The 115343-nt window shown below is 70.6% G+C and carries 98 protein-coding genes, 10 pseudogenes and 1 riboswitch (2 of these 109 running past the window's edge); of the genes and pseudogenes, 55 read left to right on the top strand and 53 right to left on the bottom strand.

The features are described from left to right. The 10 genes from OG524_RS32300 to OG524_RS32255 all read right to left on the bottom strand — a co-directional run. Positions 1-316: the 5' end (the start) of an MCE family protein gene (locus tag OG524_RS32300; protein ID WP_405812169.1), read on the bottom strand. 803 nt of this gene lie to the left of the window's left edge; only the first 316 of its 1119 coding nucleotides appear in the window; the start codon lies at positions 314-316; its stop codon lies off the left edge, out of view. A 1-nt stretch (position 317) separates the two neighbouring features. Next, positions 318-1334 (bottom strand): MCE family protein, encoded by a 1017-nt coding sequence (locus OG524_RS32295; protein WP_405812168.1) that lies wholly within the window; start codon positions 1332-1334, stop codon positions 318-320. Beyond that, positions 1331-2362 (bottom strand): MCE family protein, encoded by a 1032-nt coding sequence (locus tag OG524_RS32290; protein WP_405386973.1) that lies wholly within the window; start codon positions 2360-2362, stop codon positions 1331-1333. The genes OG524_RS32295 and OG524_RS32290 overlap by 4 nt, the downstream gene beginning before the upstream one ends. After that, positions 2359-3657, bottom strand: a complete 1299-nt coding sequence (locus OG524_RS32285) for an MCE family protein (RefSeq protein WP_405386975.1) — start codon at positions 3655-3657, stop codon at positions 2359-2361. Before OG524_RS32285 ends, OG524_RS32290 begins: the two co-directional genes overlap by 4 nt. Beyond that, positions 3657-4460, bottom strand: coding sequence for an MlaE family ABC transporter permease (locus OG524_RS32280; RefSeq protein WP_405386977.1), 804 nt, complete (start codon positions 4458-4460; stop codon positions 3657-3659). The genes OG524_RS32285 and OG524_RS32280 overlap by 1 nt, the downstream gene beginning before the upstream one ends. Before the next feature lie 3 nt (positions 4461-4463). Then, a complete protein-coding gene (locus OG524_RS32275) occupies positions 4464-5315 on the bottom strand; it encodes an MlaE family ABC transporter permease (RefSeq protein WP_405386978.1) in 852 nt (283 codons plus the stop codon). Then, the gene (locus tag OG524_RS32270; protein ID WP_405386980.1) at positions 5312-6301 is read right to left on the bottom strand and encodes an ABC transporter ATP-binding protein; all 990 of its coding nucleotides are present in this window, start codon (positions 6299-6301) and stop codon (positions 5312-5314) included. Before OG524_RS32270 ends, OG524_RS32275 begins: the two co-directional genes overlap by 4 nt. A gap of 689 nt (positions 6302-6990) precedes the next feature. Next, entirely contained in the window at positions 6991-8472 is a 1482-nt protein-coding gene (locus OG524_RS32265) for a DUF6801 domain-containing protein (protein WP_405812167.1), read from the bottom strand. A gap of 312 nt (positions 8473-8784) precedes the next feature. Continuing rightward, entirely contained in the window at positions 8785-9444 is a 660-nt protein-coding gene (locus OG524_RS32260; protein ID WP_405386985.1) for a hypothetical protein, read from the bottom strand. 481 nt (positions 9445-9925) lie between these two features. Next, on the bottom strand, positions 9926-10858 hold the full coding sequence (locus tag OG524_RS32255; RefSeq protein ID WP_405812166.1) for a hypothetical protein: 933 nt from the start codon (positions 10856-10858) through the stop codon (positions 9926-9928). Between the two features lie 683 nt (positions 10859-11541). Between OG524_RS32255 and OG524_RS32250 the strand changes: the two genes are divergently transcribed. From OG524_RS32250 to OG524_RS32230, 5 genes are all read left to right on the top strand, one after another. After that, positions 11542-12756 (top strand): PucR family transcriptional regulator, encoded by a 1215-nt coding sequence (locus OG524_RS32250; RefSeq protein ID WP_405812165.1) that lies wholly within the window; start codon positions 11542-11544, stop codon positions 12754-12756. 198 nt (positions 12757-12954) lie between these two features. Continuing rightward, a complete protein-coding gene (locus OG524_RS32245) occupies positions 12955-13218 on the top strand; it encodes a hypothetical protein (protein ID WP_405386990.1) in 264 nt (87 codons plus the stop codon). 68 nt (positions 13219-13286) lie between these two features. Continuing rightward, positions 13287-13760, top strand: coding sequence for an SCP2 sterol-binding domain-containing protein (locus tag OG524_RS32240; RefSeq protein WP_405386992.1), 474 nt, complete (start codon positions 13287-13289; stop codon positions 13758-13760). A 4-nt stretch (positions 13761-13764) separates the two neighbouring features. After that, positions 13765-14979, top strand: a complete 1215-nt coding sequence (locus OG524_RS32235; protein WP_405812164.1) for an acyl-CoA dehydrogenase family protein — start codon at positions 13765-13767, stop codon at positions 14977-14979. A 196-nt stretch (positions 14980-15175) separates the two neighbouring features. Continuing rightward, the gene (locus OG524_RS32230; protein WP_405386995.1) at positions 15176-15682 is read left to right on the top strand and encodes a hypothetical protein; all 507 of its coding nucleotides are present in this window, start codon (positions 15176-15178) and stop codon (positions 15680-15682) included. A gap of 19 nt (positions 15683-15701) precedes the next feature. On the opposite strand, the pseudogene OG524_RS32225 reads toward OG524_RS32230, so the two are convergent. After that, a pseudogene (locus OG524_RS32225) lies at positions 15702-15903 on the bottom strand (cytochrome P450); the annotation flags it as partial. A gap of 537 nt (positions 15904-16440) precedes the next feature. Here OG524_RS32225 and OG524_RS32220 point away from each other — a divergent pair. After that, entirely contained in the window at positions 16441-16968 is a 528-nt protein-coding gene (locus OG524_RS32220; RefSeq protein ID WP_405386997.1) for a GNAT family N-acetyltransferase, read from the top strand. Between the two features lie 10 nt (positions 16969-16978). Here OG524_RS32220 and OG524_RS32215 read toward each other — a convergent pair. Both OG524_RS32215 and OG524_RS32210 read right to left on the bottom strand, forming a co-directional pair. Further along, positions 16979-17172: pseudogene (locus OG524_RS32215) on the bottom strand (IS630 family transposase); the annotation flags it as partial. A 12-nt stretch (positions 17173-17184) separates the two neighbouring features. Beyond that, a pseudogene (locus tag OG524_RS32210) lies at positions 17185-17451 on the bottom strand (cytochrome P450); the annotation flags it as partial. 106 nt (positions 17452-17557) lie between these two features. On the opposite strand from OG524_RS32210, the gene OG524_RS32205 reads away from it, so the two are divergent. Together OG524_RS32205 and OG524_RS32200 are read left to right on the top strand one after the other, a co-directional pair. Further along, the gene (locus OG524_RS32205) at positions 17558-18394 is read left to right on the top strand and encodes a hypothetical protein (RefSeq protein WP_405386999.1); all 837 of its coding nucleotides are present in this window, start codon (positions 17558-17560) and stop codon (positions 18392-18394) included. 55 nt (positions 18395-18449) lie between these two features. Beyond that, positions 18450-20522 carry an MDR family MFS transporter gene (locus OG524_RS32200; RefSeq protein WP_405387000.1) on the top strand — a complete coding sequence of 691 codons (2073 nt, stop codon included), beginning with the start codon at positions 18450-18452 and terminating at the stop codon, positions 20520-20522. A 36-nt stretch (positions 20523-20558) separates the two neighbouring features. Here OG524_RS32200 and OG524_RS32195 read toward each other — a convergent pair whose 3' ends face one another. The 4 genes from OG524_RS32195 to OG524_RS32180 all read right to left on the bottom strand — a co-directional run bounded on the left by OG524_RS32195 (position 20559) and on the right by OG524_RS32180 (position 23078). Next, positions 20559-21017, bottom strand: coding sequence for a YchJ family protein (locus OG524_RS32195; protein ID WP_405387002.1), 459 nt, complete (start codon positions 21015-21017; stop codon positions 20559-20561). Between the two features lie 88 nt (positions 21018-21105). Further along, positions 21106-21915 carry an SAM-dependent methyltransferase gene (locus OG524_RS32190; RefSeq protein WP_405387003.1) on the bottom strand — a complete coding sequence of 270 codons (810 nt, stop codon included), beginning with the start codon at positions 21913-21915 and terminating at the stop codon, positions 21106-21108. A 66-nt stretch (positions 21916-21981) separates the two neighbouring features. Further along, positions 21982-22218 (bottom strand): DUF397 domain-containing protein, encoded by a 237-nt coding sequence (locus OG524_RS32185; protein ID WP_405387004.1) that lies wholly within the window; start codon positions 22216-22218, stop codon positions 21982-21984. Beyond that, a complete protein-coding gene (locus tag OG524_RS32180) occupies positions 22218-23078 on the bottom strand; it encodes a helix-turn-helix domain-containing protein (protein WP_405387005.1) in 861 nt (286 codons plus the stop codon). Before OG524_RS32180 ends, OG524_RS32185 begins: the two co-directional genes overlap by 1 nt. A 206-nt stretch (positions 23079-23284) precedes the next feature. On the opposite strand from OG524_RS32180, the gene OG524_RS32175 reads away from it, so the two are divergent. Together OG524_RS32175 and OG524_RS32170 are read left to right on the top strand one after the other, a co-directional pair. Further along, positions 23285-23743 carry an ATP-binding protein gene (locus OG524_RS32175; RefSeq protein WP_405387006.1) on the top strand — a complete coding sequence of 153 codons (459 nt, stop codon included), beginning with the start codon at positions 23285-23287 and terminating at the stop codon, positions 23741-23743. Then, positions 23737-24177, top strand: coding sequence for a hypothetical protein (locus OG524_RS32170; RefSeq protein WP_405387009.1), 441 nt, complete (start codon positions 23737-23739; stop codon positions 24175-24177). Before OG524_RS32175 ends, OG524_RS32170 begins: the two co-directional genes overlap by 7 nt. Before the next feature lie 354 nt (positions 24178-24531). Here the strand turns inward: OG524_RS32170 and OG524_RS32165 are convergent, their stop codons facing one another. Continuing rightward, positions 24532-24891 (bottom strand): hypothetical protein, encoded by a 360-nt coding sequence (locus OG524_RS32165; RefSeq protein ID WP_405393409.1) that lies wholly within the window; start codon positions 24889-24891, stop codon positions 24532-24534. 48 nt (positions 24892-24939) lie between these two features. Between OG524_RS32165 and OG524_RS32160 the strand changes: the two genes are divergently transcribed. Further along, positions 24940-25530, top strand: a complete 591-nt coding sequence (locus OG524_RS32160; protein ID WP_405812163.1) for a hypothetical protein — start codon at positions 24940-24942, stop codon at positions 25528-25530. Here the strand turns inward: OG524_RS32160 and OG524_RS32155 are convergent. The 6 genes from OG524_RS32155 to OG524_RS32130 form a co-directional block, all read right to left on the bottom strand. Beyond that, a complete protein-coding gene (locus tag OG524_RS32155; RefSeq protein WP_405387014.1) occupies positions 25515-26858 on the bottom strand; it encodes a 6-phospho-beta-glucosidase in 1344 nt (447 codons plus the stop codon). The genes OG524_RS32160 and OG524_RS32155 overlap by 16 nt on opposite strands. Before the next feature lie 84 nt (positions 26859-26942). Further along, positions 26943-28469, bottom strand: coding sequence for a cytochrome P450 (locus OG524_RS32150; protein ID WP_405387016.1), 1527 nt, complete (start codon positions 28467-28469; stop codon positions 26943-26945). Positions 28470-28553: 84 nt separating this feature from the next. Next, on the bottom strand, positions 28554-29168 hold the full coding sequence (locus OG524_RS32145) for a GTP-binding protein (RefSeq protein WP_405387018.1): 615 nt from the start codon (positions 29166-29168) through the stop codon (positions 28554-28556). Continuing rightward, entirely contained in the window at positions 29149-29517 is a 369-nt protein-coding gene (locus OG524_RS32140) for a DUF742 domain-containing protein (RefSeq protein ID WP_405387019.1), read from the bottom strand. The genes OG524_RS32145 and OG524_RS32140 overlap by 20 nt, the downstream gene beginning before the upstream one ends. Further along, on the bottom strand, positions 29514-29921 hold the full coding sequence (locus OG524_RS32135; protein WP_405387020.1) for a roadblock/LC7 domain-containing protein: 408 nt from the start codon (positions 29919-29921) through the stop codon (positions 29514-29516). The genes OG524_RS32140 and OG524_RS32135 overlap by 4 nt, the downstream gene beginning before the upstream one ends. After that, complete coding sequence (locus OG524_RS32130) at positions 29918-31558, bottom strand: sensor histidine kinase (protein WP_405812162.1); 1641 nt, start codon at positions 31556-31558, stop codon at positions 29918-29920. Before OG524_RS32130 ends, OG524_RS32135 begins: the two co-directional genes overlap by 4 nt. Positions 31559-31989: 431 nt before the next feature. Here OG524_RS32130 and OG524_RS32125 point away from each other — a divergent pair, with 431 nt between their 5' ends. Further along, positions 31990-32787 carry an IclR family transcriptional regulator gene (locus OG524_RS32125; RefSeq protein ID WP_405812161.1) on the top strand — a complete coding sequence of 266 codons (798 nt, stop codon included), beginning with the start codon at positions 31990-31992 and terminating at the stop codon, positions 32785-32787. 59 nt (positions 32788-32846) lie between these two features. Here the strand turns inward: OG524_RS32125 and OG524_RS32120 are convergent, their stop codons facing one another. Next, positions 32847-33353, bottom strand: coding sequence for a MarR family winged helix-turn-helix transcriptional regulator (locus OG524_RS32120; RefSeq protein WP_405387025.1), 507 nt, complete (start codon positions 33351-33353; stop codon positions 32847-32849). Next, on the bottom strand, positions 33350-35053 hold the full coding sequence (locus OG524_RS32115; protein ID WP_405387027.1) for an FUSC family protein: 1704 nt from the start codon (positions 35051-35053) through the stop codon (positions 33350-33352). Before OG524_RS32115 ends, OG524_RS32120 begins: the two co-directional genes overlap by 4 nt. Positions 35054-35204: 151 nt before the next feature. Here OG524_RS32115 and OG524_RS32110 point away from each other — a divergent pair, with 151 nt between their 5' ends. Further along, complete coding sequence (locus tag OG524_RS32110) at positions 35205-35957, top strand: VOC family protein (protein WP_405812160.1); 753 nt, start codon at positions 35205-35207, stop codon at positions 35955-35957. Positions 35958-35986: 29 nt separating this feature from the next. Here OG524_RS32110 and OG524_RS32105 read toward each other — a convergent pair whose 3' ends face one another. Beyond that, positions 35987-36988: a phospholipid scramblase-related protein gene (locus OG524_RS32105; RefSeq protein ID WP_405812159.1), complete on the bottom strand. Its 1002-nt coding sequence runs from the start codon at positions 36986-36988 to the stop codon at positions 35987-35989. A 61-nt stretch (positions 36989-37049) separates the two neighbouring features. Here OG524_RS32105 and OG524_RS32100 point away from each other — a divergent pair, with 61 nt between their 5' ends. From OG524_RS32100 to OG524_RS32055, 10 genes are all read left to right on the top strand, one after another. Then, positions 37050-37520, top strand: coding sequence for a hypothetical protein (locus OG524_RS32100; RefSeq protein WP_405387034.1), 471 nt, complete (start codon positions 37050-37052; stop codon positions 37518-37520). A 123-nt stretch (positions 37521-37643) separates the two neighbouring features. Beyond that, positions 37644-38294 (top strand): DUF3105 domain-containing protein, encoded by a 651-nt coding sequence (locus tag OG524_RS32095; protein WP_405387036.1) that lies wholly within the window; start codon positions 37644-37646, stop codon positions 38292-38294. After that, the gene (locus tag OG524_RS32090; RefSeq protein WP_405387038.1) at positions 38294-38938 is read left to right on the top strand and encodes a DUF305 domain-containing protein; all 645 of its coding nucleotides are present in this window, start codon (positions 38294-38296) and stop codon (positions 38936-38938) included. The genes OG524_RS32095 and OG524_RS32090 overlap by 1 nt, the downstream gene beginning before the upstream one ends. Before the next feature lie 191 nt (positions 38939-39129). After that, positions 39130-40428 (top strand): phytase, encoded by a 1299-nt coding sequence (locus OG524_RS32085; RefSeq protein WP_405812527.1) that lies wholly within the window; start codon positions 39130-39132, stop codon positions 40426-40428. 96 nt (positions 40429-40524) lie between these two features. Further along, positions 40525-41784: an ROK family protein gene (locus OG524_RS32080; RefSeq protein ID WP_405387042.1), complete on the top strand. Its 1260-nt coding sequence runs from the start codon at positions 40525-40527 to the stop codon at positions 41782-41784. A gap of 282 nt (positions 41785-42066) precedes the next feature. Further along, positions 42067-43548 (top strand): xylulokinase, encoded by a 1482-nt coding sequence (gene xylB, locus OG524_RS32075; RefSeq protein WP_405387044.1) that lies wholly within the window; start codon positions 42067-42069, stop codon positions 43546-43548. Between the two features lie 71 nt (positions 43549-43619). Next, the gene (locus tag OG524_RS32070; RefSeq protein ID WP_405812158.1) at positions 43620-44900 is read left to right on the top strand and encodes a VWA domain-containing protein; all 1281 of its coding nucleotides are present in this window, start codon (positions 43620-43622) and stop codon (positions 44898-44900) included. Then, a complete protein-coding gene (locus tag OG524_RS32065) occupies positions 44900-45754 on the top strand; it encodes a hypothetical protein (RefSeq protein ID WP_405387047.1) in 855 nt (284 codons plus the stop codon). The genes OG524_RS32070 and OG524_RS32065 overlap by 1 nt, the downstream gene beginning before the upstream one ends. A 189-nt stretch (positions 45755-45943) precedes the next feature. Further along, positions 45944-47326, top strand: coding sequence for a cytochrome P450 (locus OG524_RS32060; RefSeq protein ID WP_405387049.1), 1383 nt, complete (start codon positions 45944-45946; stop codon positions 47324-47326). Positions 47327-47390: 64 nt separating this feature from the next. Continuing rightward, positions 47391-49325: an ABC transporter ATP-binding protein gene (locus OG524_RS32055; RefSeq protein WP_405387051.1), complete on the top strand. Its 1935-nt coding sequence runs from the start codon at positions 47391-47393 to the stop codon at positions 49323-49325. 394 nt (positions 49326-49719) lie between these two features. On the opposite strand, the gene OG524_RS32050 is transcribed toward OG524_RS32055, so the two are convergent. The 9 genes from OG524_RS32050 to OG524_RS32010 form a co-directional block, all read right to left on the bottom strand. Continuing rightward, positions 49720-50517: a hypothetical protein gene (locus tag OG524_RS32050; protein WP_405387053.1), complete on the bottom strand. Its 798-nt coding sequence runs from the start codon at positions 50515-50517 to the stop codon at positions 49720-49722. A gap of 46 nt (positions 50518-50563) precedes the next feature. Continuing rightward, positions 50564-51895, bottom strand: a complete 1332-nt coding sequence (locus OG524_RS32045; RefSeq protein ID WP_405812157.1) for an FtsX-like permease family protein — start codon at positions 51893-51895, stop codon at positions 50564-50566. Then, positions 51885-52625 carry an ABC transporter ATP-binding protein gene (locus OG524_RS32040; RefSeq protein WP_405812156.1) on the bottom strand — a complete coding sequence of 247 codons (741 nt, stop codon included), beginning with the start codon at positions 52623-52625 and terminating at the stop codon, positions 51885-51887. Before OG524_RS32040 ends, OG524_RS32045 begins: the two co-directional genes overlap by 11 nt. After that, positions 52622-53191 carry a PadR family transcriptional regulator gene (locus tag OG524_RS32035; RefSeq protein WP_405387058.1) on the bottom strand — a complete coding sequence of 190 codons (570 nt, stop codon included), beginning with the start codon at positions 53189-53191 and terminating at the stop codon, positions 52622-52624. The genes OG524_RS32040 and OG524_RS32035 overlap by 4 nt, the downstream gene beginning before the upstream one ends. 180 nt (positions 53192-53371) lie before the next feature. Continuing rightward, complete coding sequence (locus OG524_RS32030; RefSeq protein WP_405812155.1) at positions 53372-54355, bottom strand: ABC transporter substrate-binding protein; 984 nt, start codon at positions 54353-54355, stop codon at positions 53372-53374. Between the two features lies 1 nt (position 54356). After that, entirely contained in the window at positions 54357-56339 is a 1983-nt protein-coding gene (locus OG524_RS32025) for an ABC transporter permease (protein WP_405812154.1), read from the bottom strand. After that, entirely contained in the window at positions 56339-57391 is a 1053-nt protein-coding gene (locus OG524_RS32020; protein WP_405387064.1) for a glycine betaine/L-proline ABC transporter ATP-binding protein, read from the bottom strand. The genes OG524_RS32025 and OG524_RS32020 overlap by 1 nt, the downstream gene beginning before the upstream one ends. Beyond that, entirely contained in the window at positions 57388-58959 is a 1572-nt protein-coding gene (locus tag OG524_RS32015; protein WP_405812153.1) for a GMC family oxidoreductase, read from the bottom strand. The genes OG524_RS32020 and OG524_RS32015 overlap by 4 nt, the downstream gene beginning before the upstream one ends. 76 nt (positions 58960-59035) lie before the next feature. Continuing rightward, entirely contained in the window at positions 59036-60583 is a 1548-nt protein-coding gene (locus OG524_RS32010; protein WP_405387066.1) for an aldehyde dehydrogenase family protein, read from the bottom strand. Between the two features lie 488 nt (positions 60584-61071). On the opposite strand from OG524_RS32010, the gene OG524_RS32005 reads away from it, so the two are divergent. The 6 genes from OG524_RS32005 to OG524_RS31980 all read left to right on the top strand — a co-directional run bounded on the left by OG524_RS32005 (position 61072) and on the right by OG524_RS31980 (position 67322). Continuing rightward, the gene (locus OG524_RS32005; protein ID WP_405387068.1) at positions 61072-62712 is read left to right on the top strand and encodes an ABC transporter substrate-binding protein; all 1641 of its coding nucleotides are present in this window, start codon (positions 61072-61074) and stop codon (positions 62710-62712) included. Beyond that, positions 62709-63656 carry an ABC transporter permease gene (locus tag OG524_RS32000; protein ID WP_405387070.1) on the top strand — a complete coding sequence of 316 codons (948 nt, stop codon included), beginning with the start codon at positions 62709-62711 and terminating at the stop codon, positions 63654-63656. The genes OG524_RS32005 and OG524_RS32000 overlap by 4 nt, the downstream gene beginning before the upstream one ends. Next, a complete protein-coding gene (locus OG524_RS31995) occupies positions 63653-64528 on the top strand; it encodes an ABC transporter permease (protein WP_405387072.1) in 876 nt (291 codons plus the stop codon). Before OG524_RS32000 ends, OG524_RS31995 begins: the two co-directional genes overlap by 4 nt. Continuing rightward, positions 64525-66186 carry a dipeptide ABC transporter ATP-binding protein gene (locus OG524_RS31990; protein WP_405387074.1) on the top strand — a complete coding sequence of 554 codons (1662 nt, stop codon included), beginning with the start codon at positions 64525-64527 and terminating at the stop codon, positions 66184-66186. Before OG524_RS31995 ends, OG524_RS31990 begins: the two co-directional genes overlap by 4 nt. A 42-nt stretch (positions 66187-66228) precedes the next feature. Further along, entirely contained in the window at positions 66229-66876 is a 648-nt protein-coding gene (locus OG524_RS31985) for a nitroreductase family protein (protein WP_401518641.1), read from the top strand. Between the two features lie 131 nt (positions 66877-67007). Beyond that, the gene (locus OG524_RS31980; protein ID WP_405387076.1) at positions 67008-67322 is read left to right on the top strand and encodes an ArsR/SmtB family transcription factor; all 315 of its coding nucleotides are present in this window, start codon (positions 67008-67010) and stop codon (positions 67320-67322) included. Positions 67323-67456: 134 nt separating this feature from the next. On the opposite strand, the gene OG524_RS31975 is transcribed toward OG524_RS31980, so the two are convergent. Further along, positions 67457-68128, bottom strand: coding sequence for a cyclase family protein (locus OG524_RS31975; protein ID WP_405387078.1), 672 nt, complete (start codon positions 68126-68128; stop codon positions 67457-67459). Then, positions 68112-68267 (bottom strand): hypothetical protein, encoded by a 156-nt coding sequence (locus OG524_RS31970; RefSeq protein WP_405812152.1) that lies wholly within the window; start codon positions 68265-68267, stop codon positions 68112-68114. The genes OG524_RS31975 and OG524_RS31970 overlap by 17 nt, the downstream gene beginning before the upstream one ends. Positions 68268-68392: 125 nt before the next feature. Here OG524_RS31970 and OG524_RS31965 point away from each other — a divergent pair, with 125 nt between their 5' ends. Next, positions 68393-68887, top strand: a complete 495-nt coding sequence (locus tag OG524_RS31965) for a MarR family winged helix-turn-helix transcriptional regulator (RefSeq protein WP_405387081.1) — start codon at positions 68393-68395, stop codon at positions 68885-68887. A 221-nt stretch (positions 68888-69108) separates the two neighbouring features. Here the strand turns inward: OG524_RS31965 and yicI are convergent, their stop codons facing one another. After that, complete coding sequence (gene yicI, locus OG524_RS31960) at positions 69109-71376, bottom strand: alpha-xylosidase (protein ID WP_405387083.1); 2268 nt, start codon at positions 71374-71376, stop codon at positions 69109-69111. A gap of 61 nt (positions 71377-71437) precedes the next feature. Then, on the bottom strand, positions 71438-74296 hold the full coding sequence (locus OG524_RS31955; protein WP_405812151.1) for a glycoside hydrolase family 3 C-terminal domain-containing protein: 2859 nt from the start codon (positions 74294-74296) through the stop codon (positions 71438-71440). 382 nt (positions 74297-74678) lie between these two features. On the opposite strand from OG524_RS31955, the gene OG524_RS31950 reads away from it, so the two are divergent. The 7 genes from OG524_RS31950 (at position 74679) to OG524_RS31920 (ending at position 85630) form a co-directional block, all read left to right on the top strand. Further along, positions 74679-76352 carry an extracellular solute-binding protein gene (locus tag OG524_RS31950; protein WP_405812150.1) on the top strand — a complete coding sequence of 558 codons (1674 nt, stop codon included), beginning with the start codon at positions 74679-74681 and terminating at the stop codon, positions 76350-76352. Between the two features lies 1 nt (position 76353). After that, positions 76354-77376: an ABC transporter permease subunit gene (locus tag OG524_RS31945; RefSeq protein ID WP_329205543.1), complete on the top strand. Its 1023-nt coding sequence runs from the start codon at positions 76354-76356 to the stop codon at positions 77374-77376. Positions 77377-77393: 17 nt separating this feature from the next. After that, the gene (locus tag OG524_RS31940) at positions 77394-78317 is read left to right on the top strand and encodes a carbohydrate ABC transporter permease (protein WP_383804927.1); all 924 of its coding nucleotides are present in this window, start codon (positions 77394-77396) and stop codon (positions 78315-78317) included. A 106-nt stretch (positions 78318-78423) separates the two neighbouring features. Continuing rightward, positions 78424-80664 carry a WD40/YVTN/BNR-like repeat-containing protein gene (locus OG524_RS31935; protein WP_405812149.1) on the top strand — a complete coding sequence of 747 codons (2241 nt, stop codon included), beginning with the start codon at positions 78424-78426 and terminating at the stop codon, positions 80662-80664. A 14-nt stretch (positions 80665-80678) separates the two neighbouring features. Further along, on the top strand, positions 80679-82655 hold the full coding sequence (locus tag OG524_RS31930) for a beta-galactosidase (protein WP_405812526.1): 1977 nt from the start codon (positions 80679-80681) through the stop codon (positions 82653-82655). Beyond that, positions 82652-84871: a glycosyl hydrolase family 95 catalytic domain-containing protein gene (locus OG524_RS31925; RefSeq protein ID WP_405812148.1), complete on the top strand. Its 2220-nt coding sequence runs from the start codon at positions 82652-82654 to the stop codon at positions 84869-84871. The genes OG524_RS31930 and OG524_RS31925 overlap by 4 nt, the downstream gene beginning before the upstream one ends. Positions 84872-84922: 51 nt before the next feature. Continuing rightward, positions 84923-85630 (top strand): GH12 family glycosyl hydrolase domain-containing protein, encoded by a 708-nt coding sequence (locus tag OG524_RS31920; protein WP_405812147.1) that lies wholly within the window; start codon positions 84923-84925, stop codon positions 85628-85630. A gap of 71 nt (positions 85631-85701) precedes the next feature. Here the strand turns inward: OG524_RS31920 and OG524_RS31915 are convergent, their stop codons facing one another. The 3 genes from OG524_RS31915 to OG524_RS31905 all read right to left on the bottom strand — a co-directional run bounded on the left by OG524_RS31915 (position 85702) and on the right by OG524_RS31905 (position 88895). Continuing rightward, on the bottom strand, positions 85702-86709 hold the full coding sequence (locus OG524_RS31915; RefSeq protein ID WP_405387092.1) for a LacI family DNA-binding transcriptional regulator: 1008 nt from the start codon (positions 86707-86709) through the stop codon (positions 85702-85704). 184 nt (positions 86710-86893) lie between these two features. Beyond that, positions 86894-87979 carry a pectinesterase family protein gene (locus OG524_RS31910; protein WP_405812146.1) on the bottom strand — a complete coding sequence of 362 codons (1086 nt, stop codon included), beginning with the start codon at positions 87977-87979 and terminating at the stop codon, positions 86894-86896. 118 nt (positions 87980-88097) lie between these two features. Beyond that, a complete protein-coding gene (locus OG524_RS31905; protein WP_405812145.1) occupies positions 88098-88895 on the bottom strand; it encodes an ATP-grasp domain-containing protein in 798 nt (265 codons plus the stop codon). A gap of 193 nt (positions 88896-89088) precedes the next feature. Between OG524_RS31905 and OG524_RS31900 the strand changes: the two genes are divergently transcribed. Genes OG524_RS31900 through OG524_RS31890 form a run of 3 tightly spaced genes read left to right on the top strand, consistent with a single transcriptional unit; the run spans position 89089 to position 93130 of the window. Continuing rightward, positions 89089-90414, top strand: a complete 1326-nt coding sequence (locus OG524_RS31900) for an ABC transporter transmembrane domain-containing protein (protein WP_405387099.1) — start codon at positions 89089-89091, stop codon at positions 90412-90414. After that, positions 90411-92231, top strand: coding sequence for an ABC transporter ATP-binding protein (locus tag OG524_RS31895; protein WP_405812144.1), 1821 nt, complete (start codon positions 90411-90413; stop codon positions 92229-92231). Before OG524_RS31900 ends, OG524_RS31895 begins: the two co-directional genes overlap by 4 nt. Before the next feature lie 5 nt (positions 92232-92236). Continuing rightward, positions 92237-93130, top strand: coding sequence for a siderophore-interacting protein (locus OG524_RS31890; RefSeq protein WP_405393035.1), 894 nt, complete (start codon positions 92237-92239; stop codon positions 93128-93130). Positions 93131-93178: 48 nt separating this feature from the next. Here the strand turns inward: OG524_RS31890 and OG524_RS31885 are convergent, their stop codons facing one another. The 8 genes and pseudogenes from OG524_RS31885 to OG524_RS31850 all read right to left on the bottom strand — a co-directional run bounded on the left by OG524_RS31885 (position 93179) and on the right by OG524_RS31850 (position 101628). Continuing rightward, a complete protein-coding gene (locus tag OG524_RS31885; protein ID WP_405812143.1) occupies positions 93179-94633 on the bottom strand; it encodes a family 43 glycosylhydrolase in 1455 nt (484 codons plus the stop codon). Beyond that, the gene (locus OG524_RS31880; protein WP_405387103.1) at positions 94615-95586 is read right to left on the bottom strand and encodes a family 43 glycosylhydrolase; all 972 of its coding nucleotides are present in this window, start codon (positions 95584-95586) and stop codon (positions 94615-94617) included. Before OG524_RS31880 ends, OG524_RS31885 begins: the two co-directional genes overlap by 19 nt. 302 nt (positions 95587-95888) lie before the next feature. Next, positions 95889-96299 (bottom strand): hypothetical protein, encoded by a 411-nt coding sequence (locus OG524_RS31875; RefSeq protein WP_405812142.1) that lies wholly within the window; start codon positions 96297-96299, stop codon positions 95889-95891. 51 nt (positions 96300-96350) lie between these two features. After that, positions 96351-96461, bottom strand: a riboswitch (SAM riboswitch). A gap of 205 nt (positions 96462-96666) precedes the next feature. Beyond that, complete coding sequence (locus OG524_RS31870) at positions 96667-97893, bottom strand: cytochrome P450 (RefSeq protein WP_405387105.1); 1227 nt, start codon at positions 97891-97893, stop codon at positions 96667-96669. Further along, the gene (locus OG524_RS31865; protein WP_405812141.1) at positions 97890-99173 is read right to left on the bottom strand and encodes a cytochrome P450; all 1284 of its coding nucleotides are present in this window, start codon (positions 99171-99173) and stop codon (positions 97890-97892) included. The genes OG524_RS31870 and OG524_RS31865 overlap by 4 nt, the downstream gene beginning before the upstream one ends. 820 nt (positions 99174-99993) lie before the next feature. Further along, positions 99994-100537, bottom strand: a pseudogene (locus tag OG524_RS31860) (ergot alkaloid biosynthesis protein); the annotation flags it as partial. 88 nt (positions 100538-100625) lie between these two features. Continuing rightward, entirely contained in the window at positions 100626-101177 is a 552-nt protein-coding gene (locus OG524_RS31855) for a DUF6234 family protein (protein ID WP_405387107.1), read from the bottom strand. Between the two features lie 259 nt (positions 101178-101436). Continuing rightward, positions 101437-101628, bottom strand: a complete 192-nt coding sequence (locus tag OG524_RS31850; RefSeq protein ID WP_405812140.1) for a hypothetical protein — start codon at positions 101626-101628, stop codon at positions 101437-101439. A gap of 300 nt (positions 101629-101928) precedes the next feature. Between OG524_RS31850 and OG524_RS31845 the strand changes: the two are divergent. Then, positions 101929-102517 (top strand): annotated as a pseudogene (locus tag OG524_RS31845) (type I restriction endonuclease subunit R); the annotation flags it as partial. Positions 102518-102586: 69 nt separating this feature from the next. Here OG524_RS31845 and OG524_RS31840 read toward each other — a convergent pair. Together OG524_RS31840 and OG524_RS31835 are read right to left on the bottom strand one after the other, a co-directional pair. Beyond that, positions 102587-102844, bottom strand: coding sequence for a DUF397 domain-containing protein (locus OG524_RS31840; RefSeq protein ID WP_405387108.1), 258 nt, complete (start codon positions 102842-102844; stop codon positions 102587-102589). Then, positions 102841-103720: pseudogene (locus OG524_RS31835) on the bottom strand (helix-turn-helix domain-containing protein). Before OG524_RS31835 ends, OG524_RS31840 begins: the two are co-directional and overlap by 4 nt. Positions 103721-104169: 449 nt before the next feature. Here OG524_RS31835 and OG524_RS31830 point away from each other — a divergent pair. The 14 genes and pseudogenes from OG524_RS31830 to OG524_RS31765 all read left to right on the top strand — a co-directional run. Further along, the gene (locus OG524_RS31830; protein WP_405393037.1) at positions 104170-104529 is read left to right on the top strand and encodes a helix-turn-helix domain-containing protein; all 360 of its coding nucleotides are present in this window, start codon (positions 104170-104172) and stop codon (positions 104527-104529) included. Positions 104530-104605: 76 nt separating this feature from the next. Next, positions 104606-105016 (top strand): VOC family protein, encoded by a 411-nt coding sequence (locus OG524_RS31825; RefSeq protein ID WP_405812139.1) that lies wholly within the window; start codon positions 104606-104608, stop codon positions 105014-105016. A gap of 152 nt (positions 105017-105168) precedes the next feature. After that, positions 105169-105639, top strand: a complete 471-nt coding sequence (locus OG524_RS31820) for an ATP-binding protein (protein WP_405812138.1) — start codon at positions 105169-105171, stop codon at positions 105637-105639. Between the two features lie 201 nt (positions 105640-105840). Continuing rightward, positions 105841-106335 carry an SseB family protein gene (locus tag OG524_RS31815; protein WP_405812525.1) on the top strand — a complete coding sequence of 165 codons (495 nt, stop codon included), beginning with the start codon at positions 105841-105843 and terminating at the stop codon, positions 106333-106335. Further along, positions 106332-106979 carry a hypothetical protein gene (locus OG524_RS31810; protein ID WP_405812137.1) on the top strand — a complete coding sequence of 216 codons (648 nt, stop codon included), beginning with the start codon at positions 106332-106334 and terminating at the stop codon, positions 106977-106979. The genes OG524_RS31815 and OG524_RS31810 overlap by 4 nt, the downstream gene beginning before the upstream one ends. Beyond that, positions 106979-107680 (top strand): annotated as a pseudogene (locus OG524_RS31805) (putative T7SS-secreted protein); the annotation flags it as partial. The gene OG524_RS31810 and the pseudogene OG524_RS31805, both read left to right, overlap by 1 nt. 536 nt (positions 107681-108216) lie before the next feature. After that, a pseudogene (locus tag OG524_RS31800) lies at positions 108217-108345 on the top strand (DUF6531 domain-containing protein); the annotation flags it as partial. 1347 nt (positions 108346-109692) lie between these two features. Further along, a pseudogene (locus OG524_RS31795) lies at positions 109693-110933 on the top strand (RHS repeat-associated core domain-containing protein); the annotation flags it as partial. A 259-nt stretch (positions 110934-111192) separates the two neighbouring features. Then, positions 111193-111357, top strand: coding sequence for a hypothetical protein (locus OG524_RS31790; RefSeq protein ID WP_405812136.1), 165 nt, complete (start codon positions 111193-111195; stop codon positions 111355-111357). After that, positions 111347-111676, top strand: coding sequence for a hypothetical protein (locus OG524_RS31785; RefSeq protein WP_405387113.1), 330 nt, complete (start codon positions 111347-111349; stop codon positions 111674-111676). Before OG524_RS31790 ends, OG524_RS31785 begins: the two co-directional genes overlap by 11 nt. A 697-nt stretch (positions 111677-112373) precedes the next feature. Next, positions 112374-113483 (top strand): annotated as a pseudogene (locus OG524_RS31780) (serine/threonine-protein kinase); the annotation flags it as partial. Between the two features lie 173 nt (positions 113484-113656). Continuing rightward, entirely contained in the window at positions 113657-114169 is a 513-nt protein-coding gene (locus tag OG524_RS31775; protein WP_405812135.1) for a hypothetical protein, read from the top strand. 94 nt (positions 114170-114263) lie between these two features. Continuing rightward, positions 114264-115142, top strand: coding sequence for a septum formation family protein (locus tag OG524_RS31770; protein ID WP_405812134.1), 879 nt, complete (start codon positions 114264-114266; stop codon positions 115140-115142). A 150-nt stretch (positions 115143-115292) separates the two neighbouring features. Continuing rightward, on the top strand, positions 115293-115343 hold the 5' portion of the coding sequence (locus tag OG524_RS31765; protein WP_405387116.1) for a hypothetical protein. 495 nt of this gene lie beyond the right edge of the window; only the first 51 of its 546 coding nucleotides appear in the window; it begins with the start codon at positions 115293-115295; the stop codon falls past the right edge of the window.

Genomic DNA, 115343 nt, shown 5'->3' with positions numbered 1-115343 from the left:
GGGCGAGCTGGATGTACCGGTCGGCGACGAGGCTGGGGGCGACGACGACGGCGTGCGCCTCCTCGGGGACCTTGACCCCCTTGTCGAGGCGCAGGGTGATTCTGACCTCCTCGCCGCGCGGTTTCACGGACTCGACGGTGCCGACCTTGACGCCGAGGACGCGCAGGTCCGATCCGGCGTACACGCCGGTGGCCTGGTCGAAGTAGGCGGTGATCGTCGTCGTTCCCTCCTCGTCCATGGCCATCACGCCCGAGGTGGCGGCGACGGCCACGACGGCGAGTCCGGCGCCGATGCCGATGATGCGGGTGCGTCTCATGTCAGCGGCCCCCTTGTTCCGGCGGCATGCAGTCGTCCTGGGGGAGCGTGCCGGCGGGCAGGTAGCTCTTCGGGACGACTCCGCAGACGTAGTTGTCGAACCAGCGGCCGTTGCCCAGGGTGTTGCCGACGAGCCGGTTGTAGGAGCCGGCCAGCGAGAGGACCTTGTCGAGGCTCTTACGGTTCTTCACCAGGACGGCGGTGACCCGGCCGAGCGAGTCGAGGGTGGGCTTCAGCTGCTTGTTGTTGTCCGTGACGAGTCCGGTGAGCTGGGTGCCGAGGTTCCGGGTCCCGGTCAGCAGCAGATGGATGGAGTCGCGGCGGGCCTGGATCTCGCCGAGCAGCAGGTTGCCGTCCTCCAGCAGGGTTTCGAAGCTGCTCTTCTTGCCGGCGAGGGTCTTGGTGAGCTGCTTGCTGCCCTTGAGGAGGGTGGCGAGCTGGGCGTCGCGCTCGGAGACGGTCTTCGACAGCGCGGAAAGTCCGTTCGCGGCGCTGCGTACGTCGGGCGGGGAGTCCTTGAAGGTCTCGGAGATCGTCTCGAAGCTCTTGGCGAGCTGGGCGGTGTCGATCTCCCCGATGGTCTCGCCGAGCCCGTTGAACGCCTGGGTGACGTCGTACGGGGAGGTGGTGCGGCTCGTGGTGATGCGGGAGCCGGGGTCCTGCGGGGCGTCGCCCAGCGGGTCGACGGCGAGGTACTTGTCGCCCAGGAGGGTCTTGACGGCGATGCCGACGGTGGAGGAGTCGCCGATCCAGGCGTCCTTCACCTTGAAGTCGACCTTCACCTTGGCGCCGTCCAGCGAGACTCCGGTGACCTCCCCGACCTTCACACCGGCGATGCGCACCTCGTCGCCGTCGCCCAGTCCGGCGGATTCGGTGAAGTCGGCGGTGTAGGTGGTGCCGCCGCCGACGAAGGGCAGCGCGTCGGCGCGGTAGGCGGCGAGGCCGAGCAGGGACAGGACGAGGAGTCCGACGATGCTGACGGCGACGGGGTTGCGTTCCCGTACGGGCTTGATCCTCATGACAGGCACCTCGGCCGGGTGATCGCTATGCCGGTGGGCGGGGCGCTGCCGTCCTGGTTCGTCACGCCGCTGACCTTCGCTTCGCAGAGGTAGAGGTTGAGCCATGAGCCGTACGAGGTGAGGCGGGTGATCGCCGCCATCTTGGCCGGGGTCTTCCGCAGGAAGCTCTCGATCTTCGGCGCGTTCGCGTCGAGCCGGCCGGTGAGGCGTCCGAGCTGGGCGATGTCGTCCTTGAGCGGTTTGCGTCCGTCCTGGAGGAGGTCGGCGGTGACGGTGGTGAGCGCGCCCATCGCCGTCACCGCCTCGCCGAGCGGTTTGCGGTCGCCGGAGAAGCCCGTGACGAGCTTCTGGAGGGTGACGACGAGGTCGTCGAAGCCCGCCTCCCGGTCGTTGACGGTCTTCAGGACCGTGTTGAGGTTCTTGATCACCTCGCCGATCACCTTGTCCTTGGCCGCGACGGTGCCGGTCAGCGATCCGACGTGGGAGAGGATGCTGTCGACGGTGCCGCCCTCGCCCTGGAGCACCTGCACGATGGAGCCGGCGAGCTGGTTGACGTCCGGCGGGGACAGCCCTTCGAACAGCGGCTGGAAGCCGTTGAAGAGCTGCGTCAGGTCGAGCGCGGGCGTGGTGCGGGAGAGCGGGATGGTGGCGCCCGCCTCGAAGCTCCTGCCGACGGGTCCCGCACCCTGGTCGAGGTCGATGTAGCGCTGGCCGACCATGTTGAGGTACTTGATCGACGCGGTCACCGACGCGGGCAGCTTGCGGCCCTTTCGTACGGCGAAGCCGACCTCGGCGAGCCGTCTGTCGGCGACCTCGACGGACTCGACCTGACCGACCTTGACACCGGCGATCCTGACGCTGTCCCCGACGACGAGTCCGGTGGCGTCGGTGAACCGCGCCTTGTACGTCGTGGTGTCACCGACGCCCGTGTTGGCGATGGACAGGCCGAGGACGGTGGTGGCCAGGGCCGTCACCACGATGAAGACGATGGATTTCGCGAGGGGTCCCGCGAGGGAGCGGCGCTTCACTTGAGCTTCACCTCCGCGCCGCGGAAGGCCGGACCGATGAGCACGCTGCTCCAGTCGGGCAGGGTCTGCGGCTGGACTTCGAGTGAGGGGGCGACGAGTTCGTTGACGAGCCGGCTCTCCTGGGGGGAGTTGGGCATGCCCAGGGCGCCGGTGGTGGTGGCGGGCTCCCGCGGCTCCTCGCCGGCGGTGTCGTCCGTGGCGGGGGCGGTACGGGTGCCGGCGGTGGGCGCCGCCTTGCCGACGTACGGCACCGAGTAGCAGTGCGGGCCGCCGGTGGCGTCGTAGACCGGGGTGTCCCGGCCGGCCACGTATTTGCCCTTCGACTTCACGGACTTGACGGTGACGTGCAGTCCGGGCTCGTCGGTGCCCTTGCCGAGCGCCTTGTCCATGGCGGGGACGAAGCCCGCCATGGTGCGCAGGGTGCAGGGGAAGGAGTCCGAGTACTCCGCGAGGAGTTCCAGGGTCGGCCGCCCCGATGCGGAGAGCCGGATGAGGTTGTCCTTGTTCTCCTGGAGGAAGGACGTGACGTCCCGGGCGGAGGTGGTGGTCGAGCCGTACAGGTCGGCGAGATCCGCCTGCTGTTCGGCGAGGGTGCCGCTGGTGGTGGTGAAGTCGGTGAGTGCGTCGAGGACGTCGGGGGCCGCGTCCGCGTAGAGCGTGCTCACCTTGACGAGTTCCTTGATGTCCGCGTTGAGCGTGGGCAGATGCGGGTTGAACTCCTTGAGGTGGGCGTCGAGGGTGACCAGGGTGTCGCCGAGCTTGTCGCCGCGTCCCTGAAGTGCCTGTGAGACGGCGTTGAGGGTGGCGGCGAGCTTCTGCGGCTGCACGGCGGTGAGCATCGGCAGGACGTTGCTCAGGACTTCCTCGAGCTCGATGGCGTTGCTGGAGCGGTCCTGCGGGATCACGTCGCCCGCCCGCAGGGTCCGCACGGAGGGGACGGGCGGCGGGACGAGGGCGACGAACCGCTCCCCGAAGAGGGTGGTGGGCAGCATCTGGGCGGTGACGTCGGCCGGGATACGTCCGAGCCGGCCGGGCCGGATGGCGAGGGTCAGCCGTGCTCCGTCCCCGTCGGCCGCGATGTCGCGCACCTGGCCGACGACGACCCCGCGCAGCTTCACGTCGGCGTTGTCGTGCATCTCGTTGCCGACGCTCCCGGTGCGTACGGTCACGGTGACGTCGTCGGAGAACTCCTTCTCGTACACCGCCACCGACAGCCATACGAGGAGGGCGGGCACGAGCACGAAGGCCACGCCGGCGAGTCTGCGGCGCACCGTCTGCGCCGTGGAGGAATGCATCAGCCGGCCACCTTCACCGTTGTCGTCGCGCCCCAGATGGCGAGCGAGAGGAAGAAGTCGGTGACGCTGATCAGCACGATGGCGTTGCGCACCGACCGGCCCACGGCCACGCCCACCCCGGCGGGGCCGCCGGTGGCGTGGAAGCCGTGGTAGCAGTGGGCGAGGATCACCAGCACGCTGAAGATCAGCACTTTGAGCACCGACAGGAGCACGTCGTCCGGGGAGAGGAAGAGATTGAAGTAGTGGTCGTACGTGCCCGCGGACTGTCCGTTGAACAGGACGGTGACGTAGCGGGACGCTACGTACGAGGAGAGCAGCCCGATCGCGTACAGCGGGATGATCGCGACGACGCCGGCGATGATCCGCGTGGTGACGAGGTAGGGCATGGACCGGACGCCCATAGCCTCCAGGGCGTCGACCTCCTCGTTGATCCGCATGGCACCGAGCTGGGCGGTGAAGCCCGCGCCGACGGTCGCGGAAAGCGCGAGGCCGGCAACGAGCGGGGCGATCTCACGGGTGTTGAAGTAGGCGGAGATGAAGCCGGTGAAGGCGGAGGTGCCGATCTGGTTGAGAGCCGCGTACCCCTGGAGGCCGACGACCGTGCCGGTGGCGAGGGTCATCGCGATCATCACGCCGATGGTGCCGCCGATGACTCCGAGGCCTCCGCTGCCGAAGGCGACTTCGGCGAGGAGCCGCTGCACCTCCTTGAGGTAGCGGCGCAGGGTCCGCGGGATCCAGATCAGTGCCCGTACGTAGAAGGTGAGCTGGTCGCCCGATCGGTCGAGTCTGCTGAGCAGCGACATGGGTCAGCTCCCCTTCGCGGGGACGATCTGGAGGTAGATCGCCGTGAGGACCATGTTCACGAAGAACAGGAGCAGGAAGGTGATGACGACGGACTGGTTGACCGCGTCGCCGACGCCCTTGGGTCCGCCGCGCGGGTTCAGTCCGCGGTAGGCCGCGACGATGCCGGCGATGAACCCGAAGATCAGCGCCTTCAGTTCGCCGATGTACAGGTCGGGCAGCTGGGCCAGGGCGGAGAAGCTGGCGAGGTAGGCGCCCGGTGTCCCGCCCTGCATGATCACGTTGAAGAAGTAGCCGCCGAGCGTGCCGACGACCGAGACAAGTCCGTTGAGCAGGACGGCGACGAGCATCGTGGCGAGGACCCGTGGGACGACGAGGCGCTGGATGGGCGAGACGCCCATGACCTCCATCGCGTCGAGCTCCTCGCGGATCTTCCGCGAACCGAGGTCGGCGCAGATGGCCGAGCCCGCGGCTCCGGAGATCAGGAGCGCCACGATGAGCGGGCTGGCCTGCTGGATGACGGCGAGGACGCTGGCGCCGCCGGTGAACGACTGGGCGCCGAGCTGTTCGGTGAGCGAGCCGACCTGGAGGGCGATGACCGCGCCGAACGGGATGGAGACGAGGGCCGCGGGCAGGATGGTGACACTGGCGACGAACCAGAACTGCTCGATGAACTCCCTTACCTGGAAGGGCCGGCGGAAGACGGCCCGGGTCACCGCCGCGGCGAGCGCGAACAGCTTCCCGGTCTCGCGCAGCGGGGTGAGCAGCCGCGACGGCGCCTTCCGGGGCGGCGGCGGGCCCGGGGGGATGCGGCGCGCCGGCTCGACGGGCGGCGGGGCGGGCGGCGGGGCCGTCATGGGCGTCCACCGCCCAGGGTCGGTGTGTAGCTGTTCATGATGGCCGTACGGGCGGCGTCCGGCAGCTGGCCCATCATCGACATGACCCGCTCCCGGCGGCGCAGCGCGCCCTGCCGCACGGGCATGCCCGGCGAGGGCTCCAGCTGCGGTACGACGGTGCGCGGTGCGGCGCTGCGGTCGAGGCCGTTGCCGTTCATCTGCTCGGCGGCGAGGGTGGCCGCGTCCTTCTCCTCGGACATCCCGATGGGGCCTTCGCGGCGCCCGGAGAGGAACTGGGCGACGACCGGGGTGTCGCTGGTGAGCAGGACCTCGCGCGGTCCGAAGGTGACGAGGTTGCGACAGAACAGCATGCCCATGTTGTCGGGGACGGTGGCCGCGATGTCGAGGTTGTGGGTGACGATCAGCATCGTCGCGTCGATCTGCGCGTTGAGGTCGATGAGGAGCTGCGAGAGGTACGCGGTGCGGACCGGGTCGAGTCCGGAGTCCGGCTCGTCGCAGAGGATGATCTGCGGGTCCAGCACGAGGGCGCGGGCGAGACCGGCACGCTTGCGCATTCCGCCGGATATCTCGCCGGGCAGTTTTTCCTCGGCGCCGAGGAGACCGACGATGTCGATGCGCTCCATGACGATGCGGCGGATTTCTGATTCCTTCTTGCGGGTGTGTTCACGCAAGGGAAAGGCGATGTTGTCGAAGAGCGACATCGAGCCGAAGAGGGCACCGTCCTGGAACATGAGACCGAACAGCTTCCGGGTCTCCATGATCTCCCGCTCGGGGCTGTTGACCATGTCGACGCCGTTGATGAGGACGCGGCCCTGTTCCGGCTTCAGCAGACCGATGATGGATTTGAGGAAGACGGTCTTCCCGGTTCCGGAAGGGCCGAGCATCACACTCACCTCACCGGCCGGCAGCGTGAGGCTGACGTCCTGCCAGATGTTCTGCTTGCCGAAGGACTTCGTCAGGCCTTCGACGACTACTTCGATTCCCATCGGCCCTCCTTCGAAGGGGTGGTGAACGACGTCATCTGTCAGCGCTCCGGCTCTGAGAAATCCAATGGCGACTCGTCACGCATGCACCAGGAGGCGCACGTTATGTCCGCCGAAACCGCTAGGACAAGCCGTTGAACAGCGGAAATCGGTGAACCAGGCACTCGGTGTGGATCACTTGTCACCGAGTGACAAATCCACTTGGCGGCTTTGTCTGAATCTGCGCAAGGTCTCCGGTGTGCGAGGAGGGGTTCCACGGCCCAGGGGGGGCCGGAGCCGCGGAACCCCGACCACGGGACACCACCGCCCGGACGGAGGGTTCGGGCCGGCGAGGACTCCCCGGGAGTCCAGGTCAAGAGGGATGCGACCAGGACTCCGCGTACATCGGACAAGCAGCGAGGAACACGTTTCCGAGTTGCTCAACTGGACGCTACGGGTGAGTAACCTGACTTTGCAATACTGGGTGCGCTTTTTCCTGCACTCCCGTTCCGAAGGGGCGAATACTTGTCCGTGGGTGAGTGATCGGCGCGCGAAACCTGTAATTAATTGAGGGGTGCACGCCCTCGGACCGGCCGGCCCCGTCCAGGGAAAAGGATGAGCTCTCCCGGTCCGTGGACCGGGAGAGCTCAGGTGTACGGCGCGGCTTTCGGTACGCGCCCGCCGCGCGGGAAAGGGAATGCCTCGCCGCGCCCTTACCTTTCGGGCACCGGAATCTTCGGCGGGCAGTCCGGCCCCTCGGGGTTCGTCGCCACACACAGGGGCGCCTGCGTCATCTTGGTGAAGTTGTCGGCATTCTTGCCCGCGCTGGAGATCGCCGCGGTGAAGACCGCGTCGAGGTCCTCGTCGACACCGCACCCCTCGAAGGGCGGGATGTGCGCGTAGCCGGTCAGGCTCCCGCCGAAGGCCACGAGGTAGCCGGACTGCGGATAGCTCTGGCCGTACCCCCTGAGAACCTGCTCGAAGGGCCGCGCCGTACGGCAGTTCGGACCCACGTCCATCGGGACGCCGTTCACCTGGACGTCGGACAGTCGCATGGAGAGCTGGGCCGTGACCGTCGTCTCCTCGGGGTAGGACGGCGTGTTCGTGACCGTGTGGGTCTGCACGGCGGCCGGCGGCCCCACCTGTTCCAGGACCATGGTGGCGCTCGTCGGCATAAACCCGTAGGTGAGGAAGGTGGCTCTGGACGGCGGGAGTTGCCTGCGGCCCTCGTACTCGAACTCCACCTCGGAGGTCACGTCGACCGTCGCGGCGCAGGAGTCGTTGATGTAGCGCTTGTTCAGCAGCACCTTCATGAACGCGGGGCCCAGGGCCGCCGCGCCGTCCAGCTTGACGGCGTTGGCGTATCCCGCCGCGTAGGTCTCCGCGGTGGTCATGACCCACTCGGGCGGGATCTCGATCGGGCAGCTGTCGGGGTCATCACCGTCCAGGGCCTCGGCCCTGTCGGTGAGTGCCTCGATCCGCTGTTGCACCGAGGGCGAGAGGCCGCCCCCCGGGCCGGTCGGTTCCGGGGACGGTTCGGGGCTGCTCGGCCCGGGGTCGGGCACCTCCGCGCCGGTGTCCCCGCGGACCGTGATCCCGGCGAGCGTGGACTCCTCGCCCTCCGCCGGTTCGCAGCTGACGTCGAGGCCGGGGGGTGTGGTCGGGGCGCCCTCCGCCGTGAGCGCGGACAGGGCGAGACCGAGACCGGCCGGCGCGAGTACGGCCTGTCCGGGACTGCCGAACGAGACCGTGGGCACGTCCCCGGTGGCGGTGAGGACCATTCCTCCCTCGGTGGGGACGGCGGTGGCGGGTGCGGCCAGCCCCTGCCAGGGGGCGTCGGCGGACTCGTCGCCCTGGGTGGCGCGGACCGTCAGCCCGGCGACGGCGGAGAGGGTGGAGGCCTCCGTGTCGGTGAACTGCGTGAGCGCCGACTGCGGCAGGCGCACCTCGACCGACACCCGGTCGGGCTGTACCGGCTCGCCCGCCCGTACCGACGCGGGGAGCACCGCCGAGACCAGGACGTCCACCTTCTCGGTACCGGAGGGGAAGGGGCAGGAGTAGGTGAGCTCTGTCTCGGACTCCTGCTGGGCGGCCGCCGATTCGGCACTCGGAATGAGTGCGGTGGCGACGACGAGCGCCCCGCCCACAGCCAGGTGGAGCGGCCGTCTCGCTGCGGCCCGTACGTCGACGGTCATGCGGATGTGTCCTTCCGGCGCGCGTGGACCGGGTGACGAGGCGGCAGCCGCGCAACCTGGTCCACTGTCGGTATCGGCCCTGCCGAAAGACCCGGGACGGTCCCTACCGGCCGGTACGCTACGCACGCCGGTGACCCTTGGGAAGGGCCGGGTCGTCGATCCGCGCACCGGCACGCGGCCTTTGGCAGGGGATGACAAAGCGAGGCCGGCGACTTGTCGGACGGTGCGTGATTTCCTGGCTCCGTGCGGGTGCCCGGCCACCGGGTGCGTGGCCGGGCACCGTTCTCACCTACGGACCTCCGGCGGAATCGCTCAGCTTCCGACGATGACCGGGGACTTGCTGGTGGCCGTGCTCACGATGGTGTAGAGCCCCGCGAAGCTGGCCGTCGTGCCGACGATGCCGCAGCCGCCGCCGACCTTGTTGCTGATGGTCAGCGTGAGCCCGCCACCGGCGGTGTTCAGGGTGCCGTTGGCTCCCCCGCTGGTCGGGTTGTTGTACTTGGCCGCGACCTTTCCGGAGGCGTTGAAGGTGCAGGGACCGAGGATGCTGCTCCCGGTCACCGTCGCGTTGATGGCCCTGACCTCACCGGTCGTCTGGCCGGTGGAGTTGGTGCCGGCACCCGCCGCGTAGTCGAGACCCCAGATCTCCCACGACGGCGTCGTGGTCACGGTCCAGGTCGAGCTGAACGGCCCGGTGCACGGCGAGTTGAAGGAGATCGACGTGATGGACGCGAGCTTGGCGGGGCTCCCACTGACCGGTGACGTCGGTGCCGTTCCCCCTGCCGCGGAGGTCGCACACTGGATCTTGTTGCCGTTGTTGTCGGTCAGGACGGTCACTCCCGCACTCCCGGTGAAGGCTCCGGTCGGCGTGATGGACCAGCTGGTCGGCGCCGCGACGGCCGACGGGGCGGCCAGGGCGACGGCTGCCGCGGCGGCACCGACGGCAGTCAGGACGCTGGTTCGCTTGAACATGGAATTTCTCCCTTTTGTTGTCCCGCTGGGGATACTGAACGTGAGCACCGGGAGGCCGGCATCACGGTTCGAACTGGACCGGGAGGCGTTTCCGCTGTTTCTTCGATGCGGATTGCCGTGGGGGTTTTTCGTCACTGTCGATCACCCGGAAGAGGCGGCTCATTCCGGCGATCTCCTGCCGTGGTGCGCAGGCACGCCCAAGGGCGGGAAGAACCTTTGCGCCGATCCTGAATTCCACACCCTACTCAGCAGTACGGTAGCCGAGCGGAGTGTCGGCGGGAAGAGTAGTTTCTACCTGTTCTCGCCGACTTCCCACCGGCCGGGATTCGACTGCGAAAGGGCAGCCGAATTCACGGAACGTCGACCATGTCAGGTGAGTTCCAGGCGTGGCGCAGAAAGGCGCACGAGCCACGACCTGGAAATGGAACCTGCGCCGGACGGCGGCACAGGGAGGGGCAACGGGCCCTACCGGGCGACGGTCCTACCGCGCGGCGGAGTGCCAGAACTGCGACAGCTTCCTGCCCTCGTCCGGCGCCAGGGAGGCCGGGTCGTACGGGCTGGCGAAGTAGGTCGACGTGTCGTTCAGCGTCACGTCGTTGTTCCCGGCGGCGGACGGCAGCCCGGTCTTCAGGTTGACCGCCCAGTCCAGGAGGCCGGCACCGCAGCCGGTGGCTCCCGGGACGGCGAACGCGGCGTCGTTCTGGTCGGCGCCGGCGAATGTGTAGCGCCCCATCTCGCCGGAATCGCTGGGGGTCCCGTTGCCCTCGAACTGCTGGAGGGAGAGCGAGGGTGCCGTCACGTTCGCCGGCTTCAGCAGCACCGGGTCGGACGTGGAGCCGATGTAGCACTTGTCACCGAGCAGTGAGTTCCGCAGATGAATGCGTACGGGAATCGTGAGAATCGGCTCGCCGGTGGAGAAGGCGGCGGCCATGTGGAACTCCCGGGGCGCCCCGGCGGGTTCGATGGTGGCCGTCACCCGGTTGAGGTCGTTGTCCGCGAGCCCCCGGCAGATCGTGGACACGACGGGGACACCGCTGGGGCACATCAGGCCGAGCAGACCACCGGGGATCTGCGCGGAGTCGGCGACCAGCGCGCCTTCTGCGGGGGCCACCAGGCTCGTCGTGCCGTCGCTGCGCTGGATCACCCCGAGCTGGAGGTCCGTACGACCGGTGGTCACCTCGGTGTTCCCCAGCTTGATGGTGCCGCTGGAGGAGGTGGAGGAGATGCACGTCGCGATGGCGTTGACGCCGTCCGCCGCCAGCATGGCGGGGGCGTCGACCGGACAGCGGTCGAACGGCGCCCAGTGGCCGTTCAATTGACTCGCCGCGGTGGCCGAGCCCATCGAGAACACCACTGCGGACGCGGTGAAGGCTGCCAACGCCCCCACACGGGTTCTGGTCGAAACGGATCTCATGTCGTCCCCTCTTGACTGTCGCCGAAAAAGAAGGCCCGGTGCGCGAAGTTGATTGGTCCATCGATACGTGCCGGCGCGAGGGATGGCATGCGCAGACAGCCGATGTGGCAGTGCGTCGTGAGTGGAGCGGAAGGCGGAAGAGCTGAGCGACGAATTCGGGCGGATTCCATGCTCGAATTGGCCGAGCCGTGATGTTACTCGCCGGAAACACGGGGACACAATCCTGTCGCTCTAAGATCTTTTTGAGCCGCGGAATTTGATCCGGAAATGAGCACGGGCATGGGTGTCACTTGTCAACGGGTGCGCAGATACGGGAAAGACGGAGGCCCGACGGGTTCGCTCCATGATCGCGATGACGCTTTCCGTCAGGCACGGTCGGCGTCCTGGTCAGGCAACCCTGCCCCACAAGTTGCAGTTACCCAGGGTTACTTACCGGCTCGACGGGCGGGCGGACGGCCGAAAATATTGTCCGGAAGTGAGTACTCCCGCCCCACCTGCACAGGAGCACCGCAACAAGGCCCCGATGCGTGGCCCTTGCACTTCCGCTGTGTGCAAGTGATGGGCACACCACCTGAGTTGGTCTATCTTCGTCGCCGAAGTTGGTATACACCTGTCGGTCCGTGAGAGCGCTTCCCCCCACCGCCTCACTCGCGCCGGGCAACCGGAGAGCAAAGGGGACAGTCATGCGAAGACTCATAGAGCCGCTGGATACCGGTGACCCCCTGGGGCCTCTCCCTCAGGAATTCGCCGCCATCATGCGACCCGAACTGCCCAGCCTCATCAAAGAGATCGGCATGGAAGTCACCCGCGCCTATCCCGAATACGCGCGCCTCCTGAACGGGCCCAACGAGCAGGCCGTCCGGGTGGGCGTGGAGCAGAGCCTCTCCTCGTTCGTCGATCTGGTCGCCGAACCGTCCACCTCCACCGGCCTGCGCGACGACATGTGCCGGCGGTTCGGGCGTTTCGAGGCCTACGAGGGCCGCAGCATGGACGCCCTCCAGGGTGCCTACCGGCTGGGCGCGCGGATCGCGCTGCGGAGGGCGAAGAAGGTCGGCCGGAGCTACAACTTCTCACCGACGCTGATGCTGAGCTTCGCGGACGCGCTGTTCGCCTACGTCGACGAGCTGGAGTCGCTGTCCCGCGAGGGCTACCTGGAGGCACAGGCCCAGTCGGACCAGCAGGGCGAGGCCATGCGCCGCCGGCTCCTGCACCTGATCCTGGCCGGGCGGCCGACGCCCCGTACCGCCATCGCCGAACTGTGCGAGCAGACAGGCTGGACGCTGCCCGAGCAGGTCACGCTCGTCGCAGTGCGCACCCCGGTGGGCGTGGACCCCGCCGACCTGCCCCGGGACGTCCTGGTCGACCTGGGCGATCCGCAGCCGCACCTGCTCGTCCCCGGCCCGCTCGACGAGGCCCGGCGGGACATGCTGGACCGCGCCCTGACCGGCACCCGGGCCGCGATCGGGCTGACCGTGCCGACCGCCGACGCGTCCGACTCGATCAGATGGGCCCGACGGGTCGTCGAGCTCATCGACTCGGGCGTCGTCTACGACACGCCCGTCGTCCGGTGCGAGGACCACCTCATCACCCTGTGGCTCCTCTCGGACCCCGCCCTCCTCGACCAGCTCGCCGAGCGCGAACTGGCCCCGGTCTCCGGCATCAGCGCCAACCGGCGTCAGCGGCTGATCGAGACGCTCCGGATCTGGCTCGACACCCGGGGCACCGCGGCGCAGATGGGAGAGCTGCTCGACGTCCACCCCCAGACGGTCCGCTACCGGATGCGCAGCCTGGAGTCCATCTTCGGGGAGCAACTGGTCGACCCCGAGAGCCGGTTCTCCACCGAGGCCGTGCTGCGCGCACTGCGGTTACGCACCCGGAGCGGGGACACCGCGAACTGACGCCACATCACAAATTCTCGTAAAGAGTCAACTTACTACTGAGTAACGCGAAATAGACGGTCAGTCCCAAACGGTTGCGACACGGAGACGTTCTCAACGAGAAACCAGGAACTGCGTCCCGTACACATGGAGGAAGCGATGGCCCACCGGCCGTCACGCGACACCGCCTCCTGGCCGACCATCCGAGAGGGAACCACCATGACCGCCTCGCACCTCCTCGTCCCCGTGCCGATCCCGGACCGGGTCGCGGCGCTGATCGGGTCCTGCATGCCGCCGCACATCCTCGCGGCGGAACTCGACGCCCACTGCGCCGCCCGCGAGGTCCGGAGGTTCCGCGGACCACGCCTCGGGGTCGAGGACCAGGCCGACCGCGAACAGGCACTGTCGGAGCTGTCACGGGCCAACAAGGTGCTGTCCGCCCACCACCCCCTGCTCACCGTGCGCCCGGGCGGAGCCTGGTGACGCTTGCGAAGACACGACCACACGCCTACCTTACCCAGAAGTAAGTTTACTCTGGAGTAAGGATTTCCGTGGCCGACAACAGCAGCGGCAACCTCACCGACGAACTGGCCGGGCTCGACTTCGCGGCCGTCTCCCCCGAGGAGTTCGCGCGGATCGTCAAGGGCCTGTCCGTGAAGCAGCTCACCGAGTTCATGCGGGGAGAGCTGCGCACCCGGGTGCTCGGCGAGGTCTTCGGGCGCATGCGGCAGCAGTTCCGCCCAGAGGCGGCCGGGCAGCTCAAGGCCCTGATCCGCTGGAAGATCACCGGCGAGAGCGACGAGGTCTACGAGACCGCGATAGCCGCCGGCGCGTGCACCGTGAGCGCGGGCCGCTCCGGCGCGGAGCCCCGTACGACGCTGGTGATGGGCGACGCGGACTTCCTCAAGCTGGTCTCCGGCAACGCCAACCCCGTGACCATGTTCATGATGCGCAAGCTGAAGGTCGCCGGCGACGCCGGCCTCGCCTCCGGGCTCACCCGCTACTTCGACATTCCGAAGGCCTGAGCCCATGAGCTACTTCTCCCTGGCCCTGACCGAGGAACAGCAGGACCTGCGCAACTGGGTGCACGGCTTCGCCGCCCAGGTGGTGCGCCCCGCGGCGGCCGAATGGGACGAGCGGGAAGAGACCCCGTGGCCCGTCATCCAGGAGGCGGCCCGGATCGGCCTGTACGGATTCGAGTCGCTCGCCGACATGTACGGGGACCCGAGCGGGCTCTCTCTCCAGATCGCCAACGAGGAGCTGTTCTGGGGCGACGCCGGGATCGGCATGGCACTCTTCGGCACCTCGCTCGCGGTCGCCGGCATCTTCGCCTCGGGCACGCCCGACCAGCTCGCCGAGTGGGTACCGCAGTGCTTCGGCGACGAGGACCACCCGAAGGTGGCGGCCTTCTGTGTCTCCGAGCCGCAGGCCGGCTCCGACGTCTCCGCGATGACGACGAAGGCCCGTTACGACGGGGCCAAGGACGAGTGGGTGCTGTCCGGGCAGAAGGCGTGGATCACCAACGGCGGGATCGCCGGGGTCCACGTGGTCGTCGCCTCGGTAGACCTGTCCCTGGGCGCCCGCGGCCAGGCCGCGTTCATCGTGCCCCCGGGAACCAGGGGCCTCGAAGCGAGCCGGACCATCAAGAAGCTCGGGCTGCGCGCCTCGCACACGGCGGACGTCTTCCTCGACGACGTACGCGTGCCCGGCCACTGCCTGCTCGGCGGCAAGGAGAAGCTGGACGCCCGGCTCGCCCGTGCCCGGGAGGGCGGCAACGCGAAGGGCCAGGCGGCGATGGCGACCTTCGAGGTCAGCCGCCCCACCGTCGGCGCCCAGGCGCTCGGCATCGCGCGGGCCGCCTACGAGTACGCGCTGGAGTACGCCGGACAGCGGGAGGCGTTCGGACGGCCGGTCATCGACAACCAGTCGATCGCCTTCGCCCTCGCCGACATCCGCACCGAGATCGAGGCCGTACGCCTGCTGATCTGGCAGGCCGCGTGGATGGCCCGCAACGACCGGACCTTCGACGCCGGCCAGGGCTCCATGTCGAAGCTGCGCGCGGGTGAACTCGCCGTTTCCGCAACGGAGAAGGCCGTCCAGATCCTCGGTGGTGCCGGGTACAGCAGGGAGCACCCGGTGGAGCGCATGTACCGCGACGCCAAGATCTACACGATCTTCGAGGGGACGAGCGAGATCCAGCGCCTCGTCATCGCGCGGGCCATCTCCGGCCGTCACATCCGCTGAGCACGCGCGACGCCGCTGAGCACACCACGCGCGATGCCGGCGGACACCCTCATACGGTGCCCGTCGGCATCCGTCGCACGAACCCCCTGCACAACACGGCTCGCACAGGGCATCCTCGTCCGGTGAGGGTGCGGCAGGCACACGGGGGCAGGTCTGTCGCTGCTCCGTCCGTGTGCCCCCTTCTACGGGAGATTCCATGCGCCGCTTGTTCGTCGCCGCAGCCGTCGTCGCGGCTGCCGCAGGGGGAACGGGTCCCGCGACTGCCGCCCCTTCGGGTGGCTGGGAGCCCGCCCCCACCCCGCCGTACGACCTGCCCGCCGGTGCCCGCTGCGACTTCGCGGTCCACACCGAACCCGTGGTCGACGAGGTCGTGCGGCAGGTGCTCGCGACGCGTCCGGACGGCTCGCCCGCGCGGATCGCGTACAAGGGTGACCTCGTCGTCCGGGTGACCAACACCGGCACCGGCGCGTTCCACGACGCCGATGTCAGCGGCAGCACGATCGTCGACTACGCCACCGACGGTTCGCAGAAGTGGTACGTCGTCGGGCCGGTGCTGGCGGGCATCGGCGAGAACGCCGGGAATCTGCCGCGCGGTGTGTACGTCCTCGACGGCGTGTACACCCTCGACATCGGCGCCACCGGCTACAAGACGGTGCACCTGGTCCACGGGTCCGCCGACGACGTGTGCGCGCGCATCGACTGAGCCGCGTCCCGCCTCGGACCGCGGCGGGGGTGAACCGGACCGGGAGTGATGCCGGACCGCGGGTGAAGACGCCCTGTCCGACGGGGGTGAAGCCGTAGGTCCGGCATCGCGTCCAGGAGTCGGTTCACCCCGGTCTCGGCCTCCGCCCTGGCCAGCAGCGCGCCCACGCAGAAGTGCCGGCCGAGCGCGAACGCCAGGTGGTCGGCCGCCGCGGAGAAACGCGCTGGTGCTGGTAAAACGCGCGGGTTCGTGGATTCCGGGATGACCAGCCGCAGGAACATGCACTCTGAGGCGGCCTTGGGAAGTGTTCGCGCGCGGGTTCAGTATGTCGTCCGCCTGCGAAACGCTGCTCGTCCGTGACACCGGGCACGGCAGCCTGGAATGGCTGAGGGCTGTCCCTCAACCGCTTCGACCTCGCGCCCTGAGGCCCGGAGATCTCGTCGTTACTGACGTCGGCGCTTCAAGGTGATGGGGGTGGGGCCGGGGCGATTGCGGACAAGCGTGGCGAGTCGGCCCACGGCGAGGTTCGCGAGGCTGCGCTTGAGGCAGACCCACAGGTCCTCGACCGCGTTGAGTTCAGGTGCCGAGGCGGGCGGGATGAACGCGATGGCTTTTCGGTTCCTGCCGATTCCTGCTCAGCGGTCATCGGCCTCCGATAACGTGAAGAAATGCTTTCTGATGATGCGTTACGGACTGGCTGGGTCTACGAACGGGCAGTCGACGGTTTTGGGACGGTCCGTCTGCATCCGGTGGATCCCGTGGAGGACGTGGATGTGGTCCACGCGTGGGTCACGGAGCCCCGGGCGAGTTTCTGGGGCATGGGCGAACTGAGCCGCGCCCAGGTCCTGGGCATCTACCGCCACCTGGACGCCCTGCCTACCCATCAGGCGTACCTGGCCTATCGTGACGACACCCCGGTGGCGCTGTTCCACACCTACGAGCCGGCCGACGACCGCATCAGCGCGTGCTACCCCGTCGAACCCGGGGACGTCGGCATCCACCTGCTCCTCGGCCCCACCCCCGGCGCCGCAGAAGCGGGCTTCACCAGCGCGCTGTTCCCCGAACTCCTCACGCACGCGCTCATAGGCCACAGCCGCATCGTGGGTGAACCGGACGCTCGCAACGCCAAGGTCCTCGCCCGCCTGCAGCGGACGGGCTTCACCCTCCACCACGAGATCCTGCTGCCCGCGACCACCGATCCCGAGTTCTCCCAGCCCGAGAAGCTGGCCCGGCTGGTCTTCTTCACCCCCGACAGGCTGCCCGCCCGCTCTGAAGGCCTCTACTGACTTCGGCTCGTCAGGGTGACGTCGGGGTGCCGAGGGTCAGTCCGGTGCCGGCTATGAAGCCGTCGAGGGTGTCGGGCCGGTACGCAGGCGCTTGAGCCGGTTGCGGACGAGGGCTTCGAGCCGGTCGACGGCGACCACGGCCAGGTTGGCGAGGCTGCGCTTGACGTGTGCCCAGACCCATTCGACCGGGTTGAGGTCGGGTGACTAGGCGGGGCCCCTGCGCACGGCGTGCTCCCGGCCGCTGAGCTGCAGGATCGTCCTGCCGTGCACGGGTTCCGACTGCCAGTCGTAGTTCTCGGTGGTGAACTCCTGGGCCTTGTCCTTGAAGACGCGCTCGACGTCCTCGTACCGCGAGACGAGTCAGCTTTCCGTCGCCTCGTGCCTGATCAGAGGAGCGTGCTCGCGCATCGTCCGCTAGGCCCCGTAGGGGTCGGCGGCGAAGGCGGGCGAGAGAATGTCGGGCAGGGTTGATGCTTGTGACACGTGTGACTCCTGTGGGGCAGACGTCAGGATGCTCCGGGGTCGTGAACGAGCAGCGCCCACAAGGTTATTGATCGGCCACCCCGTCCCGCACCCTTGGGAGAACGTCATGAACCCCGCGTCCGGCAGACCCCGCCCGGCCCTCCTCTTCGTCACCGATCTCGCCTACGAGGCGCGCGGCCGCCGCTACTGCGACGAGGACATCCTCCTCACCTCCCGGCTGCGCGAGGAATTCGATGTCGCGCTCTGTCACCCCCGGGACGCCGCGGCGCTGCTGGACGGCTTCGACGCCGTGGTCATGCGCAACAGCGGACCGGTGCTGCACTACCAGGAGGCGTACGACGCCTTCCGGGCCCGCGCGCGGGAGCTGGGCCTCCCGGTCTACAACGCGCTCGACGGACGCGGCGACATGGCGGGCAAGCAGTACCTGGTCGATCTGAGCCGGGCCGGATATCCGGTGATCCCCACCGTGGACCGGACGGCGGACCTCGGTCTGCTCCCCCGGGCCGACGAGTACGTGGTCAAGCCGAAGCTCGGCGCGGACTCGGTGGGGCTGCGGGTCACCCCGGACGCCGTGCTCCCGGAGGGCGGCGACGGCACACTGCTCGTGCAGCCGAGGATCGACTTCCGCTACGAGGTGTCCTTCTACTTCATCGACCAGGACTTCCGGTACGCCCTGTACGCACCGGATCCGGCGCACCGCTGGGTGCTGGAGCCGTACAAGCCCGCTCCCGCCGATCTGGACTTCGCCCGCCGCTTCGTGGAGTGGAACACCCTCACCCACGGAATCCAGCGGGTGGACGCCTGCCGGACGGCGGAGGGTGAGCTGCTGCTCGTCGAGCTGGAGGACCTCAATCCGTATCTCTCGCTCGACCGTGTCCCGGCCGAGGTCCGCGAGGCGTTCGTGGCCCGGATGAAGGTCTCCCTGCGGAGGCTGACGGCCTGACCCGTCCGGCCTTCCACCGCATGCGGGGGTCCGTGGCCGGTGTGAGGGTGCAAGCGTGACCACTGCCAGCGAGACCTCATCCGCCGCGCAGAGTGCCGCCGCGCCACCCGTGCTCGACCCCCGCCGCAGGAACATCGTCTTCGCGACGATCGTGCTCGGAATCCTGCTGGCGGCCCTGGACCAGACGATCGTGGGAACGGCACTGCCCACGATCGTCTCGGAGCTCGGCGGTGCCGAGCACATGTCATGGGTCGTCACCGCCTATCTGCTGGCGGAGACGGTGGCGACCGTCCTGGTCGGCAAGTTCGGCGACCTGTTCGGCCGGAAGCTGATCTTCCAGATCTCGGCGGTCATCTTCATCACCGGCTCGTTCCTCTGCGGTCTCGCGTCGAACATGCTGCTGCTGATCATCTGGCGGGGTCTGCAGGGCATCGGCGCGGGCGGTCTGATGGTCACGTCGATGGCGCTGATCGCGGATGTCATCCCGTTGCGCGAACGCGGTAAGTACCAGGGGGCGATCGGTGCGGTCTTCGGTATCGCCACGGTCGTCGGGCCGCTGCTGGGCGGACTGTTCACCGACCATCTGACCTGGCGCTGGGCGTTCTACGTCAACGTGCCGATCGCGATCGTCGTGGTCATCGCGGCCGCCCGCAACATCCCGGCGGTGAAGGCGGCCGGGCGGCCGGTCATCGACTACCTGGGCATCGCGCTGGTCGCGATCGGCGCCAGCGCCCTGATCCTGGCGACGAGCTGGGGCGGCAACGAGTACGCCTGGGGCTCCCCCGTCATCATCGGTCTGTTCATCGGCGGACTCGTCGCCCTGGCACTGTTCTGCGTGGTCGAGGTGCGGGCGAAGGAACCGATGCTGCCGATGCGGCTGTTCCGGAACCCGGTGTTCACGGTCTGCTCCATCCTCAGCTTCATCGTGGGCTTCGCGATGCTCGGCGCGATGATCTTCCTGCCGACGTATCTGCAGTACGTGGACGGGGACTCGGCCACACTGTCGGGGGTGCGGACGCTGCCCATGGTGGTCGGGCTGCTCGCCGCCTCGATCTTCAGCGGCAACGTGGTCAGCAGGACGGGCCACTACCGGATCTTCCCCGTCGTGGGTTCGCTGGTCATGGCGGTCGGCCTCTTCCTGCTCTCCCGTATGGGGCCGGACAGCGGGGTCTGGCTGGAGTCGCTGTACATGCTGATCCTGGGCGTGGGCATCGGTCTGTCGATGCAGGTGCTGATCATCGCCGTGCAGAACACCGTCGACTACTCGGACCTGGGCACGGCGACATCGGGCGTGACGTTCTTCCGCACCCTGGGCAGCGCGTTCGGTACGGCGGTGTTCGGCACCATCTACGCGAACGCGCTGCGGCCGAATCTGACGGAGGGCGTCGAACAGGCCGCCCGGGCGGGCGGCGACCCCGCGACGCTGGTGAAGGCCGCGGAGAGCCCCCAGGCCGTGCACGCGCTCCCGGCCGAGCAGACCGCTCCGCTGGCGCAGGCATACGCGGACACGCTGCACACGGTCTTCCTGTGGACGGTCCCGGTCGCCCTGATCGGGTTCGTCGTGGCACTGTTCCTGAAACAGGTGAAGCTGCGCGACACCGCGCGCGGTGACTCGACCGACATGGGCGAGGGCTTCGCCCAGCCGGGCACCGGGGACTCCGCGAAGCTGCTCGAATTCTCCGTGGCCAGGATCCTGGGGGCCGCCGGTCCCGACACGGCCAGGCGGATCGTCGCGGAGTCCGACACCCGCCTCGACACGGCGGGGGCGTGGGTGGTGATGCAGGTGGACCTGTTCACCCGGATGGTCGGCCACGCCGGCCTCAAGCTGATCGCGGCCAGGCACCGGATCCCGCCCGAGGTGCTGGTGCCGGTCTTCGACCGGATGATCGAGGAGGGCTACCTGACCGGGGACGGCCACCTCTTCACCCACACCGCGGCGGGCCGGCGGGAAGCGGCCACGATCTCCGGCGCCTGGGTGCGCTGGCTCGACGAGCGGCTGGCCGAGGACGGCGCCCGGCCCGACGACCGGCAGCTGCACGCCGCGGTCGACGTCATCGCCAAGCGGCTGCTCGCGGAGGACCTGGCGCACGAGCTGGCACCGGCGGAACGGACGGGCTCCGCGGTCTGAGGCCCGGGGCGGGGTCCAGGGCCGGGCAGCCGTCTCTCAGTCGACGAAGACCGCCGTCGAGTAGACCCACGCGCCCTCGTGACGGACGAAGCGGCTCTTCTCGTGGAGCGAGTCGGGACGGCCGTCGTCGGTGTAGTGGGCGCGGAAGGTGACCGTACCGGTGCTGTGGAAGGCGCTGCCCTCGGTGGTGTCCAGGATCTCCAGGCCCGTCCAGCGCATGGCCGGGTCGAAGCCGACGGACGCGGGACGGGTCTCCGGGTGCCAGGTGCGCAGCAGGTAGGCGGCGTCCCGGACCACGAAGGCCGCGTACCGCGAGCGCATCAGTGCCTCGCACGTCGGGGCGGGGGCGGTGCCGGCGTGGAACCGGCCGCAGCAGTCCCCGTACGCGGCCTGCCCGCCGCACGGGCAGGGCGAGGCCGGGGTGATCTGCCGGGGGCCCGCTCCGCTGGTGGCGGGGCCGCCCGGCCGGCGCGGGCGTGAGGTGCGTCGTGACATGCGTCCATTGTGACCCGCGGGCCGGGGTGTCCGTCGGCCCGGGGCGGCCGGGACCGACGGTCGGGGCCTGGCCGCCGGGGGTCGGCGGTCAGGGCTTGCGGGCCACTCCCGCGTAGCCGGGAATCGGGTCGTCGCCGGGGACGTCGATGACCTGGCCGAGCTCCGGCCGCCAGTCGGCGGAGAGCGAGACGCCCGGCTCGACGAGCTCGAGCCCGTCGAAGAACGCGGTGAGCTCGGCGCGCGAGCGGGGCCGCAGGGTCATCCCGCGCGCCTTGTACAGCGCGCGTGCCTGGGCGGCGCCCTCGGGGTCGAAGTCGCCCGTGGTGTGCGAGAGCACCAGGTAGCTGCCTGAGGGCAGCCGGTCCAGGAGGCGGCCGACGAGGTCGGCGGCGCCGTCCTCGTCGTCGATGAAGTGCAGCAGGGCCAGGAGCGACAGCGCAACGGGCCGGCCGAAGTCGAGGACCTTGCCGGCCGCTTCGAGGATGGCGTCGGGCCGGCGGGCGTCGGCCTGGATGTACTCGGTGGCACCCTCGGGGGTGGAGCGCAGCAGGGCCGCCGCGTGGGCGAGCACGATCGGGTCGTTGTCGCAGTAGACGACGCGCGCGTCCGGGGCGGCCTGCTGGGCGATCTGGTGGAGGTTCGGCTCGGTGGGTATGCCGGTGCCGATGTCGAGGAACTGGCGTATGCCGTTCTCGGCGAGCCAGCGGGTGGCCCGGTGCATGAAGGCCCGGTTGACCCGGGCCATGTCACGGCCCCGGGCGTCCAGGGTCAGCAGCTGGCGGGCCATCTGTTCGTCGACCGGGTAGTTGTCCTTGCCGCCGAGGAACCAGTCGTACATCCGCGCGGGATGCGGCTTGCTCGTGTCGATCTCGACTGCGTGGTTCTCTTGCCCGGTCATGTCGCGCTCCGTTGGTCGGCGGTCACTCGGCGAACAGCGTGTGGGGCGAGAATATGTGGCTGCGTGTCAGGTGAGAAGGAAGTCTGCCTGACCGGACTTGGCGCCTTGGATGAAGGCGGCGATCTCACCGTTGGAGTAGATGAGTGCGGGGCCGTCGGGGTCCGCGGACTGGCGGACGGCCACTCTGCCGTCGGCCAGTTTCATGGCCTCGACGCAGTTGCCCCCGTTACCGCCGCTCCACGGCTTGTACCAGCCTTCCGTGCCGAGCTCGGCGGCCGGCATGCCGTTGTATATGTGGTTCATCACAGCTCCTTGCGGAAGTCCCTGAGGATTTCCTTCGTGCGTTGTGCAGTTGCGGCCTGAGCCGCCATGCGGTCCATGACCTCGAGGTAGGAGGCCACCTCGGGGCGCGCGTCGAAGTAGACGGCGCCGGTCAGGTACTCGCTGTAGACCATGTCGGGCAGTTCGGGCACGGCGAAGCGGAAGAGGACGAACGGGCCGTAGGTGCCGGGGTGGTGGCCGGTCGCGAACTCCGCGATCTGCAGCGTCACATGGGGCAGCTCGGTCGCTTCCAGCAGCCGGTCGACCTGTCCGCGCATGGCGTCGGGGCTGCCGACGGGCCGGCGCAGGACGGTCTCGTCCATGACCACCCACAGCTTCGGCGCGTCGTCCTTCGTGAGCAGGGACTGCCGCTCCATCCGCAGCGCCACATGGCGCTCGATGTCCTCGGGTCTGGTCTGGCCCACGGCCCCGGTGCGCAGGACGGAGCGTGCGTAGTCCTCGGTCTGCAGGAGGCCGGGGACGAAGTGCGGTTCGTAGGTGCGCAGGAGGCTCGCGGCGCCCTCCAGGCTGACGTACATGCTGAACCAGTCGGGCAGCACGTCGTGGAAGCGCTGCCACCAGCCCGGCTTGTTGGCCTCTTCGGTGAGGTCGACGAAGGCCTCGGCCTCGCCGTCGGCGATGCCGTAGGCCTTCAGGAGGAGCTGGACGTAGGGGACCTTCAGCCCGACCTCGGCGGTCTCCATCCTGCGTATCGTCCCGGGGGCGACACGGAGCACCTTGGCGGCCTGATCGCGGCTCAGGCCGACACGCTCCCGCAGATCCTGCAGACGCTTGCCGAGAACGACCTGGCCCACGGTCGGGGCGGACCGCGGTTCGCTCACTTCAGACCTCCCGATGCGCTGTTTGCCAGCAGTGTGCCATGCGCTCGCCCCCAAGAACACTGCCACTCTGGAAATTTCAGAGTGCCTCTTGCCAAGTGTTCACGTCAGGGGGAGAGTTGGTGGGTGAACGAGTTCACGTAGTCGCGTACGGCCCCATTTCCGTACGGTGCGAAGCGTGACGCAGCCCCCACTGTGAGGAATCGGTCGTGGCACCTGGCAGTGCGCTCATCCCCCGGCTCATGGACCTCAGTCCCGGGACGGAAGCGCTCCGTTACTGCTTCGCGCTGCCCGCGCACCCCGAGTCGGTGGCCGGTGCGCGGCGCCTCACGAGAGACCGGCTCGAGGAGTGGCGGCTGGGCGGGGACGCGTACGACGCGGCGATCCTGATCGTCTCCGAGCTCGTCACCAACGCCGTGGTGCACACCGCCAGCGCGCGGGTCGTCTGCGAGCTCCGGTGCTCCGACGGGCGGCTGCGCGTGTCGGTGCAGGACCAGGGCCACCAGCCCGGTGGTCCACGGCTGCAGCTCACCGCGGACGACGAACACGGGCGTGGGCTGCTGCTCGTGGACTCCATGAGCGCGGCGTGGGGGTCCCACGACGCGGGGAACGGCTCGGGGCGCATCGTGTGGGCGGAGCTGGTGTACGGCACGGGGCGCGCATGCTGAAGAAGGCCCTGTCCCAGCTGTTCGGCGGGCGCGTCGACCGTCCTCAGGAGGACGTCGGCGTGCCGGGCCGTGTCCGGCTGCCGCTGCCGGCCGCGCTGTCGGCGAGCCTGGGCTGCGACGCGGTCGGCGTGCCCGCCCGATACGGATTCCGGTTGATGTCCCATCTGCCGCGGGCCGGGTGCGTGTTCGCCGACGCGGACCAGTGGTGGTGGATCGTCCCGTCGGGCTCGGATCTCGATCTGGACTGGCCGGAGCCGGCTTCGTACGCCACGGGTGCATACGTCCCGGCCGTGCGTCCCCGGCTGATCCACGCACCGGACAGCCGTACGCCCTATACGCCACCGATTCCGCTTTTCCTCATGGTGTGCCAGGTCACCGGGGTCGCACCGTCCTGGGCTCCGTCCGGCCGGCCGAACGCCGTGCCCGCTCCCTGACCCCTCGCCGCGGACACCTTCCGAGGGCGTTGTCAGTGGCCGGATCCAGTCCGGCTCCACCGCACGTGGCGCCGGCCACCGTCCGGGGCTCGTCGCGGCGCTGCTCACCGAGATCCACGCCCGACGCGCCGCCGCCGCGCTCCCCTCGGTGCTCGGCGTACGGGAGTCCGGTGAGACGCGGTTGCGCCGGGTCCGGCTCACGTCGCTGGGATGCCGGGTCCGGGCGACGGGCGAAGAAGCCGCCGCGGAGGTGTACTTCGCGCATCCGGGGGCTGCCGCCGTCCTCGTCCTGCACAAGCGGTGGGCGGCTGCCGACGGGCAGGAACTGACCGGGCACCGGTTGTCCACGCGTCGTCACCTCGGCACGACACTCGGCTGTCTGGCGACAGGCAGTCTGGTCAGTGAGAGCGCGCGGCGCACCGCGAGCCGTGCGCTGACGATCTCCGGGAGCAGGGTGGGCGCCACGAGTGTCACCCCGGTCGCCACGTCCTGGACCGAGCTGCCCGAGTCCCCCTCGTCCGTGATCCGGCGGCGCTCGCCGCCTTGTGGGAGGGACGGCCGCAGCCAGGACTTCCAGGTGCGGCGGACGTCCTCCCTGCCGAGCCAGGGGCGGCCGACGGGGATCGGCTTCCCTGTGGAGCGGCGCAGATGGGCGGCGACCCACAGGGCCTCGCCGATGGCGAAGAGCCCGACGGCCGCCCCGGCTCCGCCCACGGGTCGAGGCGGAGTCGATGCGGATCGTCCCCCTCTCGGAGGTGGAACGTGTCGGTTACGACCCTGCCGAGCAGCGGCTGGAAGCTGTCCTACGCGACGAGGCGGGCAATCGCGCGCTGGTGGGTTTCCGGCTACCGGCCGGTCTGCCCCGGCGCGCTCGACGCGCTGGCCGGGGCGCTGGAGGAGGGGGCCGCCCATATCAGCGGTTCGGTCCACCTCACGGGCGGCGAGATCCGGATCGATCCTGTCGCGGTGCTGACACCGGCCGGGGTGATCGTGCCCGACCTGGCGCCCGGTGACGGCCCGGCGGCTCTGGCGACGGCGGCCCGCCGCCCGTCCGATGCCCTGACGGCGGCGCCCGACGAGGCGGTGGACGCCCTGGCCGCGGTGGCGCACAGCGGCTCCGCCACCTCTCCGTCCCGGCCCGGGACCGTATCGACGACGCGGCGACAGCCCTGTCACGGACCGGACTCACGCGTGCCGCCGCACTGCTGCGGGCGTTCCTGGGCGCGGTGGGCACGCTCGACGGCGACGGGTCGGCCGGGTCCGCCGCGTGGCTGGCGGCCCAGCTGCACCTCCTGGTCAGCAGCGAACTCCTGGCCGCGGGAGGTGCCTGACCCCGGTCATGACGTGAGGTAGGCGAGCCCGGGGTGCACCTTCGTGTACCCCTCGACCAGTCGGTGGGCCACGGAGACGGAGTCGACCAGCGGGTGCAGGGCGAAGGCACGCACGGCCGCGGCACGCGAGCCGGTCTCCGCCGCTTCCAGCACCGCGCGTTCCACGGCCTTGACCGCGGTGACCAGGCCGACCGCGTGGTACGGGAGCGGATCGACGGTCACGGGGTGGGCGCCGTTGGCGTCGACCAGGCAGGGAACCTCGATGACGGCGTCCTCGTCGAGCACCGAGAGGGTGCCCCGGTTGCGGACGTTCAGGATCAGGGAGGTCCGCTCGTTGCGGGCGACGGCCCGCATCAGGGCGAGCGCCACCTGTTCGTAGCCTCCGGAGTCCAGGTCGCTCTCCTCGCGCTCACCAGCCCCTGCCACGTCCCGGTTCTCCGCCATGTACGTGGCCTCGCGTTCGGCGCGCGTACGGTCCCAGGTGGTGAGCGCCGGGGCGTCCGGGTCCTTCATCCGGGCGTAGAAGCCCTCCTGCTGGTCGCGGAGGAAGGCACCGCGGGTCTGTTCGGCTTCCTGGTAGGCGCGGACCGCTTCACGGTTGAAGTAGTAGTAGTGCAGGTACTCGTTGGGGATCGAGCCGAGGGAGCGCAGCCAGTCCGCGCCGAAGAGCCTGCCCTCCTCGAAGGAGCCGAGCAGGGCGGGATCGGCGAGCAGGCGCGGGAGCTCGTCGCGGCCGTCGACCTCCAGACCGCGCACCCAGCCGAGGTGGTTGAGCCCGACGTAGTCCACCCGGGCCCGGTCCGGGTCCGCGCCCAGGACCCGGGCGATCCGGCGGCCGAGCCCCACCGGTGAGTCGCAGATCCCGATGACCCGGTCACCGAGGTGCCGGGACATGGCCTCGGTGACCAGACCCGCCGGGTTCGTGAAGTTGATGACCCAGGCGTGCGGTGCGAGCCGGGCGACGCGCCGGGCCAGGGCAACCGCGACGGGCACGGTGCGCAGCCCGTACGCGATGCCGCCCGCGCCGACCGTCTCCTGGCCCAGGACGCCTTCGTCGAGCGCGACGCGTTCGTCCGCCGCGCGGCCCGCGAGGCCGCCGACGCGGATCGCGGAAAAGACGAAGTCGGCGCCGCGCAGGGCCTCGTCGAGGTCGTCCGTGGCGACGACTGCGGGTGCGTCATGGACGTCCCGCGCCTGTTCGGCGAGGACCCGGGCGACGGCGGTGAGCCGGTCAGCGTCCGTGTCGTACAGGGTCACCCGGGAGACGCGGCCCTCGGCGTGATCGCCGAGCAGTGCCCCGTACACGAGAGGGACCCGGAATCCGCCACCGCCAAGAATTGTCAGCTTCACGCTGCTCGATGGTACGGGGCCGTCACCCGAGGCCGTGGCACCCCGGACCGGTGGGGTCCGGGGCCACCGGTCCCACGGCTGCCGTCAGTGGCCGTTCCACCAGCGGGTGACGGCGTGCCAGATCCTGCCCGGCCCGGTCCGCTGGGCGGGAATGACAACGCTCTCGTCGGGCGCGGCCACCGGATCGGCGGTGCGTACGCCGGCCGGGGCGTGTCCCGTCGGGACGGCCTTGGTGTCCCTGGGTGCGGCGGGGGACGGCACCTCCCAGTCGCTGCCGGGCCGCCGCCGGGGGGCGATCGGCGGGTCAGCCTCGACCTCCTGCTGCGGGCTCGGGGCGAACCGTGCGGGAAGCTCCACCAGGTGCCGTGAGACGAAGTTGCCGACCCAGCTCAACTGGCTCTCGTCGATGCTGAGTTCCAGGTCGGGGAGCCGCATGAGCAGGGCGTCGACACCGACGTCGGCGATGGCGCGCCCGATGTCCTGGCCGGGGCACTCGTGGGGTCCGCTGCTGAAGGCCAGGTGGGCACGGTTGCCCTCCATGTTGGCGTTGAGGTCGGGCCGTACGACGGGGTCCGTGTTGGCGGGCGCGATGCCGACGATCAGGGCGTCGCCGGCCTTGATCTGCTGCCCGCCGAGCTCGGTGTCACCGACCGCCCAGCGGCCCAGGATCGAGGTGAACGGCGGCTCGTCCCACAGGGTCTGCTCGACCGCCTCGGGCACCGTCATATGGCCCCCGCTGAGCCTGGCCCGGAAGCGGGGGTCCGTGAGCACCATGCGCAGCACGTTGGCGATGAGGTTGGCGGTCGTCTCGTACGCGACGATGAGGACCACCCGCAGGTGCTCGGCGACCTCCTTGTCGGTGAGCCCGGCGGGGTGCTCGACGAGCCAGGTGGCGAAGTCCTCGGCCGGGGCGGCCCTGCGGCGTTCGACCAGCCGGTTCAGCGCGCCGATGATGTAGTCGTTGCTCGCGACGGCGGTCTCGGTGCCCCGCGTCATGTCGCGGGCGGCCTGCACCAGGCGGTCGTTGTACTCGTCGGGCATGCCGATGATCGCGCACATCACCATCATCGGCAGCCGCTCGGCGAACTGGGTGACCAGCTCGGACCGGCCGCCCTGGCAGAACTCGTTGACGAGGCGGTTGCTGTACCGGTTGATGTGGCGGCGGACCCCGCGGGTGTCGATGCGGGCCATGCTGTCGGTGACCGCGCCACGCAGCCGCTCGTGGGCGTCGCCCTCGGCGAAGGAACAGACGGGCTGCCAGGTGAAGACCGGGGCGAGCGGGTGGTCCGGGGCCACGCTGCCGTCCTGCAGGGCCCGCCAGCGCCGGGAGTCGCGGGAGAACTGCGAGGGCGTCCGGGTCATGTGCAGGTTCTCGCTGTGACCGAGCACCAGCCAGGCGGGGACGTCTCCGTGCATCAGTACGGGTGCCACGGTGCCGTGTTCGGCGCGCAGCTTGTCGTACAGGGCTGCGGGGTCCTCCTCGGCCTCGGGGCCGAACAGCCGTCGCAGACCGCCGGGACCGGTGCCGCCGACGAGGCCGTGTGCCGGGCATTCGGGGGGCGGAACGGGCCCCGTGGCCGCTCCGGGTTCATGCTGGAAAGGGGAGTTCACAGATGCTCCAGGGATAGGGCATTCCAGGGTTCGGGCAGGGGACGCTCGGGACGGGGGGTGCACGGAGGGGGACGCGCGCCACCGTCAGGCGAGGGGGACGGCCAGGCTGTGCAGGTAGCGCATCAGCGTCATCAGCACGTCACGGCTGGAGGTGCGCAGCCGGGCGTCGCAGTCGATTATCGGGACCTCTTCCGGCAGGTCGAGGGCGTTGCGCAGGGCCTCGACGGGGTGATTCGGCGCGTCGGGGAAGGTGTTGACGGCGACGACGAACGGCACGCCACGCTCCTCCAGCCGGCCGATGACGTCGAAGCTGACCTGGAGCCGCCGGGTGTCGAGGAGGACGACGGCTCCGAGGGCGCCTTCGAACAGCCCGTTCCACAGGAACCAGAAGCGTTCCTGGCCGGGGGTGCCGAACAGGTAGAGGATCAGCTCCTCGCTGAGGCTGATCCGGCCGAAGTCCATGGCGACGGTGGTGGAGGTCTTGCTCTCCACCCCCACGTTGTCGTCCACGCCGACGCCGGCCTGGGTCATGGTCTCTTCGGTCGTCAGGGGCCGGATCTCGCTCACCGAGCCGACCATGGTCGTCTTGCCGACCCCGAACCCTCCGACGATGACGACCTTCACCGCGGCCGTGGCCGTGGTGGGAAGGACGTCCTCGGTGCGGGGGCCCGTGATCGTGTCAGAGCTTCTGAAGTCCATGCATCACCGCTTCGAGGAGGGACCGGTCCGGGAGCGCGGCGCGGACGATGGGCGCGCGCGATTCGATCAGCTCGGTCGCCAGTAGTTCCGTCAGGAGCGAGGTGACCACGCTGAAGGGCAGGCTCAGATAGGCCGAGATCTCGGCGACGGACAACGGTGCCCTGCAGAGCCGCAGGATCGCGGCCTGCTCGGGCTGGACCGTCGGCGACGGTTCGGCCTGCGCGACGACCATGGTGACGAGGTCGAGCGCGGCCCTCTCACCGCCGGTGTCACCGGTGATCACGTACAGCCGTTCCGGGTCGCTCAGCGCCGGATCGGCCTTTCGGCGTTCTCGTCGGGAAGCACTCATCCGGCCTGCCCGTCATGTCGGGGAGGGCTCGTCAGGTGCGCGCCGATGCGGACGACCATGTCGCGCATGCGGGCGCCCACCAGTCCGGCGTCGATGGTCTCCCCCGCGAGGACCGCGAGGTAGGCGCCGGTCCCTGCGGCCATCAGGTAGAAGAACCCGCCGGTGACCTCGATGACGACGAGCTTCATCAGGCCGTCGCTGTACGGGATCTCGGTGGCGACCGCGGCGGCCAGGCTCTGCAGTCCGGCGCAGGCCGCCGCGAGCCGGTCGGCGACATCGGGGTCGCCGCCGTGCCGGGCGATGCGCAGGCCGTCCGAGGAGAGCACCACGATCTGGTGGATGCTCGGTACGTCGTCGGCCAGTTCCTTGAGCATCCAGTCCATGTTTCCCCGCTGCTGGATCACTTCAGGTCTCCCTTGTCCCACGCGTCGTCAGAGTCTTCGCCGTTCCTCGGTTCCTGCGGCACACCGTTGACGGCCTGGGTGAAGGCCTCCAGCCAGAGTCCGGGCGGGGGTTCGTCGCCGCCCGGCCGTCCGCCGTTGGTGCCGTGGTGTCCGTTGTGGTGCGCTCCGGCGGCGGGCTCGGCGGCCTGGGCCGCGTGCTGCTGCGGAAGGTTGTGCGAACCGAGAGGCGCGCGACCGCGGCTGCGACGCTGCGGAAGTCCGCCTGCCGTCCACTCGGTGACCACGATCTCGTCGTCGTCCATCGCGACGGGGACGGCGGGCCGGGCCGCGGACGCGGATCCGGCCGGGGGGGCCGTGACCGACGGGACCGGCCCGGTCGCGGCGGGACGGGCCTTGCGCTTGCCGCGCGGCGGTACGACGTGCTGCAGCTGCGACATGTCGAGCGAGCTCTGCGGGCGCGAGGTGGCACCGATGCCGTGCGCGATTCCGGGAGCCGGCCCGGTGGTGATCATGTCGCGGGGGACGATGAGCACGGCACGGACACCGCCGTACGCGGACTGCCGCAGGGAGACCTGGAGTTGGTACATCCGGGACAGGCGGCCCACGACGGCCATGCCGAGCCGGGGGGACTCCCCGAGGTCGTTCATGTTGATGCCGGCCTGGGCCTGGGCGAGCATGTTCTCGGCCCGTGCGCGGGCCTCCTCGCTGAGACTGACCCCGCCGTCCTCGATCTCGATGGCGATGCCGGTCTGCACCTCGACCGCTGTGACGTGCACCCGGGTCTGCGGCGGGGAGTAGCGGGTGGCGTTGTCGAGGAGTTCGGCGCAGGCGTGGATGAGCGGTTCGACCGCGGTCCCGACGATCGCGATCTTGGCGATCGAGTGCAGATCGACGCGCTGGTACTCGAGGATCCGGGACATGGCACCGCGCAGCACACTGAACAGCGGTACCGCCTTGGGCCATTGACGGCTGGGCCGGGCTCCGCCGAGTACCGCGATGGAGTCGGCGAGCCGTCCGATCAGTGCGGTGCCGTGGTCGATGCGGAGCAGGTCGTCGAAGACCTCGGGGTTGCGCCCGTGGTGGTCCTCCATCTCCCTGAGCTCACTGGCCTGTCGGTGGACGATGGCCTGGACACGGCGAGCGACGCTGACGAAGGCGCGCTGCGCGGAGTCACGCATCGCCTCCTCGTTGTCGATGATGTCGAGGACCTGGAGGACCAGGGCGCGTTGCGCCTTGGGGAGGTTGCGGGAGGACTCGTCCGCGTCGACGATGTCGCGCATCACCTCCTGCGGCGAGTTGCTGGCACGCAGCCGCCGGATCGCGGCGGGCAGGAGTTCCTTGGTGAGCCGTACGGTCTCCTGGTCGTGGGCGGCGATGCGGTGTTCCAGGTGGGCGATGCGCTTTTCGTACTCGGCGCGCTGGACGCGCGCCGCCCGCTTGCGGCGGTTGAGTGCGACGGCGAGCGTGGCGACCACGGCTGTGGCGATCGCACCGCACCAGACGACTGCCGTCCGGGTGGCCCCGGTGACCGGCACCGCGCCGGCCGCCGTGGCACCGGCCATCAGCACGACGGGCAACAGCGCGGCGCGGACCACGGGGATGTCTCTGCTTGTCGGCGGTGATTCAACACGAACCATCTGAACCCTCTGGCGGTTGATTCGGGAGGTAGACGCACTTGTACGGACAGTTATGAACAAGTGCTCGAATTCATATCAACTCGACTTCACTGCGCGTGAGCCTAGCCAGATCAGAACAGCGCTTCGGCACATTCACCCAACCCCCTGCGCGAGCATTCCGGCGGTAATACACTCACCAGTTTTTGCACACACCGCCTCCGAACGTACGCGGGGAGTGACGACTCAGGGGAATCGGTGGAAAGCAGACCAGCGCGTACCGCCCTGCGGGACAATGCGCCGGGTGCCACCCTTGCTTCCACGGACAGGTTTCCAGCAAGGAGCTAGAAATGCACGAACGTTGAGGCGAAGAACCCGCACGCGTGCGAATTCCAGTGCACCGCACAACGGGACAAGGGCACATGTGATCGAATCGGATCGAAAGGAGCAGATTCATGATCGACGGACGGGTGTACGGGGAGTCCGCGGCGGAAATGCCGGCCCGGGCCTACACCATCGAGTCCCTGGACACCGGTCTCCGGCTGATGCAGTTGTTCCTCACCGAGGACACACTCACCGTGAGCGAGGCCGCCCGGCGGCTGGCCATCGGCCGGTCCACCGCGCACCGGGTCCTGAGCACCCTGGAGGGTCGCGGCTTCGCGGCGCGTGACCCCTCGGGCCGTGGTTACGAGGCGGGGCCCGAGCTGTTGCTGCTCGGCCGTCCGGCGGGCTTCGGCGCGGAACTGCGTGTACGGCTCGGGGCGGTTCTGGACGACGCCGTACGGCGGACCGGGGAGACCGTGCAGAGCGCCGCACTGATCGGCGGTCAGGTCGTCCTCACCGACGGCCGCGGGTCGGCGCACCCGGTGCGGGTGATGCCGGACACCGGCCGGTCCCTGCCCGCCCACGCGACCGCGGCCGGAAAGATCCTCCTCGCCCGGCTGACGGCCGATCAGGTCTGCGCCCTCTATCCGCAGGAGCGGCTGACCGCGGTCACCCCCCGCACCCTCGTCTCCCGGGCGGGGCTGCTGGCCGAGCTCGCGGAGGTCCGTGAGCTCGGCCGGGCCTTCAGCAGGGGCGAGTGCGTACCGGGGCTGCACGCCGTGGCGGTGACCCTGGTGGGGGCGAGCCGGCGCGACCGGCTGGCCCTGAGCGCGGCCTCCCCGGCCGACCGCGGCGACGACGCGGCCCTGGCCGAACGGGCGGAGCAACTACGCCGGTCGGCCGCCCTGTTGTCCGCCGGCCCGCCCTGAGGGCGGCGGCCTCCCCGAGGACGCCGGCCCGCCCAGGCGTGCTCCCCGGGCCGGTTCCCTCAGCGGCGGGCCCCGCCGAGGCGGCCCTCCAGGTGCACGAGGAGTTCGCTGAGCTGCCCGCTGAGCCTGTCGCGGGTCCGCTCGTCGAGGCCGGACAGCACGGAGCGTTCGTAGGCGAGCTGTTCGGGCAGCAGGCGGTCCACCAGTGCGCGGCCCTCGTCGGTCAGCCCGACATACGCGACCCTGCGGTCCCGGACGTCGCTGCGGCGGCCGATCAGACCGTTCTCCTGCAGGGCGCGGAGCCGTTTCGTGACGGCGGCGCCCGACGAGAAGGTCTCGCGGGCCAGCTCACCGGGGGTGAGTTCGCGGTCGTTGCGCCGCATCGCGCCGAGCAGGTCGAATTCGGCGCGGGTCAGTCCGGCGGCGCGCAGCGGGGCGTCCTCCGCCTGCTGGAGAAGGGCCGCGCAGCGGTTGATGCGGCCGATGAGTTCCATCGGTCCGGTGTCCAGCTCCGGGTTGACGGCATGCCACTGCCGTACCACCGAGGCCACGATGTCGTCGGTCACACCGCTCCGTTCGCAGGGGGCAGGGTGATCGGTCCCTGCCGCTGTGCTGTCGCCGCGAGCGTACGGTGTCCTGCCTGTTCGGCCGCGAGCATCTCCTCCTCGGGCAGGGCGCGCTGCCACCATTCGCCCGCGGCGATGTCGCCGGCGTCACGCAGCTCGACAAGGGCCCAGGTCAGCCTTCTGCGGGCCGTTCCGAGGGTGAGGGCGTCGGCGGCCGGGTCGGCGAGGACCCGTTCGGCGCGGGCGCGGGCCTCCTCCGTGGCGGCGAGGGCCCGTTCGACACGGCCGCCCGCCCGGCGGTTGGGTACGGCGGCGGCGGCGAGCAGTCCGACGGCCGCACCGACGAGGGTGTCCAGGGCACGGTCGCTGATCAGCACTCCGGCCTGCTGGGCTCCGGCGAATTCCACGATCAGCAGGGCCATCGGGGTGACGGCGACGGAGCCGAGCCAGTAGTTCCGGGTGATCAGGGCCTCGGCGGCGAAGTTGAAGAACAGGACGCACAGGACGAGGGCCAGCGGGTCGAGCCGGGCGACCGGAATGACGGCTGCGAAGACCATCACACCGATGAGGTTGCCGAAGACGCGCTGGAGTGCCCGGCTCCAGGAGAGGGCGAGGTTGGGCTGGTAGACGGAGGCCGCGGTGACGATGGCCCAGTAGGGGTGGCCCACGCCGAGGGCCGAGGACACGTATCCGGCAAGGGCGCAGCCGACCAGGGTGCGCAGTGCGGTGGTCAGCACCGGGGAGCCGGGCGCGAGGGCGCGCAGGATCCGGTGCCGCGCCTCGCGGCGCCCGCGCCTGATCCGCTGCCCGGACCGTTCGGCGTCGATGCCGAAGAGCTGCTCGACGGTGCCGGGTGCGGGCGGCGGGCTGGGTACGGGGCCGCGGGCCCGGGTCTGTGCCGCCCACGCGGTCAGCTGCTCGGCGTCGGCGCCGCTGACGCGGCCGTCGGACGAGGCTGTGGCGAGGGCCCGTTCCGCGTGGACCACGAGACGTTCGAGTTCCTGGCGTACGGCGGTGGGCTTCCCGGCCGCGAGCAGCGACTGCCAGGCGGCCTGGACGGCGGCGGCCGCCGCGTGCCGGGTCCGCGGGCCGGGGTCGGCCACGACGGCGGCGGCGGCGTCGAGGGCGCGGGCGGTGGCCCGGCGCTCGGGCCCCTCCCTGCGCCCCAGGGCGGGGCCGACGGTGACCAGCCAGGAGAAGGCGCCCGCGGCCAGCGCCAACGCGAGGTGTCCGGGCACCTGGCCGAGCTCCTGCGGGGCGAAGAGCGCGGCCGAGGTGATGAAGGTGAAGATGACGTTGCCCGGCGGGCCGATGCGGGTGGCGTCGCAGAGTGTCCTCTGCACGGCCGCGAGGACCGCGCCCACGGCGATCAGGACGGCGGTCGAGTCGGTGGCGGACGCGGTGAGCAGGGCGACGGCGAGGCCCGCGACCATCCCGAGGACGACACCGACGACGGTGCGGGCGCGGCGGGCGTACGGCAGGTTGTGTCCGTAGAGCGCGCAGAGCGAACCCGCCATCGTGTACATCACGAGGTCGAGGCGGTCGATGGAGTACAGCAGCAGATTCGGCACCGCGGAGGCGACGACGACGCTCAGCGCGGGCTTGAACCAGATCTCCGCAGGGCTCTTCAGCCGCAGGGTGCCGGTCACCGGCAGCTTGTGGACGGATGGCTTCCGGGATCGCACGGCTGTATCACTCACCCAATTACGTTAGCAGGTATTACACCCGTAAAACATTTCCGGGAGCCTGCGGGGGCACGGCCGCTTCCGGTCGCCGACGTCCTCGCGCGGTCATAGCGTCTCCACAACAGCGTAGGAACGCGCCGTGCGGCGCGCCTCGGGAGGAAGCGGCATGAAGCTCACCGAACCGGTACCCGGCGGCCCCTGCTGGGTCGAGCTGAGCACGTCGGACGTGCCCGGCGCCAAGGCGTTCTACGCCGCGCTCTTCGGGTGGCGGCCCGAGACCGACCCGCGGCCCGAGGCGGGCGGCTACACGATGGAGCGCATCGGCGAGGACGCGGTCGCCGCCCTGAGCCCCGTCTACCGTCCGGAGCAGCAGCCCGCGTGGACGGTTTCCTTCGCCACGAAGGACGCGGACGCGGCGGTGGACGCGGTCACCTCGGCGGGCGGCACGCTGCTGATGGGGCCGATGGACGTGTTCGACCAGGGCAGGTTCGCGGTGGCCGCCGACCCCTCCGGTGCGGTGTTCTCGCTCTGGCAGGCCCGCGCCTTCGCGGGCGCGGGGCGCTTCAACGATCCGGGAAGCCTGGGCTGGGCCGAGCTCCGGACCCCCGACCCGGAGGGCGCGACGGCCTTCTACCGGGCCGTGTTCGGCTGGACGGTCGACGCGACGGAGCGGTACACCCACTGGGGCGTGGACGGTGCCGAGTTCGGCGGCTTGAAGGCGATGGGCGACGACGAGGAGCCGGATACGCCGCCCCGCTGGCTGCCGTACTTCGCGGTCGTCGACGTGGAGGCCACGGCAGCCACGGCGCTGGGGGCGGGCGGCGAGCCGATCGTGCCGCCGACGCGTATCCCGCGCGGACCTGCCGTCGCCGTGCTCGCCGATCCGCAGGGGGCAGCCTTCGGCGTCCACGCCCCGTAGGGCCCACCGCCCCACGGGGCAGGGGCCGCTCAGCCGAAGCCGCGGGCGTCCTGCTTGAGTGCGGTGTCGACGGTCAGCGCCGTCGCCACGACGAGACTCAGCAGCGGGTCGGGCAGCTGGTAGTGGATCTGCAGGACGTAGTTGTCCGCCGTGGTGAACATGGTCTTCGCGAGCCCTTCCCAGGTCTTGGTGATCCGGGCGATCTCGGCGTCGTTGTGGTCGACGATGGCGAAGTTCCAGGCGCGCCAGTTCTCCGCCTTGATGGAGCCGACCTGCCGGCCGTCGACCATGATGGCGAAGTTGATCTTGCCGATGGCGTTCTGCTGGACGATCTCACCGACGGGCTGCCCGTCCGGGCGCTGCACGACGACACGGGACTTGATGAACTTCGCGGGGCGGGTCAGGAGCAGCACCGGCTGCCCGTACGCGTCGCGGATCTCCAGCCGGTGCGTCAGGTACTGGTCGATGCTGGAGACGAACCTGAGGACCTTGCGCAGCGCGCTCTGGCCGACCTGGACGACCGAACCGACGGTGGCGCCCTGCTGGTCGAAGACGCGGTACTCGTTGGTGAGCTCGACCAGCTTGGCCTTCTGGTTCACGACCAGGACCTGCTGATTGAACAGCGACCCGGCACTGGGCACACCCTGCTGAGGGACACCCTGCTGCGGGACACCCTGCTGCGGGACACCCTGCTGCGGGACACCCTGCTGAGGGACACCCTGCTGAGGGACACCCTGCTGAGGGACACCCTGCTGAGGGACGCCCTGCTGCGGGAAGCCCTGCTGAGGTGCCATCTGCTGCTGGGGCACGGCGGCCTGCGGGGCCATCTGCTGCGGCGCGGTGGCCTGCGGCACCTGCTGCGGCACCTGCTGTTGCGGCACGGCGGCCTGCGCCGGGGCCTGCGCGGCGGCCTGCGCCTGGGCCGGATGCGTGTGCTCGGTCCACCGGGAACCGTCCCAGTAGCGCAGCAGCTGGGGTGCGCCATGAGGATCCGGATGCCAGCCCGCAGGTATGTTCGATTGCGTGGTCACCGAGGCACACTATCCTGCCAACCTGCGGCCCCACACTCATTGAATCTTCACGCACCGTACGATGGCGGCGATGACCAGGCGGACTGAGCGGACGGCGCGACGGGGCGGATTCACCCCGCTCGTCGTGCTGGGCTGGCTCCTGGCACTGGTGGCCGTGTTCTTCTGCTGCGCCCCCTCCGCCACGGCCGGGCCCAGGACCGAGGCGCCTGCCGCGTCCGCCGTCCGGGCCCTCGCCCCGGTGCCGTCCGCCGCCGTGTCCGCCGTCCGGGCCCTCGCCCCGGTGCCGTCCGCCGCCGTGTCGGTCGTCAGGGCCGAGGCCCCGGACGAGCGCGGTCCGGGCAGTTCCTGCCACGGGGCGACGAGCCATTCGACGCCCGTCGTGCTCCCGGGCTCCACCGCCCCTGTCGCGCTCCCCTGTGCCTCGGTCGTCATTCCGGCGGATCCGCTCACCGGAGCCGCCGCCATCCGGGGTCCCTCCCACGACGGTGTGGGTTCCGTCGATCGTCTCCGTCTGCAGGTCCAACGGGTCTAGAGGCCTCCGGGTCCGCCCCTCCCCCCGCCGTGACCGGCGCCGGGGGCGGCCTCCCCCATGCCCCTTTCCCCCCGCATCGCGCGTGTCCCGCGCCTGCGTTCCGCTGAACCCGAGGACCCTGACATGGCTTCCGCCAAGAACCAGAACAGCCCTGCCACCGCGCGCCGCGCCAAGCTCGAGGAGGCCCGCCGCAAGGAACGGGCCATCGAGCGCCGGAGCCGCATCATCACCATCACCGCCGCCGTCGTCGTGGTCGCCGGGCTGGTCGCCGGGGGCGGCTATCTGATGTCCGCCGCCGACGAGCAGGACAAGGCCGAGGAGCAGGCCAGGACCTCCCCCGTCACCGGCGAGCGGTCCTGGGACAAGCTGGAGCAGAACCATGTCCGGACACCGGTCGACTACCCGATGACCCCGCCCGTCGGCGGGGACCACAACCCGGTCTGGATGAACTGCGACGCGGACGTCTACACCAAGGCGATACCGAACGAGAACGCGGTGCATTCCCTGGAGCACGGCGCCGTCTGGGTCACGTACAACGACCAGGCGAAGGACGCCGACGTCGAGGCGTTCGCCGAGCGGGTCGGCAGGACGCCCTACTCCCTGATGAGCCCGGTGGCCGACCAGAAGGACCCGCTGATGCTGAGCGCGTGGGGCAAGCAGCTCACGGTGAAGAGCGCCACCGACGCGCGTGTCGCCCAGTTCTTCACCAAGTACGTCCAGGGCGCGCAGACCCCCGAGCCGGGTGCCGCCTGCAGCGGCGGGGTCGCCCAGTGATGTCGGCCGCGCGCGCCCCCCGTTCGCTGCTGGTGGCCGGCGCCGTGGTGTTCCTGGTCGCGGTGGGACTGGTGCTGGTGATGGTCGTACGGCCGTCCTCGGCCTTCCCGTCCGCGTCGGGTTCCGGGGTGTCCGCCCCTGCCGAGGCATCGGCCGACGTGGGCTTCGCCCGGGACATGTCGATCCACCATCAGCAGGCGGTGGAGATGTCGTTCGTCGTCCGGGACCGCACGGACGACGAGGACGTCCGGCGGCTCGCGTACGACATCATCAACACCCAGGCCAACCAGCGCGGCATGATGCTCGGCTGGCTGGAGACGTGGGACAGGCCGAAGAGTTCGGACCGGCCGCCCATGGACTGGATGGGGCACACGGTCACACCGACCGACGGTTCCCTGATGCCGGGCATGGCCACCGACAAGCAGCTGGACCGACTGCGGGCGGCCGAGGGCCGGGCCGCCGAGGTGCTCTTCCTCCGGCTGATGACCGTCCACCATCGCGCGGGCGCCGACATGGCGCGGGCCGCGGCCGGTGCGGCGGGCACGGACGAGGTCAGGAACCTGGCGGCGGGCATGGTCCGTGGCCAGGAGTCCGAGATCGCCCTCATGGCGGACATGCTGAAGGCCCGGGGCGAGCGGCCCTGAACCCGGCCGGGCCCCGGTCCGGTCCCGGTGGCACGCGTCGCCGCCGGGACCGGACCGTCGCACGAGGGGCCCGAATTCATCTTCCGCCCGTTTCCCCCACACCGATCCGACACCTGAACACCGCGCCGTCACCGGACACTTCCTGGCAAGTCATGAACATGCACTTCTCACGACAGGAAGCATCCGTGCGTATGCCCCGCTCCCCGCGCCTGACGGCCACCGCCCTGATGGGCGCGGCCCTCATCACGCTCGTCCCGCTGTCGTCCGCCCAGGCGAGGTCACTGCCGGCCCTCGGTGCCACGGCCGAGACGAAGGCGCTGTACGACGACGCGGCGGGCGGCAACGCCAATGCCGACGACCCGGCGATCTGGCGCAACGGCGCCGACCCGGACCGCAGCCTGGTCGTCGCGACGGCGAAGGAGGGCGGGCTCCGGGTCTACGGCCTTGACGCCGCGCTCGTTCAGTCGATTCCCGCACCGTCGGCCGCCACCGAGGACGACGCGCCGGGCCGTTTCAACAACGTGGATCTCGTCACCGGGCTGCGTACGCCGACGGGCCGCGCCGACGTGGCCGTGGTGAGCGACCGGGGCAACGACCGCCTCCGCATCTACCGCATCGACCCGTCGCGCCCCGGGCAGCCGCTGAAGGACGTCACGGACCCGGCCGCCGCCCCGGTCTTCTCGGCGGACCAGGCCGAGATCAACGACCAGAGGACCGCGTACGGGCTGGCCGCCTGGCAGGACCGCGGCACCGGACGCTCGTACGCCCTCGTCAGCCGGCGCAACACCACCGATCTCGCCCTGCTGGAACTGCTTCCTACGGCCTCGGGCACGGTCGGCTACAAGAAGATCCGCACGCTCTCCCTGCCGTCCTCGTTCCGGCTGCCGAACAGCACGTCGTGGACCCCGTGCGGTGAGCCGGGCGAACTGCCACAGGTCGAGGGCATGGTCGTCGACCCGGCGAACGGCACGCTCTACGCGGGCCAGGAGGACGTCGGCATCTGGCGCGTCCCGGCGAACCTCGACGGCCGCCCGGTCCTGGTGGACAAGGTCCGCGAGTACGGCGTCCCGGGAACGTACGACCCGGAGACCGAGGAGTGCGCGCCCGGCACCGACCCCGGTTTCGGCGGCAAGCGGCTGGCGGCCGACGTCGAGGGGCTGACGCTCTTCCGCGAGTCCGACGGCGACGGCTACCTGATGGCGTCCAGCCAGGGTGACAACACCTTCGCCCTGTACGACCGTGAGATCTCCGAGGACAACGAGTACGAGGGCGGCTTCCGGATCACCGCTGTGTCGGACGACCTCGACGGCAGCGAGGAGTGCGACGGCGCCGCCGTGCTGAACGAGCCCCTCGGCAGCCGCTACCCGAACGGCCTGCTGGTCGTCCAGGACGGGCACGAGACGTCGGCATCGGGCGACGAGGAGGGCCGGGAGGCGACCGGCTTCAAGTTCGTCGACCTGGGTGCGGTGACGGACGCGGCGGACATGTGACCCTCCGCCCGGCCCCGTACCGGGGCTGATCGGTGGGGTGGAGCCCGCGCACCGCGGGCTCCTCCCCACCACGCATCACATAGGCTCGACGATGATATGAAGAGCTACCTCACGCCCCTGGGGTCCAAGGCGGACAAGGACACCGTGCGACGCCACAACCTGAGTCTCGTGCTGCGCGCGGTACGGGACGAGGGCGAGGCCGGCGAGGCGACCAGGGCCGGTGTGTCGGCCCGGGTCGGGCTCACCCGGGCCGCGGTGTCCTCGCTGGTCGAACAGCTTCTCGACAGCGGTTTCCTCACCGAGTCGGGCAAGACCTTCAGCGGGCAGGCCGGGCGCCCCGGTACGGCCCTGAAGGTGGCACGCACCGGCCCCGCGGGGCTCGGCGTGGAGGTCAACATCGACTACGTCTCGGTGTGCGTCGTGGATCTCGCCGGCACCGGCCGGGTCCGGCAGACCGAGCATCTGGACAATCGCGGCGCCCCGCCCGACGAGGTGCTGGCCAGGGCGGCCCGGATCGCCGCACGCACCCTGGACTCGGCACGGGAGCAGGAGCTGTACCCGGTCGGAGCCACGCTCGCGCTGCCGGGACTCGTCTCGGGCGGTTCGGTGCGCCAGGCCCCGAACCTGGGCTGGAACCAGGTCCCGGCCGAATCCCTGTTCGCCGAGTCACTGGCCGGGCTGCGCCCCGGCACGGCCCCGCTGCCGGTGCGTTCGGAGAACGAGGCGAATCTGGCGGCACTGGCGGAGCTGTGGTTCGGCGGGCTCGACCCGGTCCGCACCTTCCTGTATCTGACGGGTGAGATCGGGGTCGGCGGCGCCCTGGTCCTGGACGGCCAACTGCTGCGCGGCGCACACGGTTTCGCCGGGGAGATCGGCCATGTGGTGGTCGACCCGACGGGTCCGGAGTGCCGCTGCGGCTCCCGCGGCTGCCTGGAGCAGTACGCGGGTCAGTCCGCACTGCTGCGGGCGGCCGGGGTCGAGGAGTCCGGCGGCGGTGCGGCCGGGGTGCTGGAGCTGGAGCGGCGCGCCCAGGCGGGCGACGCGCGGGCCGTCGCCGCGGTGGGCGACGCCGGACGGATGCTGGGGCGGGTGCTGTCCGGCGCGGTCAATCTGTTCGACCCGGACGCGGTGGTGCTCGGCGGGATGTACCGGGGCCTGATGCCGTGGCTTTCGGCACCCGCCGACGAGGAGCTGACGGACCGGGTGGTGTCCGGCCTCTGGTCGCGGGGCAGCGGCCGGCTGCGGGCCTCGTCCGTCGCGGGTGACGCGGCGCGGGGCGCGGCGGCCCTGGTGGTGCAGGACGTACTGGCCGACCCGGTGGCGTACGCCCGGCCGACGGAACGTTTCGAGGGCTGAGGCCCCACGGCGGGGGCGGGTACCCGCTCCGCCCCGCACGCCCGCCCGCCCACGACCGGTGCCCCATCGGCCTGCGGATGCCGGGCCAGGGGCCCGCGGCGTATATTTGTTCACTCGCCTGACTAATCTGGTCCGGGGTGCTCATGGGCGCAAACCTCCCGCGCGACGAAACACGGGAGCCCTCTGTTCCGGACGCCCCCCATCACGTAATTTGTTTGTCGCACGATCAAAATCAGCCTGACCGAAACCGCACACCACCACCCGCACGAGAAGAGGTAGCCCATGCCGCCGCGTACCGTCGTCATCGGCGTGGACAGCTCCACCCAGTCCACCAAAGCGGCAGTCACCGACACCGGGACCGGTGAGCTGCTCGCCGTCGGCCGCGCCCCGCACGTGGTCACGGGCGAGGGCGGGGCGCGCGAGAGCGACCCCGAGGTGTGGTGGCGGGCGCTGTGCGACGCTGTCGCCGCCGGGCTCAAGGAATCCGGTCTCTCCGCGTCCTCCGTCGTCGGTATCGCCGTCGCCGGACAGCAGCACGGCCTCGTGACCCTGGACCGGTCCGGCCGGCCGCTCCGCCCGGCGCTGCTGTGGAACGACACCCGTTCCGCCCCGCAGTCAGCCGCGCTGATCGCCGCCCTGGGCGGGCCGGAGGCGTGGACCGCGCGGACAGGTTCGGTGCCGGTCGCGGCCATGACGGCGACGAAGTGGCAGTGGCTGCGGGAGAACGACCCGGCGAACGCCGAGGCGACCGCCGCCGTGCGGCTGCCCCACGACTTCCTGACCGAGCGGCTCGCGGGCACCGCGGCGACCGACCCGGGCGACGCCTCGGGCACCTGCTGGTATTCGACGGACACCGGCGGCTACGACGCCGAGCTCCTCGATCTGCTCGGCCTGGACGTCTCGATGCTGCCCCCGCTCGCCGCCACGGGCGCGACCCGCATCGGTTCCCTGACGGCCTCCGCGGCCGAGGCGCTCGGCCTGCCGGCCGGGATCGCCGTCGCGGCGGGCACCGGTGACAACATGAGCGCCGCCGTCGGCCTCGGACTGGGCGGTGCCGGGCTCCTGGACCACCCCGTCCTCAGCCTCGGCACCTCGGGCACGGTCTTCGCCGCGTCCCGGACCCGGCCGGACTCCACCGCGCTGTCCGGGTTCGCGGCAGCGGACGGTACGTACCTCCCGCTGGCCTGCACGCTCAACTGCACCCTGGCCGTCGACAAGGTCGCCACCCTGCTCGGCCTGCACCGCGACGACGCGGCTCCGGGCGGCGAGGCCGTCCTCCTCCCCTACCTGGACGGCGAGCGCACCCCGGACGTGCCCACCGCGTCCGGTCTCCTCACCGGGCTCCGGCACGACACCACTCCGCAGCAACTGCTGGGCGCCGCCTACGAGGGCGCGGCCTTCACCGTGCTGCGCGCGCTCGACGAGCTCCTGCGGGCGTGCGGCCTCGACCCGGCCGACCCCGAGGTCGCCGGCCGGCCGTTGCGGCTGATCGGCGGCGGCGCCCAGGGCCGCACCTGGGTGGAGACGGTGCGCCGCCTCTCCGGGCGGCCCCTGATCGTGCCGGGCAGCGGTGAACTGGTCGCGCTGGGCGCCGCGGCGCTCGCCGCGTCCGCGGCCGGCGGCGGCGACCCGGTGGCCGTGGCGACCCGCTGGAACGCGAAGGCCGAGGACGCCGAACTCCCGGCCGTGGAACGGGACACGGAGGCCTGGGACCGTATCGGTTCGGTACTGGACCGGGCGACCGGGCCGCTGCTGGGCGGTTGAGCCGAGGGTCCGGATCACCTTGCGCGCGACCGGTTTTGGGGATGCCTGCGGATCTTCAATAGGATCCGTCGATGATCATAAGAAAACGGCTGACGGCCGGGGTAGGCATCCTGCTCGCCGCCCTGGCCGCCGGGCTCGGCACCGCGCTCCCGGCCGCCGCCGACGAACCCTCCTCCTCCGCCGCCTCCCCCAAGGTCGAACTCGTCCTGGACGTCAGCGGTTCCATGCGCGCCCGCGACATCGACGGCCAGTCCCGGATATCCGCCGCCAAGCAGGCCTTCAACGACGTACTGGACGCGGTCCCCGACGAAGTGCAGCTCGGCATCCGGACGCTCGGCGCCGACTACCCGGGCGACGACCGCGCGACCGGCTGCAAGGACACCAAGCAGCTCTACCCGGTCGGCCCGCTCGACCGCACCGAGGCCAAGGCCGCGGTCGCCACGCTCGCTCCGACCGGCTGGACCCCGATCGGGCCCGCGCTGCTCGGCGCGGCCGACGATCTGGAGGGCGGGGACTCCACCCGCCGGATCGTCCTGATCACCGACGGCGAGGACACCTGCGGCCCGCTCGACCCGTGCGAGGTCGCACGTGACATCGCCGCCCGCGGGATCCACCTGGTCATCGACACGCTGGGCCTGGTGCCCGACGCCAAGATCCGGCAGCAGCTGACCTGCATCGCCGAGGCCACCGGTGGTACGTACACGGCCATCCAGCACACCGAGGAACTTTCGGGCAGGGTCAAGCAGTTGGTGGAGCGGGCCGCGGAGCCCGTCGTCACCCCGGTGGCCACCGAGGGCGCGGGCAGCTGTTCCGCGGCCCCCCAGCTGAAGGCGGGTCTCTACACCGACCGCCAGGAGTTCGGCAAGCACCGCTGGTACCGGGTGGATGTGCTGCCCGGTCAGGAGCTGCGCGCCTCGGTGAGTGTGGCGGCGGACCGCGCCGTGAACAACGACTACGGCGTGCTGCTGCGCGCGGTGACCGTGCACGGCCGTGAGATCGTCCGGGGTGCGGAGTCCGGCACCGGGCGCACCGATGCCGTCTCCTCGGGCCTGCGCTACCCGAAGGCCGAACAGGACGACGTGGACGGCGACGTCAAGCCCGCCGCCGAGACCGTCTGCCTCCAGCTCAGCAACTCCTTCTCGGCGCCCGCGTCCGTGAAGACCACCCCGGGCATGCCCGTCGAGCTGACCATCGACCTGGTGGGCGCGCCCGACGACGCCGCCGACGTGGCCGCGTTCGGCCTGGGCCGCGGCTGGTGGCTGCTGGGCGTCATGGTCCTGACCGGACTGGTCGCGGGCCTGGTGTTCGGCTGGATCTCGCGCTGGCGTGTCGCCGTATGGAGGACCAACTGATGCGTACCACCATCCGCAGCAACGTCGTGAGGCGCGGCCTCGTGGGCGCTCTCCTCGCCGGCGTCACCCTGTTGACCTCCGCGGGCGGAGCCGTCGCGGACGACCCCTCGGCGAGTGCGAGCCCGGCCGAGGGCGAGGCCGCGGGGCCGACGGAGGCGGGTACGACCTTCCGTACCGCCACGGCGGTCCAGCAGGAGCAGACCGCCACCGCGGACGCCTCCACGGGTGACTACCTGTACTGGGTGTTCCCCGCCGACGCCGGCCAACGCCCCACCGTCCGGGCGAAGGTCACCCTGCCCCAGGACGCGGCCCGGAAGGGTACGTCGACCTGGCAGGTCGACGTGTACGACGGACTGCGCCGCCGCCAGGCCTGCATGTACGGCCACCAGACCAGGAAGGCGGCGCCGGACGCGACCGCCGTCGAGCTGTCCTGTGTGCTGCGCCCGGTGCGTGCCTGGTCCGAGGCGTGGGCGAACGACCCGCTGCCCGGCAGCTACTACGTACGCCTGACGGTCGTCGACGCGGCCGAGGAGGACCTGGGCCTGCCGGTCCACGCCGAGACCGAGGTGACCTCCGTCGACGCGGGCGGGGCCCACGACGTGGACGGCGCGCTCGCCGAACCGCTGGTGCCCGGCGCGTCCTCGGTCGAACAGGCCGCCGACGGTGACGACGGTGCGGACAGGCCCCGGGTCTCGCTCGGCAGCGAGCCGGAGGACGGCTGGGCCTCCGGCTGGTGGACCGACCGCTGGCTGTGGACGGTGGGCGGCGGCGTACTCGCGGCGCTGGCGGCCGTGTTCGGCTACGGCCTGACCCGTGGCGGCGGACGGCCGTCCCGGGTTCCGCCGGGCGTCTGACGGCACGGGACGCCGTCCTGAAGGACTGTGCGAGGGCCGTCGGCCGGGGTGTCATGCCCCGGCCGGCGGCCCTTCGTATGGGGCGGCCCCGATGACCGGGGGCGGTATCGCGCCACCGCCTTCGAACACCCGTACCGGCATGAGAGATTGTCAACTCACCGTATGAACAAGGCAGATGACGGGAGCCCTATGTCCACGGAAACCGGTGCGGCTGTCGGAACCGAGCCGCGCGGCCAGTTGCCCGTGCCGGGCCCCAGGGGGCTTCCCCTCCTCGGGAGCCTGCCGCGGTTCGGGAAGGACCCGCTCGGCTTCTTCGAGCGGCTGCGCGGCTACGGGACCATGGTGAGCTGGCGGTTCGGCCGCAACGACTGTGTGTTCGTCTCCGATCCCGAGTACATCGGCGAACTCCTCACCGAGACGGAACGCACCTTCGACCAGCCCCTGCTGGGCATCGCGTTCCGTACGGTGATGGGCAACGGCGTGGTCGTCGCACGGGGTTCCGACTGGCGGCGCAAGCGCTCGCTGGTGCAGCCGTCCGTACGGCCCAAGCAGGTGAAGTCGTACGCGTCGACGATGACGGCGAGCACCGTGGAGCTCGCGGACACCTGGGCGGGCGGCGAACGCGTCGACATCAAGCGGGAGATGGCGGCACTGACACAGAAGATCGCGGTCCGCACGATCTTCGGTGTGGACACCCCGGCCGACGCCGAGTCGATGGGCCGGGCCATGGACATCGCCCAGCAGGAGATCGGCAAGGAGTTCAGCGGCCTGGGCGCCGTCCTGCCCGACTGGGTTCCGACGCCCGGCCGGGCCCGGATCAAGAAGGCCGCCGCGGTGATCGACGCCGAGGTGGGCCGGGTGGTGGCCCGTCACCGCGAGGGGGACGGGGAGCGTCCGGACCTGCTGAGCCGGCTGCTCACCGCGGTGGACGAGACCGGGGCGCACCTCACCGACCAGGAGATCCGCGACGAGACGGTCACCCTCTACATCGGCGGTCACGAGACGACCAGCTCCACCCTGGTGTGGGCCTGGTACCTGCTGTCCAGGAACCCCGGGGCGCGGGCCGCCCTCACCGAGGAGCTGGACCGGGTGCTCGGCGACCGGGAGCCCGGCATCGACGACTACGCGCAACTGACGTACGCCCAGGCCGTGGTGAAGGAGACCCTGCGGCTGTACCCGACGATCTGGCTGGTGACCGGGGTCGCCAAGGAAGGGGCCCGGATCGGCGGCGTGCCGATGCCGGTGGGCACCCGGGTGTGGAGCAGCCAGTGGGCCACGCACCGGGACGAGCGGTGGTTCCCGCGGCCGGAGGAGTTCCGTCCGGAGCGCTGGGACCCCGAGCATGGCGACGAGATCCCGGAGTACGCCTGGTTCCCGTTCGGCGGCGGGCCCCGGGTGTGCCTCGGCACGCGCTTCGCGATGGTCGAGTCGGTCCTGATCCTGGCCGTGCTGGCGCGCCGCTTCGAGTTGGAGGTGGACCCGGGCATCATCAACCCCGTACCGACGCTGACACTGCAGCCGGACCGGGAGGTCATGGCGACGGTGCGGGCGCGCGCCACACCCCGGGGTTGACCTCAAGCTCCCTTGAGGTCCTAGCGTGCCATGCGTACGGACCCGACTCCGGAGAGGCACTCGCATGGACATGGAAGTCACCGCGTGGACATCGCTCCACAGTGCGATGAACGCGCAAGCGGACCGCAGGCCCTTCACCCGTGTCACGCTGCGCCGCATCGCGGCGTTCGCCCGGCCGCACCGGGGGCGGATCGGCCGCTTCCTGCTGCTGAGTGTGGTCACCGCGCTGCTCGCGGTGGCCACACCGGTGCTCGCCGGCCGCGTCGTGAACGCGATCGTGCGGGGCGACGGGAGCGGCACGGTCACCCGGCTCGCCCTGCTCATCGCCCTCATCGCCGTCTGCGAGGCGGGGCTCGGACTGCTGACCCGGTGGCTGTCGGCCACGCTCGGCGAGGGGCTGATCCTCGATCTGCGTACCGCCGTCTTCGACCATGTGCAGCGGATGCCGGTCGCCTTCTTCACCCGGACCCGCACCGGGGCGCTGGTCAGCCGGCTCAACAACGATGTGATCGGGGCCCAGCGGGCGTTCAGCAACACGCTCTCGGGGGTCGTCTCCAATCTCGTCACCCTGCTGCTGACCCTGGCCGTGATGCTCACCATCTCCTGGCAGATCACCCTGCTCGCCCTGGTCCTCCTGCCGGTGTTCGTCGTACCGGCCCGCCGGATGGGCTCCCGCATGGCGGCGCTCCAGCGGGAGGCCGCGGGTCACAACGCGACCATGGGCACCCAGATGACGGAGCGTTTCTCCGCACCGGGGGCGACGCTCGTCAAGCTCTTCGGGCGTCCCTCCGAGGAGTCCGCCGCGTTCGCCGCCCGCGCGGGCCGGGTCCGTGACATCGGCATCCGGACGGCGATGCTGCAGTCCACCTTCATCACGGCACTCACCCTGGTGTCCGCGCTGGCCCTCGCCCTGGTGTACGGCCTGGGCGGCTACTACGCGCTGAACGGCAGCCTGGAGCCCGGTGCCGTGGTCGCCCTCGCCCTGCTCCTCACCCGGCTGTACGCCCCGCTGACGGCGCTGGCCGGTGCCCGGGTCGAGGTGATGAGCGCGATGGTCAGCTTCGAGCGGGTCTTCGAGATCCTCGACCTGAAGCCACTGATCGCGGAGAAGCCGGACGCCCGCCGGGTGCCTGACGGGCCGGTGTCCGTCGAGTTCGACGGGGTGTCCTTCGGCTACCCGGCCGCCGACAAGGTCTCCCTCGCCTCGCTGGAGGAGGTCGCGACGCTCGACACCCGGGGCGGCACGCAGGTCCTGCACGACGTGTCCTTCACCGCCGCACCGGGCCGGATGGTCGCGCTCGTCGGCTCGTCCGGTGCCGGAAAGTCGACGATCGCGCAGCTGCTGCCGCGGCTGTACGACACCGACGAGGGTGCCGTACGGCTGAACGGCGTCGACGTACGTGATCTGACCACGGACTCGATCCGGGAGACCCTCGGCATGGTCACCCAGGACGGGCATCTCTTCCACGAGTCGGTGCGCGCCAACCTGTTGCTCGCCCGGCCCGGCGCGACCGAGGACGACATCTGGGACGCGCTGCGCCGCTCCCGCCTGGACGGGCTCGTGGCATCGCTGCCCGCGGGTCTGGACACGGTCGTCGGCGAGCGCGGCTACCGGCTCTCCGGTGGGGAGCGGCAGCGGCTGACGATCGCCCGGCTGCTGCTGGCCCGTCAGCGGGTCGTGATCCTGGACGAGGCGACCGCGCATCTGGACTCCACCTCGGAGGCGGCCGTCCAGGAGGCCCTGGCCGAGGCGCTGGAGGGCCGTACGGCCGTGGTGATCGCACACCGGCTCTCGACGGTGCGGGCCGCCGATCTGATCCTGGTCGTCGAGGGGGGCCGGGTCGTCGAACGGGGCACCCACGAGGAGCTGCTGGCCGTCGGGGGGCGGTACGAGGAGCTGTACCGCACCCAGTTCGAGCGGCCGGGCACGGAGACCGGGACGGAGACCTGTGCGGAGACCGGGACGGAGGCGGAGGCGGCCCGGACCGTGACCGGCTGACCGCCGCGCACCCGCGCTCCCCGCGCCCGCGTGCCCGCCTCCGGTTCCCCGGCGGCGGGCACGGGTACGCCCGGTGGTCCGGCCGGGCACCGGGTCAGGTACTCCAGAGCACGGTGCCCCCGTCCACGACGACCACCTTTCCGTCCCCCTGAGGACCAGCTTCGCGCCCGGGTGTCCGAAGCTGCCCGCGCCCCGGACGGGCCGGTCGTCGGCGTTGTGGATCACGAGGTTGCCGTCCGCCTGGAAGGTGGCCGAGTGCCGTTCCCCGAAGTTTGCGCACCGCGCGAACAGCCCCGACCGGTCGGATTCCATAGGAGGTTGACGGCATTCGGAAATGCGCATCATCAGAAGGTGAACGGAGGGCCCGTCAGAAGTGAACAGCCCCGTCCCGGGCTCATTGCTTGAGGCCGGACATGAGATCACGCATGTCGCTGATCATGGCCGAGTGGTGAGGGGACAGGTCGGGGATGCCCGGCTCCTCGTCGTTCCCGTCCTCACCGGGCATCTCGCCGTTGTCGTCGCTCCAGTACTGCGGGGACGCCGAGAGGCTCAGCAAGAGGACCGCACCGCCGTCGAGTACCCACAGGTCGGCGTAACCGTCTTCGGAGGTCCGGAGATAGGCCGCACCGCCGAGGTCCGGAACGGTCTCCGTCCTCGCCTCACGGTCGGTCCAGGGCCCGGCCGTCTCCAGCCGCGCCTCGAACTCGGTGCCGGGGTCGGTCTTCTTGTGCAGTTCCACGGTGATCTCGACGGTGTACTCGACGGACCAGCCGCTCTCCGACTGTTCCTTCTCGGACCGGGGCCGGAGCGGGATGAAGCAGGTGACCTGGTCGAGGGCCGCATGGCGCGACAGCTCCGACTCGGACGCCCCCGTGGCCTCCCTCGGCGCGATGTCCGTACCGAGCGCCTCCAGCCGGAGCGAGGAGCAGGGGTCGCGGTCCAGCCGGTACCCGCGCATGTCCGGCGCCCGGTCGCCCACCCCGTAGGAGAGGAGCGCCGCCGCCCAGAGGGCCGACGCCATGACCGCCCCGCCGAGTGCCCACAGCCACGGCCGCCTCCCCCGCCGGCCGACCGGCTCCCGATCCGAGTCGCCCATCACCTCAGGGGTTTCGACCGCACCGAACTCCCCCACCATCTCCGGCTCGGAAATCAACCCGTCCCCCTCGGCCGCGCCTTCTGCTGTCCTCGCCATGATGGCAGCACCGGCCCCCAGGAGTTCGGCCGCAGGACGGAACGCCCTAGCTGAACCGCAGCTCCGCCGGGTGCGTCACGCGCCGCAGGAGCGGCAGCGAGGTCGCCGCGGCCAGCAGGCAGGCCGCGTAGACGGCGACGGGCACGAGGAGGGGGAGCAGCGGAACGGCCCCGCCGACGATGACGGCGTAGTACACGTACACCGCTGTCCCTCCGAGTCCCGCGAGCAGGAGCGCCGGTGCCAGCGGGAGCGCGGTCTCCAGGAGTGCGGCCCTGGCCAGGACGGTGTGCGGCACCCCGGCCGCGGCCTGGACGGCGAGGCCCCTGCGGCGGGTGGCCAGCGACTCGGCGGTGCCCACGGCGAGTCCGCAGAGGCTGATCGCCAGGGCGACCAGGACGGCGGCTCCGGCGAGGTCGATGCCGGTGGTGTAGAACGCCAGGTCCTCCACCCCGTTGCCGCTGTCGGACAGGGCCGCGAGCAGGATCGCGCGCACGCCCACGAAGCCCACCCCGACGACGGTGACCAGCAGCAGCGCTGCGTGGGTGCGCGCGGCGGCCCAGGGGTCGTGCGCGAGGCGGCCCGCGGCGATGAGCACCGCGGGGTTCTGCGCACGGAGGGAGAGCCGCCGGCCCAGGAACGCCGCCGACGCCCCGGCCGCCCAGATCGCGCCCGCCCCGGTGAGGAACACCAGAGCCAGGACCAGCGCCGGGAACGCCGCGGAGCGGATGCTGACGGGGAAGAGACCGAACAGCCCTGCTGCGGAGACCAGCACGCCTGCGAGCAGGAAGCCGAACACCGCCCGGCGCCCCCGGTCCGGGCCCGTGCGGCGCACCTGGTCGAGCGGCGACGCGACCACGCGGCGCAGGGCGAAGACGCTGACCAGGGCCGCGGCCACCGGAACGGCCAGAACGACCACCACGAAGCCCGCCCAGGCCGCGGGATGCGGCGCGTGCCCCGCGCCGGCGAGGAGTACGACGAAGACGGCGAAGGCAGCCACCGAGCCGGGCAGGGAGGGGAACGCGGACTCCACCGCGGCGATCCTCCGCACCTGCGCGGGAGATGCCCCGGTGAGCCTCATCGCGGCCATCCGCCGGTGGCGGTGCACGGCGCCGATGCGGGCGCACTGGCCGAGGAATCCCAGCACGGGGACCAGCAGGAGCACGAGCGCGAGCACCACACCGGCGCGCTCGCCGGGCTGGTTGAGCAGGCCGTGTGCGTACGGGATCGACACCTGGCCCTGGACTGCGGCGATCACTACCGCCCCGAGCGCGAAGCCCGTCGCGGCCACGGCGCCCAGCGCGGTGAGCAGGATCCTCCACCACTCGCGGCGCTCCGAGCCGCGCGCGAGAATCCAGGCGATGCGGATGTCAGCCCCCATGGCGAACCGCCTCCCGGCCGGTGACGGCGCCGGATCCGGAGTGGACGACCCCGTCCCGCAGCCACACCTCTCGGTCCGCGTACGCCGCGGTCTGCGCGTCATGGGTGATCAGCAGGACCGCGGTGCCCGATTCCCGGGCGGCGTGCACCAGGGCGGTCATCACCTGTTCCCCGGCGAGCGAATCGAGGGCGCCGGTGGGCTCGTCGGCGAAGACGGCCTTCGGTTCGGTGACCAGGGCCCGTGCCAGTGCGACCCGTTGGCTCTGGCCGCCGCTCATCTCACCGGGGCGCAGGTCCGCCTGGCCGCGGATACCGAAGCGCTCCAGCCACTCGCCGGCCTTCTCGTTCGCCGGGCCACGGCGGATCCCCGAGAGCAGCAGGGGCAGCGCCACGTTGTCGAGCGCGGTGAGCTCGGGGATCAGCTGTCCGAACTGGAACACCACCCCGAAGTCACCGCGCCGCAGCTCGCTGAGCCGCTCCTCGGACGATCGGTCGAGCTGCTCGCTCCCGTAGGTGACGACGCCCTCGTCGGGCCGGACGATCCCGGCCAGGCAGTGCAGCAGGGTGGACTTGCCGCTGCCGCTCGTGCCGGTGACGGCGAGGATCTCGCCCGCGTGGAGGTCGAGGGAAGCACCGCGCAGTGCCTCCGCCCTTCCGTAGGACTTCTTCAGGCCGCGCGCGGTGATCAGCGCGGTCTCTCCTGGAAGGAGCTGTTCGTCCCGTGAGCTCATGCTGCGTTGACCTCCGCGGTCAGGGTGTCGATGCGGGCGGCGGTGGTGGTCATCCACCGCACGTCGGCGTCCAGATGGGCAAGGGCGTAGTCGGCCGAGAGCACCGTGCTGAGATCGGCGCCCGGCGTGGTCTTGAGTGCGGTGAGGTCGCGCATCCGCTCCATGTGGGCGGCTCGTTGGGCCAGCAGGTGCGTTGCGGCGTCCGGTGTCCGGCCGTCCCGGTCGGGCGGTGTGCCTGCTGCGGCGACGAGGATCGAGACCACGACCTTCGCGAAGATCTCGTTCGTCACGAAGGGTGCCGGTGGGGTGATCTCGTCGGCCCACCGGGCCAGTTCGTGTGATCCCTCGTCTGTCGATCGGTAGAGGGTGCGCTCGGGGCCACCGTCGGAATCGGTGCCTTCGACGGCGGCCAGGCCGTCACGCACGAGGCGTTGCAGAGTCGTGTAGACCTGCCCGTAGGCCAGCGGGCGGGCCTGGGGGAAGCGTGCGTCGTACTGTCGCTTCAGGTCGTAGCCGTGGCAGGGACCGGTAGCGAGCAGGCCCAAGAGGACATGGCGGGTGCTCATGGCGTGACTATATACTCGGTACATGTACTGAGTGAATAGTTGACGGACTCGATCGGCCCGGCGGGCTGATGGACGTGAGCGGACGGACCGTGGCGACGGGTCACGCGAAAGGGCCTCAGCCGTGCGCGACGTGTGCCGCGGCGGCTGAGGCCCCATCCGGAAGGGGGCACTCGGCTCAGGTCACCGGACCAGCCACTTCTTCCACACCTCGGGGTTCTTTTCGATCCAGCGCTCGGCTGCCTCGCCGGGCGCCAGCCGCTCGGAGGCGATCATCTCGGAGACCTCGTTCTGGTCCTTCTCCGACCAGTTGAACTTCTTCAGGAAGGCCGCGGCCTCGCCGCCCCGCTGGGAGAAGTCCGCGTTGAGGTACTTCTGCAGCGGCGTCTGCGGGTACGCGCAGTCGATGTCGGCCGGGTCCTTGGCACCGCACGCATCGGTGTACTCCGGGAGTTCCACCTCGACCATCGGCACCTCGTTGAACAGCCACTGCGGCTGGTACCAGTAGCTGAGGAAGGGCTTCTCCTCCTTGGCGAACTGCTGGATCTGGGTGATCTGCGCGGCCTCGGAACCGGCGAAGACGACCTTGTAGTCCAGGCCGAGGTTCTTCACCAGCGCCTTGTCGTTGGTGACGTAGGACGGCGAACCGTCCATCAGCTGGCCCTTGTCGCCGCTCTCGGGGGTGCGCAGCTCGTCGGCGTACCTGTCGAGGTTCTTCCACTCGGTGACGTCGGGGTGCTCGTCCGCCCAGTACTTCGGGACGTACCAGCCGATGTGGCCCGTGACGCCGAGGTCGCCGCCGGCGACGATGGTCTTCTTGTCCTCGACGTACAGCTTCTCCTGGTCCGGATGGCCCCAGTCCTCCAGGATGGCGTCCACCCGGCCCTGGCTGAGGGCGTCCCAGGCGGGGACCTCGTCGGTCTGTACGAGGTCGACGCGGTAGCCCAGTTCGTCCTCCAGGAGTTTCTGGGCGACGGCCACGTTGGCCTGGGCGCCGACCCAGGACTGCACGGAGAGCGTGACGGTCCTGATGTCGGCGGGGGCCGCGAACGGGGACGCCTGCTTGGTCATGTCCGCGGCGCCGCAGCCGGTGACGGCCAGCAGGGCGGCGGCCGAGGCCGCGGTCGCGGAGGTGCGCAGGCGTGCGCGGGTCCGGGTGCGAGCCATGTCAGCTCTCCTTACGCCGGCGGCGGGTGGTGGGCTGGGTGACCCGGTCCAGCATCAGTCCCAGGCAGACGATGGCGGCACCGGCGACGAGGCCGGTGGCGAGGTCGCCCTGGGCCAGGCCGAACACGACCTCGTAGCCCAGCGCGCCGGAGCCGACGAGACCGCCGATGATGACGACGGCGAGGACCAGGACGACGCCCTGGTTGACGGCGAGCAGCAGGGCGGGCCTGGCCAACGGGAGCTGGACCTGGCGCAGTTGCTGTCCGGGAGTGGCGCCGAGTGAGCGGGCGCACTCCATCGCGGCGGGGTCCACGCCCCGCAGGCCCTGGGTGGTGATGCGGACGACGGCGGGCAGCGCGTAGACGACGGCCGCCGCGGCGGCGGGGGCGCGGCCGACGCCGAAGAGGGCGACGACGGGGATCAGGTAGACGAATTGCGGCATGGTCTGGAAGACGTCCAGGACAGGCCGCAGCATCCGTTCGAGTCGCGTGCTGCGTGCGGCTCCGATGGCGACGGCGAAGCCCAGGACGAGGGTGACGGCGACGGCCGCGAGGACCTGGCTGAGCGTGTCCATGGAGAGTTCCCAGGCCCCGAGGACTCCGATGGCGGCCATGGCCAGGACGGCGGTGAGCGCGGTGCGCCAGGTGCCGATGGTCCAGGCGAGTGCGGCGACGATCAGCAGGACGGACCACCAGGGCAGGCCCTGCAGTCCGCCGCGCAGCGGGTTGAGGATCCAGCTGGTGAAGTGGGCGGCCCAGTCGGCGGTTCCGCCGATGACGGGGATGCCGGTGTAGAGGTGGTCGACCATCCAGTCCTTGGCGGTGTTGACGGGGCCGGCGATGGCCACGATCCCGCTCTCGGGCCAGATGCGGCCACCGGTGAACCGGCCCACGACTGCTACGGCGGCGGCGAGCACCGCGACGGCTCCCCAGCCGCGCCAGCCGCGCAGGGCGGCCGGTCCGGTGGGTTCGGTGCCGATCTTCCGGCCGGCCGCCTCGGTCGTACGGTCCAGGACGACGGCCAGCAGCACGATGGGGATGCCCGCGGCGAGCGCGGCGCCGACGTCGACGGCGGAGAGCGCCTGGTAGACGCGGTCGCCGAGGCCGCCCGCGCCGATGACGGAGGCGATGACGGCCATGGACAGCGCCATCATGATGGTCTGGTTGAGGCCGAGCAGCAGTTCCTTGCGGGCCAGCGGAAGTCGGGCGGTCAGCAGACGCTGCCTCCCGGTCGCGCCGAGGGAGGCCACGGCCTCCATGACGCCCGCGTCGGCGCCGCGCAGTCCCAGTGCCGTGAGCCGGGCCATCGGCGGGGCCGCGTAGACGACGGTCGCGAGGACCGCGCCGGGCACGCCGATACCGAAGACCAGCACGACGGGCAGCAGGTAGGCGAAGGCGGGCAGCACCTGCATGGTGTCCAGGACGGGGCGCAGCAGGCGGAACGTACGGTCCGAGAGTCCGGCCGCGAGTCCCAGGAGCATGCCGAGCACGACGGAGGCGAGGACGGCGACGACCATCAGGGCGAGGGTCTGCATGGTCGGCACCCACATGCCGAGGAGCCCGCACGCCAGGAAGGACAGGCCCGCGGTGAGTGCCAGGCGTACGCCGGCGGTCCGCCAGGCGACGAGCGCGGCGACGACGGTGACACCGGCCCAGCCGAGGGCGAGCAGGGCCAGGTAGACGCCGCGCACGGACAGGACGACGGCGTTGCTGATGTGGCCGAAGAAGTGGAGGAACAGCGGGTGGCTGTCGCGGTTCCCGATGATCCAGTCGTTGACCTCGCCGAGCGGTGCGCTCAGGTCGACGGTCAGGGCGCCGGGCCACATCCCGCCCCCCCAGCGGGTGTGGACGACGGGTACGGCGACGGCGGCGACCACCAGGAGCAGGATCAGCTTGCCGAGGGCGGGCCGGCCGCGCAGGGCGGCGAGCGGGCCCGCGGAGGGAGATCCGGCGGCCGGGGTGGTGGCGGCCTGGGCGGTGGCCATCAGACGGTCACCGCCGGGGCCCCCGTACCCGCGACGACGTCGAGCAGGCACGCGTGGTCGACGACTCCGACGAGCCGGCCGTCCTCCATCACACGTGCGACGGAGTCGCCGGAGCGGGCGACGGCCTCGATGGCCTCGGAGACGGTGGCCTCGGGGCGCAGCGCCGGGCCGTGGTCGCCCTCACCCTCGGTCGGGGGGCGCATGGCGGTGGCGACGGTGAGGACCTGTTCGCGGGGGACGTCCCGGACGAACTCGCGTACGTAGTCGTCGGCGGGTGATCCGACGATCTCCTCGGGGGTGCCGAGCTGGACGATCTCCCCGTCGCGCATCAGGGCGATGCGGGTGCCCAGGCGCAGTGCCTCGCTCAGGTCGTGGGTGATGAAGACCATGGTGCGGCCCTCCTCCTGGTGCAGCCGGACGACTTCGTCCTGCATCTCGCGCCGGATCAGCGGGTCGAGTGCGCTGAACGGTTCGTCGAAGAGGAGGACGGACGGGTCGACGGCGAGCGCGCGGGCGAGCCCGACGCGCTGCTGCTGGCCGCCGGAGAGTTGGGCGGGGCGGCGGTCCTCCAGGCCCTTGAGGCCGACCTTCTCGACCAGTTCGGCAGCCTTGGCGCGGCGTTCGGCCTTGCCGAGGCCCTGGATCTCCAGGCCGTAGGCGACGTTGTCGAGGACGGTGCGGTGCGGCAGCAGTCCGAAGTGCTGGAAGACCATCGCGGCGCGGTGGCGGCGCAGTTCGCGCAGCCGGGTGCGGTCCATGGCGAGTACGTCCTCGCCGTCGATGGCCAGGGTGCCGCTGGTGGGCTCGATGAGCCGGGTCAGGCAGCGTACGAGGGTGGACTTGCCGGAGCCCGACAGGCCCATGACGACGAAGACCTCTCCTTTCTCGACGTCGAAGGAGACGTTGCGCACGGCGGCGGTGCAGCCGGTGCGCTCGCGCAGTTCGGCGGGCGGCAGTGCGGCGTGCTCGCCGCCCGGGATCCGGTCGGCCCTGGGGCCGAACACCTTCCAGAGGTCGCGGACGGAGAAGACGGGTGCGGTGGATTCACTCATCGGACGTCGCCTCCGGCGGTCGGGGTCTCTCGGAGCAGCTCGGCACACTTCTCGCCCACCATCAGGACCCCGATCATGGGGTTGACCGCGGGCATGGCCGGGAAGACGGAGGCGTCGGCGATGCGTATGCCGTCGAGGCCCTGGATGCGCAGCTGCGGGTCGACGACGGCCGCCGGGTCGCCGGGCGCGCCGATGCGGCAGGTGCCGGCCGGGTGGTAGACGGTGTGCGCGACCTTGCGGGCGTACTCGCTGATGTCCTCGTCGGAGGTGACCTCGGGGCCGGGGCAGACCTCGCGCTTGAGCCAGTGGGCCAGCGGTTCGGTCTTCGCTATCTCGCGGGCGAGCCTGATGCCGTCGACCAGGGTGCGGCCGTCGTGGTCGTCCTCGTCGGTGAAGTAGCGGAAGTCCAGGGCCGGCTTGACCTCGGGGTCGGCACTGGTGAGGTAGAGGCGGCCGCGGCTGCGCGGCTTGGGGATGTTCGGGGTCATCGACACACCGTGCTCGGGCCTCTCGTAGCCGAGGCGCTCCGGGTTGTCGGTGAAGGGGATCTGGTAGAAGTGGAACATCAGGTCGGGGCCCCGGGATCCGGGGTCCCGCCGTACGAAGAGGCCCGCGTCGGAGTCCATCGCGGAGTTCTCGGGGATGGGTCCTCCGGTCTCCCAGACGATGACGGACTCGGGGTGGTCGAGCAGGTTCTCGCCGACGCCCGGTGCGTCGTGGACGACGGGGATACCGAGCGCCGTCAGGTCCTTCGCCGGTCCGATCCCGGAGTGCAGGAGCAGCCGGGGGGTGTCCACCGCGCCCGCGCAGATGATGACTTCGCGGGAGGCGCGCAGCAGTTGTTCCTCGCCGTCCTCGGTGCGGACGTGCACACCGGTGGCGCGGTTTCCTTCGAACTCCAGCTTGTACGCCCAGGTCTCCAGCAGGATCGAGAGGTTGGGGCGGTCCCCGGCTTCGATGTGCGGGTGGAGATAGGCGACCGACGCGGAGGAACGTTTGTTGTTCTCCGGGTGGTAGGCCAGGTCGAAGAAGCCGGCCCCTTCGTGGAAGGGCTTCCTGTTGAAGCTGTCGACGCGCGGGACTCCGGCCGCCGACTGCGCCGCGTCGACGAAGTCGCGGGCGATGGCGTTCCGGTCCTTCTCGTCGACGGGCACGATGTTGTTGCGCAGCCGGTCGAAGTACGGGTCCATGGACGCCGCGTCCCAGCCGTCGGCGCCGGCCTCGGCCCACTCGTCCCAGTCGCCGGGCAGCGGCTTGAAGCTGATCAGCGTGTTGTGCGAGGAGCAGCCGCCCAGCACCCGGGCGCGGCTGTGCCGGATGTGGGAGTTGCCGCGCGGCTGTTCGGTCGTGGGGTAGTCGTAGTCGAGGTCACCGCCGAGCAGTCCGAGCCAGCGGCGCAGGGTGAGAACGTCGTCCCGGTCGATGTCGGTGGGACCACCCTCGATGAGGGTGACGGTGACGTGGGGGTCCTCGCTGAGGCGGGAGGCGATGACCGAACCTGCGGTTCCGCCACCGACGATCACGTAGTCGGCGGGTTCGGGGCGTGCGGTGCGGGGGGACGGCGGCATCGGTCACTGCTCCTTCTGCAAGGTGCTTGCGTGTGCGTGGTACTGCGAACAGGCGGGTGGGGAGGCCCGGTTGCGCTCAGCCGGCGAACCAGCGCTGGGGGCGCGGGTTGAGGTTCTGGTAGATGTGCTTGGCCTCGCGGTACTCCGCCAGTCCGGTGGGCCCGAGCTCACGGCCCGTACCGGACTTGCCGAAGCCGCCCCACTCGGCCTGCGGGAGGTACGGGTGGTAGTCGTTGATCCAGACGGTGCCGTGCCGCAGTCGTCCCGCGACGCGACGGGCGCGGCCGGCGTCGGTGGTCCAGACGGCGCCCGCGAGACCGTAGTCCGTGTCGTTGGCCAGCGTGACGGCCTCTTCCTCGGTACGGAAGGTCTCGACGGTGAGGATCGGGCCGAAGGTCTCCTCGCGGACCACCTTCATCTCGCGGTGGCAGCCGTCCAGGACGGTCGGCCGGTAGAAGTAGCCGCTCGCGGGCCGCACGTCCGAAGGTTCGGGGCGGGCGCCGCCGGAGCGGACGACCGCACCCTCCTCACGGGCGGAGGCGACGTACGCCTCGACCTTGGCGAGCTGCTGGGCGGAGACGAGCGGGCCGCATTCGACGCCGTCGACGGTGCCCCGGCCGAGCCGGATCGCGTCGGCGCGGCGGGCGAGTTCCGTGACGAAGCGGTCGCGGACGGACTCCTCGATGATGAGGCGGGCCCCGGCGGAGCAGACCTGGCCGCTGTGGAAGAACGCGGCGTTCAGTGCCTGGTCGACGGCGGTGTCGAAGTCCTCGTCGGTGGCGCAGGCATCGGCGAAGACGACGTTGGGGTTCTTGCCGCCGAGCTCCAGGGCGACCTTCTTGACCGTGGGCGCCGCGGCCTGGGCGACCTTCGTCCCGCTGGCGAGTCCGCCGGTGAAGGAGACCAGGTCGACATCCGGGTGTTCGGAGAGCCGGGCGCCGACGGGGTCGCCCGCGCCGGTGACGAGGTTGGCGGCGCCGTCGGGCAGTCCTGCCTCGGCGAGCAGCCGGATCAGGTGGACGGTGGAGAGCGGGGTGACCTCGCTGGGCTTCAGCACGAAGGTGTTGCCCGCCGCGAGTGCCGGGGCGATCTTCCAGCTGGCCTGGAGGAGCGGGTAGTTCCACGGTGCGATCAGGGCGCAGACCCCGACCGGCTCGTGCACGACGACGCTGTGCACATCGGGGTCGCCGGCGTCGACGACCCGGCCGCCGCTCTCGTTCATGACGAGGTCGGCGAAGTAGCGGAAGGCATTGGTGACGTCGTCGACGTCGACGCGGCCCTCCTCCAGGGTCTTGCCGGTGTCGCGGCTCTCGGTGATCGCGATCTCCTCCCGGTCCCGCTGGAGGAGGCCGGCGACCCGGCGCAGCAGCTCGGCGCGCTCGGCGACGGGCCGGTGGGGCCAGGGGCCGTCGTCGAAGGCGCGACGGGCGGCGGCGACGGCCGCGTCGGTGTCCTCGGTGCCGCCCTCGGAGACGAGAGCGAGGACGGTGGCGTCAGCGGGGTCGAGGATCTCGCGGGTCGCGCCGGACACCGCGTGGCGCCAGGCGCCGTCGATGTGCACGGTCTCCAGCACCGCGTCGCGCGGTGCGGCCGGACGGGCATCCGACGGGTGAGAAGCCGACATGTAGTGATCTGCCTTCCGTGCCTGAATTGCTCCGCACCGGTCCGGCCGAGCACTGCTGCGTGCCGGTGTCCGGGGTATGGCGCACCAGCAGCCTGGACACATGTCCGGCCCACCGGGATGTATGCCGAAAACTTCACTCTGAGTGATGCGACTCACTCCCGCGAGGCCCCGCAACCCTTGCGGCCGCTTAGCAGACTTCTCCGCGCGACACCCCAAGGAACAGGGGTACGACACAATCGCGCAACATTTAATCTTTTTTCAGATGATTGACGGACAGACGAAAATTTCGTACTCTACAGCCTCATGCCGCTCCGCTCGACGGCATGTCCCCGGCCGGCGTGGGCCCGGTGTGCCCGGCCGCGTCCAGGTCGTCGTACAGGCAGCGCGGCACCGCGTCCGGGGGAACGGCCGGCCGCTCACAAGCCCCGGACCCCTCACACCGGACGCCCCGTCCCTACCAGCGCTTCGCACCACGTATGGAGAGGCTCATGGCCACAAGACCTGTCGCGGCCGTCACTGTCACCGCCCTGCTGCTCTTAGTCACCGCATGCGGGAGCGGCGGTGAGCAGGCAGACCGGAAGGGGGGCGAACCGGTGCGTGGGGGGACATTCACCTACGCCGCCGCAGTAGGCACCTCGTGCCTCGACCCGCACACCAGCCCCGGCGACATCACCGCCGTCGTCCAGCGCAACGTCTTCGACTCCCTGGTCCAGCTGGACGCCAAGGGCAAGCTGCACCCCTGGCTCGCCACGTCCTGGACGGTCTCCGAGGACGCCCGCACCTACACCTTCCAGCTGCGCGACGACGTCACCTTCCACGACGGGACGCCGTTCGACGCCGCCGCGGTGAAGGCCAACCTCGAACACATCAAGGACCCCGCCACCAAGTCGTTGTACGCCGCCGCCCTGCTCGGCCCCTACAGCGGCAGCGAGGTCCTCGGCGAGCACAGCATCAAGGTCACGTTCACCGAACCCAACATCCCCTTCCTCCAGGCGGCCTCGACCCCGTATCTCGGCATCGCCTCGCCCCGCTCCCTGACCGAGTTCAAGGACAAGCTCTGCGCGGGCGGGAAGTACTCGGTCGGCACGGGCCCGTTCCGCTCGGAGCGGTACGTGAAGAACGACCGGGCCGAGTTCGTCCGCAACAAGGACTACAACTGGGCCGCGCAAGGCGCGGCGCACCAGGGCCCGCCACTCGTGGACAAGCTCGTCGTCCGCTTCCTCCCCGAGGACTCCGTGCGCGCGGGCGCCCTGACCAGCCGTCAGGTCGACGCGGCCGCTGTCCCTGTGACCTCGGCCGCAGCCGTACAGCGCGACGATTCCCTGCGGCTGACCACACAGCAGTCCCCCGGCGCCTCCTACTCCCTCTACCTCAACACCTCCCGCGGCCCTCTCCGCGACGAGCGGGTACGCCGGGCCTTCCAGCAGTCCGTCGACGTGGACGCACTGGTCAAGAGCATCTACCGGGGTGAGTACGAACGCGCCTGGAGCCCACTGAGCCCTGCCACACCCGCCGCGTACGACAAGTCCATCGAGGGCGCGGTGGAGCACGACCCGACGGCCGCCGCCGAACTGCTGGACGAGGCGGGCTGGAGCGGCCGGGACGCCAAGGGCTATCGCACCAAGGACGGGCAACGGCTCGCGCTGCACTGGCCGTTCATCGGGGCCCTGGTGCGCGACCAGCGCGATGTGCTGGGCGAGGCCGTGCAGGCCGAACTGAAGAAGAACGGCATCGACCTGGTTCGCGACCCGGTGGAGACAGGTGCCTACTTCGAGCGCTACGGCACGGGCGACTACGACGTGTGGGACAACGCCTGGGTCCGCGCCGACCCGGCGATCCTGGCCGGCTTCTACCTCTCGTCCAACCTGCCCGCAGCGGGCGGCCAGAACGTCTCACGCACCGAGGACAAGCAGGTCGACAGCTGGCTGCGGGCGGGCGCCGGCGAGGCCGAGCCGGCCGAACGTGAGAAGTCGTACGCCAAGGTGGAGCGCTGGGCCGTCGACCACGCGACCGTGCTCCCCCTGTACGTGCCGGTCACCACCGTCGGCGTCGCCCGCGGCGCGGAGGGGCTGGACTTCGACGCCAACGCGTGGCCGCAGTTCGCCGGGGTCTGGAAGAACACGAGGTGAGCGGGGTCTTCCCACCCGTCGCCCGCTGGCTGCTGCACCGCGCGGTCGGCGCCGTGCTGGTGCTGTGGGGGGCGGCGAGCCTGACCTTCCTGGTACTCCATCTCGTACCCGGAGACCCGGTGACGACCCTGCTCGGCGCGTCGGCCACCGACTCGTCCGCACTCCGCGACCAGATCCGGCACGAGTACCACCTGGACGACCCTGCGGCCGTGCAGTACGTCTCGTTCCTGTCGAAGCTGGCCACGGGCGACCTGGGCACCTCCTACCAGCAGCAGCAGCCCGTCTCGCTGATCATCGGGGAGCAGCTCGGCGACACCGCCCAGCTGGCGCTCAGTGCCCTGGCGCTGCTGGTGGTCACGGCGGTGGTCACGGCGGCCGCCACCGCGGGGCGGCGGCGCCGGGTGCGGGGCGCGGTGTCGGGAGCGGAGCTGGTGGCCGTCTCGACGCCCGCCTTCTGGCTCGGGATCGTGCTGCTGACGCTGTTCTCGTTCCGGATGAACGTGTTCCCGGTGGCCGGTGCGGGCGACTGGCGGTCGCTGGTGCTGCCGGCCGTCACGCTGGCGGTGCCGTTCGGGTCCCTGCTCGCCCAGGTGCTCCGGGAGGGGATGGAGACGGCCCTGCACCAGCCGTTCGCGCTCACCGCGCGCTCCCGGGGGCTGAGCGGTGCGGGGCTGCGGCTCCGGCACGCGCTGCGGCACGCCGCCGTGCCGGCCGTGACGCTGAGCGGGTGGCTGGCGGGCGGCCTGCTGGGCGGCACGGTTCTGGTGGAGACCGTGTTCGCCCGGCCGGGCCTCGGCCGGGTGGCCCTGGACGCCATCTCCGGCCGTGACATCCCCGTCGTCGTCGGCCTGGTGTTGCTCTCCGCCCTCGTCTATCTCGTCGTCAACGCATGCGCGGACCTGCTCTGCCTGTGGGCGGATCCGCGGCTCAGGAGCCCCGCATGAGCGCCCCTCCCGCCGGCCTGACCGTGGCGCGTCCTTCCTCCGTCCCGCTGCGCGAGCGGCTGGCCGTATTCCGGCCGGGACTGGCACTTGCCCTGACCGTGCTGGCCGTCGCCGCCGTCGCGTGCGTGAGCCCCGGACTGCTGACCCACGCGTCCGCGACCGATGCCGATCCGATGGCCGCCCTGCTGCCCCCCGGTGCCGAACACTGGTTCGGCACCGACCAGTTGGGCCGTGACGTGTACGCCCGGGTGATTCACGGAGCGCGCCACTCCCTGCTCCTCGGCGTCGGCGCCACGGTGCTCGGCGTCTCGGTCGGCCTGCTGATCGGGCTACCCGCCGCGCTGCTCGGGCGGTTCGCGGACCAGGTGGCGATGCGGTCCATGGACGTGATGCTCGCCCTGCCGGAACTGCTGCTGGCCCTGCTGGTGATCGCCGTCGTCGGGCCCAGCTCCGTGAACGCGGCGCTGGCCATCGCGGTCTCCTCCGTCCCCGGTTACGCACGCCTCGTCCGGGGGCAGGCCCAGGTGGTGCGCAGGGCCGAGTACATCCGCTCAGCCGTCGGGCTCGGGCTGCGCCGCCGGACCGTGGTGCTGCGCCATGTGCTGCCCAACACGCTCGGCCCGCTGGTCGTGCCCGCGACGCTCGGGGTGGGCACGGCGATCATCTCCGGGTCGGCGCTCAGCTTTCTCGGCCTCGGCCCGAAGGCCCCCGCCCCCGAGTGGGGGGCGATGCTCGCCCAGGGCCGGGACGCGCTGCAGAGTGCGTGGTGGATCGCGGTGTTCCCCGGAGCGGCGATCACCCTGTCGGTGGTCGCGGTCACCGTGGTCGGGCGGCAGCTGCACCTCCGACTGGAAGGCAGGCGAGGAGTATGAGCGCTCCCCCGAAGGACTCCGTACCGGACACCGGGAGCGAAGCCGTGACGTCCACCGCCGTCCTGGCGGTCCGCGGGCTGACCGTCTCCTTCGGTCACGGCCGCAGGCGCCGGACCGTCGTCCACGACGTCTCGCTCACCCTCGCACCGGGCGAATGCCTGGCGCTGGTCGGTGAGTCGGGCTCCGGCAAGAGCGTCACGGCCCGGTCCCTGATCGGGCTGGCCGGAGCCGAGTCAGCGGTGCACAGCGAAGGAATGCGGGTGGACGGCGTGGACACCACCGGCTTCCGGGAAAGGGACTGGCGCGCCGTGCGTGGCCGGGTCGTGGGCCTCGTGTCGCAGGACGCCCTTCAGGCTCTGGACCCGCTGCGGCGGGTCGGCGCGGAAGTCGCCGAACCCCTCCTCGCCCACCGTCTGGCCACCCGCGCGGAGGTGCCGGACCGGGTGACCGGACTGCTCGCGGACGCGGGGGTCCCGGAACCGGAGCTGCGCGCCCGTCAGTATCCGCACCAGCTGTCCGGCGGGCTGCGCCAGCGGGCCCTGATCGCCTCGGCGACGGCGGGCAGCCCCCGGGTCCTGATCGCGGACGAACCCACCACCGCCCTGGACGTAACGGTCCAGGCCCGGGTCCTGGAACTCCTGCGGGAGCTCAAGGAGTCGGGCACCGCGTTGCTGCTCATCAGCCACGACCTCGCCGTGGTGGCACAGCTCGCGGACCGGATCGCGGTGATGACCGAGGGGCGGGTGGTGGAGTCCGGGCCGGCGGCCGAGGTGCTCGGCTCCCCGCAGCACCCGTACACCCGGACGCTGATCGCCTCGGTCCCCGGCCGCGGGCCCCTGCCGGTGCGGGCCCGGCCGGTGGAGCCGGCCGGCCGGCCGCTGCTGTCCGGGGCCGGCCTGGTCAAGAGGTACCGCTCCCCCGGTGGCGGGACGCGTACCGCCGTCTCATCCGTCGACTTCACGGTGGCTCCTGGCGAGACGCTCGGTGTGGTGGGCGAGTCCGGTTCCGGCAAGAGCACCCTGGCCGCCATGGCGATGGGGCTGCTGGCCCCCGACGAGGGCCGGGTACTGCTGGACGGCGAGCCGTGGAGCGCGCTGGACGAGCGGCGCCGGCGCCCCCTGCGCCGTGGCATACAGCTGGTCCACCAAGACCCGCTCGGGTCGTTCGACCCCCGGTTCACCGTACGGCGCCTGCTGGACGAGGCCCTGTCCGTGGCAGGGCCCGGCCGGGGCGCGCGGCGCCGGGAGCGGGCGGCCGAGCTGCTCGACCAGGTCGGTCTGGACACCGCCCTGCTGGAGCGCCGGCCGGCCGGGCTGTCGGGCGGACAGCGTCAGCGGGTCGCGATAGCCCGCGCGCTGGCCACGTCGCCCCGGCTGCTGGTCTGCGACGAGCCCGTGTCGGCGCTGGACGTGACGGTGCAGGCGCAGGTCCTGGAGCTGCTGGCCCGGCTCCGTGCGGCCTACAGCCTGGCCATGCTGTTCATTTCGCACGATCTGGCAGTGGTGCAGCAGGTCAGCGACCGGGTACTGGTGATGCGTGACGGCGTGGTCGTCGAGCAGGGGCCCGTCGCCGAGGTCCTGGGCTCACCGCAGCACCCGTACACCCGCCGGCTGCTGGCCGCGGTCCCGCGCCTGCCGGGCACCACCCCCCTCTCCTGACCCCTGCACAACCCCTGTGACCCCTGCAAAGGACGGAGCTTCATGCCCCCGCTCGACCTGACCGCCGACGACGTTCTGACCACCACCCGCGCCGTCCGTAAACGCCTCGACCTGAACCGGCCGGTGGAACGCGAGCTGATCGAGGAGTGCCTTCAGCTCGCCTCCCAGGCGCCCACCGGGCGCAACCGGCAGCGCTGGGACTTCGTCCTGGTCACGGACCCGGCCAAGCGGGCCGCCCTGGCCGACCTGTACCGGCTGGGCCTCGCCCGGCCCCGCCAGCAGGTTGTGAGGGACGGCGTGAACCGCGGTGACCTGGTGCGCGGCCAGCGGATCGCGGACAGTGCCCAGTACCTCTTCGAGCATCTGCACGAGGTACCGGTGCTGGTGGTTCCGTGCATCCGCGTCCAGGGCCGGCACGAGAACAGTTCGCACGTCGGGCAGGCGAACACCTGGGGATCGATCCTGCCAGCCGTCTGGCAGTTCATGCTGGCGGCCCGCTCCCGTGGGCTCGGCACCGCATGGACCACCCCGCACCTGCACTACGAGCGGGAGGCGGCCGAACTGCTCGGGATCCCGTACGAGACGGTTCTCCAGGCCGCGTTGATCCCGCTCGCGCACACGATCGGCACGGACTTCCGGCCGGGGCCCCGGGTCGGCACGGAGGAGATCGCCCACTGGGACACCTGGTAGCCGTCATACCGACTGGGGCAACCGTGCCGACGCAGGCGCGGTTGCCCTTGGTTCGATGATGTGCAAACCTACGAACCATCAGAATTGGCCCCATACCCTCCGCAGTCAGGGGTGAGCGAGAGAAGAGAGCTGTGCGTACCCTGAGCCACCCCGCCCGGTCGGACATCGAGCTCACCGCGGTCTTCCACGCACTGAGTGATCCCACGCGCCTCGCCATCGTCCGCGGTCTGGTCGGGCTCGAGGAGCAGTCCTGTGGCAGCCTGGGCATTCCGCTCTCCAAGTCGACGCTCTCGCACCATCTCAAGGTGCTCCGCGACGCGGGCGTGACCCACACCCGCATCGAGGGCACCCACCGCTACATGTCGCTGCGCCGCGAGGACCTGGACGCCCGGTTCCCGGGGCTGCTGGATGTGGCCTTCGCCGACGACAACTCGCGTATCTCCTGACTTCCGGTCGCACAGGGCGGGACATAGGCAGCGGAGGAGCGCCGGACGGTTCGTCCGGCGCTCCTTCGTCCACGGGCAGCCCGCGCCGTCCGGACGCCTCCTCGGCAGGCCCGTCCGGACGGCGGTTCAGCGGTTCACAGGAAAGCGAGCACCCGAGCCGGGCCGGCTGTGCCGCCTGCGTGACGGGGAGCGCCGACGACAGCGACCGCGCCGACGTCGGGGACGGTGCCCAGGCCCGCGAGGCATTCGACGCCGTACTTGCCGACGGGCAGCAACACCCGGTGCGTGTACGGGTCGGCGGGGCGGGAGCCGGGGTCGAGGCTCGGCGAGTCGGTGCCGACGCCGACCACGGAACGCTCCTCGACGAGGAAGGCCGCGGCCTCCACCGAGATGCCCGGGAAGCGGTAGAGCCCTTCCTTCTCGTCGAAGCTGAGGAACGCTCCGGGGGTCTCGATCCGCACCGCCCGGTCGTTGTCGACGGCAAGCAGGGCCCGGCCGGGGATCCGGCCGTTGCGGCTCTCCCACCGCAGCAGGTCGTCGACGGTCAGTTCGGTGACGTGGTCGCGGGCGGCACGTTCCCCGACCCGGACCACCGCGAGCGGGGCGACCAGGGTCTCCACCGGGATCCGCTCGACGGAGAGGCCGTCGTCGTCGAAGTGGAGCGGCGCGTCGATGTGGGTGCCGATGTGCTCGTCGTACGTCAGTTCCAGCGCGTTGTACTCGTGCTCCGCGAGGTAGGCCAGAGGCCGGATCTCCATCGGCTTGACGTAGAGGTCGAAGACCGGCCAGTCAGGGCCCACGGACATGGGTGAGGTCACGGACGGTGCCGGTGGGGAGCGTGACCCGCGGGGCGGGGCGTTCTGCGGCGGGGGCTGTGGAGTCGTGCGTGCCGGCCCTGCCTGACTCCGGCGGGAGGGACGCGGCGACGGTCTGGGGGTTGCACATGGAAGCACCTTCCGTTCGGTCGGCATCCGGGAGCCGACGCTAGACTGAGGAGCGAAGACATTCTTTGGATGGACAATCCGACATCACCGGATGGCCCGCCGTCCTGGACCGCAGGAGGAGCAGTCATGACCGCCACGCAGCCTTCCCGTATCGCCTCGAACAGCCGGGAGCCGAGGGCCGGCGGACGCGACCGGTACTTCTCCAAGCTGGCGCAGGAGCGTCCCGACATCGCGATGTGCCGGGCGACGACCCTGGTGGCCCGCACGATCGACGAGGAGCTGTCCGGGCACCACCTGACCGTGGCCCAGCACCTGGTGCTGAAGATGCTGCACGACGTGGGTCCGTGCTCCCAACAGGAACTCAGCGAGCAACTGCGCATCGACCGAAGCGTGATGGTCGGGTGTATCGACGGCCTGGAGGACTCCGGTCTCGTGCGGCGTGAACCCCACCCCCGGGATCGCCGCGCCTACGCCGTGACGCTGACGCCGGAGGCGGGGCCTGCGCTGGAGGAGGCCGAGAACGGCGTACCGCGGTTGCTGGACAGGGCGTTCGGCGCCCTGACCGCGTCGGAGCGGCGGACCCTGACCCGACTGGTGGGCAAGATCCTCGACGTGAACTGAGCTCTCGCCCGACTCCGTTCCGATGCGGGACACCACGCCTACTGGACCGCAGGTAACACCTGTTTGATGGTTCGCAATGTTTAGAACTATAGAAGCACGTCAAAGTATCGAGCGATGGGCAGGCCGTGTCAACGACACGGCACCCTCGGAGCCTGCGCACGGATACGGCCGGCGGCCCGGCGCATCGCGCACCGGGCCGCCTCATCAGCAGGGAGCGAAGGTCAGACGACCGTGACCGTCCCTGCCCCCGTCACCACCGCACCGGATCCCTCCACGCTCACGCGGTACGGCCGGTCGCTGCCCTCCGCCGTGACCCGCATACCGGTGCTGTCCCGTACGACGCGGAACTCGGCCGCCGTGGCGCCGGACAGGTCCGGCACGGTGACCGTGCTCTCGCCGGTTCCGGAGCCGAACACCCGCAGGGTGAGGCCGTCCAGCCAGTCGCTGTCCGGGCGCTGGTCGTCGGCGCCCCACGGGAGCACCGCCCCGTCCCTGACCAGCAGGGGCAGGCTGTCGAAGCCGTGGGTCTCGTGGCGCCAGGCGGGACCGGTGATCCGTTCGCCGGTGAGCAGCGACGTCCAGGTGCCCTCGGGGACGTAGTACTCGACCTCTCCGTCCTCGGTGAAGACGGGCGCGACCAGCAGATCGGAGCCGAGCATGTACTGCCGGTCCAGGGTGCGGGAGGCCGGGTCGCCGGGGAACTCGACCAGCATGGGGCGCATCATCGGGACGCCCGTGCGGTGGGCCTCGGCCGCCACCCCGTACAGGTAGGGCATCAGGCGGTGCTTGAGCAGGGTGAACTTCCGTGCCACGTCGACCGCTTCCTCACCGAACGCCCACGGCACCCGGTAGGAGACGTTGCCGTGCAGCCGGCTGTGCGAGGACAACAGGCCGAAGGCGAGCCAGCGTTTGAAGACGGCGGGGTCGGGGGTGCCCTCGAAGCCGCCGATGTCGTGGCTCCAGAAACCGAAGCCGGACAGGCTCAGCGAGAGACCGCCGCGCAGCGACTCGGCCATCGCGGTGAACGAGGCGAAGCAGTCGCCGCCCCAGTGGACCGGGAACTGCTGTCCGCCGGCCGTCGCGGAGCGGGCGAAGAGCACCGCCTCGCCCGTTCCGCGCTCCTTCTCCAGGAGCTCGAAGACGGTGCGGTTGTAGAGCTGCGCGTAGTAGTTGTGCATCCGCTCGGGGTCGGAGCCGTCGTGCCAGACGACGTCGGTCGGTATGCGCTCGCCGAAGTCCGTCTTGAAGCAGTCGACACCCTGGTCGAGCAGCGCGCGCAGCTTGCTGTTGTACCACTCGCGGGCTGCGGGGTCGGTGAAGTCGACCAGCGCCATGCCGGGCTGCCACAGGTCCCACTGCCAGATGTCGCCGTTGGGCCGCTTCACCAGGTACCCGAGTTCGGCACCCTCCGCGAACAGCACGGACTTCTGCGCGATGTACGGGTTGATCCACATGCTGATCCGCAGCCCGCGCTCCTTGAGCCGGGTCAGCATGCCCTCCGGGTCGGGAAAGACCTCGGGGTCCCACAGGAAGTCCGACCACTGGTACTCGCGCATCCAGAAGCAGTCGAAGTGGAAGACGCTGAGGGGGATGTCGCGCTCGGCCATCCCGTCGACGAACGAGGTGACGGTCTCCTCGTCGTACGACGTGCAGAACGAGGTCGTGAGCCAGAGGCCGAACGACCAGGCGGGCGGCAGCGCGGGCCGGCCGGTCAGGGCCGTGTAGCGGGCCAGGACCTCCTTCGGGGTCGGGCCGGCGACGACGTAGTACTCCAGCGACTGGTCCTCGACGCTGAACTGCACCTGGCCCACGGACTCCGAGCCGATCTCGAAGGAGACCTTCCCGGGGTGGTTGACGAAGACGCCGTAGCCGCGCGAGGAGAGGTAGAACGGGATGTTCTTGTACGCCAGGTCGCTGCTGGTGCCGCCGTCCGCCTGCCAGATGTCGACGGTCTGGCCGTTCTTCACGTACGGCGTGAAGCGCTCGCCCAGGCCGTAGACGTTCTCGCCGACGCTCAGGGCGAGTTGGGCGATCATGTGGTGGGCGCCGTCGGGTGTCGTGGCGAACGCCGTGCCCTTGGGATCGACACCGGTGAGGCGCCGACCGTCCGCGTCGAGGAAGGTCATGCCCCAGGGGCCGTCGCCGTCCATGCGCAACGTCAGCGGGCCGCTGGTGAGTTCCGTGACCGCGCCGTCCCTGCGGGTGCGGGCCGCGGGTGCGGTGCTGTCGTCGCCCAGGAGGGCGAAGTCGGGCCCTCGCCGGGCCTTTCCGGCGTGGTGCGTGACGCGTACGCCGATGACTCCCTCGGCCGGTGAGAAGCAGTCGACGGTGATCAGAGGGGTGTTGAGCGTGTCCCCGCGTGCGGCCACCCGCTTGACCGCGGCGTACGCGGTGAACCGGTCGGCCTCGACGCGCAGATCGCGGATCTCGGTCGCGTAGGAGGCGCGGACGCCCTCACGCATGAGCCAGAAGCCGTCGGTGAACTTCATGAGGACTCCTTGCCGGGGGCACAGGGAAACGGTCGGGGGGTGAGGGCGTGCGGCACGGTCGTCACGCGGTGAACCCGAGTCCGGCGAGACGTACGGATCCCTGCAGGGTGACGCGCACGTCGTGCACCCCACGGGCGTCGAGCGCGGCCTCGACGGTGCGGTAGTCGTACGGTCCCGTGGTCGCGGGGACCACGATCTCCACCGTTCGCCCGTCCACCGTCACCGTGACGGATCCGGCACCCGAGGCGGACGCCGTAACCGCCTGCACACCGGCACCGAAGTCACAGGCACGGAAGAGCAGTTGGCCGATGTCGTCGACGGCCGCGACGGTGTCGCCCTCCACCTTCGTACGGTCGAGGATCTCCGTGCCCTGCTGCTCGTCGTAGTCGGCGGCCTCCAGCCCGCGCTCCACGGCGGGGCGCGGGCCGGACGCCTCACCCTCGACGACCGCGGTGGCGGTGAGCCGGATGTCGGCGCTCGATGCCCCGGCCAGGATCTCGTACGCTCCCGGCTCGACGGTCCAGCGGCCGTGCGCCACGCTCCAGTGGCCCAGCTCCTCGACGGGCACGAGGAACTCGACGCGTTCGGCGGCACCCGCCGCGAGGTGCACCCGGCGGTGGCCCACCAGTCGGCGCAGCGGCAGGTCCGCCGAGGAGTCCGCCGCCCGGACATAGAGCTGGGGGACCTCGTCGGCGGCGACGGCGCCGTCGTTGGTGACGGTCAGCGAGACCCGCAGGCCACCCTCCTCCAGCACCGCCCTCAGGGCGGAGTAGGTGAAGTCGGTGTAGGCGAGCCCGTGTCCGAACGGGTAGAGCGGGGTGCCGTCGAAGTAGAGGTACGTCTGCCGCGAGCCGATGACGTCGTAGTCGAGCAGACCGGGGAGATCGTCGTCGCAGGCGTACCAGGTCTGCGGAAGCCGTCCGGCCGGGGACACGTCGCCGGCGAGGGTCCGGGCGAGCGCGGTGCCCGCGGCCTGGCCGCCGTGGGCGGTCCAGAGCAGGGCGGGCAGCTCCGCCGCCGCGTCGGTGACCGCGTACGGGTAGGCGGAGGTGAGGACGAGGACGGTGCGCGGGTTGGCGGCGTGCGCGGTGCGCCACAGCCGGTCCTGCTGGGCGGGGAGGGCGAGCGTCGTGCGGTCCTCGGTCTCACGGCCGTTGATGTGGGGGTCGTTCCCGGCGACGACGACGACCGTGTCGGCGGCTGCGGCGACCCGGGCCACGGCGTCCTCACCGCGTTCGACGGTCTCTGTCTCGAAGACCGTGGCGCGGGCCGCGGGAATCTTTTCGCCGGACTCGGCAACCTTTGCGCCGTCGGCGGCGACAGTGACGTACCCACCCGTCCCGATGTGCAGAAGGCGGTGTCCGCCGTCGTGCCCCTCCACCGCTTCCAGGCGGAACGTCTCCTGGACGACCCAGCCGCCCGGCTCGTCCGCGGACGCCCGTACGTAGCCGTCGTCGGCGACGGAGAGGTACAGGCCTTCGTCGGTACGGAAGGTGAGGACACCGTCGCCCCAGTCGACGAGGGCGAGCTCGGTGGCCGTCCCGCCGCAGGTCAGCGGCGGCAGATCGGTGCGGCCGGCGAGGAGCGCGGGGTCGAGTGCACCCTCGGCTCCACGGGCCTCGCCGTCGGTCGCCGCTCCGGCCTCGGGCACCCTGAGCCAGCCCTCGGCGCACTTCAGCCGGACCCGGTCCGCGCCTTCGGCGAAGAGGACGTTCTCGGCGCCGTACCGCTCACGAAGTCCGTCGAGCGGCGTCGAGCGGTGCAGGAGCGTGCCGCTGTACCAGTCGAGCTTGCAGGCGTCGGCGAGCAGCCCGACGACGGCGACGGTCCGGCCGTCACGCGGCTCGAGCGGCAGCAGTCCGTCGTTCCGCAGCAGCACGACGGACTGCTCCGCCGCCTCCAGCGCGAGTGCCCGGTGCCCCTCCGTGTCGAAGTCGGCGACGTCCGCGTACGGATCGAGCTCGGGGTCGAACTCACCGAGCCTGAATCGCAGTTCGAGAATCCTACGGACCGCGTTGTCGATGTCCTCCTCGTCGAGCAGGCCCTTGGCGAGCGCGTCGCGGATGCGCCCGGTCATGACGGTGGAGTCCTGGCCGTGGTCGGTGAAGCTGTCGACACCGGCCTTCAGGGAGGCGGCTGTGGCTTCCTCGTGGGTGTCGAAGTAGTGCTCGGAGTCGACCAGGTTGGAGGGCGCCCCGGCGTCCGAGCAGACGACGAGCGGCTGTTCGGTCCAGCTGCGCAGCTCCTGCGAGAGGAGCGGGGAGACGTGGTTGGGGCGGCCGTTGACCAGGTTGTAGGCGGGCATGACACCGGCCACCGCACCTGCCTGGACCGCGCTGCGGAAGGCCCGCAGATCGTATTCGTGCAGGACGCGCGGGCGGACCGAGGAGGAGGCGGTGTCACGGTCGGTCTCGTTGTTGTGCGCGAGCCAGTGCTTCAGGACCGGGGCCGTGCGCCAGTAGAGGGGGTCGTCGCCCCGCAGCCCCCGGGTGTAGGCGACGGCGATCGCGGAGGTGAGCGCCGGGTCCTCGGAGTACCCCTCCTCGCCCCGTCCCCACAGCGGGTGGCGCAGCAGATTCACTGTCGGGGCCCAGACGTTGAGCCCCACCCGGTCGTCCTCGGCGCGCTTGGCCCGCACCTCGTTGCCGACGGCCTCGCCGACCCGCCGGACCAGCTCGTCGTTCCAGGTCGCGCCGAGCCCGACGGCCTGCGGGAAGACCGTGGCGGGGCCCATCCAGGCGACTCCGTGCAGGGCCTCCTGTCCGGTACGGAACGGCCCGAGGCCCAGCCGCTCCACCGCGGGTGCGAACTGGTGCAGCATCGCGATCCGCTCGTCGAGCGTGAGCCGCCCGAGGAGATCGGCGGTGCGCAGGGCGAAGGTCAGCTGCGGGTCGCGGAAGGGAAGCGGATGGTCCGTCACGTGCGGGTCCCCTTGGAAAGGTGGGAGGTATTCAGGGAAGGCGCGCTTCGAAGGATCTTCGAAGCGCTTCGATGCTCTGCGCACAATCCGCAGGTGTCAAGGGTGTGAGCCGAGCACTGTGGGTACCCGGGCCTCGTTCCACCGGGAAACAGTTAGGAAACAGGTCCGAGGAATCTGGAAACCGACTCTTGTGCGGCCGGATGGCTTCACTTAATCTCGCTGCAACATCGAAGCGCTTCGACGACACACTTGATCGACCCGCTTCGCCTCAGCCGGTGCAGTGCTGCCGGCTCGGCCGGTAACGCCCGCTATCTCAGACACAGGAGCCGGACGGCACTCGCCACCGCCGGACTGTCCTGGTGCACCACGAAGGGTTGACGCAATGACGCCGAACTCCCCCTCCGTCCCGAGCCGGAGGAGTTTCCTCGCCTCGACCGCGGTCGTCGCGGCAGCCGTGGGCGGGGGGATCCCGCTCCTCGCCGCCTGCGGCGGTTCGGGCAGCAGCTCGAAGAACGAGGGCACCACCACCGGCAAGAAGCTGAAGGACGTGCTTCCCGCCTACGTGCCGTCGAACGCGGTCACCCCGGACATCCCCAGCAAGAACGGCTCGGCCGCCGGTTTCACCACCGCGCTGCCCGCCGACCAGCTCGCCGTCTCCGTGCCGAAGAAGCTCGGCAAGGGCAGCGAGCTGAGCATCCTGGCACCGCTGTGGGGCACCTCGCCGGGTGAGGGCAACCCGTACTGGACGGCGATGGACGAAGGCGCCGGCGTCAAGGTCAAGTGGCAGAACCAGGACGGCAACACCTACGGGCAGAAGCTCGGCGCGGTCCTCGCGTCCAGCAACATCCCGGATGCCGTCGTCGTCCCCGGCTGGGAGCTGGGCGGCAAGATACCCAGCGCCATCGCCAACAAGTTCGCCGACCTCGGCCCGTACCTCTCCGGCGACAAGGTCAAGGCGTACCCGAACCTCGCGGCCATCCCCACCGGCGCGTGGCAGCGGGCGATCTTCGCCGGAAAGCTGCGCGGGCTCCCGATGCCGGCCGAGGCGACGCCGAACATCACCCCGTTCTACCGGGCCGACATCTTCGAGGAGAAGGGCTACTCGGTCCCCACCACCACGCAGGAGTTCTTCGACCTCTGCAAGGAGATCAACGCTCCGAAGAGCAAGGTGTGGGCGTGCGCCGACATGACGTGGTCGGCGTACAACTTCTTCGGGGTCCTGCAGGAGAAGCCGTACTACTGGAAGCTCGTCGACGGCAAGCTGGTCAACCGCTACGAGACGGACGAGTACCTCGAGGCCCTGGAGTGGTCGCGCTCGCTCTACTCGGCGGGCTTCGTCCACCCCGACGCCAAGGCGGAGCAGGGTGACCTGGGCAACGTCTTCGCCTCGGGCAAGGTCCTCATGTACAACGCCGACATCTCCGACTGGTACGGCAAGACGGCGGTCCAGCGGCTGGACAACCCGAAGTTCCGGATGGCGGCGATGGACATCTTCGCCCACGACGGCGGCACCCCCGTCCTCTACGCGGCCTCGCCCTCCAACATCTGGTGCTTCATCAACGAGAAGGCCGACAAGAAGACCATCGAGGACATCCTGGCGCTCGCCAACTACACCGCCGCCCCGTACGGAACCAAGGAGCAGCGTCTGCGGGCGTACGGCGTCGAGGGCACCCACCACACCCTCAAGGACGGTGTCCTCACCAAGACGGAGCTGGGCAACAACCAGGTCTTCGCGACCTACGAGTACATCGCCTCCCCCGCTCCCTTCCGGGCCTTCGCCGACCAGCCCGACGTGGCCAAGGGCATGGTCGAGTGGCAGCAGCGCCAGGGCGCCCATGTGAAGAAGCCGCTCTTCTACGGGATGCAGATCCAGGAGCCCGCCCGGTTCGCCGAACTCAACTCGCAGTTCGAGGACCTGGAGAAGGACATCGTCCGCGGCCGCAAGAAGATCAGCGACATGCAGCAGAACGTCTCCGACTGGAAGACCAAGGGCGGCGACAAGCTTCGCGACTGGTACAAGAAGCTGCTCGACGAGACCGGTGAGTCGGCCTCCTGACATGTCACTGAGCACAGAGGACCGGCGCGCGCGAGCGACACGGACGCCGCCGGTCAAGACGGGCGGGGCGGAGCGGCGAAAGGGCCGGGCGGCCGGGGGCATCACCCTGCGTCACCGGCTCCGCCGGGACCGCACACTGATCCTGATGACCCTGCCGGCGATGCTGCTCCTGCTGGTCTTCGCGTACATCCCCCTGGCGGGCAACGTCGTCGCCTTCCAGGACTACGACCCGTACATCGCGGACAATGCGTTCCAGTCGATCGCGCAGAGTCCGTGGGTCGGCCTCGAGTGGTTCCAGCAGATGGTGAACGACCGGCTGTTCTGGTCGTCGCTGCAGAACACGCTGGTGATCTTCCTGCTGCAGCTGACCCTGTTCTTCCCGGTCCCGATCCTGCTCGCGCTGTTCATCAACAGCTTCGTGCGCCCCCGGGTCCGGGCGGTCGCCCAGGCGATCCTGTACCTGCCGCACTTCTTCTCCTGGGTCCTGGTCGTCACCGTGTTCCAGCAGATGTTCGGCGGCGCGGGGCTCATCGCGCAGACACTGCGCGACCACGGTCACGACGGCATCGACCTGATGACCGACCCCGGTCTGTTCAAGTTCCTGATCACCTTCGAGATGATCTGGAAGGACGCCGGCTGGGGCGTCATCGTCTTCCTCGCCGCCCTGGCCTCCGTCAGCCCGGACCTGTACGAGGCGAGCGCGATGGACGGCGCGAACCGCTGGCGGAGGATGTGGCACATCACGCTGCCCGCCCTGCGCCCGGTCGTCGCCCTGCTGCTCGTGCTCCAGGTCGGCAACGCACTGACCGTCGGCTTCGAGCAGATCCTGCTCCAGCGCACGGCCGTCGGCCCGGGGGCCTCCGAAGTCCTCGATACCTACGTCTGGAACGTCGGCATCACCTACGGCAACTTCAGCTACGCGGCGGCCGTCGGAATCATCAAGGGAATCTTCGGTCTGCTGCTGGTCCTCGGGGCCAACAAGGTCGCTCATCTCATGGGCGAGCAGGGGGTGTACAAGAAGTGAGCAGCCTGCTCGCCGGTATCACCGGCATTGCCGGGGTGAAGCCCGGAACACGCGGCCGTCTGCGTCCGGCGTGGGAGGAGGAGCCGTCGAAGGCGGGACTCGCCTCCAAGGGCGTGGTCCTCGTACTGGTCTGCCTCGGCGTCCTGTTCCCGCTCTGGGTCGTCGTCGTCACCAGCCTGTCCTCGGTGAAGACCATCACCGAGACCGGCGGCCTGGTCGTGATCCCCCGCGGCATCACGTTCGTCGCCTACCAGGAGCTGCTGGGCGGCGGCCAGGTGACCCGGGCGGCGCTGGTCAGCATCGGCGTGACCGTCGTCGGGACGCTCTTCAGCATGACGGTGTCGGTCATGTGCGCGTACGGTCTCTCGCGCACCGGTTCCGTACTGCACCGGCCGCTGCTGGTGTTCATGCTGGCCACGATGTTCTTCGGCGCGGGTCTGATTCCCACCTATCTGGTGGTGCAGGGGCTCGGCCTGACCGACTCGTATCTGGCGCTGATCCTCCCGAGCGCCCTGAATGTGTTCAACATCCTGGTCCTGCGCGCCTTCTTCATGAGCACCGCGCAGGAGCTCATCGAGAGCGCCCGTATCGACGGGGCCGGCGACGTCCGCATCCTGTGGCAGATCGTGATGCCGCTCTCGCGGGCCGTCATCGCGGTGATCACGCTGTTCTACGCGGTCGGCTACTGGAGCGCCTGGTTCAACGCGTCGATCTACCTCAGCGACCCGGACATGCTCCCGCTCCAGAACGTGATGAACCAGCTGGTCATCAAGCAGGAGAGGCCCACCGGCCTGGCCCAGGTCATCAACACGGGCCATCTGTCACCGCTCGCCATCCAGATGGCGGTCATGGTGCTGGCGCTGCTGCCGGTCGCGGTCCTGTCGCCCTTCGTGCAGAAGCACTTCAAGGAAGGCATGCTCACGGGCGCGATCAAGGGCTGACTCCGCCCCGCCTCACGCCCCGGACTCCCGAACTCCCGGACCCCCGAGTTTCCCGAACTCCCCGAACAGCAGGACTCCACCACTCCCACCCGAAGGTGTGTTCGTCATGCGCGCTTCGTCCGTCCCGCAGCCCGAACCCGCACAGGAGAACGCGCCCCGGCGCCGTACCGTGCTCGCCGGTGCGGCCGCGGTGACAGCCGCCGCCGCGCTGCCCCTGGCCGCCCCGGCCGTGGCGGCCGCGCGGCCCAGGAAGTCCCAGCCGCACCGGTGGCGTACGGCGGCGATCGGCGGGACCGGTTTCGTCACGGGCATCCTGTTCCACCCGGCCGTCCGGGGCCTGGCCTACGCCCGTACGGACATCGGCGGCGCCTACCGGTGGGACGACGGCCGGGCGCGCTGGACGGCGCTGACCGACCACCTCGGATGGGACGACTGGAATCTGCTGGGTGTCGAGGCCATGGCCGTCGATCCGGCCCACCCGGACCGGCTGTACCTGGCGCTCGGCACCTACGCACAGTCGTGGGCAGGTCCGGGCGCGGTGCTCAGATCCGAGGACCGGGGTGCCAGCTGGGTGCGTACGGACCTGACGGTACGGCTGGGAGCCAACGAGGACGGCCGGGGCGCGGGCGAACGGCTCCTGGTGGACCCGCGTGACAGCGAGACCCTCTGGCTCGGCACGCGGCACGACGGGCTGCTGCGCTCCACGGACCGCGGGGCGACCTGGGCCGCCGACACCTCGTTCCCGGCGGCCGCGTCGGCGAGCGGCCAGGGCGTCACGCTGCTGGTGGCGGCGGGCCGCACGGTGTACGCGGGCTGGGGTGACGGAGGGACGGCCCTGTACCGCACGGCCGCCGCCGGCGGCTGGGAGCCCGTTCCCGGTCAGCCGCCCGCCGGCACGGCCTCGTCGAAGGTGCCGATCCGTGCCGCGTACGACGCCGGGACCCGGGCGCTGTACGTGAGTTACGCGAACGGCCCCGGGCCCAACAACCAGACGGACGGCTCGGTGCACCGGCTCGACACGGTCACCGGCACGTGGACGGACGTCACCCCGGTCGCGCCGGCCGCCTCAGACGCGTTCGGCTACGGCGGGGTCGCGGTCGACGCCAACCGCCCCGGCACGGTCGTCGTCTCCACGAACAACCGCTGGGGTCCGGTGGACACCCTGTTCCGCTCCACGGACGGGGGCGCGAACTGGACCTCGCTCAAGGACTCGGCGGTCCTGGACGCGTCGGAGACGCCGTATCTGAGGTGGGGCGGCGAGACGCCCAAGTTCGGCTGGTGGATCCAGGCCGTGGCCGTCGATCCGTACGACTCCCGGCACATCGTGTACGGCACCGGCGCGACGATCTTCGGTACGCGTGACCTGGTGCGCTGGGCGCCGGAGATCCGGGGTCTGGAGGAGTCCGCAGTCCGGCAGCTGATCGCACCGCCGTCGGGGGCCAGGCTGCTCAGCGGACTGGGTGACATCGGGGTGATGTACCACGAGTCCCTGACCGCCTCCCCGTCGCGCGGCATGGCGTCGAACCCGGTCTTCGGTACGGCGACGGGCCTCGCCCTGGCCACGCTGAAGCCCTCGTACGTCGTGCGGACGGGCTGGCCCTCGGGCGGCGCCGCCGGCGCGTACTCCCGCGACGGGGGTGCGAGCTGGCAGCCGTTCGCCGCCCAGCCGGAGCTCGCCGCGTCCGCCCCCGGACCGGTCGCGGTCTCGGCCGACGGGGCGACGCTGCTGTGGTCGTTCATCCACTGGGACGGCACGAAGTACGCCGCGCACCGCTCGGCGGACGGCGGCGCGACCTGGGCCGAGGTCGCCACGTTCCCCAAGGGCGGCACCCCGGTCGCGGACCCGCTCGACCCGGCGCGCTTCTACGTGTACGACACGGACACCGGGACGGTGTTCCGCTCCACCGACCGGGGTGCCACCTTCACCCCGGGCGCCGGCCGACTGCCTTCCGGTGACGTGCAGTTCCGCATCGCCGCCGCACCCGGCCGCTCCGGCGACCTGTGGCTCTCGGCCAAGGACCACGGGCTGCTGCGCTCGGTGGACGGCGGCCTGACGTTCACGGCGGTGGCCGGCTGCCAGGCCTCGCACGCCCTCGGCTTCGGCCGGAGCGCGGGGAAGGGCCGGGGCGGCTATCCGGCGGTCTTCCAGACCGGACGCGTCCTGGCCACGCACGACGACGTGGCGGTGCTCCGCTCCGACGACGCGGGCAGGACCTGGGTCCGCATCAACGACGACTCCCACCGGTGGGGGTGGACCGGCGAGGTCATCACCGGCGACCCCCGCGTCCACGGCCGTGTCTACCTGGGCACCAACGGCCGTGGCATCCAGTACGCAGATCCCGAATGAGGAACGAGAAGTCCATGCCGTCCCTGCACGACGCCACCCGTGGCCGCGTCCTCTTCGGAGGCGACTACAACCCCGAGCAGTGGCCCGAGGAGGTGTGGGCCGACGACGTCCGGCTGATGGAGGAGGCCGGGGTCAACTCCGTCACCGTCGGCGTCTTCTCCTGGGCGAAGATCGAACCACGCCCGGGAGCTCGGGAGTTCGGCTGGCTGGACCGGCTGATGGACCTCCTGCACGCGCACGGCATAGGCGTCGTCCTCGCCACCCCCACGGCCTCGCCGCCGCCGTGGATGGGCGCCCTGCACCCGGAGACGCTGCCGCGCGCCGAGGACGGCACGCTCGTGTCGTACGGCTCGCGGCAGCACTTCTGCCCGAGCTCACCGGTCTACCGGCGTTACGCCGCCGCGCTCACCGAGGACCTCGCCGCACGGTACGCGCACCATCCGGCGCTCACCGTCTGGCACATCAACAACGAGTACTGCACGCACTGCTGGTGCGACGCGACGGCCGCCCACTTCCGCCGCTGGCTGGCCGACCGCCACGGCACCGTCGACGCACTCAACGAGGCCTGGGGCACGGCCTTCTGGAGCCAGCGCTACGACACCTGGGCAGAGATCCTGCCGCCGCGCCGCGCGCAGTACATGAAGAACCCGGCACAGGTGCTGGACTTCAAGCGGTTCACCTCCGACGCCCTGATGGAGTGCTACGTCGCCGAGCGGGACATCGTCACCCGGCACACCCCGCACATCCCGGTGACGACCAACTTCATGCCGCTGTGGGCGGGCCAGGACGGCTGGGCGTGGGCGGAGCAGGAGGACGTCGTCTCCGTCGACATCTATCCGGACCCGACCGACCCGCTGGGCGGCCAGTACAACGCGATGCTCGCGGACATGACCCGCTCGCAGGCCGCCGGGCCGTGGATGCTGATGGAGCAGGCGGCGGGCGGGGTCAACTGGCGGGAGGTCAACCATCCCAAGCCGGCCGGCCTCAACCGGCTCTGGTCGCTGCAGGCCGTGGCCCGGGGCGCGGACGCCGTCTGCTACTTCCAGTGGCGGCAGTCCCGGCAGGGCTCGGAGAAATTCCACTCCGGGATGCTGACGCACGCGGGCGAACACGGCCGTACGTTCCGGGAAATCAAGCGGATCGGTGCCGAACTGGCCCTGATCGGCGGCGAGGTGAGTGACGCGGCGGTCCCGGCCGAGGTCGCGGTGCTCCACGACTGGGACTCCTGGTGGGCGAGCACCCAGGAGGGCCGCCCGTCCATGCGGGTCGCCTACCCGGAGCTCGTACAGGCCTGGCACCGGGGGCTGTGGGAGAGCGGGATCGCGACGGAGTTCGCCCGGCCGGAGGCGGACCTGAGCGCCTTCCGCATGGTGGTCGTGCCCCAGCTGTACCTGCTGACCGACGCGGCGATCGACAACCTGGTCTCCTACGCGCGGGCCGGCGGCACGCTCGTCTGCGGCTTCTTCACCGGTGTCGCGGACGTGGACGACCGGATCAGGCCGGGCGGCATGGACGGCCGACTGCGTGAGCTGTTCGGCATCCGTACGGTGCACGAGTGGTGGCCGCTGGACGCGGACGGTCCGGTGGAGTGCGACGGCTTCCGGGGCGGCCTGTGGTCGGAGGAGCTGGAGCCCGACGGCACGGCGGAGACGGTGTCCGCGTACCGGGGCGGTGAGCTGGACGGGCTTCCGGCGGTGCTCCGCAAGGGCACGGCCTGGTACGTCTCCACGCTGCCCGAGCCGGCGGCCCTGCGTGAACTGCTCGGCGGGGCCGCGGCGGGCGCGGGTGTACGTCCGGTCGTGGAAGGACTGCCAGACGGGGTGGAGGCGGTGCGCCGGGGCGGTCTGCTCTTCCTCCTCCACCACGGCCGGTCCACGGTCACGGTGAAGCTGCCGGGCCGCCGTCTCGACCTGCTCACGGGCGTCGAGGCCGACGGCGGTGTGGAGCTGGGGCGTTACGGCGTGGCCGTGCTCAGAGACGTCTCCGCATGATCGACGGGACGTGGGAGCCGGCCCCCGCCGCCCGTTGGGAGGACGCGTTCCTCAGCGGCAACGGGCGGCACGGCGCGATGGTGTACGGCGATCCGGCGGACGACCGCGTGATCGTCAACCACCACACGCTGGTGCGGCCCAACGGCAGTGAGGACGTCCGGCCGCCCGAGCTCGCCGGCCGCCTCGGGCGCCTCCAGGACGCGCTGCTGTCCGGGGACACCAAGGCGTCGGAGGAGTTCGGCGCGGGCCGCCCGCTGCTGTGGGTGCAGCCCTTCCACCCCGCGTTCCGTACCGGCGTCCGCCGCGGCCGGGGGCTGCACGAGGCGGTCGCCGGCTACCGGCGCGAGGTCGACTTCACGACGGGCGAGGTGACGGCGTCGTACGAGGCGTGGCGCAGCCGCGTCTTCGTGTCGCGGGCCGACGACGTGATCGTGCAGCACATCACCGACCTCGGGCTGAGCGCGGACGTCCTCCTGGACCACGCCCTGCCCGGCGCCCCGGCACAGCTGGCCGTCGGCCGTTCGGTCGTGCTGACCCCGGACGGCGCGAACCTCGCACTGCGGGTGGGCTACCCGGGCAGCGACCTGTCGTACACGGGGGTCACCGTGGCCCGGGCCGACGGCGGCACGGTGACCGTGGCGGGCGAGGGCATCCGGATCGAGGGGGCACGGAGCCTGACGCTGACGACCCGGGTACGGCGCGGGACGGGCGACCCGGACGTCGGCGCCCTGTGGGCGGACCTGCCGCACGAGGACTACGCCACCCTGCTGGCCCGCCATCAGCCGTTGCACCGCACGGCGTTCGGGCGTACGTCCCTCATGCTGCGGGACGCGGCCCGGGACCGGGAGCTGCCGGGCAGCGAACTGCTCCGCAGTCCGAAGAGCCCGGCGCTCCTGGAGCGCCTGTTCGCGGCGGGCCGCTACCATCTGCTGTCCTCCTCGGGGCAGTTGCCGCCCCGCCTGACCGGGCTGTGGACCGGTGACTGGGACACGGCCTGGTCGGGGGCGTTCACCACGAACGCCAACCTCAACCTCCAGATCTCCTCGGCCGCCACGGCCGCCCTCCCGGAGGTCACCGAGGCCCATGCCTCGCTGGTGCACGGGCAGTTGGCGGACTGGCAGGACAACGCGCGTGCGATCTTCGGGGCCCGGGGCATCGTGGCGCCGTCCCACACGGACGGCGAGTCGGGCCACACCCGGCACTTCCAGCGCGCCTATCCGCTGCACCTGTGGACGGCCGGTGCGGACTGGCTGCTGCAGCCGCTCCTCGAACACGCCGAGGTGACCACGGGCACCGCGGACCTCCGGCTGACCGGCGCCCTGGTCGAGGCGGCGCTGTTCTACGAGGACTTCCTCGGCCGCGAGGCCCCGGACGGGAGCATCGCGGTCGTCCCCTCCTACTCCCCGGAGAACCGGCCGGCGAACGCGAGCTGGGGCACGGTCAACGCCACGATGGACATCGCGGCGGCCCGGCACGCCCTGACCACGGCCGCCGCCGTCGCCCCGGACCACCCGTCCGCCGGACTCTGGCGGGCGCTCGCCGCCCGACTCCCGGCGTATCTGGTGAACGAGGACGGGGCGCTCGCGGAATGGGCGTGGCCGGGCCTGGAGGAGACGTACGACCACCGCCACCTCAGCCACCTGTACCCGGTGTGGCCGCTGGACGAGATCAATCCGTACGACACCCCTGGACTGGCGGCGGCCGCGCACCGCGCGCTGGAGCTGCGCGGGTCGGAGAACGACTCCGCGCACGGGCATCTGCACCATGCGCTGATCGCGGCCCGGCTCCGGGACCCGTCGCGGGTGTCGGCGGCGCTGGACGCGGTGCTGGGCGGCGACTTCTTCCACGACTCCCTGATGAGCGCGCACTATCCGTCCCGCAACGTGTACAACGCGGACGCGGCCCACACACTCCCGTCCGCCGTGATCGAGTCGCTCGTCCAGTCGGCCCCGGGCCGACTGGTCCTGCTCCCGGCCCTTCCGGCCACGTACCCGGCGGGTGAACTACGCGGTGTGCGGACCCGGTTCGGCGCCCGGCTGGACCTGAGCTGGTCGGCCGAGGGCGCCACCGCGGTCCTGCACCCCACCCGCGACGCCCGCGTCGATGTGCGTACGGGCGACGGGCTCGCCCTCACCGAGACCTGCGCCGCCAACCTCCGGGTCCCGCTGGACCTGGCGGCCGGCGTGGACCGCGTCCTCACCCTGGGGCCGCGGTAGCTGTTTCCCCCTGTTTCCCCCCACCGAACCCCCACCCATGGAAGGGACACCATGGCACGACGCACCCTGACCAGGCTCCTGCTGGCCCCCGCGACAGCGGTGGCCGCTCTGATCGGCTTCGCCGCGGCACCGGCCCACGCGGCGGTCTGGTCCTCATCGGACCAGTGGGGCAACTACACCACGTCCGACAACTACATCCTCTACAACAACATCTGGGGCTCCGGAGCGGGCGCGCAGTCGATCTGGGCCAACTCCTCCAGCAACTGGGGTGTCTGGGCCGACCACCCGAACACCGGCGGCATCAAGTCGTACCCCAACGCCAAGAAGATCGTGAACAAGCCGATCACCTCGCTGTCGTCGCTGACCAGCAGCTACAACGTCACCGTCCCGTCGTCCGGCGCCTACAACACGTCGTACGACATCTGGGACACGGACTACGACTACGAGGTGATGCTCTGGGTCAACTACAACGGCGCCGTGGGCCCGCTCGGCACCTCGCAGGGGACGGTGACCCTGGGCGGTCACACCTGGGCCGTCTACAAGGGCGACAACGGGGCCAACGAGGTCTTCTCGTTCCTGCGGACCTCGGACTCCTCCTCGGGCACGGTGAACATCCTGCCGATCCTGAAGTGGATCAAGGACACCAAGGGCTGGTGGGGCAACGAGACCATCGGCGACGTCCAGTTCGGCTACGAGATCACGTCGTCGCAGGGCGGTCTGGACTTCAGGACCAACTCGTTCAACGTCTCGTCGAGCTGATCCCCCGGGCCCTCACGTACGGGCAGAGCCGGTCCCACAGCGGGGACCGGCTCGTCCTGCTTCGAAGGGGTTCAGGCCGGAGCCGGTCCCGTGCTCGCCCGTACGGTCAGCTCCGGTGCCAGCAGCTCGACCTCGTCGGTACCGCGGCCCGCGAGCTTGGCCACCACCTGCTCGACCGCCCCGCGCCCCATCTCCTGTGCCGGGATGGCGACGGAGGTGAGCCGCACCGAGGCCTGTGTGGCCACCTGTTCGGGGCAGATCGCCACGACGGAGACGTCCTCGGGCACGGCACGGCCCTGCTGCTGGAGCAGGTTGAGCAGCGGTTCGACGGCGGCCTCGTTCTGCACGATGAAGCCGGTCGTGCCCGGCCGTTCGTCGTAGACCCTGGCCAGGGTGCCGGCCATCGCCGCGTACCCTCCCTCGCAGGGCCGGTGCAGGACCCGCACGCCCGTCTCCTGCGCCTTGGCCCGTATGCCGTCCACGGTCCGCTCGGCGAAGCCGGTGTGGCGCTCGTAGACGGCGGCGGCCTCGCCGATCACGGCGATCTCGCGGTGTCCGAGGCCGGCGAGGTGTTCGACGCAGAGCGCGCCGGTGGCCTCGAAGTCGAGGTCCACGCAGGTCAGTCCGGCGGTGTCGGCCGGCAGCCCGATGAGGACGGCGGTCCGGCCGGACTCCCTGAGGAGCGGGAGCCGCTCGTCGTGCATCTCGACGTCCATCAGGATCATGGCGTCCGCGAGCGAGCTCCCGGCGATCCGCCGGACCGCCGCGGGCCCTTCCTCCCCGGTGAGGAGCAGGACGTCGTAGCCGTGTGTACGGGCGGTGGTGGCGACGGCGATGGCGATCTCCATCATCACCGGTACGTACATGTCGGTGCGCAGCGGCACCATGAGCGCGATGATGTTGGTCCGGCTGCTGGCGAGGGCGCGCGCCCCCGCGTTGGGGTGGTAGCCGAGCTGCTGGATGCTGAGCTCCACCCGCTCCCGGGTGGAGGCGGAGATCGACCGCTTCCCGCTGAGGACATAGCTCACCGTGCTCGCGGAGACTCCGGCGTGCTGGGCGACCTCGGCAAGCGTGACCATTCAGCTCTCCATTGCAGATGAGGACAGCGAAGGAGAGGTGAAGCGCTTCGACAGCACTCCCTGCCCCTCCCCTTCACACTCTGACATGCACAGACACAGCTGAGCCTAGACTCGCTCACAGGGACTGTCCAGAGTGGAGTCGAAGCGCTTCGACCGACTGCTGCCCTCTCCTTCACACCGTGTCTCAGGACGCCGACGGTGTCCAGCCGGCGAGCCAGTCCGCGGTCTCCTGGGCCGTGGCCTGGGAATCCGAGAGCTGCGGCCGGCTGCTGCTCGCCGAACCCGCGCCCGGTCCGGTGTTCTTGTACTCGGCGAAGCGGTCGTCCTTCCAGGAGAAGCCGCTCATGTCGGTCCACGGGGCGGATTTGATCGCGGCACTCAGCGTGGTGTTGCGGAAGGTGGCCATCGGGTCGAGGGAGGCGTCACCGCCCGCGTGCCAGGGCCGCCCGAGGTAGAAGGTCGCCGCGGAGACGTCCCCGTTGACGGTCGAGTTGTTGATCAGGAAGCCCTTGCGGTCGGCGGCGGTGCTGGGTGCGGCGATGTAGCCGGCGGAGCTGCCGTCCCATCGCTTCTTCAGCGTGATGACGGACTTGTCGATCACCGCGCTGGCCCGCCCGAAGATGAAGTCGACGTTGCCGACGACGTAGGAGTCGGTCATGTAGACACGGCCGAGCGTCGCCTTGGACGCGGTGTCGAGCAGCAGGGTGTCCTGGTCGCCGGTGACGATGACGGAGTCGAGGAAGACCTTGTCCGCGGCGGTGCGCAGGGCGACGGCCTGGAGTCCGCTCATGTTCTGGTTGGCGGCCTCGTCGAAGTCGTTGGAGATCGTGAGGTTGCGGGCCTGGAAGCCGTTCGCCTCGGCCGCGACGGTGGCACTGCCGCCCGTCCCGTAGGGGCCCGAACCGTCGGGCTTCTGGGTACCCGAGGCGTTGTTGTAGACGATGACGGTGTCGTTGCGGCTCGATCCGCTGCCCTGGAGGGTGACGTTCTGTTTGGTGGAGGGGATCTTCACGGTCTCGCGGTAGGTGCCGGGCTTTACGGAGATGACGACCCGTGCGGTGTTGCCGGCCGGGATCGCGTTCACCGCGGACTGCACGGTGGTGTACTGCCCGGTGCCGTCCTTGGCGACGGTGAGGGTGGTCGCCGCCGCGGCGCCGGACGCCGCCCCGTGCGCCTGCACCGACACGGCGGCCAGGAGCGCCGTCGCTCCCGCCGCCAGGGCGCGGCGCCGTCCGGGGTGGGCTGCGGTACGTCGTCGATTCGCTGCCATGACCTGGTCCGTTCCGTCGGGAAGAGGTGGGGTTCCTGGCAGTAGTCGCCGCAGCGGCCCGAAAGGTTGCCGCGTTCCGGGACTCTCGGCGCCACGGGATCCGGGGCGGCCCCCCGCCTCAGACCCCGCTCCTGCGGAACCGCATGTCCCGTGCCCGGACCCGCCCGTGGGGCCCCGCGGCGCGCAGCACCACGTCGAGCGCCCCGGCCGGATCGGCCGCGTACACGTTGCTGAACCAGGCCATGTTGGCCTCGACCACCGCCCACCGCTCGGTGTCCCGGCCGCCCGTCCCCCGCATCCGCCCGACGTCGACCACCACCCCGCCGGGCAGCGAGTCCCCGCACGCCTCGGCCAGCCGTCGCGCGAAGTCACGGATCGCGGCCTCGTCCGGGTGCCCCGGCAGCGGCGCCGGGTCCAGCCTGCCGAAGGTGGCGTACCGGGAGCCGGTCCGTATCTCCCCGTCGAGCAGGAACAGCCTGAACTCCGCCGCCCAGGTGACCACTTCGCAGACCTGCACCATTGGGTCGTCCGGGTGCGGGGGCTCCGGGAGCGCGCTGCCGTCCTCGTACACAGCGGCCGGAAAGCTCTTGTCCGTGGGCGGCTTCACGAAGCGGGGTTCCGTCCCACGGCGGGCCTCCGACAGCCGGACGCTCCTGATCCCGCGCCCGGTGAACGCGTACGGCAGGACGTCCAGCCAGCCCTCGTCCGGCTCCAGAAGTGTCACACCCAGGGGTCCGGCCACGCTCGCCGCGAAGTGCGGGCCGCCGTAGTAGTGCGCGTCCCCTCTTTCCCTGAGCCGGTCCGGCACCCCGTCGCGGGGCAGGATCACGACCTCCGTGCCGCGGTCGCGCGCAGCCCCGGCCAGGAGGCCGGCGGTGGTGGAACGGTGCGGGGCGAGTGCGAGGAGCGGGGCCATGGGACAGCACCCTAGGCCGTGTTCCGGGTCGGCCGGAGGGTCGGCCGGAGGTCCGCGGCGGTCCGGGTGCCGGCCTCCGGGTCCGCCGGGCGGGCCACGCACCCAGGGGCCCCACGAGCAGGAGGTTAGGGTATCCTAAGTTCATGCTGGCTACAGTCCCGGGCCGCGAGCGCGGCGAGGCGGTCGCGCTCCGATGGGCCGAGCCGTCGGCGGGCGTGCACTGCGCCGCCGGCCCGGACCGGGCGAGGCGCTCTCCCTCGTCTCGTCCGACACCTACCGGGTCGCGGGGGTCTCCTGGAGCGTCGTGCAGCAGGCCTCGACCGTCACCGCGATCCTCACGGCGTCGACGGCGCTGCTCGTGATCTCCGTGCCCCTGGGTCTGGGCGTCATCGCCGGCACGGTCGTGGTGCTCGTCGTGATGCGCCGCGTCTCGATGCCCCTGGAGGCACGGGGACTCGCGGAGCAGGGTTCGGCGGCGCGGGCCGGCGAGGTGGCCACCGACATGATCACCGGGATCCGGGTGGTCATCGGCATGAACGCCCGCCCGGAGGCCGCCCGCCGCTACCGCGCCGCGAGTGAGGAGTCGAGGCGCGGCGCCGTGGCCGCCTCACGCTCGGTCCTGGCGTACGGCAACATCAGTCTGCTGCTGTCAGGTGTGTTCCTCGCCTTCCTGTCGACCGCGTCGGCCCACCTCGCCCTCGCCGGGAGCATCACCGTCGGCCAGCTCGTCACCGTCCTCGGACTCGCCCAGTTCCTCCAGGGCTCGCTCGCCCATGTCGGTACGTTCGCCTCCAACTGGATGCACAAGCGTGCCTCCGCCCGCCGGCTGGGTGATCTGCTGGACGAACCGCCGCTGATCGCCCCCGCCGCCCGGCCCGCCACCGGAGCGGCCGCGGCAGCCCACGCCCTGCGATGGTGTCCCCCCGAGCACGGCGAACCCCTCGATCTGCGGCCCGGCGAACTCCTCGGCGTCGTCCCCCGCCACCCCGGTCACGCGCGGGAGCTCAGCGACCGTCTCGGCTACCGCGTCCCGCTCCCCCGCGGTGAACTCCTGGTCGACGGTGTCGACGCCGTCGACCTCGGCCCGGATCCGGTGCGCGCCCGGATCGTGGCCCCGCCCCACCACGGTGCGGTGTTCTCCGGCACCCTGCGCTCCAACCTCGTGCCCGATGGGGGCGACAGCGACCCGGCCGTGCTCGGAGCCGCGATGCTCGACGACGTACTCGAACTGGTCGGGGGCGACCTGGCCCAGGTCGGCGAGCGCGGCCGCAGGCTCTCCGGCGGACAGCGCCAGCGTCTGCTGCTCGCGCGTGCGCTGCACACCGACGCCGACGTCGTCGTCCTCGACGAACCCACCACCGCGGTCGACCCGGTGACCGAGCAACGCATCGCCCAGGGGCTGCGCGGCCTGCCTGCCACGACGCTCCTGATCACCACCAGCCGGATCCTGCTCGCCGCCTGCGACCGGGTCGTCGACCTCGGCGGCGCCCACCCCGAACCGAACGGAACCACCAGGTGACCCCCGCGCACGGCACCCTGCCCATCGCCGGCACCCGCCGCACCCGTGCGGAGCTCGTCCGCCGGCTCGGCGCGCACCGCGGCCGTCTCACCGTTTCGCTGCTCACCCTGCTCGCCGGTACGGCCGTCACCCTCACCACTCCCCTGGTCCTCGGCGGCATCGTGGACGCCGTCGGGGACGGGGACGATGCCGGACGGGGCCGTATCACCGTGCTCGGCGTCGTCCTGGTGCTCGTCGCCGTCGCCGGAGCCGCGCTCGCCCATGCCGGCGGCCGGATGCTCGTCGTCCTCGTCCAGGGCGTTCTCGCCACCCTGCGCGAGGACGTGTTCGAGACCGCGGTCCACCTTCCCGCGAGGACCTTGGAGTCGTCGGACAGTTCGGATGTCGTCTCCCGGGTGACCCGCGACGTCGAGGCGATCTCCGAAGCGGCCTCCGACGTCCTCCCCGATGTCACCAACGCGAGTTTCACGATCGGCCTGAGCCTGGTGGGCCTCGCGGTCCTGGACATCCGCCTGGCACTCGCCGGCCTGGTCTGCCTGCCCGTACACGTGGTCGCCACCCGGCAGTTCCTCGCCCGCTCGCACGTCGTGTACGGGGACGTCCGTCGGCTGGAGTCCGCCCGCGGCCAGTCCGTCATCGAGGCGGTGCACGGCGCGGAGACGATCCGTGCGTACCGGGCCCAGGACCAGCACCTCGGCGAACTGGCCGCGCACAGCGAACTTGCCGTCGCACGGCAGCGCGACGGTGTACGGCTGCGCAACCGGTTCACCGGCCTGCTCAACGCGGCGGAGTTCCTCGGCCTCGCCGCCGTGCTCGTCACGGGCTTCGTACTCCTGGGCTCCGGAGCCGTCTCCGTGGGCGCCGCCACGGCCGCGGCCCTCTACTTCCACCGCCTCTTCGGGCCTGTCGGGGCACTCCTGGGGAGCCTGGACGACATCCAGCGGGCGACGGCGGGGCTGTCACGGCTCGTCGGCGTCACGGACCTGGGGCGCGACGGTGGCAGCGCAGGCGAAGCTCGGACCGCCGCGGTGGACACGCCCGGCCGTCCGGCGGTGGACACGCCCGGCCGTCCGGCGCTCGACGTGAAGGGCGTCTCGTTCTCGTACGACGGCACACGCCACGCCCTGCGCGACGTCTCGTTCCACGTACCCGCGGGTTCGAGCCTCGCGCTCGTCGGCGCCAGTGGCTCGGGCAAGAGCACTCTGGCCCATCTGATCGCGGGTCCGGGCGAACCGGACCGCGGTCAGATCACGACCGGCGAGGCGGAGGCCGCCCCGGCCCCGTCCCGGTATCTGGTGACCCAGGAGACGCATCTGTTCGGCGGCACGCTGGCGGACAACCTGAGGATCGTCCGGCCCACCGCCACCGACGACGAACTCCGCCTGGCCCTGCGCGAGACCGGAGCCGACTGGGCGCTGGAGCCCGGGGCGGGGCTCGACACCGTCCTCGGCGACGGCGGCACCGTCCTCGACGAGGGGTCGCTCCAGCACCTCGCGCTGGCCCGCGCGCTGATCGCCGGCCCGGACGTCGTCGTCCTCGACGAGGCCACCGCGCAGTGCGGCCCGCAGACCCGCACGCTGCTGCGGACGGCTCTCGAACGCGTCACCCGTGGACGCATCAGCGTGATCGTGGCGCACCGCCTGGAACAGGCGCGCGACGCGGACCGCATCCTCATCCTGCGGCGCGGCGAGGTCGCCGAGCAGGGCACACACGGCGAACTGCTGGCCTCCGCCGGCGAGTACGCCGCCCTCTGGCACGCCTACACCGGCACCATCCCCCATCCGAACCCGCACACGAACTCGCACACGAAGGAGTAGCACCCATGACCATTCACCGCGCCGTGGTGGCCCGCGTCCGGCAGCTCACCACGACCATGGCCCGCATCACGTTCCGCGGCGAGGGCCTCGCCGCGTTCACCTCCACGGGTGTCGGCGACGAGTACGTCCGGCTGTTCTTCCCCCACGGCCCCGACCGCACCGACGTCTCCCTGCCCGACGCCACGGAGAACGGCGGCTGGCAGACCCCTGAGGGGCGGCCCGAGGCCCCCGTACGCACGTACACGATCCGGGCCGCCCGCCCGGAGAGCGGCGAGATCGACATCGACTTCGTGCTGCACGGCCACGGGACGGCATCCGGCTGGGCCGCCGCCGCCCGCCCGGGCGACGTGATCGGCCTCAACTCCCCCACCGGCCTCTACAACCCCCCGGCCGGCCTCGCCTGGCAGGTCCTGATCTCCGACCTGAGCGGGCTGCCCGCCGTCGGACGCCTCATCGAGAACACCCCGGCCGGCGTCACGACCCGGGCCGTCCTGGAGGTTCCCGACGAGCAGGGTGTCCAGCCGCTCCCGGACCGGCCCGGCGTCCGGGCGACGTGGACCTATGGCGGCAACGGTCACGGCCCCAGCCGCCTGGCCGAACTGGTGAGCGCCGCGATCCCGCCCGGCACCGACCTGACCGACGGCTATGTGTGGGTGGCCGGCCAGACGGACGCCCTGCGTGCCGTACGCCGCTACCTGCGCAAGGAACTGAAGCTGCCCGCCGACCGGTTCAAGGTCGTCGGGTACTGGATGCCGGACGGCGACTCCTGGACCGAACGTTACGAGGCACTGCCCGCCGCCGTGCGGGCCGAGCTGGACAGCATGTGGGACAACCCGGCCGACGAGCCCGAGGACCTCACCATCCGGTACGAGGACCGTCTCAGCACGCTCGGCCTGTGAGCTGTTCCGGCGAGTGGCCCGGGCCTTCGGGGCCCGGGCCCTCGGGCGTCACGCCGCCGGGGTGAGTTTCCACTGCTGGCAGGTGTTGTTCAGCCAGGTCCACTGCCGTACGTCGGTGCCGTCGGCGGCCGAGCAGTCCGCCACGTCGGCGACCTTCCCGGTGGCCTGGTTGACGATGCGTACCCAGCCGCCGGTGTCGGTGGTGACGAAGCGGAAGCGCTGGCAGGTGTTGTCGAGCCACGACCACTGACGGAGGTCGGCGCCGTCGGCCGTCGAGCAGTCCGCCGTGTCGAGTACCTTGCCCGTCGCGACGTTCACCAGCCTGCTCGTGTCGTCGCCCCGGTCCTCGATCCGCCACCGTTGTTTCGTGCTGCCGTCGCACGTCCACTGCTGGACGTTCGCCCCGTCGGCGGTCGACGCGCCGTTCACGTCGAGGCACTTCCCGGTGGCCCGGCTGACCACCGTGTACGCGGTCGGTGTGGACGCCGTCTCGCCGGAGGGGCCGGCCAGTGTCGTACCGAGGGCGACGGGTGTGCCGAGATCCGGGGTGCCGTCGCTGTTCCAGCCGAACTTCTGCGCCCGCGCCGTACGTCCGTTGTCGCAGCCGTCGGACGCCGAGTCGTTGGCGTGGTAGACGATCCAGCTCTCCGTGCCGTCGGGCGAGGTGAAGAAGCCGTTGTGGCCCGGCCCGTAGACCCCGGCGGCGTTGTTCCGCTGGAAGACCGGGGTGGACTTCTTCGTCCAGGAGGACGCGGAGAGCGGGTTCGAGCCGGTCAGGGTGAGCTGCCCCAGCTTGTAGTCGGGGGTCCAGCAGCCGCTGGCGGAGTAGACGATGAAGGTCTTCCCGCCCCGCTGGAGCACCTCGGCCCCCTCGTTGACCGTGCCGCCCGACTTCTCCCAGTCGTAGGTGGGCGTCGAGATCGTCGAGAACGAACCGCTGAGCGTGTACGGGTTCGACATCGGCGCGATCACCAGGTTCTGCGTACCGCCGCCGCTCGCGCTGCCCAGCAGGTACATCGAGCCGTTGACGGTGAGCACGCTCGGGTCCAGCATCCAGGTGCTGCCCAGCTGGTTGCGGTACGTGTAGGGCCCCATCGGGTCGGAACCAGCGCTCTGCAGCACGTGCACCCGTTGTGTGGGGTTGTAGTCGGCGATGTTCTGCCCCGCGACGAAGTACAGGTACCAGCGGCCGCCCGAGTAGTGCAGTTCGGGCGCCCAGATGTTGCAGCAGCGGGAGGCGGCGTCGCCCTGCCACACCTGCACGCTCGGCGCGGTCGCGAGCCCGGCCAGTGTGGGGGACTTGCGCATGGTGATGACGTCGGTCCAACTCGTCGACACCAGGTAGTAGTTGCCGTCGTGGTAGGAGATCCAGGGATCGGCGCCCTTCTGCGCCTTGACCGGATTCGTGTACGGACGGCCCTCGGCCGCCGACGCCGATGTCGACTGCCCGAGGGCGAGGGCGAGCAGGAGGGCGCTCAGCAGGGTCAGTAGGCGACGGGCCATCCGCTGCTCCAGTTCAGTAGGTTGACGCCGAGCTTCGGGGTGCCGTTGTCCTGGCCGTCGTAGTAGTGGTAGACGAGCAGGTCACCGTCGGAGTCCGCCAGGATCGACTGGCCGCCGGGGCCGATGTACCGGCCGTGCGACTCCATGACGGGGGTGCCGCCGTTGCTGAGCATGCCGACGCCGTTGCGGTCCTTGTAGGGCCCGGTGACGCTCGTCGCCCTGCCCACCTTGATCTTGTACGTGGAGCTGGTGCCGGCGCAGCAGGTGTCGTACGAGGCGAAGAGGTAGTAGTAGCCGTTGCGCTTCACGATCGAGGGCGCCTCGACGGCCTTGGTCCCGGTGGGGCGGGAGGCGAGGGAGCGGCGCGCGGTGTCCCCGGCGTACTGCTTGCCGGTCGACGGGTCGACGCGGATCATCTTGATCCCGGTCCACCAGGAGCCGAAGGACAGCCACCACTTGCCGTCGTCGTCCACGAAGAGGTTGGGGTCGATGGCGTTGAAGTCGCTCGACGAGTTCGAGGTGTAGACGATGCCGTAGTCGCTCCAGCTGCCCGCCAGGCCGGTGGTGGAGCCGGCGAGCCCGATGGCCGAGGTGTTGGAGCCGAAGGACGAGACGGCGTAGTACATCAGGTACTTGCCGCCCCGGTAGGAGATGTCGGGGGCCCAGGGGTCCGAGGCGGAGGAGTAGTTCTTCCACCAGCTCGGCTTCGTGGTGAAGGCGTTGCCGGACCGGCCGAAGGCGGTGCGGTCGGTGGAGGTGCGGAGCTGGAGGCCTTCTCCGGTGGAGTAGAGCAGGTACTGGCCGGACGAGCTCCGGATCATGGACGGGTCGTGGACGACGATGTCGCCGTTGACGGCACCGGGGTTGGGGTACGCGGAGGCGCTGCCGGGCACGAGGGCCATCAGCAGCGCGGCGGGGAGAACAGCGAGGGTCCTTCTCAGGGTGCAGCTCATGAGGAGATCTCCTCCTTCGGTCGTGGGGTGGGGAGCGGGGCGGTACGGGCGGGCGGGCACCGGTTGGTCGCCGCCGCCGGCGAATCGGTTGCCGTGTCCATGCCATCCCCATGTGTTCGATATACCGAATGACGCTCGGCACTTCGGACGGGACCGTAGAATCGAACGCGTCTTGCGTCAACGGATCGCGCAGGGATTCGCCGGATACCGGTGTCACGTCCGACATCACGAACAGCGGTGACTCCAGGCGCGGTTGACCGGTCGGGCGCGACGGGAGCGTCGCGTCCGACCGATCACGCCCGCTAGAGCCCGTAGGTGAAGTCCCCGCGGGCGGTGCGCTGCGGGCCGGGCGCCGTGGTCGCGCACAGTGCGCCGCCCTCGGTGCCGACGTTCACCAGCCCGGTGGCTTCGCCGTCGAGGCCCACGAACCGCAGCGCGTGCCAGCGCGGCAGCCAGAAGACCCTGCCCCGGTGACGGGCGAGCAACTCCCGTAGATCGGCGGGGGCGTGCATCCAGACCTCGGGCAGATCGCCCGCGTGGTCGAAGGCGGCGCGCAGTGCGAGCCAGCCGTCGTCCCGCACGTCGCTGGAGGTCAGCAGCAGCTCGACGGCCTGGCCGGGCTCCTGCGCGCACTTCTTGGCGTGGATCCAGTGCACGTGGTGGCCGGGGGCGTACCGCGTGCAGCCGTCGTGGTGAATGAAGTGGGGGAGCATGGGCCGTCGCCCGCCTTCCGGGGTCGTGGACCCCGGGGGCCCGTCCCCGGTGGTCCGCTGTTCCCCGCGCGGTGCCGCGCGGAGCGGGTCGTCACCCGGAGCACCCGCAGCGGAGCGGGGTGCCGTCCAGCGAGCCGGGGCTTACCACTGGAACTCATGACCCACGGAAAGCGTAACAGGAGCCGAGAGGCCGTCAGGATGCCCGCACCGCCCCGGCGCACGCCCCGTCCTGGCCCGGCGCACGCCCCCTGCGTGCCCCGCACACCCCGGCGCACGCACCACCCGTTCCGCCCCCGCACGCTCCCCGGCCCGGGCGCCCTCGTCCCGGACGGCACCCGCACGTTCCCGGCCCCGACAGCCCGCGACCTCAGCCGTGCAGCAGCACGGGAAACGCCTCCATGTCGTTCTGCGTCATCACGGGCAGCTTGCGGATCTCCTCGTCCGGTACGGCGAGTTTCAGCTCCGGGAAGCGGCCGAACAGCGCGGGCAGTGCGATGCCCGCCTCCACCCGGGACAGGGCGGCGCCGGGGCAGATGTGCGGCCCGTGACCGAACGTCATGTGCCGGATGGGCGTCGGGCGGGTGATGTCGAAGGCGTCGGCGTCCTCGCCGTGCTGCGCGGTATCGCGCCCGATGGCCCGGTAGGAGATCACCACGCCCTCCCCCTTGGCTATCACCTGCTCACCGACCTGGATGTCCTCCGTGGCGAACCGCATCAGCAGATGCGTGGTGGGGGTGTCCCAGCGCAGCGTCTCCTCGACCACCGTGTCCCAGGGGATCTCCCCGTCCAGTACCTTCCGCAGCTGGTCGGGGTGGGCGAGCAGCGCCCGTACGGCGTTGAGTATGAGCCCGATCGTGGTCTCGTGCCCGGCCGCCACCATGGCCTTGAGGTTGCCGACGACCTCCTCCTCGGTGAGCGGTTCGCCGCCCTCCTCCGCGAGGATCAACGCACTGGTGAGGTCGTCGGTGGTGCGGGCCTTCTTCTCCCGTACGAGCTCCGCGTAGAAGACGTCCAGTTCCGCGATGAGCGCCATGCGCTCCTCCTGCGGGGTGAGCATGGAGAAGAACGCCTTGTAGCGCTTCGTCAGCATCGGGTGCTGTGCCTCGTCCACCCCCATCAGCAGGCCCACCACCCGCATCGGCAGCGGCTGCGCGAACACCGTCTTGAGGTCGACGACGCCGTCCTTGCCCTGCTCGGCGAGTGCGTCCAGCAGCTCCTCGGTGAACTTCTCGATGGCCGGGCGGATCGCCTCCAGCCTGCGCGGGGTGAGCGCCTGGGAGGTCTTCGTCCGCAGCCGGCGGTGCTCCTCGCCGTCCACGGTGAACATGGAGCGCCCCGCGTCGATCATGCCGATCAGTGGCCAGGCGTGCGTGACCTCGCCGCTCTGCCACAGCCCCCACGCATCCAGGTCCTTCACCAGCCGTGTGTCGACGAGGAGTTGACGTGCCTCCGCGTGCCGGGTGACGGTCCAGGCGGGCACCCCGAGGAGTTCGATGCGGGCCAGCGGGGCGCCGCCCCTGGTCAGCTGCTCGGTCTCACCGTCGAGGTCCTGGACCAGCGGGTCGACGACCACGGTCGCGTGCGGGCAGTTCACAGCAGGTCTCCTGTCGTGCGTACGGGAGCGAACCGGACGGGCAGCGCGTTCATCCCGCGCAGGAAGGCGGAGGGCCGCCGCACGAGTTCCTGGGGCGGTACGGCGAGCTGGAGGTCGGGCAGCCGGTCGAGGATGACCTCGATCCCGGTGCGGGCGATGGTCTCGGCGATCACCTGCGCGGGGAAGGGGCAGCGGTACTCGCCGTGGCTGAAGGCGAGGTGCGCCGCGTTGCTGCCGTGCGCCGCGGCGCCGGGGCCCAGCTCCTGGCGTATCAGGGGGTCGGTGTTGGCCGCGCCCAGACCCAGCAGGAGCATGTCCCCGGCCTTGATCGTCCGGCCGCCGAGCTGTGTGTCACGGACCGCCCAGCGGCCGGCCAGGATCTGGGTGGGGCTCTCCTCCCACAGGACCTCGTTCATCGCGTCGCCGATGCTGCGCCGGCCGCCGGCGAGCGAGTCGGCGAACTGGTCCTCGGTGAGCATCAGACGCAGCGAGTTGCCGATCCAGTCGGCGGTGGTGAGGTGGCCCGCCGCCGTGATCGCCATCAGGTCGAGCGCGTACTCCTCGTCCGTGAAGGGCGCGGGATCCGCGAGCATCCGCGAGGTGACGTCGTCCCCGGGCTCGGCCCGCTTGGCCGCCACGAGCCGCCGCATGTGCTCGCCGAACCGCCCGTACGCCTCCTGCGCCCCGGGTCCTCCGTCGGCCAGGTCCTTCAGGACCCGGGCGATGTCCGCGCCCTCCGCGTCGGGGAAGCCGACGAGCCGGGCGAGGACGAGCACGGGCAGCGGTTCGGCGAATTCGGCGACGAGGTCGGCCGTACCCCGGCCGCACATGTCGTCGACGAGCCGGTCGGCGAGCTGCTCGCAGTGCTCCCGGATCTCGAACGGGTCCGCGCCCTCCAGCGCGGGCACCACCATCTCGGAGTGCCGCCGGTGCTCGGCGCCCGCGGTGAAGTAGATGGACGGCATGGGCCGCCCCACCATGGGGAGCAGCGGCCAGTCCTCGGGGATGTGCTCCCACTGGTTCCACAGCCCGACGTCCCGCGGGAACAGCTCACCGTCACTGGTGACCTGATGGAGCTCCCGGTAGCCGACGACCAGCCAGGCCGGAAAGCCGCCGGGGAGCTCGACGGGGACCACGGGCCCGTACGCGTGGCGCATCGTCCGGTACAGACCCTGCGGGTCGGTGTGGAAGTCCGGTCCGCCGAGCGGTACGGGAGCGGTGGCGGCGTGCGCGGGGCAGCTGCCGGACGCGGGCGCGGTGGATAAGAAGGGGCTCGTCATCGTGCGGACTCCTGGCAGACGGCTTCGCGCGTTGCGGCCATACGATCAACGCGCGACCACTATAAGGAGGTTCAGTGAAGCATTGGGTTACTGTCGCGCCCATTTCCCGACTGTTCACGATCACATAGCTATGGCGTGGATCACGGGAACCCCGCGTCCGGTCCGGGGAGACAGCTGGTGCGAGGTGCGACGGACAGGACGATCGTGAGCGCATGCGTGAACGGATCAGGGCGGGCGACCGCGAGGCGCTCGCCGCGCTCTACGAGGAGTACGCGCGTTCGGCCGCCGGGCTGTCGGACGGCGCGGGTTCCGGCGGTTCGGGGGGTTCGTGCGGTGCGGGTGACACGCTCGCCGTCGTCACCGACGCCGAGGGCGTGGCCGATTCGGTGGCGGCGGAACTCCGGGCCTCCGACGCCGACCCCGGTCCAGGCCCACGACCGGCAGCCCCGGCCACAGAGCGCTGGGCACGGGAGGCTCCTCGGGCGGATCGCAGGCCTTCCAGTCGTCGCGTCGTTGTGAGGGCAAGGACGAGGTCACGCCCGAAATGGCCCCTTATGCCTGCCCGCCCCCTCACGACGACCGGCCGTTCCCCGTCAGGGCTTCCCGGACCACCAGCGCCCCTACGCGTGGCAGACCGAACAGGCCCAGCAACCCCTCGGCGACCTTGAGGAAGCGCTGTTACGCGGCGGCGGCGAACCCCCTACTTCCTCGGCTCCTTGGTGCTCGTCAATGACAGCCGCTCCGCCGAGGCCGACGTCACCGACGGTCAGCAGAGGCTGACGACCCCGACCATCCTGCTGACCGTCATACGCGATCTGGCTCAGCAGCCCGATGTGGTGACCGACCTGGTGGCGCGGTTCTCGGCACCCTCGGCGATGGACCGGTCCATGTCGGCCAGCATCGCGGCGAATTCGCCGGGGATGCCTGCCGCGGTCAGGCGGTCGCGCATCTGCTCGTACGTGAGCTGCCGGTGCTCCACGGGCCTCCGGACACCTGCGCCAGGACGGAGGCGACTTCGCTGTAACTCAGCGCCTCGGGACCGGTGATCACCAGATCCGTATCTGGCGCCACGGGGCCGGTGAGGGCCCGTACGGCGACCCCCGCGATGTCGTCGGCGTCGACGAAACCGACCTTGCCGTCACCGGTCGCGCTCGACACGACGTCCGACTCCCGGATGCTCTCGGCGTGCAGATGCCCGCCGGTGAAGTTGTGCATGAACCAGAGGGCCGCAGCACGGCCCACTCGCCGAACAGGCCGTCGGCCAGCAGCGCGTGCACCCGCCCGACCCCGGGTCCGCCTACGGGAATGGCCGAGGAGCTGAGAAGGACGACGCGCCGCACCCCGGCCGCACGGGCCTGCCCCAGGCCCTGCGAGAACAGCGTGGGGCCCCGTAGATATCGAGTCCGGCTCCAGCGATACAAGTCCCCATGACACCGCCGGACTACCGGTTCCTCAACGCCCGCTGTCCGCGCATTCGTCGCTGTCGCCGCCGCTGCGGCACTGATGCCCCGTGGAGCCACGGTCGTTCGGCGGCGGCGCGTTGTCCGGATCCTGCGGAGCGCACGGCACACCGGCCCGCGTCGGGCAGGGCGGCAGCGGCGCCGGGTGGGCGCGCTCGTGCTCGTCCAGTCCCGCGGCTACGGTGGCTATCAACAGGGCAGCTCCGAGCAGCAGTTGGAACGCCCCGGCGAACGGGTGCCTAGAGCGCAGGAAGAACACGGCGACCAGGACCACGCCCAGCGTGAACCCGCCGAGCCAGAAGACCGGCACCCAGTCCATCGGGGGCGGCCCGCTGTCCGAGGAAGCGTTGGCGTTCCCGCTCGCCGACCGCGCCCAGCCCCGCATCCCCAGCGTCAGGACCATGAGGAAGGCGAAGGCGATCTCGATCAGGACGACGATCAGGGTAAGACACCCGCCCTCGAGCCCGTGCCCCTTGGGCACGGTGTCACGCCCGCCCTGGTGCGTAACCCCTGGCAGGGACGGGGGGCCGGATGCGGGCTCCATGGTCATGACCGTACTTTGGTACGGAACCACGCACTCCACACCACCGTCCCCAAGCCGAGACCCATTCGTTGCGGGACAAAATGTGGGAGTCGCTGGTCCATCACCTCGGCCGTCGCGCGCGCCACCGTGTCCTCCCGGAGTTCGAGGAGCACCTGGGGCAGTTGACGGAGCTCGGCAAGCAGGCAGCCTCCCTTGTCCGGGAGGGCCGGCGGGGCCTTCCGGCCCCCGCCATCCGAAGAGAATCCGCCGCCGACTCCTGTCATCCCGCCTTCTTCCGCTCCTGACAGCGGGTGGACTTGAAGACCTCGCCCTTGTGGACGGTGACCCGACCGCTGGCGTCCAGGTTGCCGTTGGCCATGATCGCGTCGAACTCGCCGCTGGCGTTGCTCGCCCGCTCCCAGTAGCACCCGAAGCTTCGTCGGTGCTCAGCGCGTTCGCCGGGTATACCCAAGGCGTCGTGTGGTGGACGGCGATCCCGAGGCCGGCGAGTACGGCGGGGGCGGTGCGGGCGGTGCGCGAGACGAAGTGGGAGCTGTGCTCGGCGATGAGCCGGGCGAGCAACGGTACGACGCGTCCCTCGACCTGGCCGACGTCAGTACCGGCGGGCAGCTCGTCCTTCTGGACGGTCTCCGCAGACCGGGAGAGCCCGTTGCGTCCGTAGATCGCCGTGATGATCCAGGGCCCGGAGAGCGGAGAGGGTGATCACCTCGGGTCACTCTTGCCGACCTGCCGCTTGCTGGCGTTGACGGCCGCCGATCTCAACGACTACGTACGCAAGTATGGCTTCCTCGCCCAGATCGCCCCGTACCGCGCCCCGAGCTGGAGCGCCTCCACCTCTACGGCCGCTACTTCTCAACCGGCTTCCGCGCCGCGCAGACGGTGGCGTCGACATAGGCGAGATCGGCCTCAGTCACCTGCGCGTGGAGAAGACGGGCGAGTACGACGTCTCCCTCAACCCCGAGGGCTCGGCCGAACTCCCGGGCTTCGGTGACGGGTCCGGCGGCGCGGCGGAGGCGGAGAAGTCGCTGCTGTCGGAGCTGATCGAGTCGTTCAACGCCAAGTTCGGCACGGACTTCTCCGAGGAAGACGTCCGCAAGCCGTTCAACAGGACGACGGAAGACCCCAAGGTCCGGGCGGCGGCCGTCGTCAACGACGAGGCCAACTTCGGCAAGGTCTTCGACCGGGCCTTCGCCGACAGCATGGCCGATCCTATCGAGGCGACCCCCGGCATAGGACGCCAGTACTTCGGTCCCGACAAGAGCTTCCCGTCCAACCTGGACCGCAGCGCGCGTCGGGCGGCGTGGCGGATGATCCGCCACGAGGAGAACGTGGACGAGTAGTCCTCGGACGGACGGGGCCCGGCGCAGTGCCGGTTCGGCGTTGTGGCGGGCCCCTCATGCGTACGTTGCTCAGCCAGCGACGAGCCCTACGAACCCTGCCCACGCGCCTGGTCCAACGGTCAGCACGGGGCCGCTGGCCTGCTTCGAGTCCCGGATGTGTACGTGGGTGGCTGCGGCCGCAAACTCCACGCAGTCTCCGCCTTCAGCCCCGCTGTAACTGCTCTTACGCCAGGCGACCTCGACGCACTCGCCACCGCCGCCGCTGCTGTAACTGCTCTTGAACCAAGCACCCTCCGGAACGACAGGTTCGGTGGTGTGTGCGCTCATGACTCCCCAATCAGCTTCACGATCAACGCTGACGACTCTGCAGGCGTCAGCGCCTGCGATCGGAGAATGCCATAGCGGGCTTCGAGCTCGCGAACCTTTCCGGTGCCGGTGTAGAGGCGACTGTCATCCTGGACCTCTGTGTACGCAACGCGCTGCCCCTTGTCAGTATCGATCAGCGTGAACGGCCCTCCAAGGCCCGCACTGTCCTCGCGATCAGTGGGCATGACCTGCACCTCCACATTGCGCAACTGGGCGGCCACCAGCACTTGTTCCAGGGTGTTTCGCATCACCTGTTTTCCGCCGATCGGCCTGCGGAGAACGGCTTCTTCGATCACAAAGCTCAGCAAGGGGGCTGGGGTGCGCTTGAAGATGTCCTGCCGGACCATCCGTGCTTCCAACCGTTGCTCGATCACGTCGTCCTCAAGCAGCGGGCGCTGCATCTGGAAGACAGCCCGCGCGTAATCCTCCGTCTGGAGTAACCCCGACACGGCACTCACCGCGTACACGCTCATGGCAGCCGCACGTGACTCCAGCCGCGCCATGTCCCGGAAGAACGCCGGGTACTGCGACCGCGCCAGCTCCTCCTTCAACGCCACCAGCAGCCCCCCCGGCCTCCAGCACCCGGTCCGCCTTGTCGACGAACTCCGGCTGCGGGATGCGCCGCCCCTGCTCGAACGAGGCCACCGACTGTGCCGCGTACCCCACCCGCTTGCCGAACTCCACCCGGTCCAGCCCCGCCCGGACCCGCAGCAGCTTCAACTGCCGTCCGAACGCGACCGCCACCCCGTTCTCCGCCTTGCCCTCCGACTGGCCGCCCGAAGAGGGCTCCCTGTCCTCCCCCGTACCCACGCCCGCATCCATCTCGTCCTGCGCCATCCGCCACCGCCTGTCCCCGTGCGCACACGCGCCACGTCCGTCGCGCCCAACCGTCACACACCAGACAGCACTTCACTGCTCAACCACCAGGGCTGCATCATCCACGTCCGCGGCCCCCGGACCGCAGCGCCCGCCTAACCCGTCCTACTCGGGCACCGTAAGCACCGGCTCATTCGCCTGCACAGGGTTCGCAGGTAGATCCCTCCAAAGAGTGGATACGGACAGGCCGACGCCCAACCACCCCGCCACCCCTGGATCACATAGCCTCTGCAGTGGCGCACCGAGCGGCCGTCTCGGCATCCGTCAGCGGCGAGGCCCGGCTCGCACGGCAGTAGAGGAAGACGCTCATACCCTGAGCGTACTGAGCAGGTATGACAGAGCCGCCCGGCAACGGACGGCTGTGGTGGGATGGTGCCGTGAGCCGCACCGCCGAAGAGACCAACCGCCGCATGCTCCGGGCACGGGACGCGATGGACCGTGCGTACGCGCAGCCGCTGGATGTGCCGGCCCTGGCCCGGATCGCCCACGTCTCCCCGGCGCACTTCGCCCGTACGTTCCGCGCCACCTTCGGCGAGACACCGCACCGCTATCTGCAGCGGCGCCGCGTCGAGCGGGCGATGTTCCTGCTGCGGGAGACCAGCCGCAGTGTCACGGACATCTGTTACGAGGTCGGCTTCGGCAGCACCGGAACCTTCAGCCGCACGTTCAGCGGCATCGTCGGCCGGTCACCGCGGGCATATCGCAAGGAGACGGCAGCCATGAACGTACCCACGTGCTTCGCGAAGGCGTGGACGAGGCCGAGTGCCTGAACCGCCTCCGAACCCCCTCCACGACCGAGCAGCTTTGGATAAGTTTTCGCCGGCCCTGCCGACTAGCGTGATGCACATGTTCAACGCGATCACACACTCACAGATCTACGTCCTCGACCAGGACGAGGCCCTCGACTTCTACGTCGGCAAGCTGGGCCTGGAGGTCAACGCCGACGTCGACATGGGCTTCATGCGCTGGCTCACCGTCAACATCCCCGGGCAACCCGACCGCCAGGTCCTGCTGGAGAAGCCGGGTCCCCCTGCGATGTCCGAGGAAACGGCCGAACAGGTCCGCGAACTGCTGACGAAGGGCGCGCTGGGCAGCGCGCTCATCCTCACCACGGACGACTGCCGCAAGACGTACGAGACGCTGCTGGCGCAGGGCGTGGAGTTCACGGACGAGCCGACGGAGCGCCCGTACGGAATCGACTGCGGCCTGCGCGACCCCTTCGGCAACCACCTCCGCTTCACCCAGCCGAAGGGTTGAGAACCGGGAGCAGGGGCAGGGCGGGGGCACCCAAATGGGTCGCCGTCGGCCTGCCCCTCCTGCGTACAGGCCCTGCGCACGCCACGTACACCCACGTCGCGACAGCGCGTCACCCCTGGTCACGTTCAGCCGCGATGCGTCAGCGTTGCGGCATGACCAGCCAGCAGCCACCCCTCCCCGTGCGCAGCGCCCGCACCGCTCGCACCCGTTTCGCCTGGCACCACTTCGCGATGCGTTTCAGTTCCACCCCACGCGGCGCCCGCCTCGCCCGGCACCTGGCCGGCGAACGCCTCGACGCCTGGGGGGTCCCGTACGGGAGCGACGCCCACGATGCGCTGACGCTGACCGTCGCCGAGCTCAGCAGCAACGCCGTACGCCACGGTCACGTATCCGGCCGTGACTTCCGCCTCCGGCTCACCGCCGAAGGGGCGGCGATTCGTGTCGAGGTCACCGACACCCGAGGCGAACGTCTCCCCGCCGTCACCGAATCTGCGGCCTCGGCCGACCAGGACGGGGGCCGCGGGCTGCTCCTGGTCGCCGCCCTCACCGACCGCTGGGGCTGGTATCCGTGCGCGGACGGGCCGGGCAAGACGGTCTGGGCGGTGCTGGAAGTCTCCCCATAGTCCGTGCCACGCCCCTCACAGGCCCCGCCTACACCTCCGGCGGGTCATGCTGCATCAGGTGACGAGCCGATGTCTTCGGCATGGGGAGGTCGGGGAGAACGAGTAGTCGTCGACGGGCTTTGTGCCCAATGCGGCGAATTTCCAGCCAGCAGCCAATAGCTACGTTGCACTCGGAAATTTGTGCGTGTGATGGTCCTGCGCATGACTACGGGTGGGGATGGGATACCGGAGCAGCAGCAGAGGCCCTCGCGGCTGGCGGACCTGGCGGATCTTTCGAGTCTGCCACCGGAGCGGGTTCCCGCTGCAACGCCGATCGAGGCGGGGGAAGACCGGCTGCGTACGGCTCGCAGGGAGCTTGCTGTGTTGCTGGGTGAGTTCCGGCGTACGGCGGTGTTGGTTCCGCTGGATGGCAACGGGGATCTGTGGTCTGCGGAGCAGAATGGTGTGCGCTGGATCTGTGCGTTCTCGGACGAGGAGGCGCTGTCCCGGTTTGCGCGGGCTCGTGGGGACGCCGAGCGGGAGTGGGTATACCAGACGGTCTTGGGTGCGCGGTTGTTGGATGTGATGGTGCCGTTGCTGCCGGGGCCGGCGGGGGTGGCGCTGGATGCGGGGAGTGAGGACGGCGGGATGTTGTTCCCGCCGGTGGCGGGGATTGTGCCGGATGTGGTTGCGGTGGATCTCGGGGGGATGCGGTGAGTGGGAAGGGTGCTGACCTTCAGGCGCCGGCTGTGGCGTTGGCCGCGATCGCGAAGGGGATCGATCTGGCGCACGCGGAGTTGAAGGAGCTCGGGTTCATCGGCCAGGCGTCGACGGGGCGGGGTTTCTCGGACCTTGCTCTTTCGGGGCTGGAGCTGGGGCACGGCGGGCTGACGTCGGAGTTCGAGACGTTCTGCGACCGCTGGGAGTGGGGTGTGCGGGCCCTGACGCAGAAGGGGAACGGATTCGCGCTCGGGGTCGGGTTGTCGGCGGGTTCCTTTGCGGAGCAGGAGCAGTACATCAAGGACTCGTTCAAGGTCGGTGTGAACTCCCTGAACGGGAATCCGCATCTGTCCGAGGACGAGGTCAAGACGATGAGCTGGGACACGATCAGCAAGCAGACGGCGTACGACGATCCGGACTGGGGCTGGGAGTCGATGACCGAGGCTCATGGTGAGGTGAAGCAGACCTGGCAGGACACCGCTTACGACGCGGAGGATGCCGCGCTCGACTCCATGGAGCGCAACGGAGTGCTCGACCCGGAGGTCCGGGCGGCAGTGGATGAGCGGCTGAGGGAGCACCTCGACCCGTCGCAGGAGACGATCGATCAGGCTGAGCAGCCGCGGTGGGGGCAGGGCAACTGATGGTGGACTGGGGGAAGCTCGGCGGGGACCTTTACGACGGGGCCGGCAATCTGGTCGACAAGGGCAAGGAAATCGTCGGCACGGGGATCGACAAGGGCACCGATGTGCTCGGCTCCGGGTTGGAGAAGGTGGGTGCCGACCAGTGGGCGGACGCGGTCGAGGACTGGGGGGACGAGACCGCTTCCTCGCTGGGTGCGGAGGTCGGCGAGCAGCAGCTCGGGCAGACCGAGGAAGCGGACGAGCTGATCCACGGCAGGCCGGAGAAGATCGCCGCTGCGGTGAAGAACCTCCGGGATTTCCAGCGCGCGTTCGATCTCGTCGGTGGCGGGATGAAGAGGCTCGACTCGGGTCACTGGAAGGGTGTGGCCGCCGACACTTTCCGGGAGAAGTTCCAGACCCTGCCCACCGACTGGCTGCGGGCGGCGGATGCGTTCGAGGATGCCGCTGCGGCGCTGGAGACGTATGCCGGGACGGTCACGAGCGCGCAGGCCAAGGCCGGTGAGGCGATCGCCCTCTACAAGGAGGGCAAGCAGGACCGCGTGACGGCTGCTGCCGCGTTCAAGGAGAAGGCGGAGGCGTACAACGCCGTCCGCAACACCGACCATCCGCTCCCGCATCCTGGGGAGTTCTCCGATCCGGGCTTGGTCAAGCGCCGGCATGCGCAGGAGATCCTGGAGCGCGCCCGGCGGGCACGCAACGAGGCCGCCGAAGCGGCCAAGGGCGCGATCACCGCGGCGATGGCGCACGCCCCGAAGGAACCCACCGGTCTGGACCGGGCGAAGCAGGAGTTCTACGACTACGGGGTCGGGCAGAGCATCGAGCTGGCCCACGTCGGTGGCAGTGTCATCAAGGGCACCGCGGGGCTGCTGAATTTCGTCCGCTCGGTGTACCCACTGGACCCGTACAACCTGACGCACCCGGCCGAGTACTACAAGGGCGTCAACACCACGCTCGCGGGCCTCGTCTCCACCGCTGCCAACCCCGACCGGGCACTCAAGAACGCCTGGGACGCCGCCAAGGGCGACCCCTCCGAATTCATCGGGCGGCTGCTCCCCGAACTGGTCGGCACCAAGGGCGGTGGCTTGCTCAAGGGCGGTCTGCGGGCAGGAATGAGGACTTGGCCGACAGTCCGACGGGCAAGAGCCGGAACGGACACGAGAAGAATCCCGACTCCAATGCCAGGAAGTGCAGCGAGGTCAAGTGCGCCGGGGACCCCGTGGACGTCGCGACCGGTCGCATGCTGCTCCCGCAGACGGACATCGTGCTGCCGGGATCACTGCCCCTCGTCTTCGAGCGCGTCTTCGACTCCTCGTACCGGGCGGGCCGTTGGTTCGGCACCGGCTGGTCGAGCACGGTCGACCAGCGCCTGGAGATCGACGCGGAAGGCGTGGTCTTCAGCTGCAACGAGGGAAGCCTGCTCGCTTACCCGCACCCGGCACCTGGCGCCCCCGTCATGCCCACGCACGGCCGGCGTTGGCCCCTGGACCGGGTGAACGACGGCTATACCATTACGGATCCGGACACCGGCCAGGTCCGGCACTTCGCCGACCGACCCACCGGGGACCTGGCGCTCCTGGCCCAGATCGACGACCGCAACGGCCGCTGGATCGCCTTCGAGTACGACGAAACGGGCGCTCCGACGTCAATCGTGGACCACGGCGGCTACCACCTGAAACTCACCACGCACGAAGGCAGAGTCACCGCCCTGCACCTGGCAGGCGCTGCACCGGACGGCACCGACCAGGAGATCCTCCGCTACGGCTACACCGACAGCCACCTCACCGAAGTCACCAACTCCTCAGCCAAGCCCCTGCGCTTCGACTGCGACGAGCTGGGCCGCATCACCGCGTGGACGGACACCAACGGCAGCCGGTACGAGTACGTCTACGACGAACATGACCGCTGCGTCTACCAGACCGGCGGCAACGGGCACCTCGAAGCCCACTTCACCTGGGACGACACCGACCCCGACACCAGCTTGCGCATGACCTCCGTCACCGACGGTCTCGGTCACGCGAAGCGCTTCGTGATCAACAAACGCTCCCAGGTCGTGGCGGAGATCGACGCCCTCGGCGCGGTCACCCGCTTCGAATACGACCGTTACCACCGCCTGCTGTCCCACACCGACCCGCTCGGCCACAACACCCGGTTCACACATGACGAGCATGGGCGACTGGCTGAGGTGGAGCGACCGGACGGACGCCGGTCATACGCCGAGTACAACAAACTGGGACTCCCCGTACGCATCGTCGGCACCGACGGCAACGTCACCCGACAGGCCTTCGACGATCACGGCAACCGCACCTCGATCACGGAACCCACCGGCGCCACGATCGGGTTCTCGTACGACGAGGCAGGCCACCTCGTCTCCATGGCCGACGTCCTCGGGCACACTTCGATCCTCACGCCCGACAAGGCCGGGCTTCCGGTCGCAGTCACCGACCCTTTCGGCGCGACCACTCGCTACGAGCGGGATGCCTTCGGCCGCCCAGTCTCGATCAGCGACGCTCGGGGGGCCGTCACCCGTCTCGAATGGACTGTCGAAGGCAAACTCGCCCGTCGCATCGAGGCCGACGCAAGCCAGGAGTCGTGGACCTACGACGGCGAGGGAAACTGCCTCACCCATACCAATGCCGTCGGCACGACCGTCAGGTTCGAGTACACCGACTTCGACATGCTGCTGGCACGCACAGAGCCGGACGGCGCCCGGTACGAATTCACGCACGACAGCAACCTCCGGCTCACCCGGGTCACCAACCCTCAACGCCTGACCTGGGACTACGGATACGATCCAGCCGGACAGCTGATATCCGAGACGGACTTCGACAACCGGACGCTCCGCTATGAGCGGGATGCTGCAGGTCGGCTCGCCGCACGCACCAGCGCCGCAGGCCAAACAACCTGCTATGAACGGGACGTGCTCGGCCGTGTCGTCCGCAAGAACGCCGCCGGTACCACCACGACCTTCGCGTACGCAGTCAACGAGGACGCAACCGTCACGCTTCTTCGGGACAGGTACGGCCGCCTTGTCTCCGAGACGGTCAACGGCCGCACCATGTCGTACACCTACGACGCCCTCGGCCGCCGTATCGGCCGCACCACCCCCACCGGCGCGGTCAGCACCTGGACCGACAACGCCGCCGGCCGCCGCACCTCCCTCACCACCTCCGGCCGCACCATCGCCTTCGAACATGACGCCGTCGGCCAGGGATGCCGAGGACCGGCTCACCGCAGTGACGACGCCGGACGGAGCGCGATGGCGGTACGAATACGACGCGTCAGGCCGACGTATAGCCAAGCTGCGCCTGTCGGAGGACGGTACGACGGTCATCGAGCGCAGCGACTTCACCTGGGACGGGCCGACACTGTGCGAGCAGACCACGGTCTCGGACGAGTCGCCTCATTGGGTCACCCTCACTTGGGACCACGACGGCCTGCGGCCGGTGGCCCAGACGGAACGCATCATGGCGGTGGTGGCGCAGGAGGCGGGGGATGGTCAGCATGGCGCTCAAGCGCGCCCCTTGAGGGGCCTGCACACCATGGTGAAAGCGGCCGGTACGGTTGAAGCGGCTGCAGCAGTCGGTGTGCCGAACGGGGGGCACGCAGCCCAGCACGAGATCGACTCCCGCTTCTTCGCCATTGTCACCGACCTCGTCGGCGCGCCCTGCGAACTCGTCGACGAGCAAGGCGGTATCGCCTGGCGCAGCCGCCGGACTCTGTGGGGCACCACCACATGGGCATCCGACAGCACCGCGTACACGCCACTGCGCTTCCCCGGCCAGTACTACGACCCTGAGACAGGGCTGCACTACAACTACTTCCGGCATTACGATCCGGAGACGGCCCGATACCTCACCCCGGACCCGCTCGGCCTCGTCCCGGCGCCGAACCCTTCGACGTATGTCCTTAATCCGCATACCTGGACCGACCCGCTCGGCCTGTCACCGTGCCCTCCGCATCTGTTCCGCGGAACCACCACAGGTTTCGAGGGCAGCCCCGGTGTGCAGCGGCACGGCATCACACCAACCTCGTCCGACCCCGGCGTCGCCAGCGTGTTCGCGACGCAGGCGAGCGGTTCGGCGACGCCATCGTCGAGATCTATCCGCGCGGCGCGCTGGACGGGGTCCCAGTCCACCAGGGGTACATCGCGCGGGAGGCCGAATGGCCGGTCGAGCTGAGTCCGGCGGAACTGTCGTCCCGCACATCCGTGCAGGTGCCATCGGCGGTAGCCCGGGAGATCCTCTCCGAGATGGGCATCCACGTGCCACGCAAGATCGGCAACGGGGACATCGATCCGCTCCTTGAATACGATGTTCCCAAGCTCACCCCCGAGCAGATCGCACACTTCGTCGAGGACGCACACCGACGTGCTGGATAACGTGCCTGAGAAGGCAGCCCTGAGCATCGAATCCATCGAGTCCGTGACGCCGGGCGTTACCGACGCGGCGGACGGCGTGGCCGTGTGCGTGGTCCGCTGCATTGAGGGGACGGCACTGCTGGGCATGGTGTTCCAGCACTCGGGTTCCGCAGTCGGCCCGGGCGCGGCCACGCCAAGGTTCTTGCTGACCGCCATTGAGTGGTACGGCAAGCAGGTCGAGCAACTGGACACCGTTCACTCCGGCAAGGTCACGCTCACGGGAGCCGGAGCGGGGACGCTGGCCAAGCGCGATGTCCTGAACTCGGCACCGCGGCACTGAATGACCCCGTCGGGCTGGCCGTCGAAGACCTCACCCTCCTGGGGCCGGCAGGGCGGTCACCGGCCCGCTCGCGGGGCTGCAACCACTGCTCATGCCAATCCAGACCGGGGTCGGCCACTCACCCCACATCATCCGGGGCATGGTACGCACAGGCCCGTGTCGGCCTGGGCTGAGGACAGGTCGGTCAACAGCGCATACCAGCGACTCAAAGGTTTCACGGCTTGGTCGCAACACACGCCGCCGCAGCGGGGTTGTCCGCCCCAGCCGCCCAGGAGTTGCTGCGTCAAGCCGAGGTGTCCCTGGCCCCCGTGTCTTTCACCCACCACCCCCGGGGCCTCGGATGGATGCCACGCGCCCACGGGTCGATGCCCTGGCCCAGAGGCTCCGCTCCGGTGCGGTCACAATGAGTCCTTCCCAGTAACGAATCATGACGTTGCGTGACCATTCAGATGATGCGGTTGTACTCGAGCTGGACGATCTCGACGGATGCGGGAAGCTCAGGCTGCGAGGACTTCACGCCGGGATCAATTCCAGGGGTAGTCCTGACCGGAAACGTTCGGCGCCGGACCCCCGAACGTGCCCTCACCGGACCAGGCGTGTCTCCAGCGGGGAGACTTGCCCGACCTACGCCGGACGGCCCTGCGCACGTTCCGGCCGGCCGGCCGGTCCAGCACGCACGCGCACACATGGGGGCAAGGTGCCACAGCAGCCGATCGCCGGGCGGTACGAGCTCCTGGAGGAGCTCAACAGCGGCGGCATGGGGGATGTGTGGCGCGGGTACGACGCCGTGCTGGACCGGCCCGTCGCCGTGAAGGTGGTCCGGCATCAGGCTGTTGCCGGGTCGCCGCAGCCGACGGAGGAGTTCGCCAAGCGCTTCAAACGCGAGGCCCGCATCACCGCGCGCATCCAGCACCCCGGAGTGCCGCAGGTGTACGACGCGGCGCTCGACGACACGGACTCCACGTACGAGCGGCTGTCCCTCGTCATGGAGCTGGTCGACGGGCTGCCGCTGTCCGCGAACATCCATCCGGAACGCCCCTCCCGGTCAGCTGGGCCGTGGCTGTGGCGGCGCAGGTCGCGACCGTGCTGTCGTACGCACACGAGGTGCCGGTGATCCACCGCGATCTCAAGCCGTCCGACAACCTGGTCGCGCGGGACGGCACCGTGAAGGTCCTCGACTTCGGGATCGCGGCCATCCTGCGCACGGACGTCACCAAACTGACCGCGACCGGCAGCCCCATCGGTACGTACCAGTACATGGCGCCGGAGCAGGTACGGGGCGGGCGAACGAGTCCGCAGACCGATCTGTACGCGCTCGGCTGCGTGCTGCACGAACTGCTCAGCGGACAGCCGCTGTTCACGGCCGACAGCGAGTACCTGGTGATGTATCAGCACGTGAACGCAGCACCCACCCCGCTGCGCGTGCTGCGGCCCGACGTTCCGGCCGCTCTGGAGGACCTCGTCCTGCACCTGCTGCTCAAGGCACCGGAGGCACGGCCCGTCGACGTGCAGGAGGTGTACGAACGACTGCGGCCGTTCCTGCCGCCACCCGGCGAGAGGCCCGGACCCGGTGAGGCGGGGCCGGAGGGAGCACCGGACCCGACAGCGCTCTTCCGCCGTCCGTACGCACCCCGCGCCCGCGCCGGTGCGGTGCGGCCCGTGCCCACGGCGGTCGGTCCGGACGCGGCACCGCCCGTTCCCGTGCCCGAACAGCTGCGTGAGGAGATCGCGGAGGCGCACGCGCACTCCGACGCGCCGCTGGGACGAGGAGCGGTTCGCCCAGGCCGCCGAGGTGCTGGGCGAGATCACCGCACGTCCTGGACCTCGCCCAGGAACCGGCCGCTCTGCTGTCCGCGGTAGGTGGTCTGGCACGCCGGCCGGCGAACACGGAGGCCCCCGCCGCCCCCCGCACCTCTCCCGAGTAATGTCCGCTTGTTCGAAACAGGTCCCGGACCAGGGGCCGTGGGCGGGAGGGGTGTCATGAGTGGTGCGGGGTCGGTCGACGGTACGTGGAGGCTGGGCGTCGAGGAGCGTGGGGTGCTCGCGGGGCGGTGGTGGAAGTGGGCGCTGGCCGCGCCCGAGGACCGCAGTCCGGTGAGGGACACGACGGGTGAGCATGCCGGGTGGGGGCAGCCGGACGATCTCTGGTTCCTGGCCGGTACCTACGGGGGCCGGGTGGTGCGGCGCTGTGTGATTCCGTCGGACCGGCGGTTGTTCTTCCCGGTGCTCAACATGCAGCACGACAGGTCGTATTCGAGGGTCCCCCGGTCCCTGACGGTGGCCGAGGCCACGGCGTCGCTCAACGGCATGCCGTTGCCGTTGCAGGAGTTCTCCGCGCCGTTCAGGACGGGGTTGACCCAGCGTTACGCATGGGGTGTCTGGGGTGGCATCGAGCCGCTGGCTCCCGGCCAGTACGTCCTGGAGATCAGGGGCAGGGCCACGAACGGCTTCTGGGTCGACACGACGTACCACCTGGAGTCGAAGACCCTCTGATCCACTCCGTACGCCCGCGCGCACAGGGCAGTCACAGAAGTGCCTTACGATACGCACACTTGTTCGTACTTTTCTGTTTGAGGATGCATACGTCATGTCTCTGGGTGCCACGTCCCGTTCCCTGCGCGGTATTTCCGTTGCCGTCGCCCTTCTCGCGGTCGGTGCGGCGGGATGCGCCGATGTCGTCGACAGCGCCAAGGACGGCGCCAAGAAGGTCGTCCGCCAGCGCTCGGTGTTCTCCCTCGCCCCCGGCGACTGCTACAACCCGAACAGCGGGGCGACCGAGACCGAGGAGTTCGCGATCGAGGTCGTGCCGTGCGCGGAGCCTCACGAGGGGCAGGTCGTCGGTGAGTTCGAGATCGACGACGAGAAGGCCTTCCCGGGAGACGACGCGGTCGCGGTGATCGCCGACGAGCGGTGCCCGGTCGAGGCACAGAAGTTCGCCCCCGACACCTGGGCGCTGCCCGCCGGGGTGGACGTCTTCTACTACCACCCCACCAAGGAGAGCTGGGCGACGGGCGACCGGGCCGTGAGCTGCGCCTACACGAAGGAGTCGGGCAAGCTGTCCGGCTCGCTGAAGAGCGACGCCCTGAACCCCGACCAGCTCGCATACCTCAAGGGTTCGACCGCCGTCTACGACGCCCTGTGGGCGAACCAGCCCGAGGGGGACCAGATCGAGGACGACCTCCCCGGATACAAGCTGCAGGCCAAGGCTGTCGCCACCGCGCTCGACGCCCATGTCCAGGCCCTGGGGGACATCGAGCAGCCCGAGACCGGGAAGCTTCGCACACAGTTGGAGAAGGCCGCGGGTGAGTGGACGAAGGCCGCGTCGGCGGGCGACACCGACACCTTCTACCTGGCGTACGACGCCGCCTTCACCGGCATCGACCCCAACAAGTCGGTAGCCGCCCGCAAGGAGCTGAAGCTCGCCACGACCGTCCCGGCCGACGAGGCCGAGGTCTGGGCCGGCTGACCCACTCCCCGCCATGAGCCGGACCCCACGAGGCCGGAACCTACGAGGCCGGAACCAGGTGCGCCGTCCGCACCCGGTTCCGGCCTCACCTCGCGGTGCACCCGCACGGTGTACGCCACTTCGGATCTCGCGGAAGAGGGGAGGACCAGGATGACGGACAGGACCACGGCCGAGTGGTGGGAGCTCCTGCCGGCCGGTATC

Source organism: Streptomyces sp. NBC_01520 (assembly GCF_045040375.1).
Taxonomy (GTDB): Bacteria; Actinomycetota; Actinomycetes; order Streptomycetales; family Streptomycetaceae; genus Streptomyces.
The sequence above is the reverse complement of the archived record's forward strand: the minus strand, read 5'-3'. Positions and strand labels throughout refer to the sequence as shown.

Excerpts from the sequence above, each read along its gene's own strand:
- OG524_RS32295 (WP_405812168.1), bottom strand. The coding sequence starts at position 1,334 with ATGAGGATCAAGCCCGTACGGGAACGCAACCCCGTCGCCGTCAGCATC.
- OG524_RS32285 (WP_405386975.1), bottom strand. The coding sequence starts at position 3,657 with ATGCATTCCTCCACGGCGCAGACGGTGCGCCGCAGACTCGCCGGCGTG.
- OG524_RS32280 (WP_405386977.1), bottom strand. The coding sequence starts at position 4,460 with ATGTCGCTGCTCAGCAGACTCGACCGATCGGGCGACCAGCTCACCTTC.
- OG524_RS32275 (WP_405386978.1), bottom strand. The coding sequence starts at position 5,315 with ATGACGGCCCCGCCGCCCGCCCCGCCGCCCGTCGAGCCGGCGCGCCGC.
- OG524_RS32270 (WP_405386980.1), bottom strand. The coding sequence starts at position 6,301 with ATGGGAATCGAAGTAGTCGTCGAAGGCCTGACGAAGTCCTTCGGCAAG.
- OG524_RS32265 (WP_405812167.1), bottom strand. The coding sequence starts at position 8,472 with ATGACCGTCGACGTACGGGCCGCAGCGAGACGGCCGCTCCACCTGGCT.
- OG524_RS32260 (WP_405386985.1), bottom strand. The coding sequence starts at position 9,444 with ATGTTCAAGCGAACCAGCGTCCTGACTGCCGTCGGTGCCGCCGCGGCA.
- OG524_RS32255 (WP_405812166.1), bottom strand. The coding sequence starts at position 10,858 with ATGAGATCCGTTTCGACCAGAACCCGTGTGGGGGCGTTGGCAGCCTTC.
- OG524_RS32250 (WP_405812165.1), top strand. The coding sequence starts at position 11,542 with ATGCGAAGACTCATAGAGCCGCTGGATACCGGTGACCCCCTGGGGCCT.
- OG524_RS32245 (WP_405386990.1), top strand. The coding sequence starts at position 12,955 with ATGACCGCCTCGCACCTCCTCGTCCCCGTGCCGATCCCGGACCGGGTC.
- OG524_RS32235 (WP_405812164.1), top strand. The coding sequence starts at position 13,765 with ATGAGCTACTTCTCCCTGGCCCTGACCGAGGAACAGCAGGACCTGCGC.
- OG524_RS32230 (WP_405386995.1), top strand. The coding sequence starts at position 15,176 with ATGCGCCGCTTGTTCGTCGCCGCAGCCGTCGTCGCGGCTGCCGCAGGG.
- OG524_RS32205 (WP_405386999.1), top strand. The coding sequence starts at position 17,558 with ATGAACCCCGCGTCCGGCAGACCCCGCCCGGCCCTCCTCTTCGTCACC.
- OG524_RS32195 (WP_405387002.1), bottom strand. The coding sequence starts at position 21,017 with ATGTCACGACGCACCTCACGCCCGCGCCGGCCGGGCGGCCCCGCCACC.
- OG524_RS32190 (WP_405387003.1), bottom strand. The coding sequence starts at position 21,915 with ATGACCGGGCAAGAGAACCACGCAGTCGAGATCGACACGAGCAAGCCG.
- OG524_RS32185 (WP_405387004.1), bottom strand. The coding sequence starts at position 22,218 with ATGAACCACATATACAACGGCATGCCGGCCGCCGAGCTCGGCACGGAA.
- OG524_RS32170 (WP_405387009.1), top strand. The coding sequence starts at position 23,737 with ATGCTGAAGAAGGCCCTGTCCCAGCTGTTCGGCGGGCGCGTCGACCGT.
- OG524_RS32145 (WP_405387018.1), bottom strand. The coding sequence starts at position 29,168 with ATGGACTTCAGAAGCTCTGACACGATCACGGGCCCCCGCACCGAGGAC.
- OG524_RS32140 (WP_405387019.1), bottom strand. The coding sequence starts at position 29,517 with ATGAGTGCTTCCCGACGAGAACGCCGAAAGGCCGATCCGGCGCTGAGC.
- OG524_RS32130 (WP_405812162.1), bottom strand. The coding sequence starts at position 31,558 with ATGGTTCGTGTTGAATCACCGCCGACAAGCAGAGACATCCCCGTGGTC.
- OG524_RS32125 (WP_405812161.1), top strand. The coding sequence starts at position 31,990 with ATGATCGACGGACGGGTGTACGGGGAGTCCGCGGCGGAAATGCCGGCC.
- OG524_RS32110 (WP_405812160.1), top strand. The coding sequence starts at position 35,205 with ATGAAGCTCACCGAACCGGTACCCGGCGGCCCCTGCTGGGTCGAGCTG.
- OG524_RS32100 (WP_405387034.1), top strand. The coding sequence starts at position 37,050 with ATGGCGGCGATGACCAGGCGGACTGAGCGGACGGCGCGACGGGGCGGA.
- OG524_RS32095 (WP_405387036.1), top strand. The coding sequence starts at position 37,644 with ATGGCTTCCGCCAAGAACCAGAACAGCCCTGCCACCGCGCGCCGCGCC.
- OG524_RS32090 (WP_405387038.1), top strand. The coding sequence starts at position 38,294 with ATGTCGGCCGCGCGCGCCCCCCGTTCGCTGCTGGTGGCCGGCGCCGTG.
- OG524_RS32085 (WP_405812527.1), top strand. The coding sequence starts at position 39,130 with ATGCCCCGCTCCCCGCGCCTGACGGCCACCGCCCTGATGGGCGCGGCC.
- OG524_RS32080 (WP_405387042.1), top strand. The coding sequence starts at position 40,525 with ATGAAGAGCTACCTCACGCCCCTGGGGTCCAAGGCGGACAAGGACACC.
- xylB (WP_405387044.1), top strand. The coding sequence starts at position 42,067 with ATGCCGCCGCGTACCGTCGTCATCGGCGTGGACAGCTCCACCCAGTCC.
- OG524_RS32070 (WP_405812158.1), top strand. The coding sequence starts at position 43,620 with ATGATCATAAGAAAACGGCTGACGGCCGGGGTAGGCATCCTGCTCGCC.
- OG524_RS32065 (WP_405387047.1), top strand. The coding sequence starts at position 44,900 with ATGCGTACCACCATCCGCAGCAACGTCGTGAGGCGCGGCCTCGTGGGC.
- OG524_RS32060 (WP_405387049.1), top strand. The coding sequence starts at position 45,944 with ATGTCCACGGAAACCGGTGCGGCTGTCGGAACCGAGCCGCGCGGCCAG.
- OG524_RS32055 (WP_405387051.1), top strand. The coding sequence starts at position 47,391 with ATGGACATGGAAGTCACCGCGTGGACATCGCTCCACAGTGCGATGAAC.
- OG524_RS32050 (WP_405387053.1), bottom strand. The coding sequence starts at position 50,517 with ATGGCGAGGACAGCAGAAGGCGCGGCCGAGGGGGACGGGTTGATTTCC.
- OG524_RS32045 (WP_405812157.1), bottom strand. The coding sequence starts at position 51,895 with ATGGGGGCTGACATCCGCATCGCCTGGATTCTCGCGCGCGGCTCGGAG.
- OG524_RS32040 (WP_405812156.1), bottom strand. The coding sequence starts at position 52,625 with ATGAGCTCACGGGACGAACAGCTCCTTCCAGGAGAGACCGCGCTGATC.
- OG524_RS32035 (WP_405387058.1), bottom strand. The coding sequence starts at position 53,191 with ATGAGCACCCGCCATGTCCTCTTGGGCCTGCTCGCTACCGGTCCCTGC.
- OG524_RS32030 (WP_405812155.1), bottom strand. The coding sequence starts at position 54,355 with ATGGCTCGCACCCGGACCCGCGCACGCCTGCGCACCTCCGCGACCGCG.
- OG524_RS32025 (WP_405812154.1), bottom strand. The coding sequence starts at position 56,339 with ATGGCCACCGCCCAGGCCGCCACCACCCCGGCCGCCGGATCTCCCTCC.
- OG524_RS32020 (WP_405387064.1), bottom strand. The coding sequence starts at position 57,391 with ATGAGTGAATCCACCGCACCCGTCTTCTCCGTCCGCGACCTCTGGAAG.
- OG524_RS32015 (WP_405812153.1), bottom strand. The coding sequence starts at position 58,959 with ATGCCGCCGTCCCCCCGCACCGCACGCCCCGAACCCGCCGACTACGTG.
- OG524_RS32010 (WP_405387066.1), bottom strand. The coding sequence starts at position 60,583 with ATGTCGGCTTCTCACCCGTCGGATGCCCGTCCGGCCGCACCGCGCGAC.
- OG524_RS32005 (WP_405387068.1), top strand. The coding sequence starts at position 61,072 with ATGGCCACAAGACCTGTCGCGGCCGTCACTGTCACCGCCCTGCTGCTC.
- OG524_RS31995 (WP_405387072.1), top strand. The coding sequence starts at position 63,653 with ATGAGCGCCCCTCCCGCCGGCCTGACCGTGGCGCGTCCTTCCTCCGTC.
- OG524_RS31990 (WP_405387074.1), top strand. The coding sequence starts at position 64,525 with ATGAGCGCTCCCCCGAAGGACTCCGTACCGGACACCGGGAGCGAAGCC.
- OG524_RS31985 (WP_401518641.1), top strand. The coding sequence starts at position 66,229 with ATGCCCCCGCTCGACCTGACCGCCGACGACGTTCTGACCACCACCCGC.
- OG524_RS31975 (WP_405387078.1), bottom strand. The coding sequence starts at position 68,128 with ATGTCCGTGGGCCCTGACTGGCCGGTCTTCGACCTCTACGTCAAGCCG.
- OG524_RS31970 (WP_405812152.1), bottom strand. The coding sequence starts at position 68,267 with ATGTGCAACCCCCAGACCGTCGCCGCGTCCCTCCCGCCGGAGTCAGGC.
- OG524_RS31965 (WP_405387081.1), top strand. The coding sequence starts at position 68,393 with ATGACCGCCACGCAGCCTTCCCGTATCGCCTCGAACAGCCGGGAGCCG.
- yicI (WP_405387083.1), bottom strand. The coding sequence starts at position 71,376 with ATGAAGTTCACCGACGGCTTCTGGCTCATGCGTGAGGGCGTCCGCGCC.
- OG524_RS31950 (WP_405812150.1), top strand. The coding sequence starts at position 74,679 with ATGACGCCGAACTCCCCCTCCGTCCCGAGCCGGAGGAGTTTCCTCGCC.
- OG524_RS31945 (WP_329205543.1), top strand. The coding sequence starts at position 76,354 with ATGTCACTGAGCACAGAGGACCGGCGCGCGCGAGCGACACGGACGCCG.
- OG524_RS31935 (WP_405812149.1), top strand. The coding sequence starts at position 78,424 with ATGCGCGCTTCGTCCGTCCCGCAGCCCGAACCCGCACAGGAGAACGCG.
- OG524_RS31930 (WP_405812526.1), top strand. The coding sequence starts at position 80,679 with ATGCCGTCCCTGCACGACGCCACCCGTGGCCGCGTCCTCTTCGGAGGC.
- OG524_RS31925 (WP_405812148.1), top strand. The coding sequence starts at position 82,652 with ATGATCGACGGGACGTGGGAGCCGGCCCCCGCCGCCCGTTGGGAGGAC.
- OG524_RS31920 (WP_405812147.1), top strand. The coding sequence starts at position 84,923 with ATGGCACGACGCACCCTGACCAGGCTCCTGCTGGCCCCCGCGACAGCG.
- OG524_RS31915 (WP_405387092.1), bottom strand. The coding sequence starts at position 86,709 with ATGGTCACGCTTGCCGAGGTCGCCCAGCACGCCGGAGTCTCCGCGAGC.
- OG524_RS31910 (WP_405812146.1), bottom strand. The coding sequence starts at position 87,979 with ATGGCAGCGAATCGACGACGTACCGCAGCCCACCCCGGACGGCGCCGC.
- OG524_RS31905 (WP_405812145.1), bottom strand. The coding sequence starts at position 88,895 with ATGGCCCCGCTCCTCGCACTCGCCCCGCACCGTTCCACCACCGCCGGC.
- OG524_RS31900 (WP_405387099.1), top strand. The coding sequence starts at position 89,089 with ATGGGCCGAGCCGTCGGCGGGCGTGCACTGCGCCGCCGGCCCGGACCG.
- OG524_RS31890 (WP_405393035.1), top strand. The coding sequence starts at position 92,237 with ATGACCATTCACCGCGCCGTGGTGGCCCGCGTCCGGCAGCTCACCACG.
- OG524_RS31885 (WP_405812143.1), bottom strand. The coding sequence starts at position 94,633 with ATGGCCCGTCGCCTACTGACCCTGCTGAGCGCCCTCCTGCTCGCCCTC.
- OG524_RS31880 (WP_405387103.1), bottom strand. The coding sequence starts at position 95,586 with ATGAGCTGCACCCTGAGAAGGACCCTCGCTGTTCTCCCCGCCGCGCTG.
- OG524_RS31875 (WP_405812142.1), bottom strand. The coding sequence starts at position 96,299 with ATGCTCCCCCACTTCATTCACCACGACGGCTGCACGCGGTACGCCCCC.
- OG524_RS31865 (WP_405812141.1), bottom strand. The coding sequence starts at position 99,173 with ATGACGAGCCCCTTCTTATCCACCGCGCCCGCGTCCGGCAGCTGCCCC.
- OG524_RS31855 (WP_405387107.1), bottom strand. The coding sequence starts at position 101,177 with ATGGAGCCCGCATCCGGCCCCCCGTCCCTGCCAGGGGTTACGCACCAG.
- OG524_RS31840 (WP_405387108.1), bottom strand. The coding sequence starts at position 102,844 with ATGAGCGCACACACCACCGAACCTGTCGTTCCGGAGGGTGCTTGGTTC.
- OG524_RS31830 (WP_405393037.1), top strand. The coding sequence starts at position 104,170 with ATGCTCCGGGCACGGGACGCGATGGACCGTGCGTACGCGCAGCCGCTG.
- OG524_RS31825 (WP_405812139.1), top strand. The coding sequence starts at position 104,606 with ATGTTCAACGCGATCACACACTCACAGATCTACGTCCTCGACCAGGAC.
- OG524_RS31820 (WP_405812138.1), top strand. The coding sequence starts at position 105,169 with ATGACCAGCCAGCAGCCACCCCTCCCCGTGCGCAGCGCCCGCACCGCT.
- OG524_RS31815 (WP_405812525.1), top strand. The coding sequence starts at position 105,841 with ATGACTACGGGTGGGGATGGGATACCGGAGCAGCAGCAGAGGCCCTCG.
- OG524_RS31775 (WP_405812135.1), top strand. The coding sequence starts at position 113,657 with ATGAGTGGTGCGGGGTCGGTCGACGGTACGTGGAGGCTGGGCGTCGAG.
- OG524_RS31770 (WP_405812134.1), top strand. The coding sequence starts at position 114,264 with ATGTCTCTGGGTGCCACGTCCCGTTCCCTGCGCGGTATTTCCGTTGCC.